Origin of the sequence: Acidovorax sp. NB1, from assembly GCF_005405905.1 — a bacterium.
Taxonomy (GTDB): Bacteria; Pseudomonadota; Gammaproteobacteria; order Burkholderiales; family Burkholderiaceae_C; genus Acidovorax.
Genome location: NZ_BJHU01000030.1, coordinates 169549 through 276863, shown reverse-complemented (window position 1 = coordinate 276863; position 107315 = coordinate 169549). Strand labels below are relative to the sequence as shown.

125 protein-coding genes, 1 tRNA gene, 1 pseudogene and 2 riboswitches (2 of these 129 only partly in view) are annotated in these 107315 nt (G+C 65.4%); of the genes and pseudogenes, 65 read left to right on the top strand and 62 right to left on the bottom strand.

From position 1 onward, the window contains the following. Positions 1 to 1452, top strand: the 3' portion of a protein-coding gene (locus tag AvAM_RS16505) for a hypothetical protein (RefSeq protein WP_249368177.1). 693 nt of this gene lie to the left of the window's left edge; the window shows 1452 of its 2145 coding nt (coding positions 694-2145); its start codon lies beyond the left edge, outside the window; its stop codon occupies positions 1450 to 1452. A gap of 172 nt (positions 1453 to 1624) precedes the next feature. Here AvAM_RS16505 and thiE read toward each other — a convergent pair whose 3' ends face one another. The 4 genes from thiE to AvAM_RS16485 form a co-directional block, all read right to left on the bottom strand. Continuing rightward, a complete protein-coding gene (gene thiE, locus AvAM_RS16500) occupies positions 1625 to 2527 on the bottom strand; it encodes a thiamine phosphate synthase (protein WP_137748058.1) in 903 nt (300 codons plus the stop codon). Next, positions 2520 to 3329: a thiazole synthase gene (locus AvAM_RS16495; RefSeq protein ID WP_137748057.1), complete on the bottom strand. Its 810-nt coding sequence runs from the start codon at positions 3327 to 3329 to the stop codon at positions 2520 to 2522. Before AvAM_RS16495 ends, thiE begins: the two co-directional genes overlap by 8 nt. An 82-nt stretch (positions 3330 to 3411) precedes the next feature. Next, on the bottom strand, positions 3412 to 3609 hold the full coding sequence (gene thiS / locus AvAM_RS16490; RefSeq protein WP_137748056.1) for a sulfur carrier protein ThiS: 198 nt from the start codon (positions 3607 to 3609) through the stop codon (positions 3412 to 3414). After that, positions 3606 to 4736 carry an FAD-dependent oxidoreductase gene (locus AvAM_RS16485; protein WP_137748055.1) on the bottom strand — a complete coding sequence of 377 codons (1131 nt, stop codon included), beginning with the start codon at positions 4734 to 4736 and terminating at the stop codon, positions 3606 to 3608. Before AvAM_RS16485 ends, thiS begins: the two co-directional genes overlap by 4 nt. A gap of 65 nt (positions 4737 to 4801) precedes the next feature. Continuing rightward, positions 4802 to 4945: riboswitch (TPP riboswitch) on the bottom strand. Positions 4946 to 5013: 68 nt separating this feature from the next. On the opposite strand from AvAM_RS16485, the gene thiD reads away from it, so the two are divergent. Beyond that, positions 5014 to 5889, top strand: a complete 876-nt coding sequence (gene thiD / locus AvAM_RS16480; protein ID WP_137748054.1) for a bifunctional hydroxymethylpyrimidine kinase/phosphomethylpyrimidine kinase — start codon at positions 5014 to 5016, stop codon at positions 5887 to 5889. A 59-nt stretch (positions 5890 to 5948) separates the two neighbouring features. On the opposite strand, the gene AvAM_RS16475 is transcribed toward thiD, so the two are convergent. The 13 genes from AvAM_RS16475 to AvAM_RS16415 all read right to left on the bottom strand — a co-directional run bounded on the left by AvAM_RS16475 (position 5949) and on the right by AvAM_RS16415 (position 19082). Beyond that, positions 5949 to 7229 carry a cytosine permease gene (locus tag AvAM_RS16475; RefSeq protein WP_137748053.1) on the bottom strand — a complete coding sequence of 427 codons (1281 nt, stop codon included), beginning with the start codon at positions 7227 to 7229 and terminating at the stop codon, positions 5949 to 5951. A 72-nt stretch (positions 7230 to 7301) separates the two neighbouring features. Beyond that, a riboswitch (TPP riboswitch) is annotated at positions 7302 to 7406 on the bottom strand. A gap of 36 nt (positions 7407 to 7442) precedes the next feature. Continuing rightward, positions 7443 to 8324, bottom strand: a complete 882-nt coding sequence (locus AvAM_RS16470; protein WP_137748052.1) for an AraC family transcriptional regulator — start codon at positions 8322 to 8324, stop codon at positions 7443 to 7445. Positions 8325 to 8340: 16 nt separating this feature from the next. Continuing rightward, on the bottom strand, positions 8341 to 8700 hold the full coding sequence (locus AvAM_RS16465; RefSeq protein WP_137748051.1) for a nuclear transport factor 2 family protein: 360 nt from the start codon (positions 8698 to 8700) through the stop codon (positions 8341 to 8343). A 125-nt stretch (positions 8701 to 8825) separates the two neighbouring features. After that, complete coding sequence (locus AvAM_RS16460) at positions 8826 to 9887, bottom strand: NAD(P)/FAD-dependent oxidoreductase (protein ID WP_137748050.1); 1062 nt, start codon at positions 9885 to 9887, stop codon at positions 8826 to 8828. 127 nt (positions 9888 to 10014) lie between these two features. Beyond that, positions 10015 to 10344 (bottom strand): ferredoxin FdxA, encoded by a 330-nt coding sequence (gene fdxA, locus AvAM_RS16455; protein WP_137748049.1) that lies wholly within the window; start codon positions 10342 to 10344, stop codon positions 10015 to 10017. Between the two features lie 114 nt (positions 10345 to 10458). After that, positions 10459 to 11832 carry a sulfate adenylyltransferase subunit 1 gene (locus AvAM_RS16450; protein WP_137748048.1) on the bottom strand — a complete coding sequence of 458 codons (1374 nt, stop codon included), beginning with the start codon at positions 11830 to 11832 and terminating at the stop codon, positions 10459 to 10461. 14 nt (positions 11833 to 11846) lie between these two features. Then, complete coding sequence (cysD, locus tag AvAM_RS16445; protein WP_137748047.1) at positions 11847 to 12800, bottom strand: sulfate adenylyltransferase subunit CysD; 954 nt, start codon at positions 12798 to 12800, stop codon at positions 11847 to 11849. Between the two features lie 31 nt (positions 12801 to 12831). After that, positions 12832 to 13455, bottom strand: a complete 624-nt coding sequence (locus AvAM_RS16440; RefSeq protein ID WP_137748046.1) for a phosphoadenosine phosphosulfate reductase family protein — start codon at positions 13453 to 13455, stop codon at positions 12832 to 12834. Between the two features lie 37 nt (positions 13456 to 13492). Beyond that, entirely contained in the window at positions 13493 to 13879 is a 387-nt protein-coding gene (locus AvAM_RS16435) for a DUF934 domain-containing protein (protein ID WP_137748121.1), read from the bottom strand. A gap of 48 nt (positions 13880 to 13927) precedes the next feature. Next, positions 13928 to 15712 (bottom strand): nitrite/sulfite reductase, encoded by a 1785-nt coding sequence (locus AvAM_RS16430; protein ID WP_137748045.1) that lies wholly within the window; start codon positions 15710 to 15712, stop codon positions 13928 to 13930. A 7-nt stretch (positions 15713 to 15719) separates the two neighbouring features. Beyond that, on the bottom strand, positions 15720 to 16523 hold the full coding sequence (locus AvAM_RS16425; RefSeq protein WP_137748044.1) for a sulfite exporter TauE/SafE family protein: 804 nt from the start codon (positions 16521 to 16523) through the stop codon (positions 15720 to 15722). A gap of 131 nt (positions 16524 to 16654) precedes the next feature. Continuing rightward, complete coding sequence (gene mnmC, locus AvAM_RS16420; RefSeq protein ID WP_137748043.1) at positions 16655 to 18616, bottom strand: FAD-dependent 5-carboxymethylaminomethyl-2-thiouridine(34) oxidoreductase MnmC; 1962 nt, start codon at positions 18614 to 18616, stop codon at positions 16655 to 16657. 193 nt (positions 18617 to 18809) lie between these two features. Then, positions 18810 to 19082 carry an oxidative damage protection protein gene (locus AvAM_RS16415; protein WP_010461281.1) on the bottom strand — a complete coding sequence of 91 codons (273 nt, stop codon included), beginning with the start codon at positions 19080 to 19082 and terminating at the stop codon, positions 18810 to 18812. A gap of 159 nt (positions 19083 to 19241) precedes the next feature. On the opposite strand from AvAM_RS16415, the gene AvAM_RS16410 reads away from it, so the two are divergent. From AvAM_RS16410 to AvAM_RS16360, 11 genes are all read left to right on the top strand, one after another. Beyond that, a complete protein-coding gene (locus tag AvAM_RS16410; protein ID WP_137748042.1) occupies positions 19242 to 20264 on the top strand; it encodes a sulfate ABC transporter substrate-binding protein in 1023 nt (340 codons plus the stop codon). Positions 20265 to 20456: 192 nt separating this feature from the next. Further along, a complete protein-coding gene (gene ssuE, locus AvAM_RS16405) occupies positions 20457 to 21047 on the top strand; it encodes an NADPH-dependent FMN reductase (protein WP_137748041.1) in 591 nt (196 codons plus the stop codon). A gap of 167 nt (positions 21048 to 21214) precedes the next feature. Further along, complete coding sequence (locus AvAM_RS16400; RefSeq protein WP_137748040.1) at positions 21215 to 22189, top strand: sulfonate ABC transporter substrate-binding protein; 975 nt, start codon at positions 21215 to 21217, stop codon at positions 22187 to 22189. A 33-nt stretch (positions 22190 to 22222) separates the two neighbouring features. Further along, positions 22223 to 23242: a sulfonate ABC transporter substrate-binding protein gene (locus tag AvAM_RS16395; protein ID WP_137748039.1), complete on the top strand. Its 1020-nt coding sequence runs from the start codon at positions 22223 to 22225 to the stop codon at positions 23240 to 23242. A gap of 47 nt (positions 23243 to 23289) precedes the next feature. Further along, entirely contained in the window at positions 23290 to 24468 is a 1179-nt protein-coding gene (gene ssuD, locus AvAM_RS16390) for an FMNH2-dependent alkanesulfonate monooxygenase (RefSeq protein ID WP_137748038.1), read from the top strand. 36 nt (positions 24469 to 24504) lie between these two features. Continuing rightward, positions 24505 to 25368 (top strand): aliphatic sulfonate ABC transporter permease SsuC, encoded by an 864-nt coding sequence (gene ssuC, locus AvAM_RS16385; protein WP_137748037.1) that lies wholly within the window; start codon positions 24505 to 24507, stop codon positions 25366 to 25368. A 74-nt stretch (positions 25369 to 25442) separates the two neighbouring features. Next, a complete protein-coding gene (locus AvAM_RS16380; RefSeq protein WP_137748036.1) occupies positions 25443 to 26258 on the top strand; it encodes an ATP-binding cassette domain-containing protein in 816 nt (271 codons plus the stop codon). Positions 26259 to 26451: 193 nt separating this feature from the next. Beyond that, the gene (locus AvAM_RS16375; protein WP_094437412.1) at positions 26452 to 26667 is read left to right on the top strand and encodes a molybdopterin-binding protein; all 216 of its coding nucleotides are present in this window, start codon (positions 26452 to 26454) and stop codon (positions 26665 to 26667) included. Between the two features lie 218 nt (positions 26668 to 26885). Next, entirely contained in the window at positions 26886 to 27494 is a 609-nt protein-coding gene (locus tag AvAM_RS16370; RefSeq protein WP_137748035.1) for a TetR/AcrR family transcriptional regulator, read from the top strand. A 156-nt stretch (positions 27495 to 27650) separates the two neighbouring features. Beyond that, positions 27651 to 28652, top strand: coding sequence for an NADP-dependent oxidoreductase (locus AvAM_RS16365; protein ID WP_137748034.1), 1002 nt, complete (start codon positions 27651 to 27653; stop codon positions 28650 to 28652). 76 nt (positions 28653 to 28728) lie between these two features. Then, positions 28729 to 29436, top strand: a complete 708-nt coding sequence (locus AvAM_RS16360) for an SDR family oxidoreductase (RefSeq protein WP_137748033.1) — start codon at positions 28729 to 28731, stop codon at positions 29434 to 29436. A 79-nt stretch (positions 29437 to 29515) separates the two neighbouring features. Here the strand turns inward: AvAM_RS16360 and AvAM_RS16355 are convergent, their stop codons facing one another. Both AvAM_RS16355 and AvAM_RS16350 read right to left on the bottom strand, forming a co-directional pair. Beyond that, positions 29516 to 30880, bottom strand: a complete 1365-nt coding sequence (locus AvAM_RS16355; protein WP_137748032.1) for an LLM class flavin-dependent oxidoreductase — start codon at positions 30878 to 30880, stop codon at positions 29516 to 29518. Positions 30881 to 31018: 138 nt separating this feature from the next. Beyond that, positions 31019 to 31876: a TauD/TfdA family dioxygenase gene (locus AvAM_RS16350; protein ID WP_137748031.1), complete on the bottom strand. Its 858-nt coding sequence runs from the start codon at positions 31874 to 31876 to the stop codon at positions 31019 to 31021. Positions 31877 to 32175: 299 nt separating this feature from the next. Here AvAM_RS16350 and AvAM_RS16345 point away from each other — a divergent pair, with 299 nt between their 5' ends. The 7 genes from AvAM_RS16345 (at position 32176) to AvAM_RS16315 (ending at position 39731) form a co-directional block, all read left to right on the top strand. Continuing rightward, positions 32176 to 33222, top strand: coding sequence for an ABC transporter substrate-binding protein (locus AvAM_RS16345; RefSeq protein ID WP_171012281.1), 1047 nt, complete (start codon positions 32176 to 32178; stop codon positions 33220 to 33222). A 293-nt stretch (positions 33223 to 33515) separates the two neighbouring features. Then, complete coding sequence (locus AvAM_RS16340) at positions 33516 to 34388, top strand: ABC transporter permease (protein WP_137748029.1); 873 nt, start codon at positions 33516 to 33518, stop codon at positions 34386 to 34388. Positions 34389 to 34402: 14 nt separating this feature from the next. Further along, positions 34403 to 35206 carry an ABC transporter permease gene (locus AvAM_RS16335; protein WP_137748028.1) on the top strand — a complete coding sequence of 268 codons (804 nt, stop codon included), beginning with the start codon at positions 34403 to 34405 and terminating at the stop codon, positions 35204 to 35206. Positions 35207 to 35348: 142 nt separating this feature from the next. Further along, the gene (locus AvAM_RS16330) at positions 35349 to 36182 is read left to right on the top strand and encodes an ABC transporter ATP-binding protein (RefSeq protein ID WP_137748027.1); all 834 of its coding nucleotides are present in this window, start codon (positions 35349 to 35351) and stop codon (positions 36180 to 36182) included. Positions 36183 to 36218: 36 nt separating this feature from the next. Further along, positions 36219 to 37313, top strand: coding sequence for an ABC transporter substrate-binding protein (locus AvAM_RS16325; RefSeq protein ID WP_137748026.1), 1095 nt, complete (start codon positions 36219 to 36221; stop codon positions 37311 to 37313). Next, positions 37310 to 38659, top strand: a complete 1350-nt coding sequence (locus AvAM_RS16320; RefSeq protein WP_137748025.1) for a sulfatase — start codon at positions 37310 to 37312, stop codon at positions 38657 to 38659. Before AvAM_RS16325 ends, AvAM_RS16320 begins: the two co-directional genes overlap by 4 nt. A 124-nt stretch (positions 38660 to 38783) precedes the next feature. After that, positions 38784 to 39731 (top strand): CysB family HTH-type transcriptional regulator, encoded by a 948-nt coding sequence (locus tag AvAM_RS16315; RefSeq protein ID WP_137748024.1) that lies wholly within the window; start codon positions 38784 to 38786, stop codon positions 39729 to 39731. A 143-nt stretch (positions 39732 to 39874) separates the two neighbouring features. Here AvAM_RS16315 and AvAM_RS16310 read toward each other — a convergent pair whose 3' ends face one another. Next, positions 39875 to 40246, bottom strand: coding sequence for an HPF/RaiA family ribosome-associated protein (locus AvAM_RS16310; protein ID WP_137748023.1), 372 nt, complete (start codon positions 40244 to 40246; stop codon positions 39875 to 39877). A 236-nt stretch (positions 40247 to 40482) separates the two neighbouring features. Here AvAM_RS16310 and AvAM_RS16305 point away from each other — a divergent pair, with 236 nt between their 5' ends. Next, on the top strand, positions 40483 to 40665 hold the full coding sequence (locus tag AvAM_RS16305; protein WP_137748022.1) for a hypothetical protein: 183 nt from the start codon (positions 40483 to 40485) through the stop codon (positions 40663 to 40665). Between the two features lie 75 nt (positions 40666 to 40740). Then, a complete protein-coding gene (locus tag AvAM_RS16300; RefSeq protein WP_137748021.1) occupies positions 40741 to 41172 on the top strand; it encodes a TerB family tellurite resistance protein in 432 nt (143 codons plus the stop codon). A 77-nt stretch (positions 41173 to 41249) separates the two neighbouring features. On the opposite strand, the gene AvAM_RS16295 is transcribed toward AvAM_RS16300, so the two are convergent. Then, positions 41250 to 42131: a LysR substrate-binding domain-containing protein gene (locus AvAM_RS16295; RefSeq protein WP_137748020.1), complete on the bottom strand. Its 882-nt coding sequence runs from the start codon at positions 42129 to 42131 to the stop codon at positions 41250 to 41252. Positions 42132 to 42247: 116 nt separating this feature from the next. Here AvAM_RS16295 and AvAM_RS16290 point away from each other — a divergent pair, with 116 nt between their 5' ends. Further along, positions 42248 to 42667 (top strand): hypothetical protein, encoded by a 420-nt coding sequence (locus AvAM_RS16290; RefSeq protein WP_137748019.1) that lies wholly within the window; start codon positions 42248 to 42250, stop codon positions 42665 to 42667. Between the two features lie 203 nt (positions 42668 to 42870). Here AvAM_RS16290 and AvAM_RS16285 read toward each other — a convergent pair whose 3' ends face one another. The 4 genes from AvAM_RS16285 to AvAM_RS16270 are packed head-to-tail and all read right to left on the bottom strand — an operon-like array spanning position 42871 to position 46495. Then, complete coding sequence (locus AvAM_RS16285; RefSeq protein ID WP_249368174.1) at positions 42871 to 43455, bottom strand: hypothetical protein; 585 nt, start codon at positions 43453 to 43455, stop codon at positions 42871 to 42873. Between the two features lie 44 nt (positions 43456 to 43499). Continuing rightward, the gene (locus AvAM_RS16280) at positions 43500 to 44279 is read right to left on the bottom strand and encodes a YkgJ family cysteine cluster protein (RefSeq protein WP_137748018.1); all 780 of its coding nucleotides are present in this window, start codon (positions 44277 to 44279) and stop codon (positions 43500 to 43502) included. Further along, positions 44276 to 45751 (bottom strand): sensor histidine kinase, encoded by a 1476-nt coding sequence (locus AvAM_RS16275; RefSeq protein WP_137748017.1) that lies wholly within the window; start codon positions 45749 to 45751, stop codon positions 44276 to 44278. The genes AvAM_RS16280 and AvAM_RS16275 overlap by 4 nt, the downstream gene beginning before the upstream one ends. Before the next feature lie 51 nt (positions 45752 to 45802). Further along, complete coding sequence (locus AvAM_RS16270; protein WP_137748016.1) at positions 45803 to 46495, bottom strand: response regulator transcription factor; 693 nt, start codon at positions 46493 to 46495, stop codon at positions 45803 to 45805. Positions 46496 to 46649: 154 nt separating this feature from the next. On the opposite strand from AvAM_RS16270, the gene AvAM_RS16265 reads away from it, so the two are divergent. Continuing rightward, positions 46650 to 47072, top strand: coding sequence for a tripartite tricarboxylate transporter TctB family protein (locus AvAM_RS16265; RefSeq protein WP_137748015.1), 423 nt, complete (start codon positions 46650 to 46652; stop codon positions 47070 to 47072). A gap of 10 nt (positions 47073 to 47082) precedes the next feature. After that, on the top strand, positions 47083 to 48597 hold the full coding sequence (locus tag AvAM_RS16260; RefSeq protein WP_137748014.1) for a tripartite tricarboxylate transporter permease: 1515 nt from the start codon (positions 47083 to 47085) through the stop codon (positions 48595 to 48597). A 124-nt stretch (positions 48598 to 48721) separates the two neighbouring features. On the opposite strand, the pseudogene AvAM_RS16255 reads toward AvAM_RS16260, so the two are convergent. Both AvAM_RS16255 and AvAM_RS16250 read right to left on the bottom strand, forming a co-directional pair. Then, a pseudogene (locus AvAM_RS16255) lies at positions 48722 to 50531 on the bottom strand (ATP-dependent DNA helicase); the annotation flags it as partial. 299 nt (positions 50532 to 50830) lie between these two features. Next, a complete protein-coding gene (locus AvAM_RS16250; RefSeq protein WP_137748013.1) occupies positions 50831 to 51124 on the bottom strand; it encodes a DUF4148 domain-containing protein in 294 nt (97 codons plus the stop codon). 285 nt (positions 51125 to 51409) lie between these two features. Here AvAM_RS16250 and AvAM_RS16245 point away from each other — a divergent pair, with 285 nt between their 5' ends. The 3 genes from AvAM_RS16245 (at position 51410) to AvAM_RS16235 (ending at position 55963) form a co-directional block, all read left to right on the top strand. Beyond that, positions 51410 to 53782: a Tex family protein gene (locus AvAM_RS16245; protein WP_137748012.1), complete on the top strand. Its 2373-nt coding sequence runs from the start codon at positions 51410 to 51412 to the stop codon at positions 53780 to 53782. 72 nt (positions 53783 to 53854) lie between these two features. Continuing rightward, positions 53855 to 54682 carry an HDOD domain-containing protein gene (locus AvAM_RS16240; protein WP_137748011.1) on the top strand — a complete coding sequence of 276 codons (828 nt, stop codon included), beginning with the start codon at positions 53855 to 53857 and terminating at the stop codon, positions 54680 to 54682. Positions 54683 to 54769: 87 nt separating this feature from the next. Further along, positions 54770 to 55963 carry a patatin-like phospholipase family protein gene (locus tag AvAM_RS16235; protein ID WP_137748010.1) on the top strand — a complete coding sequence of 398 codons (1194 nt, stop codon included), beginning with the start codon at positions 54770 to 54772 and terminating at the stop codon, positions 55961 to 55963. 47 nt (positions 55964 to 56010) lie between these two features. Here the strand turns inward: AvAM_RS16235 and AvAM_RS16230 are convergent, their stop codons facing one another. Beyond that, a complete protein-coding gene (locus AvAM_RS16230; protein WP_137748009.1) occupies positions 56011 to 58872 on the bottom strand; it encodes an EAL domain-containing protein in 2862 nt (953 codons plus the stop codon). Positions 58873 to 59089: 217 nt separating this feature from the next. Then, positions 59090 to 60226 (bottom strand): iron-containing alcohol dehydrogenase, encoded by a 1137-nt coding sequence (locus AvAM_RS16225; RefSeq protein ID WP_137748008.1) that lies wholly within the window; start codon positions 60224 to 60226, stop codon positions 59090 to 59092. A gap of 97 nt (positions 60227 to 60323) precedes the next feature. Between AvAM_RS16225 and AvAM_RS16220 the strand changes: the two genes are divergently transcribed. The 3 genes from AvAM_RS16220 to AvAM_RS16210 all read left to right on the top strand — a co-directional run bounded on the left by AvAM_RS16220 (position 60324) and on the right by AvAM_RS16210 (position 63083). Further along, the gene (locus AvAM_RS16220; RefSeq protein ID WP_137748007.1) at positions 60324 to 61193 is read left to right on the top strand and encodes a 2-keto-4-pentenoate hydratase; all 870 of its coding nucleotides are present in this window, start codon (positions 60324 to 60326) and stop codon (positions 61191 to 61193) included. 103 nt (positions 61194 to 61296) lie between these two features. Further along, positions 61297 to 62217, top strand: a complete 921-nt coding sequence (locus AvAM_RS16215; RefSeq protein ID WP_249368181.1) for an alpha/beta hydrolase — start codon at positions 61297 to 61299, stop codon at positions 62215 to 62217. 8 nt (positions 62218 to 62225) lie between these two features. Next, positions 62226 to 63083: a YbgC/FadM family acyl-CoA thioesterase gene (locus tag AvAM_RS16210; protein WP_137748005.1), complete on the top strand. Its 858-nt coding sequence runs from the start codon at positions 62226 to 62228 to the stop codon at positions 63081 to 63083. A 73-nt stretch (positions 63084 to 63156) separates the two neighbouring features. Here AvAM_RS16210 and AvAM_RS16205 read toward each other — a convergent pair whose 3' ends face one another. Beyond that, on the bottom strand, positions 63157 to 64065 hold the full coding sequence (locus tag AvAM_RS16205; protein WP_137748004.1) for a folate-binding protein YgfZ: 909 nt from the start codon (positions 64063 to 64065) through the stop codon (positions 63157 to 63159). Between the two features lie 45 nt (positions 64066 to 64110). Here AvAM_RS16205 and mltG point away from each other — a divergent pair, with 45 nt between their 5' ends. The 6 genes from mltG to AvAM_RS16175 all read left to right on the top strand — a co-directional run bounded on the left by mltG (position 64111) and on the right by AvAM_RS16175 (position 68810). After that, entirely contained in the window at positions 64111 to 65097 is a 987-nt protein-coding gene (mltG, locus tag AvAM_RS16200) for an endolytic transglycosylase MltG (protein WP_307722880.1), read from the top strand. A 28-nt stretch (positions 65098 to 65125) separates the two neighbouring features. Continuing rightward, positions 65126 to 65803 (top strand): dTMP kinase, encoded by a 678-nt coding sequence (gene tmk, locus AvAM_RS16195; RefSeq protein WP_137748003.1) that lies wholly within the window; start codon positions 65126 to 65128, stop codon positions 65801 to 65803. Next, on the top strand, positions 65800 to 66807 hold the full coding sequence (locus AvAM_RS16190; protein WP_137748002.1) for a DNA polymerase III subunit delta': 1008 nt from the start codon (positions 65800 to 65802) through the stop codon (positions 66805 to 66807). Before tmk ends, AvAM_RS16190 begins: the two co-directional genes overlap by 4 nt. 15 nt (positions 66808 to 66822) lie before the next feature. Next, positions 66823 to 67182, top strand: coding sequence for a PilZ domain-containing protein (locus AvAM_RS16185; protein ID WP_015013859.1), 360 nt, complete (start codon positions 66823 to 66825; stop codon positions 67180 to 67182). Between the two features lie 150 nt (positions 67183 to 67332). Further along, entirely contained in the window at positions 67333 to 68139 is an 807-nt protein-coding gene (locus tag AvAM_RS16180) for a TatD family hydrolase (RefSeq protein WP_137748001.1), read from the top strand. Further along, a complete protein-coding gene (locus tag AvAM_RS16175) occupies positions 68136 to 68810 on the top strand; it encodes an ankyrin repeat domain-containing protein (RefSeq protein WP_137748000.1) in 675 nt (224 codons plus the stop codon). Before AvAM_RS16180 ends, AvAM_RS16175 begins: the two co-directional genes overlap by 4 nt. A gap of 27 nt (positions 68811 to 68837) precedes the next feature. Here the strand turns inward: AvAM_RS16175 and msbA are convergent, their stop codons facing one another. Continuing rightward, positions 68838 to 70643 (bottom strand): lipid A export permease/ATP-binding protein MsbA, encoded by a 1806-nt coding sequence (msbA, locus tag AvAM_RS16170; RefSeq protein WP_137747999.1) that lies wholly within the window; start codon positions 70641 to 70643, stop codon positions 68838 to 68840. A 182-nt stretch (positions 70644 to 70825) separates the two neighbouring features. Here msbA and tolB point away from each other — a divergent pair, with 182 nt between their 5' ends. The 6 genes from tolB (at position 70826) to AvAM_RS16140 (ending at position 75834) form a co-directional block, all read left to right on the top strand. Further along, positions 70826 to 72145 carry a Tol-Pal system beta propeller repeat protein TolB gene (gene tolB, locus AvAM_RS16165; RefSeq protein ID WP_137747998.1) on the top strand — a complete coding sequence of 440 codons (1320 nt, stop codon included), beginning with the start codon at positions 70826 to 70828 and terminating at the stop codon, positions 72143 to 72145. Between the two features lie 44 nt (positions 72146 to 72189). Then, positions 72190 to 72732: a peptidoglycan-associated lipoprotein Pal gene (gene pal / locus AvAM_RS16160; protein ID WP_137747997.1), complete on the top strand. Its 543-nt coding sequence runs from the start codon at positions 72190 to 72192 to the stop codon at positions 72730 to 72732. Next, positions 72732 to 73523, top strand: a complete 792-nt coding sequence (ybgF, locus tag AvAM_RS16155) for a tol-pal system protein YbgF (protein WP_137747996.1) — start codon at positions 72732 to 72734, stop codon at positions 73521 to 73523. Before pal ends, ybgF begins: the two co-directional genes overlap by 1 nt. Next, the gene (locus AvAM_RS16150; protein WP_171012267.1) at positions 73523 to 74332 is read left to right on the top strand and encodes a ThiF family adenylyltransferase; all 810 of its coding nucleotides are present in this window, start codon (positions 73523 to 73525) and stop codon (positions 74330 to 74332) included. The genes ybgF and AvAM_RS16150 overlap by 1 nt, the downstream gene beginning before the upstream one ends. Before the next feature lie 62 nt (positions 74333 to 74394). Next, positions 74395 to 74470: transfer RNA gene (locus AvAM_RS16145), tRNA-Lys, on the top strand. A gap of 146 nt (positions 74471 to 74616) precedes the next feature. After that, positions 74617 to 75834 (top strand): site-specific integrase, encoded by a 1218-nt coding sequence (locus tag AvAM_RS16140; RefSeq protein WP_137747995.1) that lies wholly within the window; start codon positions 74617 to 74619, stop codon positions 75832 to 75834. On the opposite strand, the gene AvAM_RS16135 is transcribed toward AvAM_RS16140, so the two are convergent. The 31 genes from AvAM_RS16135 to AvAM_RS15990 all read right to left on the bottom strand — a co-directional run bounded on the left by AvAM_RS16135 (position 75812) and on the right by AvAM_RS15990 (position 92880). Further along, complete coding sequence (locus AvAM_RS16135; RefSeq protein WP_137747994.1) at positions 75812 to 76111, bottom strand: helix-turn-helix domain-containing protein; 300 nt, start codon at positions 76109 to 76111, stop codon at positions 75812 to 75814. The genes AvAM_RS16140 and AvAM_RS16135 overlap by 23 nt on opposite strands. After that, positions 76108 to 76431, bottom strand: coding sequence for a hypothetical protein (locus AvAM_RS16130; RefSeq protein WP_137747993.1), 324 nt, complete (start codon positions 76429 to 76431; stop codon positions 76108 to 76110). Before AvAM_RS16130 ends, AvAM_RS16135 begins: the two co-directional genes overlap by 4 nt. After that, positions 76428 to 76892 (bottom strand): hypothetical protein, encoded by a 465-nt coding sequence (locus tag AvAM_RS16125; protein ID WP_137747992.1) that lies wholly within the window; start codon positions 76890 to 76892, stop codon positions 76428 to 76430. The genes AvAM_RS16130 and AvAM_RS16125 overlap by 4 nt, the downstream gene beginning before the upstream one ends. Positions 76893 to 77088: 196 nt before the next feature. Continuing rightward, positions 77089 to 77658 carry a hypothetical protein gene (locus tag AvAM_RS16120; protein ID WP_137747991.1) on the bottom strand — a complete coding sequence of 190 codons (570 nt, stop codon included), beginning with the start codon at positions 77656 to 77658 and terminating at the stop codon, positions 77089 to 77091. 60 nt (positions 77659 to 77718) lie between these two features. Continuing rightward, complete coding sequence (locus tag AvAM_RS16115) at positions 77719 to 77982, bottom strand: hypothetical protein (protein WP_137747990.1); 264 nt, start codon at positions 77980 to 77982, stop codon at positions 77719 to 77721. Further along, positions 77969 to 78166: a hypothetical protein gene (locus AvAM_RS16110; RefSeq protein ID WP_137747989.1), complete on the bottom strand. Its 198-nt coding sequence runs from the start codon at positions 78164 to 78166 to the stop codon at positions 77969 to 77971. The genes AvAM_RS16115 and AvAM_RS16110 overlap by 14 nt, the downstream gene beginning before the upstream one ends. Then, on the bottom strand, positions 78159 to 78719 hold the full coding sequence (locus tag AvAM_RS16105) for a hypothetical protein (protein WP_137747988.1): 561 nt from the start codon (positions 78717 to 78719) through the stop codon (positions 78159 to 78161). The genes AvAM_RS16110 and AvAM_RS16105 overlap by 8 nt, the downstream gene beginning before the upstream one ends. After that, positions 78716 to 78928: a hypothetical protein gene (locus AvAM_RS16100; protein ID WP_137747987.1), complete on the bottom strand. Its 213-nt coding sequence runs from the start codon at positions 78926 to 78928 to the stop codon at positions 78716 to 78718. Before AvAM_RS16100 ends, AvAM_RS16105 begins: the two co-directional genes overlap by 4 nt. Next, the gene (locus AvAM_RS16095) at positions 78925 to 79497 is read right to left on the bottom strand and encodes a Lar family restriction alleviation protein (protein WP_137747986.1); all 573 of its coding nucleotides are present in this window, start codon (positions 79495 to 79497) and stop codon (positions 78925 to 78927) included. Before AvAM_RS16095 ends, AvAM_RS16100 begins: the two co-directional genes overlap by 4 nt. A gap of 3 nt (positions 79498 to 79500) precedes the next feature. Beyond that, positions 79501 to 79806: a hypothetical protein gene (locus AvAM_RS16090; protein WP_137747985.1), complete on the bottom strand. Its 306-nt coding sequence runs from the start codon at positions 79804 to 79806 to the stop codon at positions 79501 to 79503. Beyond that, on the bottom strand, positions 79799 to 80437 hold the full coding sequence (locus tag AvAM_RS16085; protein WP_137747984.1) for a hypothetical protein: 639 nt from the start codon (positions 80435 to 80437) through the stop codon (positions 79799 to 79801). Before AvAM_RS16085 ends, AvAM_RS16090 begins: the two co-directional genes overlap by 8 nt. Positions 80438 to 80525: 88 nt before the next feature. After that, positions 80526 to 81155: a DnaJ domain-containing protein gene (locus tag AvAM_RS16080; protein WP_171012265.1), complete on the bottom strand. Its 630-nt coding sequence runs from the start codon at positions 81153 to 81155 to the stop codon at positions 80526 to 80528. After that, entirely contained in the window at positions 81152 to 81751 is a 600-nt protein-coding gene (locus tag AvAM_RS25720; RefSeq protein WP_171012263.1) for a hypothetical protein, read from the bottom strand. Before AvAM_RS25720 ends, AvAM_RS16080 begins: the two co-directional genes overlap by 4 nt. 90 nt (positions 81752 to 81841) lie before the next feature. Beyond that, a complete protein-coding gene (locus AvAM_RS16075) occupies positions 81842 to 82693 on the bottom strand; it encodes a DUF2303 family protein (protein ID WP_137747982.1) in 852 nt (283 codons plus the stop codon). Between the two features lie 39 nt (positions 82694 to 82732). Continuing rightward, entirely contained in the window at positions 82733 to 83149 is a 417-nt protein-coding gene (locus AvAM_RS16070; protein WP_137747981.1) for a hypothetical protein, read from the bottom strand. 61 nt (positions 83150 to 83210) lie between these two features. After that, a complete protein-coding gene (locus AvAM_RS16065; protein ID WP_137747980.1) occupies positions 83211 to 83498 on the bottom strand; it encodes a KTSC domain-containing protein in 288 nt (95 codons plus the stop codon). A 5-nt stretch (positions 83499 to 83503) separates the two neighbouring features. Then, complete coding sequence (locus AvAM_RS16060; protein ID WP_137747979.1) at positions 83504 to 84007, bottom strand: hypothetical protein; 504 nt, start codon at positions 84005 to 84007, stop codon at positions 83504 to 83506. 71 nt (positions 84008 to 84078) lie between these two features. Then, positions 84079 to 85179: a hypothetical protein gene (locus tag AvAM_RS16055; protein ID WP_137747978.1), complete on the bottom strand. Its 1101-nt coding sequence runs from the start codon at positions 85177 to 85179 to the stop codon at positions 84079 to 84081. A 9-nt stretch (positions 85180 to 85188) separates the two neighbouring features. Then, positions 85189 to 85923, bottom strand: a complete 735-nt coding sequence (locus AvAM_RS16050) for a hypothetical protein (protein WP_137747977.1) — start codon at positions 85921 to 85923, stop codon at positions 85189 to 85191. Continuing rightward, positions 85916 to 86743, bottom strand: coding sequence for an ERF family protein (locus AvAM_RS16045; protein ID WP_137747976.1), 828 nt, complete (start codon positions 86741 to 86743; stop codon positions 85916 to 85918). Before AvAM_RS16045 ends, AvAM_RS16050 begins: the two co-directional genes overlap by 8 nt. Before the next feature lie 96 nt (positions 86744 to 86839). Next, positions 86840 to 87043, bottom strand: a complete 204-nt coding sequence (locus AvAM_RS16040) for a hypothetical protein (protein ID WP_137747975.1) — start codon at positions 87041 to 87043, stop codon at positions 86840 to 86842. Further along, the gene (locus AvAM_RS16035) at positions 87040 to 88035 is read right to left on the bottom strand and encodes a hypothetical protein (protein ID WP_137747974.1); all 996 of its coding nucleotides are present in this window, start codon (positions 88033 to 88035) and stop codon (positions 87040 to 87042) included. Before AvAM_RS16035 ends, AvAM_RS16040 begins: the two co-directional genes overlap by 4 nt. Beyond that, a complete protein-coding gene (locus AvAM_RS16030; protein WP_137747973.1) occupies positions 88026 to 88352 on the bottom strand; it encodes a hypothetical protein in 327 nt (108 codons plus the stop codon). Before AvAM_RS16030 ends, AvAM_RS16035 begins: the two co-directional genes overlap by 10 nt. Next, positions 88349 to 88849, bottom strand: coding sequence for a DUF1643 domain-containing protein (locus AvAM_RS16025; protein WP_137747972.1), 501 nt, complete (start codon positions 88847 to 88849; stop codon positions 88349 to 88351). The genes AvAM_RS16030 and AvAM_RS16025 overlap by 4 nt, the downstream gene beginning before the upstream one ends. Beyond that, positions 88849 to 89040, bottom strand: a complete 192-nt coding sequence (locus AvAM_RS16020; protein ID WP_137747971.1) for a hypothetical protein — start codon at positions 89038 to 89040, stop codon at positions 88849 to 88851. Before AvAM_RS16020 ends, AvAM_RS16025 begins: the two co-directional genes overlap by 1 nt. Before the next feature lie 49 nt (positions 89041 to 89089). Continuing rightward, positions 89090 to 89296: a hypothetical protein gene (locus tag AvAM_RS16015; RefSeq protein WP_137747970.1), complete on the bottom strand. Its 207-nt coding sequence runs from the start codon at positions 89294 to 89296 to the stop codon at positions 89090 to 89092. A 1-nt stretch (position 89297) separates the two neighbouring features. After that, positions 89298 to 89642, bottom strand: a complete 345-nt coding sequence (locus AvAM_RS16010; RefSeq protein ID WP_137747969.1) for a hypothetical protein — start codon at positions 89640 to 89642, stop codon at positions 89298 to 89300. 1220 nt (positions 89643 to 90862) lie between these two features. After that, positions 90863 to 91150, bottom strand: coding sequence for a DUF3892 domain-containing protein (locus AvAM_RS16005; RefSeq protein ID WP_212742277.1), 288 nt, complete (start codon positions 91148 to 91150; stop codon positions 90863 to 90865). Between the two features lie 69 nt (positions 91151 to 91219). Further along, positions 91220 to 91429, bottom strand: a complete 210-nt coding sequence (locus tag AvAM_RS16000; protein ID WP_137747967.1) for a hypothetical protein — start codon at positions 91427 to 91429, stop codon at positions 91220 to 91222. Positions 91430 to 91459: 30 nt separating this feature from the next. Next, positions 91460 to 92080 carry a hypothetical protein gene (locus AvAM_RS15995; RefSeq protein WP_137747966.1) on the bottom strand — a complete coding sequence of 207 codons (621 nt, stop codon included), beginning with the start codon at positions 92078 to 92080 and terminating at the stop codon, positions 91460 to 91462. 17 nt (positions 92081 to 92097) lie between these two features. Beyond that, entirely contained in the window at positions 92098 to 92880 is a 783-nt protein-coding gene (locus AvAM_RS15990; protein ID WP_249368170.1) for a S24 family peptidase, read from the bottom strand. Between the two features lie 81 nt (positions 92881 to 92961). On the opposite strand from AvAM_RS15990, the gene AvAM_RS15985 reads away from it, so the two are divergent. From AvAM_RS15985 to AvAM_RS15885, 22 genes are all read left to right on the top strand, one after another. Further along, complete coding sequence (locus AvAM_RS15985; protein ID WP_137747965.1) at positions 92962 to 93207, top strand: helix-turn-helix domain-containing protein; 246 nt, start codon at positions 92962 to 92964, stop codon at positions 93205 to 93207. Then, on the top strand, positions 93208 to 93621 hold the full coding sequence (locus AvAM_RS15980; RefSeq protein WP_137747964.1) for a hypothetical protein: 414 nt from the start codon (positions 93208 to 93210) through the stop codon (positions 93619 to 93621). It abuts the gene before it with no gap. A 26-nt stretch (positions 93622 to 93647) separates the two neighbouring features. Further along, the gene (locus tag AvAM_RS25715; RefSeq protein WP_171012261.1) at positions 93648 to 93812 is read left to right on the top strand and encodes a hypothetical protein; all 165 of its coding nucleotides are present in this window, start codon (positions 93648 to 93650) and stop codon (positions 93810 to 93812) included. Positions 93813 to 93820: 8 nt separating this feature from the next. Beyond that, entirely contained in the window at positions 93821 to 94885 is a 1065-nt protein-coding gene (locus AvAM_RS15975; RefSeq protein ID WP_137747963.1) for a hypothetical protein, read from the top strand. Then, a complete protein-coding gene (locus AvAM_RS15970) occupies positions 94882 to 95352 on the top strand; it encodes a hypothetical protein (protein ID WP_137747962.1) in 471 nt (156 codons plus the stop codon). Before AvAM_RS15975 ends, AvAM_RS15970 begins: the two co-directional genes overlap by 4 nt. Further along, complete coding sequence (locus tag AvAM_RS15965; RefSeq protein WP_137747961.1) at positions 95343 to 95672, top strand: hypothetical protein; 330 nt, start codon at positions 95343 to 95345, stop codon at positions 95670 to 95672. Before AvAM_RS15970 ends, AvAM_RS15965 begins: the two co-directional genes overlap by 10 nt. Continuing rightward, a complete protein-coding gene (locus AvAM_RS15960) occupies positions 95669 to 96205 on the top strand; it encodes a hypothetical protein (RefSeq protein WP_137747960.1) in 537 nt (178 codons plus the stop codon). The genes AvAM_RS15965 and AvAM_RS15960 overlap by 4 nt, the downstream gene beginning before the upstream one ends. Then, entirely contained in the window at positions 96202 to 96558 is a 357-nt protein-coding gene (locus AvAM_RS15955; protein WP_137747959.1) for a hypothetical protein, read from the top strand. The genes AvAM_RS15960 and AvAM_RS15955 overlap by 4 nt, the downstream gene beginning before the upstream one ends. Continuing rightward, on the top strand, positions 96548 to 97216 hold the full coding sequence (locus tag AvAM_RS15950; RefSeq protein WP_137747958.1) for a hypothetical protein: 669 nt from the start codon (positions 96548 to 96550) through the stop codon (positions 97214 to 97216). The genes AvAM_RS15955 and AvAM_RS15950 overlap by 11 nt, the downstream gene beginning before the upstream one ends. Next, a complete protein-coding gene (locus AvAM_RS15945; protein WP_249368168.1) occupies positions 97209 to 97544 on the top strand; it encodes a hypothetical protein in 336 nt (111 codons plus the stop codon). The genes AvAM_RS15950 and AvAM_RS15945 overlap by 8 nt, the downstream gene beginning before the upstream one ends. Continuing rightward, complete coding sequence (locus AvAM_RS15940) at positions 97541 to 97771, top strand: hypothetical protein (protein ID WP_137747956.1); 231 nt, start codon at positions 97541 to 97543, stop codon at positions 97769 to 97771. The genes AvAM_RS15945 and AvAM_RS15940 overlap by 4 nt, the downstream gene beginning before the upstream one ends. 104 nt (positions 97772 to 97875) lie before the next feature. Further along, complete coding sequence (locus AvAM_RS15935) at positions 97876 to 98277, top strand: hypothetical protein (protein WP_137747955.1); 402 nt, start codon at positions 97876 to 97878, stop codon at positions 98275 to 98277. Further along, complete coding sequence (locus AvAM_RS15930) at positions 98274 to 98858, top strand: hypothetical protein (RefSeq protein ID WP_137747954.1); 585 nt, start codon at positions 98274 to 98276, stop codon at positions 98856 to 98858. Before AvAM_RS15935 ends, AvAM_RS15930 begins: the two co-directional genes overlap by 4 nt. Next, the gene (locus AvAM_RS15925; protein ID WP_137747953.1) at positions 98855 to 99571 is read left to right on the top strand and encodes a phage antirepressor KilAC domain-containing protein; all 717 of its coding nucleotides are present in this window, start codon (positions 98855 to 98857) and stop codon (positions 99569 to 99571) included. The genes AvAM_RS15930 and AvAM_RS15925 overlap by 4 nt, the downstream gene beginning before the upstream one ends. A gap of 10 nt (positions 99572 to 99581) precedes the next feature. Continuing rightward, positions 99582 to 99992: a hypothetical protein gene (locus tag AvAM_RS15920; protein ID WP_137747952.1), complete on the top strand. Its 411-nt coding sequence runs from the start codon at positions 99582 to 99584 to the stop codon at positions 99990 to 99992. Positions 99993 to 100031: 39 nt separating this feature from the next. After that, the gene (locus AvAM_RS15915; RefSeq protein ID WP_137747951.1) at positions 100032 to 101009 is read left to right on the top strand and encodes a terminase small subunit; all 978 of its coding nucleotides are present in this window, start codon (positions 100032 to 100034) and stop codon (positions 101007 to 101009) included. A 1-nt stretch (position 101010) separates the two neighbouring features. Beyond that, positions 101011 to 102717: a terminase gene (locus AvAM_RS15910; RefSeq protein ID WP_137747950.1), complete on the top strand. Its 1707-nt coding sequence runs from the start codon at positions 101011 to 101013 to the stop codon at positions 102715 to 102717. Between the two features lie 10 nt (positions 102718 to 102727). Beyond that, entirely contained in the window at positions 102728 to 105016 is a 2289-nt protein-coding gene (locus AvAM_RS15905) for a hypothetical protein (protein WP_137747949.1), read from the top strand. A gap of 44 nt (positions 105017 to 105060) precedes the next feature. Further along, positions 105061 to 105630, top strand: coding sequence for a hypothetical protein (locus AvAM_RS15900; RefSeq protein ID WP_137747948.1), 570 nt, complete (start codon positions 105061 to 105063; stop codon positions 105628 to 105630). Further along, positions 105627 to 105869, top strand: a complete 243-nt coding sequence (locus tag AvAM_RS15895) for a hypothetical protein (RefSeq protein WP_137747947.1) — start codon at positions 105627 to 105629, stop codon at positions 105867 to 105869. Before AvAM_RS15900 ends, AvAM_RS15895 begins: the two co-directional genes overlap by 4 nt. Positions 105870 to 105965: 96 nt before the next feature. Continuing rightward, positions 105966 to 106256: a hypothetical protein gene (locus AvAM_RS15890; protein WP_137747946.1), complete on the top strand. Its 291-nt coding sequence runs from the start codon at positions 105966 to 105968 to the stop codon at positions 106254 to 106256. Positions 106257 to 106513: 257 nt separating this feature from the next. Continuing rightward, positions 106514 to 107315, top strand: the 5' portion of a protein-coding gene (locus tag AvAM_RS15885; RefSeq protein WP_137747945.1) for a hypothetical protein. The gene runs 242 nt beyond the window's last position; the window shows 802 of its 1044 coding nt (coding positions 1-802); it begins with the start codon at positions 106514 to 106516; the stop codon falls past the right edge of the window.

Here is a 107315-nt window from a genome sequence, read left to right as displayed (position 1 = left end):
GAAATGTCGCCCCAGCGCGCGCAGGCCATTGCGTTGTGGAAGGCCTTGAACGCGCAGCCGGAAGCCCTGCTCAAGGACAGCGAGCAACTGAAATCACTGGAATCCGAGGCCGTCGCCCTGCGCGCGCAGGCTGCCAAGGAACGCGCCGCTGCGGCTCAGCTGCAGCAGCAACTGGAGCTGGCCGAACAAGAGCGGTTTCCTGCCACCATCGTGTATGCGCTGGGGGCCCTGCTGGCACTAGCCCTGCTGGTGGCTGCGTGGATGTGGATGCGCCTGCGCAAGGCGTCCCAGCACGCGGTGCGGGCCTGGGGCGACTCGGTGGCCCTGGGGTCACGCGATACCGCCGCAGCTGAGGAGGCGCTGGGCCTGGCGCGCGATCCTGGCGATTCCTGGCTGCCGTCTGACACGCAGCCTGTGCCCGACGAGGAGGCTCCGTCCGCTGCCGGGCCGTCCGCTCCTGTCACGGTGCCCGCCCCCAGCCCGGTGCCGGTGGTGGCTGCTGCGGCCAGACCGCCGTTGGTGAGTGCACCGGTCCCGCTGCCATCACCGGCAGCCGCCTCGGCATCGCTGCACATCGTCAACCCGGAAGAGCTTTTTGACATCCAGCAGCAGGCCGAGTTCTTTATTTCGGTGGGCGAGCACCAGCAGGCCATCGAAGTCCTGAAGAACCACATTGCAGAGCACCGCGAGACCTCGCCACTGGCCTATCTGGAGCTTTTGCGGCTGTACCACACGCTCAGCCGGGTAGACGAATTTGCCCAGCTGCGCGCGCAGTTCATGCAGTCCTTCAATGCGCAGGTGCCCGAGTTTTCCGGCTTCCACCGCACGGGGCGCATGCTCTACCACTACACCGATGCGCTGGCCGACATCGAGGCCTTGTGGACATCCCCCGAGGTGCTGGGCCTGCTGGAGACGCTCCTGTTCCGCCGCACCGGGGCCGAAAGCGTGGAGCCATTTGATCTGGCGGCCTACGACGACCTGCTGCTGCTGCTGTCCATCGCGCAGACCACGCCCGCCAGCGCACGGGGTGAACCCCCACCGCGCAAGCGCACCACCCCTCTGGCTCCTCCCCGGGTCGAGGCCTTGGTGGCTGAATCGATGATTGCCTCAGCCCCGGTGTCGGCTGTGTTGCAGCGGGACGATGCGCCCCTGGATTCGCTCGCGGCCAGCCTGGAGTTTGACTTTGGGGCCATGCCGCCACGCCCGGCCGCAGGCAACAACAACGCCCCCGTGGCCACCGCCCCGGCCGCCATCGGCAACGACAGTGGCCATGCACCCCTGGACCTGGACCTGTCAGAACCTCTGCACCTGACCCTCAGCGACCTGCCGCCCGTGCCCGTGACGCCCCCGCCACCCTCCGGGCAGGCCGTGGGTTTTGGCATGGAGAACGACCTGATGGAATTGCGGCTGGAGCTGGAGCAGATGAAGCACAAGACCGATCGCAGCAAGTAAGTCTGGATCAAAGCCGGGCCGGTGGCTTGTTGCCCCTGCCCCTGCGTTGCGGGGGTGGGTGCTGTTGATGCCCTGAGGCGGCGCCTGACTTCGTCGCCGATGCTCGGCGCAGCGCTCCCCCAATAAGCCCTGGCGGGGGGCGCCATGCCCCCCGAGCGCCTTGGCGCCGCCGTCAGGCAGGCGCCATGTGCTGCATCAGCTGGGCTGCCGCGCTTTCAGGATCTGCCGCGTTCACCAGGGCCCGCACCACGGCGATGGAGCCCACCCCCGTCGCGAGCACCTGCGCAAACTGCTCGGCGCCAATGCCACCAATCGCCACCTGCGGGTAGTGCCGCATCAGCCGCGCGTACACCCCCAACCGGCCTACGCCCTGGGGGGCGGTGGCCATCTTCTTGAGCGTGGTGGGGAACACGGCCCCCATGGCGATGTAGCTGGGGCCCACAGCGTCAGCGCGCACCATTTCGGCATAGCCATGGGTGCTGACGCCCAGGCGCAGGCCCGAGCTGCGCAGCGCCTGCAGCTCGTCGGCCTTCAGCGCGTCCAGGTCCTCCTGACCCAGGTGGATGCCGTAGGCACCGGCCTCAATGGCCACACGCCAGTGGTCGTTGATGAACAGCAGCGCCCCCGTGCCCTGCACGGCCTGCACGGCGGCGCGCACTTCGCGTTCCACCGCAGCCGCGTCGTCAGACTTGAAGCGCAGCTGCACCGTGGGCACGCCCGCGCGGGCCATGCGGCCCACCCAGGCAGCATCGGGCAACACGGCGTACAGGCCCAGGTGCTCAGGGCAGGGCGCGAACTGGTGGGTGCGTGGCAGGGCTTGCAGGCCGAAGTCTTCGGGGGCGTCGGGCCAGGCCTCGGGCTGCGCGCTGCCGGTGCGCAGCGCGCGCGCCTGCCAGGCGCGGGCCAGGCATTCGGCGTCGTGGGCGATGAAGCCCAGCTGGCTGCAGGCTTGCAGCGCGGCCAGGTAGACGGGCTCCTGCGAGGTGGAGGCAGGCACGGGCTCGGGTGCAAATCCCGCAAATGTGGCCGCGTGGTGGCTCAAGATGGCGTGCGCCAGGGCGGTGGTGTCATGCATGGGCGTGGTGCCAGAAAGGGGTGCCCAGCACGGGTGTGCTGGGCTGGGCGGCGTCTTGTGCGGCCATGGCACCCGCCAGGCGGGCTGCGCGCCCGGCGCTGACGGCATCGGCAAACGCACCGGCCATGGCCACGGGGTCTTGTGCCAGGGCGACGGCGGTGTTCAGCAGCACACCGTCAAAGCCCCATTCCATGACCTGGCAGGCATGCGACGGCAGGCCCAGACCGGCATCGACCAGCATGGGCACGTTCAGGCGTTCGCGCAGCGTCTGCAAGGCGTAGGGGTTCACCGGGCCGCGCCCGGTGCCAATGGGTGCGGCCCAGGGCATCACGGCCTGGCAACCCACATCCACGAGGCGCTGGCACAGCACCAGGTCTTCGGTGCAGTAGGGCAGCACCTGAAAGCCTTCCTTGATGAGGTGCTCGGCCACGCCCACCAGGTTGAGCGTATCGGGCTGCAGGGTGTAGTCGTCGCCGATCAGTTCCAGCTTGATCCACGGGGTGTTGAACACCTCGCGCGCCATCTGCGCGGTGGTGATTGCCTCTTGCGCGCTGTGGCAGCCGGCGGTGTTGGGCAGCACGGGCACGTTGAGCTTGCGCAGCAGCTCCCAGAAGCTGCTGCCGCTTTCGGCCGGGTTGCTGCCTTGGCGGCGCAGCGAGGCGGTGACCATGGCGGGCTGGGCGCGCAGCACGGCGGCTTCGAGCACGGCGGGGGAGGGGTAGCGCGAGGTGCCCAGCAGCAGGCGGCTGGCGAACGTCTGGCCGTACAGCACCAGCGGATCTTGGGGCGTCGGAGTGGTCATGTGTTTACTATGTTTTTGATAGCTATCAGGGCTTGATGAGCGCGCGCAGAAGGCATTTTTTTCTCAATTTTTCAGTGCCAGGTCAGCCCCCGGTCACCGGCGAGATGATTTCCACGCGGTCGCCCGGCTGCAGCGTGTGGGCGGCGTAGCGGGTGTTGGGCACAAAGGTGGTGTTCACGGCCACGGCAAAAGGCGGGCGCGCCGCGACGGCGGCCACGGCATCGGCCACGGTGGCGCCCTCGGGCAGTTCGTGGAGGGTCTGGTTGATGGAGATATTCATGCGAGGGCCGGGGCAGCACTGGTGGCTGGCGCGCATGCAGGGGCCAGGTCCAGCGCAAGGTCAAAACGTTGCGAAAGCTCCGATTGTCCTGTGTTCAGCACTTCCAGCGTTACATCGAGCATGGCAGGCGCGATCATGAAGCCGTGGCGGTACAGGCCGTTGATCTCCAGCACGCCCGGGCGCGTCTGGCGGATGGCGGGCAGGTTGTCGGGCAGCGTGGGGCGGCATTGCGTGGCCAGCTCCAGGATGCGGCCCTCGGCAAAGCCGGGGTGCACGGCATAGGCGGCGCTGAGCAACTCCAGCGTGGAGCGCACGCTGGCGGGCGAGAGGTCGTCCGACTCGATCTCGGTGGCGCCGATCACGAACAGATGGTCTTGTTTGGGCGCGATGTAGATGGGGTAGCGCGGGTGCACAAGGCGTGTGGGGCGCTGCAGCGTCACGTCGGGCGCATGGATGCGCGCCACCTCGCCGCGCACGCCGCGCAGCGCGCTCCACTGGCTCTTGGCGCCCAGGCCCCGGCAGTCCAGCACCCAGTCGGGCTGGCCGGGGGCGCCGGGGCGGAAGGCTTCGGGCGACTGGGGGCTGTGCCAGTGGGTGCGCACGCCCAGCCGCTCCATCTCCACCACCAGCGCGGCCAGCAACTGGCGGTTGTCCAGCTGGCCTTCGCCCGGCAGGTACAGGCCCTGGGCAAAACGGTGGGCCAGTGTGGGTTCTGCCTGGGCCAGGCCCTCGCTGCCCAGCTTTTCGAGCCGGGGCAGCTCGGGCACGGTGTGCTGGTTGGCCTCCAGCTGGCGCGTCAGGCGTTGGGCTTCGGCGGCGTCCTGCCGGTGCCACACGATCAGCGTGCCCGCCTGCTGAAAGAACACCGGCTCGGCCAGCGGCGCCAGCAGCTGCGGCCAGCGGGCCAGGGCATGGTGGCCCATACGCACCACGCCGGGCTCGGTGATGGCCGATTCGGCCAGGGGCGCGAGCATGGCGGCGGCCACCGTGGCGGCCGAGCCTTCGGCAGCGGGGCTGCCCGCGTCATAAATGTCCACCCGGTGCCCCTGGCGCGCCAGCTCCACCGCCAGCAATCGGCCCATGAGGCCCGCGCCCAGGATGGCAAAAGAAGAGGGTTGAAGTGGCATAAGTCGGTCTGTCCGAGGTTCAGTGGTCCGTGTGTTGGCAGGCAACCAGGGACAAAACGGGGGCAGGGCCGCTCTTGGAAACTCCCCACGCCAGCATGACCTGGATCGGGTAGCGGGGCCATTGCGCGCAGCGCAACGCAGGATTCTGCGCAGCCCCAGGGTATTTCTCAGTCGCACACCATCTTGGCGGGACACCCCTGTTTCGTCCGGAAAATCAAATTACAGCACAAGCCCGCGCCGCCCTTTTTGCGCTAGCGCATAGGCCATAATTTTTGCCATGACTTCTTCGACTCCGTCGCCCTCCACGCCGTCCCCATCCTCCACGCGCCGCTATGTGCGTGTGCTCTCCATTGCAGGCTCCGACAGCGGCGGCGGCGCAGGCATCCAGGCCGACCTCAAGACCTTTGCTGCCCTGGGCTGTTACGGCATGACGGCCATCACCGCCATCACGGCGCAGAACACCTGCGGCGTCACGGGCATCCACGGCATTCCGCCCGAGATGCTCAAGGCGCAGATCGACGCGGTGGTGCAGGACATCGGCGTGGATGCCGTCAAGATCGGCATGCTGCATTCGCCCGAGGTGGTGCGCGTGGTGGCCGACGCCATCCGCAAACACCAGCTGCCCCACGTGGTGCTGGACCCGGTGATGGTGGCCACCAGCGGCGACCGGCTCATCGCTGCAGAAACCGTGAGTGTGCTGGTGCAGGAGCTGTTCCCGCTGGCCGAGGTGATCACCCCCAACCTCGATGAAGCGGGCTGGCTGCTGGGCCGCAAGATCGACGGTGTGGACGCGCTGGACGCCGCCGCGCAGGCTCTGCGCGCGCTGGGCGCCCCGGCCGCGCTGCTCAAGGGCGGACACCTGCCCGGAGACTGGGTAGTGGATGTGCTAGCCCTGCCAGACGGGACCTGCCAGCGCCTCGCATCGCAACGCATTGCCACACACAACGGCCATGGCACCGGCTGCACGCTGTCGTCGGCCATCGCGTCGCACCTGGCGCTGGGCGCGCCCCTGCCGCAGGCGGTGGAACGCGCCCGGGCCTACATCCTGGGTGCCATTGCAGCAGGTGCCGATGTGACCACCGGGCGTGGCCATGGCCCGTTGAACCATGGGTATGCGCCGGTGGCGCAGCAGGTGTTGCGGGAAGAAGTTTGAGTATTTTTGAGCCTCAGCGCCTGCCCATCAAGCGCTGATAGCTCATTAATTGATAGCGATCACTGGCCGCGTGGGCGCGTGGCCCAGGCCAGTGCAAAGCTGAATGCCAGCGCAGGCAGGGCCGAACCCGCACCTGGCAGCACCTGGGGCGCCAGGTGGTACACCGCAATGCCCGCCAGCCAGATGGCCACGGGCGCCGCATTCACCTTGCGCGCCGCCGCCAGCAGGGCGGGCGCATCGGTGCCAAAGGCCAGGCGCCCCAAAATCACGCCAAAGAGGGGCACAAACACCGAGCTGAGCAGCAGCAAAAACGGCTCCAGGCTGTGCATGGGCAGCACCAGCGCCAGCCCCGTGCACAGCGCGGCCACCAGCAGGCCCCACGCGCGCACGCCAAAACGTGGCAGCAGACTGTGGGCCGACACGGCGCCCGAATAGGTGTCGCCATAGGCGTTGTCCACCTCGTCGATCAGGATCAGCGACAGCGCAAGCAGCCCGCCCTGGGCCAGCAGCAGCGCCTGCACCAGGTCCTTGCTGGGCAAGGTCAGCGCCACCAGTACGCCGAGCGAATAGCACCACATGTTGGCCAGCGCATAGCCCAGCCAGGTGCCGCGCAGTGCCGAGCCGCCGTTCTTGCCATGGCGCGCGTAGTCGGCCACCAGCGGCAGCCACGAGATCGGCATGGCAATCACCAGGTCCAGCGCGGGCAACACGCCCATGCCGCCCGCGCCCTGGCGCGTCCACAGCGCTTCAAAACCTTGCGTTTGTGCCAGCGACAGGAACTGCCATGACAGCCACAGCAGCGACAGCACCACCAGCGGCAGCGCGATGTGCGCAATCAGCTTGCGCACCAGCTGCACCATCGATCCGCTGATCAGCAGCATCACCACGCCACCCCACAGCAGTGTGGCCAGCACGGGCCAATGGGCGCCGGCCATGGTGCCGGATTGCTGGCCGATGGCCACGGTGGCATCGCGCATCACCACCAGCTCGAACGTGCCCCAGCCCACCAGCTGCACGATGTTCAGGATGATGGGCAGGCTGGCAAACGTGCGGCCATACACGGCGTGCATCAGCCCCGCGCTGGCCAGGCCGCTGTCGCAGCCCAGCTTGGCCACCCAGCCCAGCAAGCCCGCGCCGACGATGGAGCCGGCCACGATGGCAATCAGCGCTTCTTGGGTGCCCAGCGCAGGCATCAGATACGCCCCCACCTGCATGACGAGCAGACCCACGCCCAGGCTGAACCAGAGCGAGGCGTGGTCATGCCACTGGAAGACGCGGCGGTCGGGGGAGACGGGGGCCAGCGCTTCGTTGGTGGCGTGCGTGGCGGGAGATGAAGACATGCAAAGGCTCCGTAAGCAGATACAGAGCAGGGCGGCGGCCTGCCAGCACGGCCCGAGATCACTCAGAGGCTGGCCAGAACAGACATGCTTCCCTGCGCGAGGATGATCTCAATCAGGTTCAAAGGGACTCTCTCAGTCGGTTCCGGTGGCCCGGTCCCGACACCCCTAGCGTGGGCGCTCCTGGGGGAGCGCGGCGCCATTGTAGTGGGGCGCTCAGGGAGCGGGGCGGCCAATGGGGATCGCGTAGTGCATCACCGAGTCGCCGGATGTCGGGTGGTACTGGGCGCCGTAGATTTCCAGATCCGGCCCCAAAGTGTGCGCATGGTCGGCCGATAGCAGCCAGCTCGCATAGATGTAGTTCACCGTTGCGTCGATATTCTGTGCGGGGCCCCGGTGGGTGAAGCGTGCGTAGGTGGATGCGGGGATTTCCATCGCCACCATACCCTGCGGCAGCGTGCCGAGGTCCTGCACTTCGATGCACGCCAGGTAGCGCAGTTCTTCGGTGTGGGGCCCCGCCGGCGCCACGACGCCATAGCAGACCCCGACCACGGTGTGCTCGATCTCGCCCAGCCGGGGCAGGAACTGTGCCCACAGGGGCGGCAGCTTCTGGCCCAGGTTGTTCTTTTCGGAGTCGATGCCGTAGTAGTCCGTGGGCAGCCCGACCAGCTGCATGGCAGGCTGCTCCCGGATGTCGGGCACCAGGGAGATGTTGTGGTGCAGGTGTGCGATGTAGCTTGTATCGAACCGGATCTTGCGCACGAACAGCGAGCGGTTGCCCATCTTGCGGTACTGCGACGGCGTGATCCGAAAACAATCGCGGAACGCGCGCGTAAAGCTCTCCTGCGTCTCGTACCCTGACGCCAGCGCAATGTCGAGCACGCTCAGCCGCGTGCTGGTCAGCTGCTCCAGCGCCCGGGAGAACCGCCGTGACCGGATGTAGGTCTTGAGGGTCTCGTTGGTCAGGGCCTTGAAGATGCGCTGGAAGTGCCACTGGCTCATCCCCGCCGCCCGTGCCACCTCGCTGAGCTGGATGTCGGATTCGAGATGGGCTTCGATGAAGTCGATGCCCTCTTGGATTTGCCGGAGATAGAGCACGGTGGCATCCGTCCGTTCAAGGGGTGTCAAAAAAGCCGGTCATGGCAACCAGCCGGTTCTGGTCGTTGTACCGGCCATAGCTCACGCCTTCCCCGATCACCTGTCCGCTGCCATCCAGCATGTTCCATTTGGCAATGCTTTGCTGGTTGTGGCTGGCGAAGTAGTGGGTCACAAAATGGCCGCCCGGCACCTGGCGGTGGAAGTCGTCCATGTAGGCGGTGAGCTGGCTCCAGCCCTGGGCGGTGGCCAGCGGGTCGTTGTAGGTGCAGTCCGGGTCGAGGGACTGGGAAAACAGGGTCTCCCTGTCTGCAGCCGAGTCGGTCTTCCACGACGCGGTGTAGGTGTCCCAGATGGATTGAAGGGGTTGTTGGCTCATGGTGCGCTCCTGGTGGGTGGATGGAGACGCATCGTGCCGGGCGCCTGCGCGCCTTTTGGACATTTTGTGCTTATTTGTGGGCGCGCCGTGCTGCCTTGACGTAGCGCTGCCCTGACGCGCCAGGACTATGCGCCGACGGAAGGGGCAGATGCAGGCACCGGCGACACCCCCAGCAACTGGTGTAGGCGTGGGCTGGTGGTGGTGTATTGCAACGCCACCTTGTCGCCCTTGAGCGCCTCAGCCGCGCCAAAGGCGGCCAGTGTGGCTTCGTGGAAGCCGCACAGGATGAGCTTGCGCTTGCCGGGGTAGGTGTTGATGTCGCCCACGGCGTAGATGCCCGGCACGCTGGTGCGGAAGCACTCGGTGTCCACCACCAGCTGTTTGCGGTCCATGGCGATGCCCCAATCGGCAATGGGACCGAGGCGGGGCGAGATGCCCAGCACCGCCACCAGCACGTCCAGCGCCAGGGCACGGGTGCTACCGTCCGCATTCACGACTTGTAGTGCGGTGAGGCGGTCGCCCGCAGTGTCGATGCCGGTGATCTGCGCAGCCTCGACCTGGATGCGCCCCGCATCGCGGAGTTGCTGCAGGCGCTGCAGCAGCACATCCGGGGCCTGGAACACATCGCGGCGGTGCAGCAGGCTCACGCGGGCGGCCTGGCCTTGCTCGGCCAGCTCCACGGCGCGGGCCACAGCGGGCTCGTCCCCGCCGTGCACGACCACATGGAGGCCGCTCACATCCAGGCTGGCGGGTAGGTTCTGGTAGTGCAGCTGGGTGCCTGCAAACCGCTCGATGCCGTCCACCTTGAGCGTACGCGGCACAAAGGCGCCCACGCCTGCAGCAATGAACACGCTGCGGGCCAGAAGCTTCGCGCCTTGGGGTGTTTCGACCAACAGGCGCCCGTCAGGCTGCACCATGAGGGCCGATACCAGCGTGTTCAGGTGCCACTGGGTCTTGAACGGCGCGATCTGCCGCAGCAAAAGATCCGCCAGCTCGCGCCCTGTGCAGACCGGGATGCCCGGAATGTCGTAGATGGGTTTGTCGCCATACAGCTCGACGCACTGGCCGCCCGTATGGGGCAGGGCGTCGATGACAGAGGCGGTGATGCCTTGCAGGCCCAACTGGAAGACTTGGAACAGGCCCACGGGGCCTGCGCCGATGACGACGGCGTCGGTTTCTTGAATCATGCCGGTGCCACCATGCGCGCGGCGACCGATACTGGCGCGGCCCCAAGCCAGTGCCACCGTGGAACTGGCTTTGCCAGGCCACGGGTGGCGTCCCCCTTGGGGGATGGCGCGAAGCGACTCAGGGGGGTCACTTGATCAGGTCGTTGACCTTGCCGGGCTTACCGTTCCACTCGTCGGCGTCGGGCAGTGCGGGCTTGCGCTTGGTGATGCTCTTCCAACCGTCGGCAAAGGCCAGGTCAGCGTTGAGCTTGATGAAGGCGATCTGGTCTGCCGGCAGGTCTTCTTCGGCAAAGATGGCGTTGGCCGGGCACTCGGGGATGCAGACGGCGCAGTCGATGCATTCGTCAGGATCGATGACGAGCATGTTCGGGCCTTCGCGGAAGCAGTCCACGGGGCACACGTCCACACAATCGGTGTACTTGCACTTGATGCAGTTTTCGGAGACGACGTGGGTCATGACAGGAGTTGTGTGGGTCGGTGAAAACCCTCGATTTTAAAAGCTTTCACCGACCTTTGGTTACAGGGTCCCTCACCCTGATGGGGTGACTGGGGGTTGGGGTGCTGATTTGGATCAGTTGACCAGCACGGCGCCAGCGGTCTTGTGGCTGGCGGTGTCCACCAGGATCAGCGAGCCCAGCACGCGGGCGGTGCCAAACGCGGCGGCCGGGATGGCCTCTTGCAGCACGAGCTGGACATGGCCAATGGCGTTGGGGTCGAGCTGCGTGGCGTTTTCTTCGGCCAGCGTGTTGATGTTGAGTTTGTGCACCACGGCCTTGACCTTGGCCTTGACCCAGCGGTGGCCGTGCAGCGCCCAGTACACGCGGCCAGCGACCAGGGGCTCGTCGTCCATCCAGGCGATGGTGGTTTGCAGCTCGCGGCTGGCGGGCCAGGCCGGGGTGGCGGCGGGCGTGTCGCCAAAGTCGTCGTCGGCAGCAGGCGCGGTGGCTGACGTGGGCGCGGCCAGGATCCAGTCGCCGCGCGACACGTCCACCTCGCGGTCGAGGATGATGCCTGCGCTGGTGCCTGCGGGCACATCGGTGGGGCGGCGGGCGTGGTCCAGCACCTGGGCCACGGTGGCCAGCTGGCCGCTGGGGAAGACCTGCACGGCGGTGCCGGGCGCAAAACTGCCAGCAGCCACGCGGCCCCAGAACACGCGGCGGCCCTGGCTGGTGTCGGACGACGACGAGAACTTCTCGACCCACTGCACAGGGAAGGCGGGGGCCAGCGCCGTGTCGGCAGGCGTGTTGGGCAGCACTTCGAGCACCTGCAGCAGCGTGGGGCCTTCGTAGCCGCACCAGCCTGCGTGGGCATCAACCACGTTCCAGCCCTTGAGGGCGGACACGGGCACCGTGGCGCGCACGGTGATGCCTGCGGCCTGCGCGAAGGACTGCAGCGCGCCCTGGATGTGCTTCCAGGCCAGTGCTGGGTCTTCCACGGCGTCGAGCTTGTTCACGGCAAACACCAGCGAATGCACGCGCAGCAGGTGGGCCAGCAGGCTGTGGCGGCGCGTCTGGGGCAGCAGGGCGAGGTCGGCGTTTTTCCAGTCGAGCTTGGTCGCATCGACCAGCACCACGGCGGCGTCGGCGCTGCTCGCAGCCGTGACCATGTTGCGGGTGTACTGCTCGTGGCCGGGTGCGTCGCCGATGATGAACTTGCGCTCTTCGGTGGCGAAGTAGCGGTAGGCCACGTCGATGGTGATGCCTTGCTCGCGCTCGGCGGAGAGGCCGTCGGTCAGCAGCGCCAGGTCGGTCTCGCCCTGGCGCTGCACGCCGGCCAGGTGGTCCTGCAGCACGGCCTTGCTGTCCACCAGCAGGCGGCCGATCAGCGTGCTCTTGCCGTCATCCACGCTGCCGCAGGTGATGAACTTGAGGGCGGAAACATGGTCGTTTTGGGCCTTGTCGCCTGTCTGGTGAGCGTTGGCAGCTATTGAATTGATAGTAGTCATCAGAAATACCCGTCTCAGAAATAGCCGTCTTTTTTACGCTTCTCCATCGAAGCGTCGGAAGTCTTGTCGTCCATGCGCGTGGCGCCGCGCTCGCTCACATCGGCGGCCAGGGTCTCGATGACGATCTCGGCCGGCGTAGCGGCCGTGCTCTCCACCGGTGCGGTGCAGGTGATGTCGCCCACGGTGCGGAAGCGCACATCGCGCGTTTCCACCACATCGCCGTCGCGCGGCGGGGTCAACTCGGTCACGGGCATTAACAGGCCCTTCTTGTCCACCACCTGGCGCTTGTGCGTGTAGTAGATGCTGGGCAGCGCGATGTTCTCGCGGTCGATGTACTGCCACACATCGAGTTCGGTCCAGTTGCTGATGGGGAACACGCGGAAGTGTTCATTGGGCTGCAGGCGGGTGTTGAACAGGGTCCACAGCTCGGGGCGCTGGGCCTTGGGCTGCCATTGGCCGAAGCTGTCGCGATGGCTGAAGATGCGCTCTTTGGCACGCGCCTTTTCTTCGTCGCGGCGGGCGCCGCCGATCAGGGCGTCAAAGCGGAATTCCTCAATCGCTTCGAGCAGCGTGACCGACTGGTGCACGTTGCGCGATTCGCCCGGGTGGGACAGGCGCACGGTGCCGCGTGCCATCGAGTCCTCCACGCTTCGCACGATCAGCTCGGCACCCAGTTCCTTCGCGCGGAAGTCACGGAAGTCCGTCACCTCAGGGAAGTTGTGGCCCGTGTCGATCATGAGCAGCGGGTAGGGGATACGGCCCGCGCCAAAGGCTTTTTCAGCGCACTTGAGCATCACCAACGAATCCTTGCCGCCCGAGAACAGCAGGGTGGGGCGCTCGAAGGCGGCGGCGACTTCGCGCAGGATGAAGATGGTTTCTTCTTCCAGCGCGTCCAGGTGCGAGTTGTTCAGGTGGTAGCTCATGTTGTTGTCGTTCTGCAGCAGCGCAGCATCGGTGCGGGCGTTCATGGTCGGATGCGGGTTGGGCGGAGCTGGGTGCTCAGTGCGCAATGTGAAGACCGCACTCGCGGTTGTCTTCGCCCTTGGTCGGGTCCACGTAGTCGAAGTTGTTGGGCAGGCCGTGCTTCACGCAGTACTCGTGCAGGTCCTTGGACGACCAGTGCAGCAGCGGCGCCACCTTGATGAGGCCGTCGGGGTTGATGCTGACCGGGTCCATCTGGGCGCGCACGGCGGTGTCGGTGGCGCGCAGGGCGGTGAACCACACCTGGGGCGCGGTCTCGCGCAGGGCGCGGGTGAAGGGCTCCAGCTTGACTTCTTCGGTGAAGGCGGTGTGGCGTGGGTCGTCCAGCGCGGGCGTGGGGCCTTCCACGGCTTCGCGGTGCGCGCGCGAGCGGCGGGGCAGATAGATCTGCAGCTTCAGGCCCAGTTGCTTCGTCACTTCGTCGGCAAAGCGGTAGGTGGCTTCGGTGTTGTAGCCGTTGTCCATCCAGACCACGGGCACATCGGGGTTGACCTGCGTGACCATGTGCAGGATCACTGCCTCGAAGGGGCGGAAGTTGGTGGTGACGATGGGGCGCTGGCCCAGGCCCAACGCCCAGGCGACGAGGCCTTCTGCGTTGTGGCCGAGTTCGGCGTTGATGCGTGCGAGATCGAATTGGCTCATGGTGTGGGGCTCAGGAAGGCGGGGGCCGGGCTGCCGTTCAGGCGGCCTTGCCGGCAAACAGCGGCTGGGGGTTGACGGCGTCGCCCTGGTAGAAGCCAGGGAACATTTCAAACTGGCGCTGGGCATCGGCGGGGTCCACGCCCTCGCGCAGCACGGCGCTGCTGAAGCCCGTGCGCTGCATCTGCACCAGCTGGTCGATCAGCACGTCGCCCGTGGCGCGGATCTCGCCCGCAAAGCCGCGGCGGCGGCGCAGCAAAAACGCCTGGCTGAACGCGCGGCCATCGGTGAAGCTGGGGAAATGCAGGTCCACACGGGCCACGCCTTCCAGTGGCAGGGCCAGGGCGTCGGCATCGTTGGGCAGGGCCACCGTGCGGGCATCGCCCTCTGCAGGCGGCTGGTGGTCTTGGGCGGCGAGTAGTTTCAACATCTTGTCTGTGGGGCTGGGCTGTGGGCTGGTCTATCGGGTGCCAGCTCAGGCAGCGGCGGTTTCTGGTTCTTTGTGGCGGGCAAGCTTTGCGGCTTCCTTGAACGGGTCCAGGCCCGCGCGGCGCACGGCCGCCTGGAAGGTTTCGCCGCTTTCGCGCAGGTCGCGGTAGGTGCTGAGCACCGCCTCGATCACGTCGGGCACTTCGGCCGCCGAGAACGAGGGGCCGATCACCTTGCCCGCCACGGCAGCGCCCGACAGGTCGGAGCCATCGGAGCCGCCCAGCGTGACCTGGTACCACTCCTTGCCGTCCTTATCGACGCCCAGGATGCCGATGTGGCCGCTGTGGTGGTGGCCGCAGCTGTTGATGCAGCCGCTGATGTGCAGGTCGATCTCACCGATGTCGTCCAGCTCGTCCAGGTCTTGATAACGCTGGGTGATGGCTTCGGCAATCGGCAGCGAGCGGGCGTTGGCCAGCGCGCAGAAGTCGCCACCGGGGCAGGCGATCATGTCGGTGAGCAACTGCACGTTGGCGCTGGCCAGGCCCAGGGCCTTGGCCTCGTTCCACAGGTCGAACAGGCGGCTGGCGTGCACCCAGGGCAGCAGCACGTTCTGGTCGTGCGTCACGCGGGCTTCACCGGCGGAATACTTGTCCACGAGGTCGGCCAGGGCGATGAGCTGGTCGCTGGTGGCATCGCCGGGCGACTGGCCAGGGCGCTTGAACGACAGCGTCACGGCACGCAATTGGGGGTTCTGGTGCGCGTGCACATTGCGCTGCAGCCAGCGGCCAAACATCACGTGTTCTGCGGCCTGGGCGTCCAGCTGGGCTTGCAGGGCCTCTGGCGCCACGTCGGCAATGTCAGCCAACTTCGGGGCCACAAAGCAGGCGGCCACGCGGTCAAATTCGGCCTGCGGGATGGTGTGGGGGCCACCGTCAATCTCCAGAATCTGGCCGTATTCGGCTTCCACATCGTCGATGTACTGCTGGCCTTCGGACTTCACCAGAATCTTGATGCGGGCCTTGTACTTGTTGTCGCGGCGGCCGTGCTCGTTGTACACGCGCACGATGGCCTCGATGTAATTCATGATCTGGTTCCAGGGCAGGAACTCGCGGATCACGGTGCCAATCACCGGAGTGCGGCCCATGCCACCGCCCACAAAGACCTTGAAGCCGATCTCACCCGCATCGTTCTTGACCAGGTGCAGGCCCACGTCGTGCCAGCCGGTGGCAGCGCGGTCGTCCTTGGCGCCGGTGATGGCGATCTTGAACTTGCGGGGCAAAAACGCGAACTCGGGGTGCAGCGTGGACCACTGGCGGATCAGCTCCGCATAAGGGCGTGGGTCCACGATCTCATCCACCGCGATGCCTGCCAGGGCATCGGTGGTGGTGTTGCGGATGCAGTTGCCGCTGGTCTGGATGCCGTGGAGCTGAACGCTGGCCAGAAGGTCCATCACGTCGGCGCTTTTGGACAGCGGAATCCAGTTGAACTGCACATTGGTGCGGGTGGTGAAGTGGGCGCAGTTCTTGGGCAAAAAGGTGGTGCCCAGCTTGCCCTGGCCTTCCATGGCGGCCTTGAAGACTGCCGCTTCGGGCTCGTCGTATTCGCGGGCAATCTGCGCCAGCACGCGCAGCTGGCGGCTGGCGATCTCGCCATAGGGCACGGCCACGCGCAGCATGGGCGCGTAGCGCTGCACGTACCAGCCGTTTTGCAGGCGCAGGGGGCGGAAGTCGTCTTCGCTCAGCTTGCCGGTCTGCCAGCGCGTGAGCTGGTCACGGAACTGCGCGGCGCGTTGCTTGACGAACTGGGTGTCGAAGGCGGTGTATTGGTACATAGGGGACTCAGATCAGAATCAGTTTGAAGCCTGCCCAGGCCAGCAGAATGGACAAGGCGGAGCGAATCAGGCGCTCGGGTGTGCGGGTGACCAGGCGCGAACCCAGCCAGATGCCCGGCAGCGAGCCAGCCAGCAATTGTGCAAGCAAAGGCCAGTCCACCGAGCCCAGTGAGGCATGGCCCAGGCCCGCCACCAGGGTCAAGGGCACGGCATAGGCAATGTCGGCGCCGATGATGCGCGGCAGCGGCAGCAAGGGGTAGACCAGCAGCAGCACCGTGACACCGATGGCGCCTGCGCCCACCGAGGTGAAGGTGACCAGCGTGCCAATCACGGCGCCCAGCAGCACGGGCAGGCTCCAGTGGCGGGGGCGGGTGGGGTCGCCGGTCTGGGTTTTGCGGGCGGCCGCTTCGGCTGCCTGGCGCTGGGCGGAAAAGGCAATCACCTTGTAAAGCGTGGCCGCTGCGGTGAGCAGCAGGGCAAAGCCCAGCGTGGTCGTCATGATGGCTTGCGCAGCGCCGCTGGCCGGGCCCATCACCTTGAGCGCCCACAGCGCGAGCAGCGCGGCCGGAATGCTGCCTGCACACAGCTGGCCCACCACTTTCCAGGGCACCAGGCGCTGGCGGGCCAGGCTCACGGTGCCGCCCATCTTGGTGAAGGCCGCAAACAGCAGGTCGGTGCCCACGGCCATGTGGGGCTTCACGCCAAAGAAGAAGATCAGGATCGGCGTCATGAGCGAGCCACCGCCCACACCCGTCAGGCCCACGATGAGCCCGACGGCAAAGCCCGCAAAAACAAACGCCAATTCATGCATGGCGGCGAATGTAGAGGGGCTTCTTATGGATGCAAACTATTGTTTTGCTCTGCCAATATGTCTATTTGTTTATAAGCAAGGATTGGCGCGGGCTGGCAGGGTGGCTGCTGGGGCCGCCTGCCGCGCTGGAGCTACTGCAGGCGCTCGGTGCCCAGCGCCTTCGCCAGCCGCGCATCCAGCGGCAGCGGCTCGCCCTGCAGGCGGGCGGCCAGCAGCTCGCCGCACAAAAGTGCCAGCGTCAGCCCGCGCGCGCCCATGGCCGTGCTGGCCCACAGGCCCGGCAGCAGGGCCGCAGCCACGGGGCCCACGATGGGCAGGCGGTCGGGTGCGGTGCAGCGCACGGCAGCCCAGGTGCGCAGGGCGGGGGGCTCGCCGGGGGCGGGCTGGGGCGCCGGAGCGTTCAGCGCCCGGGCGAACAGGGGTTCCAGCTGGGGGGCGATGCCGGGCAGCAGGTCCTGCAGCTTGGCCCAGTTGGTGGCGTGGGCAGCGTGGATGTCGGCATCGGTCGGCGGCAGGGCCTGCACATCGCGCTCGAAGGTGGAGCCCATCACCCAGCCTTGGTCTCCATCGGCTTGATTGCCCAGCGGGAAGCGGGGCACCAGGTTGCCGTTGCCATTGGCCGGAAACGGAATCCATGGCCGCAGCGGCGTTGCCGGATCGGTATGCACGCCCCACGACACCTGCCCGCGCACCGGCTGCAGCGGCCAGCGGTGGTTCAGCAGGGCCAGGCTGCCCGCGCCTGCGGCAATGACCACGGTGGGCGCCTCGGCCAGCACCTGGCCCTCGGCATCGAGCGCCTGCCAGGTGGTATCAGCCGGGCCGTGAGCGGTGGCGGGTGACTCTGCACGCCGCAACTGGGCCACTGCGCAATTCCCCCGCCATTGAATGCCAGGCTGACCCAGCAAGGCTTTGGCCAGGCGCGCCGGGCGCACCCAGCCCGCCTGGTGGTGCCAGCAGGCGGTCGCGTCAGGCGGCAACTGGGCAGCGGCCAGGGCCGCAGATGGCGCAGGCTCGCTCCAGGCGGCGCCTGGCCCTTGCGTCCAAGTGGGTGACAGGCCGGGGCTGCCATCGGTGCGGTGCTCCAGCACGCCGCAATGCGCCCAGTCCGCACCCTCGTTCAGCAGCCAGCGTGCCTGCTCCAGCGTGGTGCGGATGCCGCTGCGCGACAGGCGCGACAGCACGCTGTCGTCGGGCGACACATGGGGGGCGAACACCCCGGCAGGCAGCGCCGAGGCGCCTGATGCAGGCTCGGGTGCCTGGTCCAGCACCGTGACTTGCCAGCCGCGCCGGGCCAGGCTGGCAGCGGCGGCTGCGCCCGCAATGCCGCCACCGATCACGATGCAGGGGCCGGGCGGGGAGGGTGCCGGCGCGGCCCCCGCCTGGCGAGACGTGCGCGGCTCCCAGGAGGGGTTGTAGGTGGCATGCAGGTTGTCGCGCTTGGGTGGCACGCCGGGCACGCGGTTCACTTCAAAGCCACATTGCGCCAGCGCATCACGCACAGCGCGGGCGATGGTCCAGGTAGCCAGCTGGGTGCCGCGCCGGCAACAGCGCGCCACGGCCTTCAGGGTGTGCAGGTCCCAGCTGTCGGGGTTGCGCTGGGGGCTGAAGCCGTCGAGGTAGATGGAGTCCACCGTCAGGCTCTGCTGGCGCAGCATGGCCTGGGTGTCGCCCACATACAGGGTGAGCAGCACGCGGCCCTCGTCAAAACGCAGGCAGTGCACGCCCGGCAGCAGGCCCCACCATTGCTGGTGCAGTGCTTCGGCCAGCGGGGCCAGGTCGGGGTGGACCGAGGTGGCGCGCAGCAGGTCGGCCGCGCTCACAGGCCAGGCCTCGGTCGATACAAAGTGCAGCAGCGTGGGGCGCTCTGGGTCGGCCCGCCAGGCGGCCCAGGTCACCAGGAAGTTCAGGCCAAAGCCGAATCCGGTTTCCAGAATGCGCCACTGCGGCTGCCCGGCCCAGGCCTCGGGCAGGCCGCAGCCGTGCAGAAACACGCGGCTGGCCTGGGTGAGGCCGCCGTTTTCACTGTGGTAGCGGTCGCCGAAGCGGGGGCTGTAGGGGGTGCCGTCCGGCAGCCACTCGATGGGTTCAGTCATGGGAACGGCAAAAGGCCGGCGTGGCGCCGGCCTGTTGGAAAGGGAAGGCGGGTTTTACCGCGAACCGCTCCGGGGTGCGTTGCGCTGCGTCATGCGCTGGGCGGGACGTAACCCGCCGCAGCGTCTGCACCGCCGCCAAAGAAGTGATTTTGGCGAAACCATTTCTTGCAGCGCTGCACTTCGCGTCGCTCCGTTACGCGCTGGGCGGGACGTAACCCGCCGCAGCGTCTGCACCGCCGCCAAAAAAGTGGTTTTCCATCTGTCGTGCCAGATATTGGCGGGCCCGCGCATCCGCCAGGTTCAGCCGGTTTTCATTGACCAGCATGGTCTGGTGCTTGAGCCAGCCCGCCCAGGCTTCCTTGCTCACGCTTTCCCAGATTCGTTTGCCCAGTTCGCCGGGGTAGGGCGGAAAGTCGAGGCCTTCGGCTTCCTTGCCGAGCTTGATGCATTGAACGGTGCGTGCCATGGGAATTCCTTGTAGTGGAAGCGAGCGAAAAAAGGCTTCGCTCAGATGATTTGGATATTAAGAACTGAAATCTCAGTAGTTCCAGTTTTGAAGAGGGCCTTCCAGAATGCGTTCCATCGGTGTTTTGCACCGCAACACATTCATAAAAGAGGCCCTTCCATGAACTTTCGCCGCGACTTTATCAAGTTTCCCTTCGCCGCCGCCCTGGTGGGCAGTTTGGCCCTGACGGCATTGCCGTCGTTTGCGCAGTCTGTGACGCTGCTCAATGTGTCGTACGACCCGACACGCGAGCTGTATGTGGACTTCAACCAGGCCTTTGCCAAGCACTGGAAGGCCAAGACCGGCCAGGACGTGACCATCAAGCAAAGCCACGGTGGCTCGGGCAAACAGGCCCGCTCCATCATCGACGGGCTGGACGCCGATGTGGCCACGCTGGCCCTGGCAGGCGACACCGATGCGCTGCACACCAACGGCGGCTGGATCCCCAAGGACTGGCAAAAGCGCCTGCCACACAACAGCTCGCCCTACACCTCGACCATCGTGCTGGTGGTGCGCCAGGGCAACCCCAAGGGCATCAAGGACTGGGACGACCTGGTGCGGGCCGACGTGAAGGTGATCACGCCCAACCCCAAGACCTCGGGCGGCGCGCGCTGGAACTACCTGGCCGCGTGGGAATTCGCCAAGCGCAAATATGGCGGTGACGCCAAGGCCAAGGACTTCGTGGCCAAGCTGTATGGCAACGTGCCCGTGCTGGACACCGGCGCGCGCGGCTCCACCATCACGTTTGCGCAGCGCAACCAGGGCGACGTGCTGATCGCCTGGGAGAACGAGGCCTACCTGCTCGAAAAAGAGTTCGGCACCAAGTTCGACGTGATCGCCCCCTCGATCTCCATCCTGGCCGAGCCTGCCGTCTCGGTGGTGGACAAGAACGTGGACAAGAAGGGCACCCGCGCTGTGGCCGAGGCCTACCTGCAGTACCTCTACACCGAAGAAGGCCAGGACATTGCGGGCAAACACTTCTACCGCCCCGCCGTGTCCGACAAGGCCAAAGCCAAGTACGCCAAGCAGTTCCCCAAGCTGAACCTGTTCACCATCAACGACGCGTTTGGTGGCTGGGACAAGGCGGCCAAGGATCACTTTGCCGACAACGCGAGCTTCGACCAGATCTACACACGCAAGTGAGCAGGTAAGTAAGCCAGCAAGCCTGCCCGCCTCTGCGCGCGGCAAGGTAGCCCCCGTCTTCATGAAGGAAACCCAGCCCCTGTGGGCCGGGTGGGGTGCTGCACGTCCTTTTTATAAGAAAAAACAGCCTTCTGCGCGCGTCCATCAAGCGCTGATAGCTATCAAAACAGTAGTATTCAAGGAGTCCACACCATGTCCGCCTTGCTCATCGCCGGCAGCCCCTCGGAGCGCTCCCGCTCCGCCGCCTTGCTCGACGCCGTGGCCCAGCGCCTCTCGGTGCGCGGTGCGCTGGTGGACCGCATCCACATCCGCGACCTCTCGCCCCAGGCGCTGCTGCTGGCCGACTTTGGGCACCCCACGGTGGTGCATGCCATCGACCAGGTGGCCGACGCCAGTGTGCTGGTGGTGGCCACCCCGGTCTACAAGGCGGCCTACAGCGGCGTGCTCAAGGTGTTTCTGGATCTGCTGCCGCAAACCGCCCTCAAGGGCAAGACCGTGCTGCCCCTGGCCACGGGCGGCAGCCCGCACCACATGCTGGCGCTGGACTATGCGCTGCGCCCCGTGCTGCAGTCGCTGGGCGCCAAAAGCATCCTGCCCGGCATCTACGCCACCGACGCCCAGGTCGCGCTCACGCCCGAGGGCACCTACCACGTGCAGGCCGACATTGCCGCCCGGCTGGACGACGCGGTGAACGTGCTGGTGACCGAAACCCTGCGCCCATCGCCCGCCCAGGCCACCCGGTTTGCGCCGGTGCCGTTCTCGCAGGTGCGATGTAGCGTCTGACGCGGGCCCGGCGCTGCGGCAGGCCCGCAGTGCCAGCGCCACCTTCCTTCCCCCTTCGTTTCCATTTTTGATTTTTGCTGCGCCGGGTGCGCGGGCAGGGCGGTGTGCCGCCTGCTGCCAGCCCGCCCGGTGCTCCACCCACCCGATTTGCTGCTGGAACCCGCACCATGAATGAACTGAACCGCTTCTCCCTGCAACGCCGCCACCTGCTGGCCGCCAGTGCTGCCACCGCCGCTGCGGCAGCGCTCCCTACCACCTCTTGGGCCCAGGCCTCTGGCGCGCCCCGCGTTCTGCGTGTGGGCCACCAAAAGGGCTGGCTCTCCATCCTGAAGGGCCGTGGCACGCTCGAAAAGCGCCTGGCTCCGTTGGGGGTGAAGGTCACTTGGACCGAATTCAACGCCGGCCCCGTGCAGCTCGAAGCCCTCAACGTCGGCTCCATCGACTTTGGCGATGTGGGCGAAGCCCCGCCCATCTTTGCCCAGGCTGCGGGTGCGCCGCTGGTGTACGCCGGTGCCACGGTGCCGCGCCCCGCACTGGAGGCGGTGATCGTGCCCAAGGACTCGCCCATCCGCAGCGTGGCCGACCTCAAGGGCAAGCGCGTGGCCTACAACAAGGGCTCCAACGTGCAGTACTTCCTGGTCAAGTTGCTGGAGAAGCACGGCCTGAAATACGGCGACGTGCAGTCCGTCTTTCTGGCCCCGGCCGACGCGCGGGCCGCGTTTGAGCGCGGCGCGGTCGATGCCTGGATCATCTGGGACCCGTTCCTCGCCGCCGCGCAAAAGACGCTGGACGCCCGCCTGCTGGCCGACGCCACGGGCGTGGTCAACAACCGCGCCTACTACTTCACCTCGCGCGAGTTCTCCACCAAGAACGCCGATGTGCTGCGCATCGCGATCGAAGAGGTCAACGCCATCGACACCTGGGCGTCCAAAAACAAGGACGCCGCCGCTGCCGAGCTGTCGGCTGTGCTGGGCCTCGACAAATCCATCACCGAGCTGTACCTGAACCGCGCCCGTTTTGGCACCGCGCCCGTCACGCGCGAGATCCTGGCCGAGCAGCAGGCGATTGCCGACACCTTCTTCGACCTCAAGCTCATCCCCAAAAAGCTCAACCTGCTGCACGCCGCGCCGGTGGACCTTTGAGGGCCTGGTAGCACCGCACTGAAAGGAGTCACCATGGCCCACCTTTCCCTGAGCAACGAGCGCCGCCGCGCGCTGCAACTGCTGGGCGTCACCGCCTTCCACTGGGTGCTGGCCAGCCGCTACGCCCACGCCCAAAGCCCCGCCGTGCCAGGTCCCGAGCAACTGCGCATCGGCTACCAGAAGTCGGCCGTCAACCTGGTCATCCTCAAGCAGCAGGGTGTGCTGGAGAAGCGCTTCCCCGGCACCCGCGTGAGCTGGCTGGAGTTCCCGGCCGGGCCGCAATTGCTCGAAGCGCTGTCGGTCGGCAGCCTCGAATTTGGCCTGACTGGCGACTCGCCCCCCGTGTTTGCGCAGGCCGCTGGCAAAGACCTGCTCTACGTGGGCGCCGAGCCGCCCAAGCCCGACAGCTCGGCCCTGCTGGTGCTCAAGGACTCGCCCCTGCGCACCCTGGCCGACCTCAAGGGTCGCCGCATTGCCGTGCAAAAGGGCAGCAGCGCCCACTACCTGCTGGTGCGTGCCGTGGAGCGCGCGGGCCTGCAGTGGGCTGATATCCAGCCCGTGTACCTGGCCCCGGCCGATGCGCGCGCCGCGTTCGAGCGCAAGAGCGTGGACGTCTGGGCCATCTGGGACCCGTTTTACGCCGCCACCGAACTCGCCATCCAGCCCCGCGTGCTGGCCACGGGCCGCGACCTTGCCAGCAGCAACAACTCGTTCTACCTGGCGGCCCGCCCGTTTGTGCAAGCCCACCCGCAGGTGCTGCGTGTGCTGTTTGAAGAACTCAGCCGCGCCGACCGCCTGGCGCAAGAGGCGCGCAAGGACGCGATCAAGCTGATTGCCGACTTCAGCGGCCTGGACGCGGGCGTGGTGAGCCTGTTCATCCAGCGCCGCCCCTCATCACCCGTGGGCCTGCTCTCGCCCGCCACCGTGGCCGACCAGCAGCGCGTGGCCGATGCGTTTTTCAAGCTCGGCCTGATCCCCAAACCCGTGAACGTGGCCGACATCGTGTGGCGGCCTGCGGCAGCGCAGTTGGCGGCTGCCAGCGCCAGGCCCTGAGCCGCATGCGCTCGTTGAGTCCATCGAATACCTACCCCGAGGCATCCATGAAAATTTTCTGGTTCATCCCCACCCATGGCGACAGCCGCTACCTGGGCACCGCCAAAGGCGCGCGCCAGCTCAACCACGACTACCTCAAGCAAGTGGCCGTGGCCGCCGACAGCCTGGGCTACGAAGGTGTGCTCATTCCCACCGGCCGCTCGTGCGAAGACCCTTGGGTGGTCGCGTCCAGCCTGTTGCCCGTCACGCGCAACCTCAAGTTTCTGGTGGCGGTGCGCCCCGGTCTGCACCAGCCCGCGCTGGCGGCCCGCATGGCGGCCACGTTCGACCGGCTCTCGGGCGGGCGCTTGCTCATCAACCTGGTCACAGGTGGCGACCAGGCCGAGCTGGAGGGCGACGGCGTTTTTCTGGACCACGCCACGCGCTACGAACAGTCGGCCGAGTTCATCCGCATCTGGCGCGAAATTCTGGCGCGCAGCCACCGGGGCGAAAGCCTGGACTTTGAAGGCCAGCACCTGTCGGTGAAGGGCGCCAAGCTGCTCTTTCCGCCGCTGCAGCAGCCGCACCCGCCCGTGTACTTTGGCGGCTCGTCGCCCGCCGCGCACGACCTGGCGGCCGAGCAGGTCGAAACCTACCTGACCTGGGGCGAGCCACCGGCCGAAGTGGCGAAGAAGTTGGCAGACGTGCGTGCGCGCGCCGCAAAACATGGCCGCACCGTCAACTTCGGCATCCGCCTGCACGTCATCGTGCGCGAGACCGACGCACAGGCCTGGGCCGCTGCCGAAGAACTCATCAGCCATGTGGATGACGACACAGTGGTGCGCGCCCAGGCCGTGTTTGCGCGCATGGATTCCGAGGGCCAGCGCCGCATGGCTGCGCTGCACGCCGGTGGCGCCAAACGCAGCCGCAAGGACCTGGAGATCAGCCCCAACCTGTGGGCGGGCGTGGGCCTGGTGCGCGGCGGCGCGGGCACCGCCCTGGTGGGCGACCCGCAGACGGTGGCCGCACGCATCGAGGAATACGCCGCGCTGGGGCTGGACACGTTTGTGCTGTCGGGCTACCCGCACCTGGACGAGGCGTATCGCTTTGCCGAACTGGTCTTCCCGCTGCTGCCCTTGCCATTGCGCAACCAGCTCGCCAGCGGCAACCCCTTGTTTGGCAACCCGTTGGGCCCGTTTGGCGAAACCGTGGCCAACGACTTCGTGCCACGTGCGTCGCAAAGCTGAGCTGGCCCGAACCTGAACCCCAACGGAACCTGTCCCATGACACAGACCATCAGAGAACTGCAGGTATCCCCGCTGGCCGACGCGGTGGACCTGCCTATCGAAGGGCCCTTGCTGCCCGCACCCGTCGCGCGCTTGGCCAGGCAGATTGCGCAGCGCCTGCTGCCCTGGGCCGTGCCCGTGGGCCTCATCGTGTTGTGGCAGATCGCCTCGTCGCAAGGCTGGCTCTCTACCCGCGTGTTGCCTGCGCCGCTGGAGGTCGTCAAGGCCGCCTGGACCTTGGCCGCCTCGGGCGAGCTGTGGACCCACGTCAAGGTCAGCGCGGGCCGTGCGCTGGCCGGGCTGGCAATTGGCGGCGGCCTGGGGCTGCTGCTGGGCCTGCTCACGGGCTCCATCAAGCTGTTCGAGACGCTGCTCGACTCCACCATCCAGATGGTGCGCAACATCCCCGCGCTGGCGCTCATCCCGCTCGTGATCCTGTGGTTTGGCATTGACGAGTCGGCCAAGCTGTTCCTCATCAGCGTGTCGGTGTTCTTCCCGATCTACCTCAACACCTTCCACGGCATCCGCAATGTGGACCCGGGGCTGATCGAGATGGGGCGCACCTATGGCCTCAGCCGCTGGCAGCTGTACCAGCAGATCATCCTGCCCGGCGCGCTCTCCAGCATCCTGGTGGGGCTGCGGTTCTCGCTGGGACTGATGTGGGTGATCCTGATCGTGGCCGAGACCATCTCGGCACAGGCGGGCATTGGCTACCTCACGATGAATGCGCGCGAGTTTCTGCAGACCGACATCGTGCTCGTGGGCATCCTGCTCTACGCCTTGCTGGGCAAGCTGGCCGACGTGTTTGCCAAGGGGCTCGAACGTTACTGGCTCCGCTGGCATCCCGGTTATCAGGCGTGATGCCTGCTTTGAGCGCCTGAATACTCACATTTTTATAGCTGCTAGCGCTTGATGGACAGGCGCAGGAGGCCATTTTGACTACAAATTTTTCACCACAACAGCAGCACCAGGGTGTGCGCCTGGAAGTGCGCGGCGTAGACAAACGCTATGGCACACGCGACGTGCTCAAGAAGACCGAGCTGGTCATTGAGCCCGGCGAGTTCGTCGCCATCGTGGGCCGCAGCGGCTGCGGCAAAAGCACGCTGCTGCGCCTGGTGGCGGGGCTGGAATCGGTGTCGGGCGGCGTCATTCGCATTGACGGTGACCCGGTGGACGGCTTGAGCAGCAGCACCCGCATCATGTTCCAGGACGCGCGCCTGCTGCCCTGGAAACGTGTGCAGGACAACGTGGCCCTGGGCCTGCCGCCCGCGCAGCGTGGTGCCGCAGCCGATGTGCTGGCCCGCGTGGGCCTGGGCGACCGGCTGGGCGAGTGGCCCGCGCGCCTGTCGGGCGGCCAGCGCCAGCGTGTGGCCCTGGCGCGTGCGCTGGTGCACAACCCACGCCTCTTGCTGCTGGACGAACCCCTGGGCGCGCTCGATGCGCTCACCCGCATCGAGATGCACCGCCTCATCGAAGGCCTGTGGCGCCAGTCAGGCTTTACCGCATTGCTGGTCACCCACGACGTGCAGGAGGCCGTGGCCCTGGCCGACCGCGTGATCCTGATCGAAGACGGCCAGATCGCACTGGACCAGCGCATCGACCTGCCACGCCCGCGCGTGCACGGCGAGGCGGCCTTTGCGCAGCTTGAAAAACGCATCCTCGACCGCGTGCTGCAAAAGCCCGACGTGGAGCCCACCCCCGAACCCACCTGGCCCGGCGTGCCCGCCCACGGGCTGCGCTGGGCGGTGTGAATGAAAGAAGCACCCCCTGAGTCGCTTCGCGCCTTCCCCCTCTCCTTCGGGAGGGGAACGCCACCGGTGGCCTGGCAAAGCCAGTTCCACGGTGGCACTGGCCTGGAGCGCGCCAGTTCCGAGCGCAGCGTTCAACGCTGAGTGATCCGGAATTCCTCATTGTTTTCGTCAACGGACTTTTTAGGAGAACCCCATGTCCATCCAAGCCATCAACGTTCGCAACCAGTTCAAGGGCAAAGTGCGCGAGATCATTCGCGGCGATGTCGTCTCTGAGGTCGATGTCGAAACCCCCTGGGGCATCGTCACCTCTGTCATCACCACCCGCTCGGTGGACGACCTGGGCCTTGCCGTGGGCTCCGATGTGGTGGCGCTGGTCAAGTCCACCGAGGTGTCCATCGCCAAGCTGTGAGCTGATTTTTGGATCAAATAGGCAGTCTGCGCGCTGTGGATGGTTGCAGGCTGCTATTGAAAACGTAGCGAACTTCGCAGCAAGCCAAAGCGGCTCGTACTGCGCACGTCACCTCTCAGGCCTTGTTACAAGGCCTGAGTTTTTGGTGCTGACCAGGCACGGGGCTGGCAGGGATCACCTGCAAGAGGGCCCGCTTGCAGGTGTGTCTGATAAAACGTATGATATGTGTCATGCGAAATAAACAACCCAGTGCCCGAGCCGCTGCCAAGGAGGCGACCCACGAGCGCATCGTGTCGGTGGCCGCGCGGGCGATCCGTCGCAACGGCTACCACGGCACCGGGGTGGCAGACATCATGAAGGAGGCGGGCCTCACGCATGGCGGCTTCTATGCGCACTTCGAATCGCGCGAGGCCATGCTGGCCGAAGCGGCCACGCAGGCCTGTGCCCAGTCTGTGGCCACCGTGGCCGGCGCTGTAGCGGGGGAGCCCGCCTCGCAGGCGATGGCCACCGTGCTCAAGGCCTATCTCTCGCGCCAGCATGTCGAAAGCGTAGAAACCGGTTGCCCTCTGGCCGCGCTGGGCTCTGAAACCTCGCGCCAGTCGCCCGAAGTGCGTCGCGTCTCCACCCGGCACATCAAGGAGATGGTGGACCTGATTGCGCGTCAGTCGCCGCAGTGGGGCCAGCCAGAGATCCATGAGCAGGCGCTCGTCACCCTGTCCACTATGGTGGGCGCCCTGGTGCTTGCCCGGGCGGTGGACGATGCTGCGCTGTCCGACAGCCTGCGCGAGGCCGCGCTCAAGCACCTGTTGCCTGCACCAACGGCCTGACGCAAACCCACTCACCAGGCGCTCTTTTGGATCGTGATCTCCGCGCAATGGCGCGTTTTTTTTGGATTTATATATGATGTTTATCATGCGAAATTGTGAATTAAGCCCATACAGCCCACTGGTGTCCCTTCAGGCTCCCGCCACAAAGGAAGCCCCATGAAAGCCTTTGTTCTGGATCGATACGCCAAGAAGGGCGCGCTCAGGCCCGCCGACGTTCCTGCGCCCTCTTTGCGCGACGACGAGGTGCTGGTGGAGGTGCATGCAGCGGGCGTCAATCCGCTCGACGCCAAGATCCGGGACGGCGAGTTCAAGCTCATCCTGCCCTACAAGATGCCGCTCATCCTGGGGCACGACGTGGCGGGCGTTGTGGTGCGTGTGGGGCCGCGCGTGCGGCAGTTCCAGCCCGGCGACGAGGTCTATGCTCGGGCGGACGACTTTCACATTGGCACCTTTGCGGAACTCATCGCCGTCAAGGAGTCTTCGCTGGCCCTCAAGCCCCGCAGCCTGACCATGGAAGAGGCGGCGTCGATCCCGCTGGTGGCCCTGACGGCCTGGCAGGCTCTGGTCGAGAAGGCCCAGGTGAAAAAAGGGCAGAAGGTCTTCATCCAGGCGGGCTCGGGCGGGCTGGGCAGCATCGCCATCCAGCTGGCCAAGCACCTGGGTGCCACCGTGGCCACCACCGCCAGCGCAGGCAACGCCGCACTGGTCCACAGCTTGGGCGCCGATGTGGTCATCGACTACCGCCAGCAGGACTTTGAAGCGGTGCTGCGCGACTACGACGTGGTGCTGCACAGCCAGGACAGCAAGGCGCTGGCCAAGTCCCTGCGCGTGCTCCAGCGCGGCGGCCAACTCGTCTCTGTCTCGGGCCCGCCAGACCCCACATTTGGCGAAGCCATTCGCGCCCCCGGCTTTGTGCGGATGGTGTTCCGCCTGTTGAGCGCAGGCACCCGGCGCCGCGCTCGGGCGCTGGGCATTGGCTACGGGTTCCTGTTCATGCGGGCAGAGGGCCGCCAGCTGCAAGAGATCACACGCCTGATCGACGCCGGGGCCATCCGCCCGGTGATTGACAAGGTGTTTGCCTTTGACGCCACCAACGAAGCCATCGCCTACGTGGAAACCGGCCGCGCCAAGGGCAAGGTCGTGGTCAAGGTGCGCTGAGCTGTTCGCTGGCTGCGCATCCATCCCTTGTACATCCCATTTGCACATTCATTCCCAACCCACCCTGGAGATTCCCATGAAGATCGAAAACGCTGTTGTCCTCGTCACCGGTGCCAATCGCGGCATTGGCCTGGCTTTTGTCCGCGAGCTGCTCGCACGCGGTGCGCGCAAGGTCTACGCCGCTGCGCGTGACCCATCCACCATCGCCCCGCAACCCGGCGCGCAGGCCTTGCGTCTGGACGTCAACAACCCCGAAGACGTCGCGGCGGCTGCTGCGCTGGCATCCGATGTGACCTTGGTCATCAACAACGCGGGCATCGCCCAGCCTGGCGGCTTCATGGCGGCCGACAGCGAGGAGGTCATGCGCCGCATTTTTGAGACCAATGTCTTTGGCGTGCTGCGCGTCAGCAAGGCCTTTGCGCCTGTGCTGCAGGCCAACGGGGGCGGGGCGCTGCTCAACGTGCTGTCGGTGGCATCGTGGGTGAATGGCGGCGAGCTGGCGGCGTACTCGGCCAGCAAATCAGCCGCCTGGTCGCTCACCAATGCACTGCGCCACGAGCTGGCAGCGCAAAAAACGCAGGTCCTCGGGCTGCACATGGCGTATGTGGACACCGACCTCACGCGCGGCTTCGATGTACCCAAGACCAGCCCGGTTCAGATCGTGCGGCGTGCGCTGGATGGTCTGGAAGCAGGTGCGGACGAGGTGCTGGCCGATGAACTCACGCAGCACGTCAAGCTCGCGATGACGGCCACGCGGCCCAGCTACCTGCCACAGTCTGCCTGAAAAGGCAGCACATGGGCAAGGGGGCGGTGGCAGAGCACGACCGGCCAGTTCATCGCGCTGACCGGTCAGGCCCCAGGCGTCACGCCGCCTTGGCCAGTGGCGTGGCGTACCGGCTGGCGGGGCGCGCCAGGCCCAGGTTCTCGCGCAGGGTGTTGCCTTCGTATGCGGTGCGGAACAGGCCGCGCCGTTGCAGCTCCGGCACGACCAGGTCCACAAACTCGTTGAGCGACTGGGGCAGCACGGGCGGCATCACGTTGAAGCCATCGGCCGCGCCGTTCTCAAACCATTCCTGCATGCGGTCCGCAATGGCCTGGGGTGTGCCCACCACCACCCAGTGGCCGCGCGCGCCGGCCAGGTATTCGTACAGCTGGCGCACGGTGTACTTCTCGCGCCGGGCCAGCTGCAGCACCACGTGGGCGCGGCTGTTGATGCCCTTGGGCGGCTCGGGAATGTAGGGCGGCGGCGCGTCCAGACTCCACTGGGCCAGGTCTTCGCCGGGCCAGAAGGGCGCCAGCGTAGCCAGGCCCACGCTGGGGTGGATCAGCGCCTGCAGCTCGGCCCACTTGGCCTGGGCTTCTTCCTCGGTGCGGCCGATCACCGGGGAGATGCCGGGCAGCACCAGCAGCTCGTCGGGGTGGCGGCCGTACTTGACCATGCGGCCTTTCACGTCCTTGTAGAACGCCTGGGCCTCGGCCAGGCTGGTCCAGGCGGTGAAGATGGCCTCGGCCGTGGCAGCGGCCAGCTCCTTGCCGTCTTCGGAAGAGCCCGCCTGCACGATGACCGGGTGGCCCTGCACCGAGCGCTCGATGTTGAGCGGACCCTGCACCTTGAGGTGTTTGCCCACGTGGTTCAGCGCGTGCAGCTTGTCGGGGTCGAAGTAGATGCCACTCGCCTGGTCGCGCACCAGGGCATCGTCGTCAAAGCTGTCCCACAGGCCCTTGACCACGTCCACAAACTCGTGGGCGCGCTCATACCGCACGGCGGGGTCGGGGTGGGTGTCCAGGCCAAAGTTGCCATGCACGTTCTCGGCGCTGGTGGTCACCACGTTCCAGGCGGCGCGGCCCTTGCTGATGTGGTCGAGCGAGGCGAACTTGCGTGCCAGCAGGTAGGGGTCTTCGTAGGTGGTGGATGCCGTGGCCACAAAGCCGATGTGTTTGGTGACGGCCGAGAGCGCCGCCCACAGCGTGACGGGCTCGAAGTGCGAGATGCGCCCCTGGCGGCTGAAGGACTCGCGGTCGCCCTTGTGCCACACGCCCGGGCTGTCGGCCACAAACACTTGGTCGAACAGGCCGCGCTCTGCCGTTTGTGCGACCTCGATGTAGTGGTCGATATTCACTCCCGAATCGACCTGCGAGCCGGGGTGGCGCCAGGCGGCGACATGGTGCCCCGTGGCCATGATGAAGGCGCCGAGGCGCAGTTTGCGTGGGGTTTCAGATTGGGTCATAAGAATGTCGATGGTTTAAATCAAGCGCGCGGCCTGCGAAACCGGCGCGGCCCAGGCCAGCGCACCCGTGGAACCGGCTTTGCCGGGCCAGGGGGTGCGTCCCCCTCGGGGGATGGCGCCGAAGGCGACTCAGGGGGGCTAGTCAGTCACTGTGATGCGATGCAGCTTGCGGTGCTGCGGGAAGAAGTCGCCCACTGCGTAATGCTGGGTGGAGCGGTTGTCCCACACGGCCAGCGTGCCCGGCGCCCAGCGCAGGCGGGCCTGGAACTCGGGTACCTGGGGCAGGGCAAACAGCTGGGTCAGCAGGGCATCGCTCTCCACGCGCGACAGGCCCTTGATGTGGCTGGTGAAGGTGGAGTTCACATACAGCACCTTCTTGCCCGTGACCGGATGCACACGCACCACCGGGTGTTCCACCGGCGGGTACTTGGCGCGGGCGGCCTTCAGCTCGTCGCCACTCGCGTCCTTGCGCAGCAGGTACTCCGTCCAGCCGCTGATCTCCCAGGTGTGCACGGCTGTCAGCGTCTCCAGGTAAGCCTGGAAGGCGGGCGGCAGGCTGGCGTAGGCGGCCGTGAGGCTGGCCCACAGTGTGTCGCCGCCGCTGGCGGGAATCACCTGCGCATACAGGCTGGTGCCCAGCGGTGGCTGCTCGCGCCAGGTGATGTCGGCATGCCAGTTGCTCGACGCCTTGGGGCGCTCGGCGGTGCTTTCCACGATCTCGATCTCGGGGTGGCTCTCCAGCCGGGGGAAGAACGCCTTGACTTCGGCCACGTTGCCAAAGCTGCGGGTGAAGTCCACCTGCTGCTGCGGCGTGATGTGCTGGTCGCGGAGGAACAGCACTTCGTGCATGGCCAGAGCCTGGCGCAGCTCGGCCTGGGTGGCGGCATCCAGCGGCTGGCGCAGGTCCAGGTCGTGGATGACGGCGCCGATGGTGGGTGTGTAGGGCTCGACCGCAAAGCGGGTGAAGGTGGGGTGCAAATCGTTGAGGTTGGACATGGTGCTGCTTTCTGAAACGAGGGTGGTGGAAAGAGAACGGCCATGCCATTGGGACAGTGCATGTGCGGCGCATCAACGAAGCAGTTCGCATATGCATAGTCGGAAAACCGCGCCCTGTGGCGGCGCGCTGGATGCCTGGTGTGCCCAAATTTGCATATCTGTTTTTGGTCGTTGGCTGCTGCAGCGGGCTTGCCTAGAGTCGTTGTCGATTCATGGCAACAGGCACGAAAGGTCAACACATGAAAAAAACGCGATGGAGTACCGCACTGCGCAGGGCCGCAGCGGCAGCGGGCGCGGCAATGGTTTGGGGCCTGTCGATGGGCGGCGCAGCCGCGCAGACGCCGGAGCCGCTGAAGGTGATCCGCATCGGCATTGCCACCGGTGGCGTGGGCAGCGATCCGGTGCGCCATGGCGGCACCTCGGCCGCGCTGGCCTACACCGACGGCGCGCTGGAAGAGGAGTTCAAGAAAGACGGCGTGAAGGTGCAGTGGACCTTCTTCAAGGGCGCAGGCCCCGCCGTGAACGAGGCGCTGGTCAACAAGCAACTCGACTTTGCGTGGCAGGGCGATTTGCCTTCCATCGTGCACCGGGCCAGCGATGTGAAGACCAGGATCATCCTGGGCAGCGGTGTGCGCGGCGGGCTTTACCTGGCGGTGCCGCCGGATTCCAGCATCCGCCGCCTGGAAGACCTCAAGGGCCGCAAGGTGGCGGTGTTCAAGGGCACCAACCTGCACCTGGCCGCCGTGCGCGCGCTGGCCGACAAGGGGCTGAGCGAGCGCGACGTGAAGCTGGTGAACCTGGACCTGCCCAGTGCCGACGCCGCATTGGTCAGCAAGGACATCGATGCCGCGTTTGGCTACGTGGGCTTGTTCAAGCTGCGCGACCAGGGCCTGGCCAAGGTGGTGTGGTCGGCAGCGGAAGACTCCTACAAATACACCCGCCAGACAGCGTTGCTTGTCGCCGATGACTTTGCCGCCCGCCACCCCCAGGTGGTGCACCGCGTGGTGAAGACCGTGGTGCGCTACGCCCACAAGTACTCCGACGAAGACCGCCGTGCCGAACTGTTTGCACAGTGGGGCAAGGCCGAGTACCCCGAGAAGGTGTGGCGCGAAGACTTCATCGGCCAGCCGCTGCGTGTGCGCCTGTCGCCACTGCTCGACCCGTTTCTGGTCGCGCGCTACAAGGACGCGGCCGACGAGGCCCACAAGCTCAGGCTGATCCGCAAGAAGCCTGAGATCGACAGCTGGTTTGACCGCCGCTACCTGGACGCGGCGCTCAAGGAGCTGAAGCTGGAAGGCTACTGGCCGGTGTATGGCCGCAATGGAGAAGTGGCCGCCGCACTCTGAGCGCAGGCCAGCCGCCGTAGATAACGATTGGTAGGTAGGGGGACGGGCCGGCGAAAGCCGCCCTTTGCAACCCGCCGGCACCCTGTGCCCGGCGGGTTTTTTTGTGCCTGCTTCTGGCCCCGCTCATAACGTCAGCGCCGCTGCTCATGCCGCAAACATCTTTGTCATTGCATATGAGTATTAACCATTTATTTTTATAACAAACGTCTTTTACATTTCTTTTGGTTGTTATTGAGGTTGCCCACCCAGCCCTGGGCGTTAGCACTTCCTCCACCCGAAAGGACACGCAAAAGATGGCGATACCCGCACTGAACGCGGCTGGGCCTGCCAGCCCCACGCACCCGTTGGAGCCGCTGCCGGAGGTGCATGCGCGCCGCGTTGCGACCTTGAAAAACAAGGCCTCGTGGGCTTGGGCAGGGCGCTCGCTTTGGGCCTGGCCCTTTCCGCTGGCCGTGCTGGCGCTGTGGCAGCTCTCGGCGGTTTGGGGCTGGGTGCCCGAGCAGGTACTGCCGCCGCCCGCTGCCGTCTTCAAGGTATTTGGCGAGCTGCTGGTCAGCGGCGAGCTGTGGGACCACCTGCGCATCAGCATGGTCCGCGTGTTTGCGGGCTTTGGCATTGGCCTGTCACTGGGCCTGCTGCTGGGCGCGGCTATGGGCCTCTCGCCCACCTTTCGCGACTACGTGTTTCCGCTGTTCAAGGCGTTCAGCCAGGTGCCGGTGATCGGCTGGCTGCCGCTGCTGATCCTGGTGGTGGGCATTGATGAAGAGCTGAAGTTTTTGCTGATCGCCAAGGCTGCACTGGTGCCCGTGGCCATCAACACCTGCCAGGGCATTCAGAACGTGCCCAACCGGCTGGTGGAGGTGGCGCGTGTGTATGGCTTTACCCGCTGGCAAATGCTGCGCAAGGTGGTGTTTCCGGCGGCCACGGCGCCCATCTGGAATGGCGTGCGCTATGGCCTCACCCATGCCTGGCTGGCGCTGGTAGTGGTGGAGCTGCTGGCTTCGTCCGAGGGCATCGGCTTCCTCATCGTCTACGGCCGCCAGCTCTTTCAGCTGGACGTGGTGCTGGCAGCCGTGCTGGCCGTGGGCATCGTGGGTTTTGTGATCGACAAGCTGCTGGCCGTGTCCGAGGCGTGGCTGCTGCGCTGGCGCAAGCCGGGGCTGTGAAGCGGGGTATCCGAATGTCTTCTGTGAACGTGCAACGCAACCTGTTCCAAAAAGTGCCCCCACGCCTGCGGGGCTGGGTGCTGCCCGTGCTGATCCTGGCGGTGTGGTGGGCGGTGGTGGCCTCGGGTGCGTCCGATTCGCCCCTGCTGGTGTCGCCGCTGGCCGTGTGGCAGCGGGGCGTGGGCCAGGTTACGAGCGGCGAGCTGTGGGTGGCCTTGTCGGCCAGCCTGTGGCGCATGGCCTGGGGCTTTGGCATTGGCTCCAGTATCGGGCTGGCGGTGGGTGCGCTGCTGGGCTGGTCGCGCTGGGCCGAGCGGCTGGTGGGGCCCACCTTCCATACGCTCAAGCAGATCTCGCTGTTTGCGTGGATTCCGATGCTGTCGATGTGGTTTGGCCTGGGCGATGCCGCCAAGGTGGCCTTCATTGCTATGGCGGCGTTTTTCCCCGTGGTGCTCAACACGGTGGAAGGCCTGCGCAGCATGCCGCGCGAATACCTGGAGGTGGCCCGTGTGTACGAGTTCAGCGTGTGGCAAACGCTCGTCCGCGTGGTGGCGCCTGCGGCGGCGCCCTCGCTGTTCACCGGCATCCAGCTCTCGCTCATCTACAGCTGGCTGGCCACGCTGGGGGCGGAATACCTGCTGGCCTCGGGCAAGGGCATTGGCAACACGCTCATCGACGGGCGCGAGCACTTCTGGATGGACCTGGTGCTGTTTGGCGTGGTGGTGGTGGGCCTGGTGGGCTTCGCACTGAATGCGCTGCTGGCCGCGCTGGAAAAGCGCCTGCTGGCTTGGCGCGACCGCACTGTAGCGAGGTATTGAGCCCCCTGAGGCGCAGCGCGCCATCCCCCTCAGGGCGACGCCCCCAGGGGCCTGGCAAAGCCAGCTCCCCGGGGGCACTGGCCTTGGCCGCGCCAGTTGCGGACTATGGCTGAGAACAACGTCATTAGAAAAGGAACACACCATGGCACACGCCGGTACCCTGGCCATTCGCGGCCTGAACAAGCAGTACGAGGTCAAGGGCGAAGCCCTGCCTGTGCTGCAGGACATCCATCTCACCATCGAACCCGGCGAGTTCGTGAGCATCGTGGGCTCCAGCGGTTGCGGCAAGTCCACGCTGCTGCGGCTGGTGATCGGCCTGGAGGGCGACTACCAGGGCGAGATCCTGCTCAACGGCCAGCGCATTGTGGGTACCAGCCTGAACCGGGGCATCGTGTTCCAGGAGCACCGCCTGTTCCCCTGGCTCACGGTCGAGAAAAACGTGGCGCTGGGCCTGCTCAACTCCAGCCTGACCGAGGGCCAGCAGCGCGCCACCGTGCGTGAGCACATTGCGCTGGTGGGGCTGCAGGGGTTCGAGACCGCCTACCCGCACCAGCTCTCGGGCGGCATGTCGCAGCGCGTGGCGATTGCGCGGGCGCTGGTCAACCGGCCCGACATCCTGCTGCTGGACGAGCCCTTCGGCGCACTCGACGCCATGACCCGCGCTCACCTGCAGCAGGAGCTGCACCGCATCTGGCAGCAAGAGGGCATCACCATGATTCTGGTGACCCACGACGTGGAAGAGGCCGTGTACCTGGGCGACCGCGTGGTGGTGATGGAGCCGCGCCCCGGCCGCATCCGCCGCACCGTGCCGGTGGGGCTGCCCCATCCGCGCGAGCGCACCTCGCATGCGTTCACCGCCATCAAGCACAGCGTGCTGCGCGAGTTTGCGGGCCACCCGGCGGCCGACCTGGCCGAGCCGCCGCTCAAGCGCGGCGAGCAGCTGGCGCCTGCTGCGCAGTGGCAGTTTGCCGTTTGATTTTTTGTTCTCCCTTTTCTGATTCCCGAGATTCCCATGACACAACAAAACACCCTCGCTTTCTCCACCCGCCGTTCGCTGCTGGTGGCTGGCGCTGCCGCATTGGCCGCCCCTCTGGTGCTGCGCGCCCAGTCGCCCGCCAAGGTCATCCGCATTGGCTCTCCCGACCTGGGCACGGCCGGCAAGCCCTCGCCCGGCGGCAGCGTGTTTGCGGTGCTGCAAGCCAACAAGTGGCTGGAGGATGAATTTGCCAAGGATGGCATCAAGATCGAGTGGAACTTCTTTCGTGGCGCAGGCCCTGCTGTGCACGAGGCGCTGTCGGCCAAGCAGCTCGACGTCGTCTCGCTGGGCGACCTGGCGGCCGTCATCGGCCGTGCGCGCGGCCTGCCCACCCGCTTCATCGCGGCCACGGGTCGGGGCAGCAACAGCTACCTGGCCACCGCGCCGGGCGTGAGCATCAAGACCGTGGCCGACCTCAAGGGCAAGAAGGTAACGGTGCTCAAGGGCACCGCCTACCAACGCACGTTCGACAACCTGCTGGCCACAGCGGGCCTGACCGCAAAGGACGTGATGCTCATCAACATGGACTGGCCCACGTCCAAGGCCGCTGTGGTGGCCGGGCAGATCGATGCCACGTTTGGCGGCTCGGACCTGTTCCTGCTCAAGGCGCAGGGCGCGCAGATTGCGCTGAGCACCAAGGGCCGGGGGCCCGACTACACCATCAACTCCGGCATTCTGGCCACCGAGGATTTCGCCACGCAGAACCCACAGCTCACGCAGCGCCTGGTGCACCAGCTGGTGCGCGCCGCCCACTGGTCTTCGCAAGAGAGCAACCGCGAGGCGCTCATCAAGCTGTACGCCGACAACAGCGGCAACCCCGAACTGTCGTTCCGCGAAGAATTGGCGGGCGACAACCTCAATGCGCGGTACTCGCCGCTGCTCGACGAGGGGTTCATCGCCGGCTACCAGGGTGTGCTGGATGACGGCGTCAAGCTGGGGCTGATCCGCCAACCTTTTGATGTGAAAGCCTGGTTCCAACCCACCTTTGTGCAGCAAGCCGTCAAGGACCTCAAGCTCGACAAGCAGTGGCGCGAGACCGATGCCGCTGGCAAGGCCAAGGGGGCGGCATGAGCACCGCCGCCACCAACACCACGGCGCAAGCGCCCAACATCGTCTTCATCCTGGCCGACGACCTGGGCTGGGCCGACCTGAGCGTGTACGGCCAGGCCGACTTCACCACGCCGCACCTGGATGCGCTGGCGGGCGAGGGCGTGCGCTTCACGCAGGCCTATGCCAACTCGGCCGTGTGCTCGGCCACGCGGTTTGCGCTGATCACCGGGCGCTACCAGTACCGCCTGCGTGGCGGGCTGGAGGAACCGCTGGTGCGCAAGGCCCATGTGCACGGCCTGCCGCCCGAGCACCCTACGCTGCCATCGCTGCTGCGCGACGCGGGTTATGACACGGCGCTGATCGGCAAATGGCACCTGGGCAGCCTGCCCAATTTCGGCCCGCTCAAGAGCGGTTACGACCGCTTCTTTGGCAACTACGGCGGCGCCATCGACTACTTCACGCACAAGCCCGGCGTGGGCGATGCCGTGGCGCGTGATCTGTACGAGGGCGAGGTGCCTGTGGAGCGCGTGGGCTATTACACGCAGCTGCTGGCCGACGAGGCCACGCGCTGGATCGGCGAGCGCAGCGCGGCCAAGCCGTTCTTCTTGTCGCTGCACTTCACCGCGCCGCACTGGCCGTGGGTGGGGCCGGAGGACGAAGAAATATCGCTGGGCCTGAAAGACCTGTTCCACTACGACGGCGGCAACTTGGCCACCTATGCGCGCATGGTGCGCTCGCTCGACAGGTCCGTGGGGCAGGTCCTGGATGCCCTGAACGCACAAGGCCTGGCCGACAACACCATCGTGGTGTTCACCAGCGACAACGGCGGCGAGCGCTTTTCCAAGACCTGGCCCTTCAGCGGCCAGAAGACCGAGCTGCTGGAAGGCGGCATTCGTGTGCCCACGCTGCTGCGCTGGCCTGCGCGCATTGCACCGCAGGTGAGCGACCAAGTCACCGCCACCATGGACTGGCTGCCCACGCTGCTGGCCGCTGCAGGCGTGGCACCTGCGGCTGACTACCCGCCAGACGGCGAGAACATCCTGCCCGTGTTGCTGGGCGATGCGCCCGCACACCCGCGCACGCTGTTCTGGCGCTACAAGTCGCAGCGCCAGCGCGCTGTGCGCGAGGGGCGCTTCAAGTACCTGCGCATCAACGACAACGAGTTTCTGTTCGACGTGGAAGCCGACACGCTGGAGCGCGCCAACCTTCGCGACAAGCACCCCGATGTGTTTGAGCGCTTGCGCACGGCGTGGAAGCAGTGGAACACGCAGTTCCTGCCCATCACCGACGAGGTGATCACCCACGGCCTGTCGCCCGACATCCAGGCCGACCGCTATGTGCCGGACCTGGCCGAGCGTGGCATGTGAAGGCTTGTTGCACACCTGAAGAGCGAAATATTCGAATAAAAAAGGGCTTTTGCGCCTGATGGGTAAGCCTTTTAAGCTATCTAAATAATAGCAATTGGCATGTGCAAGACCTCGGTACCAGACCATGAACTTCCAGCAACTGCGCTCCGTGCGCGAAGCCGCACGGCGCGGCTTCAACCTGACCGAGGTGGCACACATGCTGCACACCTCGCAACCCGGCATCAGCCGCCAGATCCGTGAGCTGGAGGACGAGCTGGGGGTGGAGATTTTTGTGCGCGCGGGCAAGCGCCTCACGGGGCTGACGCCGCCGGGTGAGTTGCTGCTGCCCACGGTGGAACGCCTGCTGCTGGAGGCCGACAACCTCAAGCGCGCGGGGCAGGACTTCAGCGACAGCGCCCAGGGTCGCCTGTCTGTGGCTGCCACACACTCGCAAGCGCGTTATGCGCTGCCCCAGGTGGTGCGCGACTTCCGCGCCATGTTCCCGCAGGTGTCGCTGCATCTGCACCAGGGCTCCCCGCGCCAGGTGGCCGAGATGCTGCTCAGTGGCGAGGCCGACATTGGCGTGGCCACCGAGGCACTGGCCAGCTACGACGCACTGGTCACGCTGCCTTGCTACCGCTGGACGCACAGCATCGTCGTGCCCCCTGGCCACCCGCTGCTGGCCCACCCCGGCCCCGTCACGCTGGAGCAGCTGGCAGAGCACCCCATCATCACCTACGAGCTGGGCTACACCGGCCGCGCCCATATCGACACTGCTTTCGCCCAGGCGGGCCTGGCGCCAGACATCGTGCTCACCGCCATGGACGCCGACGTGATCAAGACCTATGTGGAGCTGGACATGGGCGTGGGCATTGTGGCCTCCATTGCAGTCGATGAAGACCGCGACCGCCACCTGCGCCTGATCGATGCGGGCCATCTGTTTGAAGTGAACCTGACCCGCCTGGGCCTGCGTCGCGGTGCATGGCTGCGGGGCTATGCCTACCGTTTCATCGAGAGCTTTGTGCCCACCCTCACGCGGGAGATGGTGGAGCAGGCGGTATCTTTGGGCGCATCTCCCGAGCAAGAGGCTTGATCGGGCGGGGGTATGCTCAGCGTGGCGCCAAAAAGGCCAACTTCCTGACCACCCTGGGCCGCGCGAGGTGCCTGTTGCCAGCCGTGGCCCGGACGCATGTGCTGCTTGCGCGTTGCGCCGAGCCACGGGGGCTTGGCCAGTTTTCAGGCGAAGTCTTCGGTGCCGCGTTGCCGCTTGGCGTCAGCTGCCCCATCGCGGCGGCGTTGTTTGTGGGGTGTGGAACTGCGGCGCCACGTACGCAGAAGGTAGCGAGCAGCGCTGGTCAGCGCCTCGTCGAGTGCTGAGCGCCAGTCCTTGGCTACCGCAGACACGACCACGGCCCCTGCACCGTCAGTGCGCAGCGCAATCTGGCAGCGCTTGTCTGGGCCACCCCGGGGGCCGTTGATGTCGTCGAGCTTGATGTCTGCACGGGGCACCAGCGAATTCAGTCGCCTGAAGGCAAAGCGCACGCGGCGCTCCACGGTCTCACGCATTTGCGCAGCTTCGGGGTGATGGGTTCTGACAAGAATCTGCATGGGCAATCTCCTGAGTTGAGGGTGACACCGTAGCCCGCAGTCTGGATCCCATCCAGCAGGAAATTTCTGCACAAGGCGACCAAAAATCCTGTGCCTTGGAGGCAATCGGCCATGCCGATAGAGCTTCTGTTTTTTAGATTCACTGATCAGAGAAAACCTGCTTCTTGCCAGCGGGTAGAGGCCCCACATTCGAGGCTCTTCCCCGTTTGGAATCTTCCACTTCAAAGGAGCCATTCATGAAACTCTGGTCAGAAATTTCGTCGCTCATCCACTCCCTGCGCCATCGCCTTGAGCGCTGGATTTCTCGCTTTTCTGTGGTGCCATCCCCCGCGCTGCGGCGCGGGCCGGTCAAGGTGCCGCTGCGGGTACAAGCCCAGTACCGCGACGGTTGGCAGCCACGCTCTCGTTATCGCCGCTGAGGTGGCGCCGTGGGCGCACCGTCGCTTGCTTGTCACCCGTGTCGTTGAATCATCTCCGTTTCAAGGAGAGTAGAGATGCGAACCTATCCCCGCAACAGCCCCGAAGCTGTCGCCCGAATCATCGCCTTGCTGTTGGTGTCGGACGGTCATGTGAGCCGGTCCGAACTGGAGGCATTGCACGGACTGCATATGGAGCAAGAATTGGGCTTGCCGCAGGGTGACTTCGCCAAGGTTTTGCATGGTCTGTGCGAGGACCTGTGGATGGGCGCGCATGAGCAGCGGGTTTTGACAGCCAGTATCGGTGGACCCACGTTGGCCTTGCTCTTGGCTGAAGTGGATGACTCTGCGCTGCGGCGCAAGGCACTGGAGTTTGCCGAAAAAGCAGCCGCTGCAGACCACCACCTGGCCCCTGCTGAGTGGTTGCTGATGAACGCGGTGCGCCAGCAATGGCATATGGACGTGGCGCCTGCGGCGCGGAACAGCAGGTGGCTCGCCATGGCAGCCTGACGGAGCGTTGTGTCGTGTGTGGTTGCGCGGGCCGTTGCGGCTGCAGCGGGGCCGTGCGCCGTTTTGCATGCTTCGCCCTAACCCTTGGAAGCATCGACCAGTTGCCGAACCAGCGGGTGGTGCTGTCCTCTGCGGGACCAGATGGCATGCACTTCTTCAAAAAGCTGTGGGCATTCACCCAGCAGGCGCAGCCCGCGCACCAGCCCCACGTCCTGCGCACCCAACCGGCTCACCGGAAACACCCCCAGCCCCCGCGCTGCAAACACGGCCAGCAAGGCGCTGTCTTCAAACTCCCCCACCACCCGGGGCTGCACGCCCAGGTCTTGAAACCATGCATCCAGGGTGGCGCGCAGTGGTGCATGGTGGGTGGGCAACAGCACGGGCAGGTCTTGCAGCGAATGTGGGAATCGGTCTCTTGCCTGCTTTTTCACGAGTGACGCCGGGCCATACCACTGCAGTGCAGACCGGGCGATGCGCTCGCTGGTCAGGCGCTGGTGGGGGGGGCGCGGCGCTGCTTGCCCGGCCAGAACCACATCCAGCTGGTGCAGGGCCAACTCAGAAAGCAACTCGTCCGACGCTCCCTCATGGCATACCAGCCGCAGGTGGGGTGTGGCCAGCACGGGCTCCAGAAGTGCATGCGCTGCGAGTTTGGAGATGCCATCTGACAGCCCCACCGACAACCGGGCAACGCGGGCAGTCGCGGCCTCACGCACCTCTTCTTCGATGTACTGGCCCAGTTGAAAAATCTCTTCGGCACGGGTGAATGCAGCTTGCCCCGCTTCGGTCAGCGCCACACCGCGTCCAGAGGGCTTGAGGAGCTGGTGGCCCAGCGCCTTTTCCAGATCACGCACCTGGGCGCTGATGGTCTGCACCGCCATCTCCAGCCGGTCTGCAGCCCTGGCAAAGCCTCCTTCCTTGGCAACCATCCAGAAGTAGTAAAGGTGGCGGTAGTTCAGCATAGGCAGGCTCAGGTTCGAAAAAACCGAATGCTAGGTGCGGCTGGGTCTGGTGTCTATGTCGCGCGGGTTTGCCCATACTCACCGCTTGCCAATTTCAATACAGAGGAAGCTTTCACATGTTCTACGCAATCAACTGGTTTCTTTCATTGGCTCTGCTTGCCCTCTGGTCTGTGGCCTGTTGGGGGGCGCATGCGGTGACGGTCTGGGTGGTGTCCAATGCGGGCGCACTGGCAGGCGGCAGCGCGGTGACAGACGCCGTCCTGGTGCCGGGCTGGCTCAAAGCCTGGATACCCCCTCAGTTGATGGACCAGTGGGAGGCAGTCCTTTCGTCACTGGGCCCCATGGTGCAAGCTTCACTCGACGCCATGCCTGCTCTGGCAGGTGGCGTCACCTTCCTGGCCTGGGCGCTGTGGGGCGTGGGCGCCATAGTGCTGGTGGCGTTTGCGGTGGGCATCCACATTCTGATTGGGCTGGTCAAGCGCCACGGCGGTGGCACGGGCAGCCCAGGCAACACGAAGGAGGCGTTGGCGCGCTGAGCGGGCTGGCGCAGCCCAGGCATGCGCCTGGACTGCGTCCAATTTCCTCTGCAGGTAGTGCGTGCAGCACGGGGCACATGTATTCCGGCCACCGGGACGGTTCTGCATTGCCCCGCGTTACGGGGAGCCTGTTTGGCTTGCTGCTGGTGTCACCTGTTGTTGCCACCCGGTGGTGCCACTTGTTTCACCGCAAAAAGTCTGGCTCAGCGCGGCACGCACCCTGCAAACCCCTTGGGCCCCGCTGCAGACACCTCGGCCAGCGTCACTGCCTCCAGCCGGTCGTTCTGCCCCGGCATCTTGGTCAGCCGCTGGCCGTTTTGCCAGTGCCACTGTTGGCCGTCAAAGCTGTAGATGAAGGTGTGGGTGCGGTTGGAGAGCAGGTGCGCGGGCGTGAGCGTGATGGCCTGGGCAGCCGCTTCGGTGGGCGCGTGGGCCTGGGCCTCGTTGTCCTTGATGACGAGTTTGCCCACATACGGCGTCACGGGCGATTCCGTGTGGGTGACTTCGGGCTGGACTAGGGCAGGGCTGTAGCCCGTCAGCGTCCATTCACCGGGGCCACTGGGGCGCACGTGGGGCTGGCGGGTGGCGAGGAACTGGGTGCAGGCGGTGGCCAGCGTGGCAAACGATGTCTGGGCGGGGCCTGTGGGCTCTGGCTTGCTGCAGCCTGCCAGCAGCCACAGTGGCAGGGTGAGCAGCAAGGGGGCTGCGATAACCCGTGCATGGGGTGCAGGCGAACGGCGGGCCAATGCGCGGCGGTGCGCGGCGAGTGTGTTGTGCAAAGACCTCATGGACGGCATTGTGGGCCGGTGGGCAGGGGAGGGCTTGATTGAGGTCAAGAGTGCGGCTGGGTGCTGGGTGCGTGCGGATCCTGCCCCAAAGCCTCCGGGTCACCCTGGTGCCAGCGGTGCAGGGCCGTGGGGTCGGCAAGGGCCGCCAGCACGGCAGCGTTCAGCTCGTGGGCGCTGGCGGGCAAGGGCTGGTCGCGGTAGGCCAATGCCGTGCCTGCCATCAGGGCTTCGGCATCGACCAGCAGGCGCAGGTTTTGCGGGATGGTGGTGGACTGGTCCGCGCAGTGCGTGGCCGACAGCGAATGCGCCTTGCGGCAGGCGGCGGGGCGCACGGGATAGATGCTGCAGCGGTCGTCCACCAGAAAGCTGCAGGCCTGGCGTGAGGGGCTTGCCGGGTTCAGCGCGGCGGTGGCTGCATGCCGCTGCAGGGCGCTGATGGTGTCGGCCAGCGCCACCGGGGGCTGAGCACACAGGTACTGCGCGATGTGAAAGACCTCGGGCTCGGTGGCTTCGACCCGCAGGTGGCAGCAGTGGGCGCATCCTGCCTGGCAGGCTGGCTGGGGGCCGGTGGTGCGGGCGTGGTCGGCCACCGTGTCCAATCCGCGGTGCAACTGTGTGATGAAGCCCACTGCAGCCTGAGCAGCTGCCTCGATGGTCTCATGGGCTTCAGCGCCTGTAGCTGCCGCGCGCTGCAGGGCCGTGGAACGGGCGGCCTGCAGTGCCCGCGCTGCGGCGCTGCGCACACGGGCAATGGACTGCATGAAGGCAGCCTGTTCTGCTTCCGTCAGTGCGGGCGATGGGGTGGGTGAGGGCTCCGAGGTCATGTGGCGACGTTGGTTGGCAAGGCCTGCGTAGAGGGGTTGCTGGCATTGGCCAACGGGAGCCACACGCTGGCGGACAGGCCGGTGCCGGGGGCTGCGGCCAGTTCCAGCCGCCCGCCCATCAGTTGCGCATAGCGCGCCACGATGGAGAGGCCCAGCCCCGCGCCCTGTCCCAGGCGCAGGCCCTGGTCGCCCTGGGCCCAGCGCTGCTGCAGTTGAAGGGCCAAGGCTGTGTCTTCCAAGCCGGGGCCGTTGTCGGTCACGCGCAGTTCGGCAAAGCCGGGCGTGGAGCCCATGTGTAGCACCACGGTGATGCGCGGTGGCTGGCCGCGCCCATAACGCAGTGTGTTGTCCAGCAGGTTGTTCAGGATGCCTTCGATGAGCGCGGTGTTGCCGCGCACGGGCACCGGAGCATCAATGCCTTCAGCGCCCAGGTCCACGCCCAATGCGTCGGCGCGGGGCAGAAAGCGCAGCAGTACGTCGCGCACCAGGGCTTCCAGCGCAATGGTCTCCAGCGTCAGCGCAATGCCGCTTTCGGCCGCACGCGCCAGGGCGAGCAACTGGTCTACGGTGCGGCTGGCGCGCAGCTCGGCCTGGGCAATGCCTTGCAGTTCGCTGCGCCACACGGCGGGGTCGTTGCTGGCCAAGGCATGGGCAGCCTGGGCGCGGATGCCCGCCAGGGGCGTGCGCAACTCGTGCGCCACGTTGCCCGCAAACTCGCGCTGGGCGCGCAGGCCTTGCTGCACGCGGGCGAGCAGGCCGTCCAGCGCTTCGCCCAGGCGCTGCACATCGCGCGTGGCGGCTTCGTGGGTGAGCGATGGGGGCAGGGGTTGCAGATCGGCGGCGTCGCGGTGGTCTACGGCGTCTTGCAGGTCTGTCAGCGGCCGCAGGTCGCGTTCTATGCCACGCAGCAACCACGAGCCCAGGGCCACCAGCAGCCACAACTGGGCCAGGCCGGAATACACCAGCAGCCGGCGCAGCAACTGCGTGCGCTCGGCCGTGGTTTGCGCCATGACGATGGTAAAGGGCGGTTGCCCGTCGATGCGCAGGCTCACGCGGCGCAGTTCGCGCCCTTCGTAGTCCAGGTTGGAAAACGCATGCAAGGCGCGCTCAGCGATGGTGCCGGGGGCCAGGTGGCTGTCACCCGCTACCAAGGTTCCGTCGGGGCCATACACGGCAAACCAAACAGTTTCGCTCTGGTCAAACCGCAGCAGGCCCACTTCGCGCGGGGTCAGGTCCAGGTGCAATGGCTCGGCGTTGCGGCTTCTGCCACTGGTGGTGGCCGCTTCCCCGCCGCGCACGTGGGCCGCCAGGGCGTGGGCATCGTCCAGCAGGGCGCGGTCAAACGCCTGGGCCACAAAGTGGTTGCCTACGCCCAGCACCACGGCGCTGCCCAGTCCCCAGATGAGCACCAGCGACAGCAGCACGTGGCGGCCGATGCGCTGGCGCAGGGCGGGGGGCTGGGGGCGGTCCATGTCAGCGGTTCAAGATGGTGTGCACAGGGTGCGGTGGCGGGGCATGGTGCCCTATTGGGCCTCGTCTTCCAGCAGGTAGCCCAGCCCGCGCAGCGTGCGAATGGTGGCGCCGCTGCCGGTGATCTTGCGGCGCAGGCGTGAGAACGAGGCCTCCAGCGCGTTTTCGCCCACGGCTTCGCCTGCGTCGGACAGGCGTGCTGACAGGTCGCCCTTGCTGAGCACGCGGCCGGGCGGTGTCATCAGCTCCCACAGCAGGTCGAACTCGCGTGCAGGCAGCTCCAGCGGTTGACCGCCAATGCTGAAACGGCGCGCTTGCCGGTCCAGCGAGAGCTGGCCCACGGTGACCGTGTCGGCCGTGCCGCTGGCGCGCCGCAGCAGGGCGCGCAGGCGGGCTTCCACTTCTTTCAGCTCGTAGGGCTTGCCCAGGTAGTCGTCGGCGCCAGCGTCCAGCCCTGCGATGCGGTCTTCGGTGCTGTCGCGCGCGCTGAGCACCAGCACGGGGGTGCGGTCGCCACGCGCGCGTGCGCTGCGCAGGGCCGCGAGGCCGCTGCCCAGACCGCTGCGTGCGTGGGCGGCGTGGGGCAGGTTCAGGTCCAGCAGCACAGCATCGAATGGCTGCACGGCCCACCAGTGCTGGGCTTCTTCCACGGTGTGTGCCAGCTCAACGCGGTGACCCGCGTTTTCAAGGCCCTGGGCCATGGTGCGGCTGAGGATGGGGTCGTCTTCCACCAGAAGGAGGCGCATGGCTGGGCGGGCTCTACGTGAAATTACGCATGGCTGCGATCAGCCAGCGATCAGGTTGGGTAGGAATAGTTCGGGCGTCAGCATACCCCAGCCCCGTGCAGCGTTCGCAGAGGCCTGGGGGTGGTTTGCAACGCCTTCAGGAGACAACTTTTTCATGATCAACCGCAATCTCGTCAGAGGCTTTGCCCTCATGGCCCTGGCGCTGGGCTTCGGCCTGCCGTCGATGGGCTATTCACTGGGGACGCTCGGCCGCGCAGGGCCGGGCATGTTTCCGTTCATCGTCAGCTGCATGCTGTTTGTGATCGGGGCCATTACCGTGGTGCGCGCGCGCCTGGTGGCGCCGGTGCCCATGGACTTCCAGGTGCGCAACATCGCCATCATTCTGGGCAGCCTGTGCGGCTTTGCCCTGCTGTCGCACTTTGTGAACATGATCGCTGGCATCGTGTTTCTGGTGTTCTGCTCGGGCTTTGCGGGTACGTCGTACTCGTGGAAGCGCAACCTGAAGATCGCTGCGGTGCTGGTCGGCATCGCGTTTGCATTCCAAAAGCTGTTGGGCGTGAGCCTGCCGCTGTACTGAGGTCGCCGCCATGGAAGTCTTGAACAACCTCGCGTTTGGCTTCAGCCACGCGCTGACTTTGCAGAACCTGATGTTCTGCGCCCTGGGCTGCACCGTGGGCACCCTGGTGGGCTTGCTGCCGGGCCTGGGCCCGCTGGCCACCATCAGCCTGCTGCTGCCGCTGACTTACTCCATCGACACCACCGGCGCACTCATCATGCTGGCCGGTATCTACTACGGTGCGCAATATGGCGACAGCGTGAGCGCCATCACCATGAAGATTCCGCACGCGAGCAGTATCGTGGCGTGTATCGACGGGTACGCGATGACGCTGAAAGGAAAAACAGGGCTGGCCCTGTTCACCGCCGGGTTCTCCAGTTTTATCGGCGGCACCGTGGCCATCGTGGTGCTGGCTTACCTAGCGCCCACTCTGGGCGAGGTGGCCTTTCTGTTCGGCCCCGCCGACTACTGCGCACTGATGCTGGTGGGTTTTGTGTGCGTGAGCTTTGTGACCACTGGCAGCCTGCTCAATGGCCTGGCCATGTGCATGGTGGGGGTGCTGCTGGGCTCCATAGGCACGGACGTGAACAGCGGCCTGGCCCGCTTCACGCTGGACATGCCCTTTTTGGCCGATGGCGTGGGCATTGTGAGCATTGCGCTGGGCTGCTTCGGCATTGCCGAGATCGCCAAGAACCTTGACTCGCGCGAAGAGCGCTCGCCCTTCAACGGCAAGATCAAGCTCATCCCGACCTGGCCCGAGTTCAAACGCATCATCCCCAGCGCGCTGCGTGGCAGCGTGGTGGGCTCCATCCTGGGCATCCTGCCCGGCGGCGGCCCCGTGATCGCCCAGTTTGCGGCCTACGCGCTGGACAAGAAGGTCAGCAAATACAAGCATGAAATCGGTACTGGCTGCATCGAAGGCGTGGCCGGCCAGGCTGCGGCGGACGAGGCGGCTGCACGCACGAGCTTCATCCCGCTGATGAGCATCGGTATCCCCGAGAACGCCGTGATGGCGCTGATGATGGCCGCGTTCATCATCAAGGGCATCCAGCCCGGCCCCAACATGATTGCTGGCCACCCCGAACTCTTCTGGGGCCTGGTGGCCAGCATGTGGATCGGCAACTGCTTCCTGCTGGTGCTGAACGTGCCGCTGGTGCGCTACTGGCTGTCGGTGTTCAAGATTCCGTACAACGTGTTGTTCCCGGCGATCCTGTTCTTCTGCTGCATCGGCACCTACAGCATCAACAACAACCTCGACGACGTGTTCATCACCGTGGCGTTTGGTGCGCTGGGCTATCTCTTCATGCGGCTGGAGATGGACCCTTCACCGCTGATGCTGGGCTTCATCCTGGGCCCCATGCTGGAGGAGAACTTCCGCCGCTCCATGCTGCTGTCGCGCGGCAGCTTTGAAGTGTTCATCAACCGCCCCATCAGTGGCACGCTGATCAGCCTGATCGCTGCGTTCATCCTGTGGCAGACCTTTGTGTTCTTCCGCCAGCGGGGCAAGGCCAAGGAATTGGCGGTGGCGGAGCCCGCCACAACGTGACGAACACTGTGTACTGATTGACTCTCTGTTGGCTGCAAGGCCTGCCGGGCGCCGCTCCAGGGCGATGGCAGGAACCACAGTCTTTCAAGGCCGGTCGCCGCAAGGTGGCTGGCCTTTTTTTCGGTCAGCCGACCGTCCACCAACCCGGCAACAGCGCACGCACCTGCGCCTGTGCAAACCGGTCATCCATCAGGTGCACCGTGCCCTCATCACTCGGGGCGCGGATCACACGGCCCGCAGCTTGCACCACCTTTTGCAGGCCGGGGTACAGATAGGTGTAGTCATACCCTGCGCCAAAAAGTGCCTGCATGCGCTCGCGGATCTGCTCGTTGACCGGGTTGACCTGCGGCAGGCCCAGCGTGGCCAGAAAGGCACCGATGAGCCGCTTTCCCGGCAGGTCGATGCCTTCAGCAAACGCACCGCCCAGCACCGCAAAGGCAATGCCCTGGCTGGTGTCGGTGAAGCGCGCCAGAAACTCACGCTGTTCCCCCTCCAGCATCCGGCGCGACTGGCACCAGTGCGGCACGTCGGGGTGCTGCTGCGCAAACAGTGCAGCGGCCTGCTGCAGGTAGTCGTAGCTGCTGAAAAACGCCAGGTAGTTGCCGGGCCGCGCGCGAAACTGCTGCGCCATCAACGCCGCAATCGGCGCCAGCGATGCCGCGCGGTGCGGGTAGCGCGTGGAGATGTGGCGCGCCACTTGCACCTGCAGCTGGTGCGCGGCAAAGGGCGATTCCACATCCACCCATACATGGTCGTCGGGCAGACCCAGCAGGTCGGCGTAGTAGCGCGCGGGCTGCAGCGTGGCCGAGAACAAGGTGCTGGTGTGTGCCGCAGCGAGGCGCGGTTGCAGAAAGGGTGCGGGCACCACGTTGCGGATGCAGACCACCGAATCGCCGGGTTTGGAGGCCCGGTGGGGGTGGGCGCTAGAGGACTGGGTGATGTCCACCATCGAATGTGCATCCAGCAGGTCGGCCATTCGCTGGAGGTGCAGGGCGTCGAAATAGAAGGTCTGCAGCGCGCTGTCGGGTTCCGTGGGGTGATCGGTAAAGTGTTCGGTGAGCGTAGTGGTGCACTGCTGCAGCGCGGCCAGCAGCTTGTCGGGGAAGGTTTCGGGCACTGTGTACGGGGCCGGGTGCGCCTTGTCCAACGCCACCCAGGCGCGGCGCACTTTGTCCAATGCCTTCTTCACTGGCGCGTGCTGCGCAGCGGTGGGGCTGCTGCGGGCCTGAGTGAGAGCGGCGGGGTGCAGCTCGGCGGTGAACATCTTGCGGCCGCGCTCCACCAGGTTGTGGGCTTCGTCCACCAGCAGCGCCGTGCGCCACTGGTTGGCCTGGGCCAGGCCATGCAGCAGGCCGCCCAGGTCAAAGTAGTAGTTGTAGTCGCCCACCACCACATCGGCCCAGCGGGCCAGCTCCTGGCTCAGGTAGTAGGGGCAGACGTCGTGCTGCAGGGCCACTTCGCGCACACGGGTTTGCAGCAGGGCTGGGGCGGGACTGCCTTCGCGCATGGTGGCCACGGCTGCTGCGCGCGCGGCCGGCAGCCGGTCGTAAAAGCCCCGGGCCAGCGGGCACGATTCGCCGTGGCAGGCCTTGTCCGGGTGTTCACACGCCTTGTCGCGCGCTACCAGTTCCAGCACGCGCAGTGGCAGCGCCGGTGCGCTGTGTGACAGGCGCGTCAGGGCATCCAGTGCCGTTTGCCGTCCCGAGGTTTTGGCTGCCAGAAAGAACACCTTGTCGATGCCCTGCGCAGGCGCGGCCTTGAGCAGCGGGAACAGCGTGCCCATGGTCTTGCCAATACCCGTGGGCGCCTGCGTCAGCAGGCAGCGCCCTCTGGCCGCTACGAAAGCCGCCAAACGGAAACGCCAAGGTGCTACGTACCGCATCGCGTGCGGCACGGTGGGCCACCTGCTGTTCGGTCCGGGCAATGAAGTGCTGGCGCAGGTCCAGCTCGTCCTGCTTGGCGGTGAACTCGCACAGCTCGTGCACCGCCAACACCGCCAGCAAGCGCGTCGCCTGCTCATACGACAGCGAAGGCCGCGTGGAAAGCGCCAGAAACCACCGGCGGTGAGTTTCAAAAACTTCCGAGTTAATCAGGCACCAACAAAAAGGGCTCCCCATGGGAGCCCAATTTGCTTGGTAAGTACGGGGGGTGCTTGTCCAAAACACCTCCCATGGCAGCAGCACCCGCACCGCGCGAAGTGCCACCGCCATGGGAAGTCCCGCAACTGTGTCAATTACATGGCGCTGAATTCGCCGTGGGGGATTTGGCCGGTGCGCACGGCTTCGGCAGCCTGGGCACGCACGGCAGCGCGGTCGGCGTTGGACTTGTAGGTCACCACGCGCGAGCCTGCTGGCTCCATGCTGTGGGTCTTGGCTTCCACTACGGCTTCGGCTTGCACTTCAGCACGGGTGCGGTTGGTGTCGAACTTCAGGGCAAATTGCGAGCCGTCGGCCTCATCTGCATGGGCACCAAAAGCGGCGAAAGCGGCAACAGCAGCGACGGAGAGGAAACGGGCGGTCTTGTTCATGATGAATATCCTTGAAAGTGAAAAAAGCGTCTCAAAAAAGCCGGGTCAAAAACCATTCCTGAACCGGTTCGGTGAGTCGCCTTGCGGGTTCGGCTCATCGATGGGTTGAACTGTACGCCGATGGTGTTTACGGGAAAACTACCTGGTCGCAAACTAACTGTTCCAGTATTGAAAACAATCAGCATGCCGCTTGCAGGAGGGCCGGGGAATGGCCAAACCGCCTGTGGCAAACTCCCGCGCTTCGCTTTTCCATCGTTTGACCGCGTCTCAGAGAGCCCCTCCCCCATGCAGCAGATCGTTCGGCAGTTGGCCGCAGAAATCAAAGTCAGTGAATCCCAGGTGCGCGCAGCGGTGGAGCTGCTGGACGGTGGCGCCACGGTGCCCTTCATCGCCCGCTACCGCAAGGAGGTGACAGGCGGGCTGGACGACATCCAGCTGCGCGAACTGGAGGCGCGCCTGTCGTACCTGCGCGAGCTGGAAGACCGCCGCGTGGCCGTGCTCAAGGCCATCGACGAGCAGGGCAAGCTGACCGATGCGCTGCGCGCCGCAATTGCGACCGCTCCCACCAAGCAGGAGCTGGAAGACATCTACCTGCCCTTCAAGCAAAAGCGCCGCACCAAGGGCCAGATCGCCCGCGAGTTCGGCATCGAGCCGCTGGCTGACAAGCTGTTTGCCGACCCCACGCTGGACCCTGCTGCAGAGGCCGCAGCGTTCACGAAACCGCCGGAAGTGCTGGACGATGGCAAGCCGGGCGCCGATTTCTCCACCGTGCCCGCCGTGCTCGACGGCGTGCGCGACATCCTGAGCGAGCGCTGGGCCGAAGACCCGGCGCTGGTGCAAAACCTGCGCGAGTGGCTGTGGGCTGAAGGCCTGCTGCGCAGCAAGAAGGTGGAGAGCAAGAACGAGAACGACCCCGAGGTTTCCAAGTTCCGCGACTACTTCGACTATGACGAGCCTATCGGCCGCGTGCCATCGCACCGCGCGCTGGCGGTGTTCCGTGGCCGTGGGTTGGAGGTTCTGGAAGCCAAGCTGGTGCTGCCCGTGGAGCCCGAACCTGGCAAGCCCAGCGTTGCCGAAGGCAAGATCGCGCTGCACTTGGGCTGGAGCCATGCCGGCCGCAAGGCCGATGACTTGATCCGCAAGTGTGTGGCCTGGACCTGGCGCGTGAAGCTGAGCCTCTCGACCGAGCGCGACCTGTTCGCCCGCCTGCGCGACGATGCCGAGAAGGTGGCCATCAAGGTGTTTGCCGACAACCTGCGCGACCTGTTGCTGGCCGCGCCTGCCGGGCCGCGCGTGGTGATGGGCCTGGACCCGGGCATCCGCACCGGTGTGAAGGTGGCTGTGGTGGACGCCACGGGCAAACTGGTGGAGACCGCCACGGTGTACCCGCACGAGCCCAAGCGCGACTGGGACGGATCGCTGTTCACCCTGGCCAAGCTGGTGGAGAAACACGGCGTGAACCTGATTGCGATTGGCAACGGCACGGCCAGCCGCGAGACGGACAAACTGGCTGCCGACCTGATCAAGATGGCAGCTAAAGCTGATCGCGCCATCGAAAAGGTGGTGGTGAGCGAGGCCGGTGCATCTGTCTACAGCGCCAGCGAATACGCCAGCCAAGAGATGCCCGATGTGGACGTGAGCCTGCGCGGCGCCGCCTCCATCGCCCGCCGCCTGCAGGACCCGCTGGCCGAGCTGGTCAAGATCGACCCCAAGAGCATCGGCGTGGGCCAGTACCAGCACGATGTGAACCAGAGCGAGCTGGCCCGCACCTTGGGCACGGTGGTGGAAGACTGCGTGAACTCCGTGGGCGTGGACCTGAACACGGCCAGCGTGCCGCTTTTGAGCCGCGTGTCGGGCCTGTCGGGCAGCGTGGCCAAGGCCGTGGTGCGCTGGCGTGAGGCCAATGGCGCGTTCAAGAGCCGCAAGCAGCTGATGGACGTGGCCGGCCTGGGGGCCAAGACCTTCGAGCAGAGCGCAGGCTTCCTGCGGATCCGGGGCGGCGAGAACCCGCTCGACATGACCGGCGTGCACCCCGAGACCTACCCCGTGGTCGAACAGATCATGGAAAAGACGGGCAAGCCCGTGGCCGAGATCATGGGCCGCGCCGACATGCTCAAGACCCTGAAGCCCGAGCTGTTTGCCAACGAGAAGTTTGGCGTGATCACCGTCAAGGACATTTTGGGCGAGCTGGAAAAGCCCGGCCGCGATCCGCGCCCGGACTTCAAGGTAGCGCGCTTCAACGACGGCGTGGAAGACATCAAGGACCTGAAGGAAGGCATGGTGCTGGAGGGCACGGTGAGCAACGTGGCCCAGTTTGGCGCGTTTGTGGACCTGGGCGTGCACCAGGACGGCCTGGTGCACGTGAGCCAGCTGGCGCACAAGTTCGTGAACGACGCACGCGAGGTGGTCAAGACCGGCGACATCGTCAAGGTCAAGGTCATGGAAGTGGATGTAGAGCGCAAGCGCATCGGCCTGTCGATGAAGCTCGACGCTGCGCCGCGCCCGCAGGGCGATCGAGGCGACCGGGGCCCGCGCGACAACCGTTTTGAAGGCGCAGGCCGGGGCTACGCCCAGCCGCCACGCCGCGCCAACGAGGCGGCCCAGCCGTCGGCCATGGCATCGGCGTTTGCGAAGTTGCAACAGGCCAAAGGCCGGTAACTGCGGGCTGGCGGATGGGGCCTGCCGGGGGCCATAATCACCAGCACCCCATCACAACCGGTGCCCTGTCCCATGGAGTTGAACGCACTGCTGGCCCAACCTGTGGCACTGCCCAGCCTGCCGCGCGCCGTGGCGCTGCTGATGAGCGAGCTGGCCCAGAGCGAGCCCAGCCTGCGGCGCCTGAACCAGCTGTTTGGCACCGACCCGGCCCTGGCTGCGCGCCTGCTGGAGCTGGCCAACTCCCCCACCTTCCAGTTGCCGCGCCAGATTGCGGGCATCCCAGAGGCGTTGGCGCTGCTGGGCATCGCCCAGTTGCGCACCCTGGTGTCGTCAGCCCCGCTGGGCACCACCTCGCGGTCGGTGCCGGGCGTGAACATGCAGCAGTTCTGGCGCTACAGCCTCAACACCGCCAAGCTGGCCCGCTCGCTGGCCGGCATCGTGCACCAGAACCAGATTGCCGCTTACACGGCGGGCCTGCTGCATGCGGTGGGCGAGCTGGTGATTCACCTCGTCGATCCGGAAAAAGCCCAGTCGGTCAACACGCTGGTGGCCCCGTTCGACCTGCGCCGCGACAAGATCGAGCAGCGCATCTTTGGCTACAGCTACGGCCATGTCACAGCGGGCTGCGCGCGCCGCTGGCAGCTGCCCGAGGTGGTGATCGACGCCCTGCAGTACCAGAGCGCACCGTTCGACAACAAGGCCTATGAGCCGCTGGCGGGGGTGATTCATCTTGCCGCCTGGCGCGCCCGCGCCCGCGAGGCGGAGCTGAGCGAGAAAGAGCTGGCCGTGTCCTTCCCCGGTGAGGTAGGCCTGACGCTGGGCCTGGACATCGACATGGTGCTGCAGCAGGACCCTATCGACTGGACGGCACGGCCTGAAGTCGCGGATTTTGTGGTGTAGGCGCTGGAGGCTGCCCGACAGGGTGCGGTCCCGGCCCGCGTGGCTTGGCGACAGGTGCGCGCGCTTTGCTTTGCGACAATCGCCCCCATGAAAGCACTGCGCATCCACGCCGGCCCCCGCGCCCGGCAACATCTTGAGCACCATGGTCTGCAGCCCGGCGATGTGGGCGTGATCCCTGCTGCGGCGGGAGGGCCCAAGGGACTGATTCTGGGGCCGCTGGACCGGTTCATTTTTGGGCAATGGCTGCCGCAGTCGCAGCAACCCGTGCATCTGGTGGGTGCATCGATTGGCGCGTGGCGCATGGCCACGGCCTGCCTGCAGCAATCGGTGGTGGCGTTTGAGCGGCTGGAGCACGACTACATCCACCAAGACTACGAGCTGCCTCCGGGCAAGAAGCGCCCTACGGCGGCCCATGTGAGCGAGCGGTTTGGGCGCAACCTGGATGCGTTTTATGGCGGGCGGGTGGATGAGGTGCTGAGCCACCCGCGCTACCGCCTTCACATCATCACCTCGCGAGGACGGCACCTGCTGGGGCGCGAGCATGGCGTGGCAACGCCGCTGGGCTACCTGGGAGCTTTCCTGACCAACACCGTCCACCGCAAGGCCATGGGGGCCTGGCTGGAGCGGGTGGTGTTCTCTTCGTCGGGTGCGGAACTGCCCTTTGCCACAACCGACTACCGCACCCGGCAGGTCGGTCTGAATGCGGGCAACTTCATGCAGGCCCTGCAGGCCAGTTGTTCGATTCCGTTTGTTTTGCAAGCGGTGCACAACATACCGGGAGCCCCCCGGGGAGCGTACTGGGACGGCGGCATTACCGACTACCACCTGCATCTGGCCTATGGCAGGTCAGGTTCTGATGCTTCAAATTTGATAGCTGAAAAGGCAATGGGGGAGCGCGGAGACGGCCTAAAAACCTTGAAAGATGAGGGTGCGCAGGCCACGGACACGGCCTTGGAGGCAGGCCCGGGCTCTGCGGGCATCGTGCTGTATCCGCACTTTCAGCACCGGGTGGTGCCAGGCTGGCTGGACAAGGGCCTGAAATGGCGCCACCGGGCCACGCCTGCGCTGGACAACATGGTGGTGCTGTCACCCAACCCCGACTGGGTGCGTGCGCTGCCCAATGCCAAGCTGCCGGACCGCAATGACTTCACCCACTACGGCACGGACAGCCGTGCGCGCGCCAAGGCCTGGCTGGGCGCTACCAGCGCCAGCCAGCAACTGGCCGATGAATGGGCCGAGTGGCTGCAGCAGCCGGACATGGGGGCCGTGCATCCGCTGTAGGCGGGATGAGGGTGGACTGAGCGCCTCGCTGCCCAGGTCACAGGTCATCAAGCCGACGCAGGGCGCCGCGTGGCTGCGTCCTGCACCGCCCGGGCAGCGTGACGGGCCGCATGGTCGCGCGCCCAGCCCAGCACCTCGTGGGCGGGCATGGGCCGCGCAATGCCGTAGCCCTGTGCCCGCTCGCAGCCCAGTTCGAGCAGCCGGGCTGCGTGTTCGGCGGTTCCTACACCTTCGGCCACCACATGGCGGTGGAAGGCGGCGGCCAGGGCCACGATGGCCTGGACCAGGGTGAGGTCGTCGCCATCCTCCAAGATGCCGCGCACAAAGGACTGGTCGATCTTGATCGTCTCGGCGGGCAGACGCTTGAGGTAGGAGAGCGATGAGTAGCCGGTGCCGAAGTCGTCCAGCGCAAACCGCACGCCCAGAGCCTGGCAGCTTTGCATCATGCTGCGCATGTACTGCATGTCTTCGAGCGCGGCAGATTCGAGGATCTCCAGCTCCAGCCGGGTGGGTGACACTTCAGGGCAGGTGTGCAGGATGTCCTGGAGGCGCGGCACGAAGTTGGGGCGGTGGAAGTGGGGCGCAGCGATGTTGACACTGACCTCCCAGAGCATGCCCGCGTCGGTCCATTGCCGCATCTGGGCCAGGGCCTGGCGCAGCACCCATTCGCCCAGCTCGACCTGCAGGTCGGTGTCCTCCACCAGGGGCAGCACATGTTGCGGGCCCAGCAGCCCTTCTTCGGGGTGTTGCCAGCGCAGCAGGGCCTCCAGCCCGATGATCTCGCCGGTGCGCAGGTTGACCTTGGGCTGGTAGTGCAGCACCAGCTCGCCCGCGTGCAGGGCCTGCGCCACGCGGGTCTGGCGGGTGTGCTGGGTTTGCACGGCATGGTCTTGCTGTACGTCGAACACATGCAGCTGGTTGCGGCCGAAGCTCTTGGCCTGGCACATGGCCTGGTCGGCGTGGCGCAGCAGGGTGTCGGGGCTGGCGTTGTCGTGCGGGAACACGGCCACCCCGATGCTCACCGTGGTGTTCACGTCGCGGTTGTCGATGGCATAGGGCGCGGCCAGCTGTTGCATGAGCACGGCCAGGCGGGCTTCGATGGCCGGGATGCCCGGCTGTTCGCCCAGCAGCAGCACGAATTCGTCGCCGCCCATGCGCGCCACGGCATCGCTTGGGGTGATGAAGGCCCCCAGGCGCCGGGCTGTCTCCTTGAGCAGGCGGTCGCCCACGCGGTTGCCAAAGGCGTCGTTCACGGCCTGAAAATGGTCCAGGTCCAGCATGCACACGGCCAGCAGCAGGCCCTTGTTGCGGGCCACGAACAGCGCGTGGGTGAGGCGCTCGGCCAGGGCCGTGCGGTTGTAGAGCCCGGTCAGCGGGTCGTGCCGGGCGTGCCAGGAGATCTGGTGGCGCAGGTTGCGGGCTTCGGTCACATCGCGGAACACCAGCACGCAGCCCACGGCCAGGCCGTTGTGCTGGCGGATGGGCGAGGCGGTGTATTCGATGGCGTAGCGTTCGCCCGAGCGGTGGATCAGCACCTCGTGTGTGGCCTGCTGCAGCGCACCGGGCAGGCTGTCGCGCTCGGCGGCCGTGCTGGCGTTGCGGCTGGCGGGTTCTTCATACAGGCGGAACACATCGTCCAACTGCCGGCCCACGGCCTGCAGGGCGGTGAAGCCGGTCATCAGCTGCGCGGCCTCGTTGATGGTGTCGATGCGCCCCGCCAGGTCGGTGGTGATGACGCCGTCGCCAATCGAGGCCAGGGTGACTTCGGCGCGTTCCTTCTCGGCCTGCAGGGCTTCTTGTGCGCGCTTGCGTTCGGTCACGTCCACCAGGGTCCCGATGGTGCCCGCCAGCGCACCGCTGGTGCTGGTGAAGGGCGCTTCGTAGTACGCCATGTACAGCGGCGGCTGGTGGGTAGCGTGGACGGGGTGGATGGCGACCACGTTGTCCTGCGCATTGGCCACCTGGGCCGAGTGTTCGGGCGCCAGGGCTTCGGGCATGGGCGAGGCGTGGTGCGCGCCGGTCGGGTCCACAGGGGCCTGGAAGAGCCGCTGCCAGGCGCGGTTGGTGTCGCCGTAGGTGCCATCCGCATGGCGCACGAACACGGGCAGGGGCAGGGCATCGATCAGTTGCCGCGTGAAATGCAGTTGCTCGCTTTGCTGGCGCTGGGTTTCGTGCAGCGACAGCACCAGCGACTGGACCTTGCCCGCCATGTCGTTGAACGCTTCGGCCATGGCCCGGGATTCGAGGGTGCCAGTCACCTCCATGCGGGTGCCCAGGTAGCCCTGGCGGAAGGCATTGGTGGCTTCCGCCAGCCGACGCAGCATGCGCGCATTGGCCCGCAGCAGCAGGGTGAGCAGAAACAGGATGGTGAAGATGTTGAGCGCCGAGATGCGGGCCTGGACGATCACCGTGCCCCAGACCCGGTCCACCAGCGGCTGGGTTTGCAGGGCGATGGTCAGCCGGCCCGGGGTGCCATCGGCCAGACGCTGCGCGGCCTGTTGCAGGGGCTGGGGGATGTTCAGCCAGCGGGCGAACCAGGCTGGGGCCGCCGGGGCGCTGGGGGCGGGGGCGTGCACTTCGGTGGCGGGCAACGCGGGCTGCTGGGCCGACTCTGAGGGCTCCCACCGGAGCGCCTGCACGCCGGGGCTCAGGTGGGTGATGCCATCGCGCAGGATGCCTGCAATGGCATCGGCATCCGGGGTGGGCGTGGTCGCCAGGCGCGGCAGGAGGTAGTCACTGGCGCGGCGCAGCTCGGCCGCCGCGTGGCGGTGGACTTCGCTGGTTTCGGCCTGCAGCAGGTAGTGGTAGCGCACGCCACTGACCAGCAGGATGATGAGCACAACGGGGACGTAGAGCCGGGGATACGTGCCCCGCAGAAGCCAGGTGCTGAGATTTGCAGTGCGCGTCATCGGCGGTGGCCCTCTCCCCCATCCCAGGTAATGAATCGTTAATTAATGGTGAACCGGAGCGAGTCTAGCCGCTGGGGCTGCGCGGCCTGCCTTTTGATCGAAGCTTGGTGGGGGAGTGTGGCAAAGTTGTGACATTTTGTAATGATCAACACCGTGCCACCGGTGCCATAGCCCGCGCGTGGGTCGGAAGACCGGCGGCGGGCGATGCGCGATGCCGTCAGAGCGACTGCGCCAGCATGTCGCGGTATTCCTCGGGCGTGGCGATGCGCGGGTTGGTCTTGTGGCAGTGGTCGGCCATGGCGCCCTTGATGATGTCGTCGAACATGCTTTCGGTCACCCCCATGGCGGCCAGGCCCGTGGGCAGGCCCAGGCGGGCGTTCATGTCGCGGATGGCTTCGGGGATGTCGCCTGCGCTGGCCAAGCCCATGGCGTGGGCCATGCGCTCCAGGCGCTTTTCCTTCTGCACCGACTCCGCCTGCGCGTTGAAGCGCACCACGGCGGGCAAAAACATGGCGTTGAGCGTGCCGTGGTGCAGGCGCGGGTTCACGCCGCCCAGGCTGTGGCTGAGCGAATGCACGGCGCCCAGGCCCTTCTGGAAGGCCATCGCGCCCTGCATGCTGGCGCTCATCATGTGCAGGCGTGCGTCGCGGTCGCTGCCGTTTGTGGTGGCCTGCGCGATGTTCGCCCAGCCGCGTGTGAGGCCGTCCAGCGCAATGCCGTCGGCGGGCGGGTTGAAGGCGGCGGACATGAAGGTCTCCATGCAGTGCGCGATCGCATCCATGCCCGTGGCCGCCGTGAGCATGGGGGGCAGGCCCAGCGTGAGGTCCGGGTCGCAGATGGCGGTCTTGGGTACCAGGTTCCACGAGTGAAAGCCAAGCTTGCGGTGGTCGTCCACGATGATGATGGCACCGCGCGCCACCTCGCTGCCCGTGCCGCTGGTGGTGGGCACGGCGATCAGCGGCGCGGCCCGGTCGGTGATGCGCGGCGAGCCGCCTTCGATGGTGGCGTAGTGGGTGAGGGGGCCTTCGTGCGTGGCGGCAATGGCGATGCCCTTGGCGCAGTCGATGGCCGAGCCGCCACCCACGGCAATCAAGCCGTCGCAGCGCTGGGCCTTGTACATCTCCACGGCAGCGCGCACGGCGGCTTCGGTGGGGTTGGAGGGGGTCTGGTCAAACACGGCCACCGCCATGCCCGGCAGCGCGTCCAGCGCCTTTTGCAGCACGCCTGCGGCCTTCACGCCAGGGTCCGTCACGATCAAAGGGCGGGTGATGCCTACGCGTTCGCACTCTTGTTTCAGCAGCTTGACGGCGCCGAATTCAAACTGGATCTGGGTGACGTAGTAGATGAAAGCCATGGTGCAACAGGATGTGTGAATGGGAGTGCCAGCGATTACGATAGCTCGCCAGCCTTTGATACAGGTTTCAAACCCACTTTATAAGGAGGAGACGCGCGTGAAAACGAAGCAAACCCTGATGGCGGCCCTGGTGGTCGTCGCATCTGTGACAACCGCCCAGGCCAAGTGCCTGACCGATGCGCAGGCCGCCGAGCTGGTGGCCAACTACGTGGCCAAGACCCCTGCCGCCAACCCCGAGAACCTGACGGACGCCGATGGCGCCTGCACACGCGGCAAGGTCAACGCCTTGCTGGCCCAGCGCATGGGCAAGGTGATTGGCTACAAGGCGGGCCTGACCAACCCCGCCGTGCAAAAGCGCTTCAACACCGACAAGCCCGTGTGGGGCAAGCTCTATGAAGGCATGGTGCTGCCCAGTGGCGCCACGGTGGACCCCGCATTTGGTGCCCGCCCGCTCTACGAGGCCGACATGCTGGTGCGCGTGAAAAGTGCGGCCATCAACCAGGCCAAGACCCCCATGGACGTGCTGGACGCCGTGGACCAGATCATCCCGTTCATCGAGCTGCCCGACCTGATGGTGCAGGCCCCGCCCAAGCTCAACGGCGCGGGCGTCACCGCCATCAACGTGGGCGCACGCCTGGGTGTGGCGGGCGCGCCCATTGCTGTGCCGGCGTACCGGGGCGAGCGTTTCGCGATGCTGAAGGCCCTGGCTGACATGAACGTGTCGCTGACCGATGGCACCGGCGCGCGCCTGGGTGGCGGCAAGGGCAGCGACATCCTGGACCACCCGCTCAATGCGGTGGTGTGGCTGGCCGGTGCGCTGGCACAGGAAGGCCTGGCCATGCAGCCAGGCGACCTGATCAGCCTGGGTTCGTTCTCTGCGTTGCTGCCGCCCAAGTCGGGTCTGGCGGTGACGGCGACCTACGACGGCCTGCCCGGCGCTGCGCCCGTGCGTGTGACCTTCAAGTAAGTCCCCTCATCAGCCCGCCGCTGCGCGGGCGTTTTTCTTTCTGCCATCGAGACCCCGACCGTTGACCGACCTGCACATCCACCACACCCGCCTGACTCCGCAGATGCGCAGCGTGCTCGAACGCATGGCGCGCGCCGGGCACCCGCCGCTGCACACGCGCACGCCGCAAGAGGCGCGCATTGCCTACCAGGCAGGCGCCGACGTGCTGGAGGTGCCCAAAGCCGCGTTGGCGCGGGTGGAGGACCTGCTGATCCCCACCCGCGATGGCGTGATGCTGCCCGCGCGGCTGTATGCGCCCAGCACCGACAAGGGGCTGCCCGTGCTGCTGTACACGCACGGCGGCGGCTTCACCATCGGCAACATCGCCACGCACGACATCCTGTGCCGCGAGTTGGCGCGTCTGGCCGGTTGCATGGTGGTCTCGCTGGACTACCGGCTGGCACCGGAGCACCGCTTTCCCACGGCCAGCAACGATGCGTGGGATGCCTTGCAATGGCTCGCTGCCAACGCCGAGGGCCTGGGCGCAGACCCGCAGCGCCTGGCGGTGGGTGGCGACAGTGCAGGCGGCACGCTGGCCGCCGTCAACGCCATCCTGGCGCGCGATGCGGGCCTGCCGCTGGCGCTGCAGCTGCTGATCTACCCCGGCTGCGCCGCGCACCAGGATACGCCTTCGCACGCCACCTTTGCGCGCGGCCTGGTGCTGGAAGAGCCCGCCATCAGCTGGTTCTTTGGCCACTACGTGACCACGCGCGAGGAGCGCGAAGACTGGCGTTTTGCCCCGCTGCTGGCGCCGGACGTGGAGGGCGTTGCGCCCGCGTGGATTGGCCTGGCCGAATGCGACCCGCTGGTGGACGAAGGCGTTGACTATGCCGACAAACTGCGCCTGGCGGGTGTGCCGGTGGATCTGGACATCTACCGCGGTGTGACCCACGAATTCATCAAGATGGGCCGCGCCATCCCCGAGGCGCGCAAGGCCCACGCCGACGCAGCCCGTGCGCTGCGGCTGGCTTTTCACCTGGAGTAAACCAACCCATGCAACGCAGTGATTTCCGTTGTTTCCACCGCCTGCGCGTGCGCTGGGCCGAGGTGGACATGCAAAAGATCGTGTTCAACGCGCACTACCTTATGTATGTCGATACCGCCATGTCCGAGTACTGGCGTGCGCTGGCGTTGCCGTACGAGGCGAGCATGCTGGCGCTGGGCGGCGAGATGTATGTGAAGAAGGCGACGGTCGAATACCACGCCTCGGCGCGCCTGGATGACACGCTGGATGTGGGCCTGCAGTGCACGCGCATTGGCAACTCGTCGTGCCTGTTCACGGCGGGTATTTTCTGTGGCGACCGGCTGCTGATTTCGGCCGAACTGGTCTATGTGTTTGCCGACCCGGCCACGCAGACCTCCCGCGCTGTGCCCCCCGCACTGCGCGCGATCTTTGAAGGCTTTGAAGCGGGCGCCGAGATGGCCGAGGTGCGCACGGGCGACTGGAACACCCTGGGTCGCGACGCAGGCCGTGTGCGCACCGACGTGTTTGTGCACGAGCAGGGCATCCCGGCCGAGGTCGAGGCGGACATGCACGACATCTCGGCGCGCCACGCCGTGCTCTACAACCGGCTGGGCATGCCCATTGCCGCAGGCCGCCTGCTGCAGCAGTCGCCCGGCGTGGGCCGCATCGGCCGCATGGCGGTGGACCGGTCCGTGCGCGGCGCGCAGTGGGGCCGCCAATTGTTGGATGCGCTGGTGGACGCTGCGCGTGCCCGGGGCGATGCCGAGGTGCAACTGCACGCCCAGAGCAGCGCCGAGGGCTTCTACCGTCGGGCGGGGTTCACCGTGGTGGGCGAGCCGTACGAAGAAGCGGGCATTGCGCACATTGCGATGGCGCGGCGGCTTTAGGCCGTGGTAGTTGGTCGCTATAAAAAGGTGAGCTAATTGCGCATGATGGGCGCGCGCAAGAGCCCATTTTTGTTCAAATATCTTCAAGCAAAGGGTAGGGCAGGGGCTGCAGCGACAGTGCCACGCCGCCTTCTGCGCCCACCTGCAGTGCGCCCTCTTGGGCGGCGCTGATCTGCAGCGACACGATGGCAGCAAAGCCACCGCCCGGCGCGGCGGCCACCTGCACCACGGTGCCGCAGGGCTGCTCCAGGTCGCTGGTGCTGAACACCTCAGCCCCCACCGCCACCTCGGCCGCCGCGTGGGCAATGTAGGCGCGGCGCTTGAGCGTGCCCCTGAACTGGCTGCGCGCCACCACTTCCTGGCCGGGATAGCAGCCCTTCTTGAAGTTCACGCCGCCCACCGATTCGTAGTTGAGCATCTGGGGCACAAAGGCTTCGACCACGGGCGTGGTCAGCGTGGCGACGCCGCTCTGGATTTCGCTCCAGAGCCACAGGGCCGTGTCCAGCATGGGGCCTTCGGGGGCTGGGTCTGACGCTGGGGCCACCCACAGTGCGCGGGGCTGGCCGCCGGCCGGATACAGGTGGACCAGCGACGCGCCGCCTGTGTCCGCCTTGGTCCAGGCGGGCTGCCCGCCTGCGGGGACGGAGCCTCCAGCCAGGCCGTACAGCGCAAAGTCACCGGTGGCATCCGTCAACTTGGCCTTGGCGCGCAGCACAAACATCGACAGGCGCTTGAGCGTGGGCGGCAACAGGTCGCGGCTGCAGACCAGCAGCACCTCGGTGGCGCTGCGCTTGAAGCCGATGAAGCTGGCCTGCATGCGGCCCTTGGCCGACAAAAAGGCCGCAAGGCGGGCCTGGTCCATGCCCAGCAGGGCGAAATCCTGGGTGAGCTGGCCGTGCAGAAACTTGGCGGCGTCTTCGCCTTCCACGCGAATCACGCCGAGGTGGGACAGGGGGGCAATGCCATTCAAGGGGTAAGTCATCGCTGAATTATGATGCCCTGATTCATACATATTGGTAGCAGGGTTGTGCGACGTTTACTGGCTTTGATCGTGTTGGTGGGGATCGCACTGGGCGGCGCTGCGTATTGGTGGCTGCACCAGCCGCTGGATCTGGGCCCGGAGCCGCTGGAGCTGGCCATCGAGCCCGGCACCACGCCGCGCGGCGTGGCCCGCGATGTGGTGGCGGCCGGGGTGAAGACGGATGCGCACCTGCTCTACGCCTGGTTCCGCGTCTCAGGTCAGGACCGCGCCATCAAGGCCGGCAACTACGAACTCCCGCCCGGCACCACGCCCATCAGCCTGCTGCAAAAACTGGCCCGGGGTGAAGAGGCGCTGCGCGCGCTCACCCTGGTGGAAGGCTGGAACTGGCGCCAGGTGCGCCAGGCGCTGGCCAAGGAAGAGCAGCTCAAGCGCGACTCCGCCGCCCTGACCGACGAAGCGCTGATGGCCCAACTGGGCCGCCCCGGCGTGGCGCCCGAAGGGCGATTCTTCCCGGACACCTACACCTACGCCAAAGGCTCCAGCGACATTGCCTTGCTGCGCCGGGCGATGCATGCCATGGACCGCCGCCTCGAAGCCGCCTGGGCGCAGCGTGCGGCCGACACGCCGCTGAAATCGGCGGACGAAGCACTGATTCTGGCCAGCATCGTTGAAAAGGAAACCGGCAAGGCCAGCGACCGGGGCCAGATTGCGGGCGTGTTCGTCAACCGCCTGCGCGTGGGCATGCTGCTGCAGACCGACCCCACGGTGATCTATGGCCTGGGTGAGAAGTTTGATGGCAACCTGCGCAAGCGCGATCTGCAGGCCGACACCCCCTGGAACACTTACACCCGCCCCGGCCTGCCGCCCACGCCCATCGCCATGCCTGGCAAGGCGGCGTTGCTGGCCGCCGTGCAGCCGCAGGCCACGCGCGCGCTGTACTTTGTGGCCAAGGGCGACGGCAGCAGCCACTTCAGCGCCTCGCTGGAGGAGCACAACCGCGCCGTCAACCGCTACCAGCGCGGGCAGCAGTAATCCGATGGCTCCGTCAACCAAGGCTCCCATGTCACGACCCGGTCTGTTCATCACCTTTGAAGGCATCGACGGCGCAGGCAAGTCCTCGCACATCGAGGGCTTGGCAGCGGCCTTCCGCACCCAGGGCCGCACCGTCACCGTGAGCCGCGAGCCCGGCGGCACGCCACTGGCCGAAAAGCTGCGCGAGATGGTCCTGAACGACCCGATGGATGCGCTCACCGAGTCGCTGCTGATCTTTGCGGCCCGCCGCGATCACCTGCGCAACGTGATCGAGCCCGCACTGGCCCGTGGCGACGTGGTGCTGTGCGACCGGTTCACCGACGCCACTTTTGCCTACCAGGGCGCAGGGCGAGGCTTTGATCTGGAAGTGCTATCAATATTGGAGCGCTTGGCGCAGACGGGACTGGCGCAGGACCCTCTTTTGATGCGTGAACCCGATCTGACGGTGTGGTTTGACCTAGCCCCCGAGGTGGCGGCCGAGCGCCTGGCCGGTGCGCGTGTGCCCGACCGCTTCGAGGCCCAGCCGGTCGAGTTCTTCCGCCGCGTGGCCCAGGGCTATGCCGACCGCGCCGCTGCGGCGCCCCTGCGTTTTGCGCGCCTGGATGCTGCGCAGGAGCGCCACCGCGTGTGGCAACAGCTCACCAGCGTGTTTGTGCGCAAGGGCTGGCTGGCCATCATGGTGGCCACGCAGGGAGGGCCGCAATGAGTGAAGCTACCGTGGCTTTGGCGCCCTGGATTGCCGTGCAGCGCACCAGCCTGCTGGCCCAGCGCGGCCATGCCTGGCTGCTGCAGGGGCCGTCGGGCCTGGGGCAGTACGCCTTGGGGCTGGAGATGGTGCGCGCCTGGTTATGCGATGCGCCTACGGAGCAGGGCGCTTGCGGCCAGTGCGGCAGCTGCCACGCCATCGATGTGCGCACCCATGCCGACCTGTGTGTGCTGATGCCCGAGGTGCAGATGATGGCGTTGGGCTGGCCTCTGTCGGAAAAGGCCCAGGCCGACATCGACGACAAGAAGCGCAAGCCCAGCCGCGAGATCCGCGTGGAAGCCATGCGCGATGCGGTGGAGTTTTCGCAGCGCACCTCGGCGCGTGGCAAAGGCAAGGCCGTGCTGGTCTACCCGGCCGAGCAGATGAACCATGTCACGGCCAACGCGCTGCTCAAGACGCTGGAAGAGCCACCGGGCGACGTGCGTTTTGTGCTGGCCAGCGAGGCTGCACACCAGTTGCTGCCCACCATCCGCAGCCGCTGCCTGGGTCACCCCATGGTCTGGCCGGCCGAGGCCGACAGCCTCGCGTGGTTGCAGGCCCAAGGCCTGGCCCGGGATGCGGCGGCGTCGTTTTTGCGCGCGGCAGGCGGGCGGCCCGAAGATGCCCTGGCGCTGGCCCAGTCGGGCCGCAGCCCGCAAGCCTGGTCCGCCTTGCCGCAGGCGGTGGCACGGGGTGACGTGACCGCCTTGGGCGACTGGGCCCCGGCCCAGGTGATCGACGCGCTGCAAAAGCTCTGCCACGACCTGTTGGCCGCCAGCGTGGGCGCCGCACCGCGCTACTTCGCGCCAGCCGACCTGCCCAAGACGCCACCGTTGGGCGCGCTCACGCGTTGGTCGCGCGCGCTGGCCAAGGCGGCGCGCACGGCAGACCACCCGTTCAATGGCGGGCTCATGCTGGAGGCGCTTGTCGCCCAGGCGCGAAACACCCTACACTCCAAACACTAAGCCGCACCCCCACCCATGAGCAGTCCATCCACCGCGCCCCGTCCCAGCGTCATGCAGCTGGCCATCAAGGAAAAGGCCGCGCTTTATGCCGCCTACATTCCTTTTTTTGCCGAAGGGGGCATCTTTGTGCCCACCCAGCGCGACTACAAGCTGGGCGACGATGTGTATGTGCTGCTGACCTTGCCGGACGACACCCAGCGCTACCCCGTGGCAGGCCGCGTGGCCTGGGTGACGCCCGCCCGTGCTGCAGGTAACCGCACCCAGGGCGTGGGCATCCAGTTCCCCAAGGACGAAAAATCCCGCCAGCTCAAGGCCAAGATCGAGGAATTGCTGGGAACTGCGCTGGGCTCGGACCGTCCTACCCAGACGATCTGACCGCGCCACCGCTGCCCCCGTGCCGACCCGCGCTGGCTGGTCGGCTTTTTTGTTTAGGACTTGCGCAAACAAGCATGCACCGCCGGTTTTCTATAAGGAAACCACCTTGCTGAAGCGCGTTTTGCGCAAGTCGCGTTGTTTTGTTATCCCATGTTCACCGATTCGCACTGCCACCTCAACTTTCCGGAACTGGTCAGCCAGTTGCCCGCCATCCGCCAGGCCATGGCCGAGGCGCAGGTCACCCGGGCCCTGTGCATCTGCACCACCATGGAAGAGTTCGAGGGCGTGCATGCCCTGGCCCTGGCCCATGACAACTTCTGGAGCACGGTGGGCGTGCATCCCGACAACGAGGGCGTGACGGAGCCCAGCGTGCAGGACCTGCTGGACCGCGCGGCCCTGCCCCGCGTGGTGGCGATTGGCGAGACGGGCCTTGACTACTACGGCATGGAAGACCGCAAGGGCGGGCGCAGCATTGCCGACCTGGAGTGGCAGCGCGACCGTTTCCGTACCCACATCCGAGCGGCGCGGGCCTGTGGCAAGCCGCTCATCATCCACACGCGCAGTGCCTCCGACGACACGCTGGCCATCCTGCGGGAAGAGGGTGAGGACGGTGCGGGCAACCTGGCAGGCGGCGTGTTCCACTGCTTTACCGAATCGATGCAGGTGGCACGCGCCGCGCTGGATCGGGGCTACTACATCTCGTTCTCGGGCATCGTCACGTTCAAGAGCGCGCAGGAGCTGCGCGACGTGGTGGCCTTTGTGCCGCTGGACCGCATGCTCGTCGAAACCGACAGCCCCTATCTGGCCCCGGTGCCCTACCGTGGCAAGACCAACAACCCGTCATATGTGCCCCATGTGGCCCGGCAGGTGGCAGAAACCAAGGGCCTGGGGCTGGAGGTGGTGGCTGAGGCCACCAGCCGCAATTTCGACCGCTTGTTCCCGGGGGTGATGGCATGAGCCTGCAACGACGTTCCGCCCTGGCCGCTGTGGCGCTGGGCCTGGTGTCTGCCCATGCCTGGGCCGGTGCCTATGAAGACTTTTTTGTGGCCATCCTGCGCGATGATGGCGATGCGATCACTGCGCTGCTGCGCCGGGGTTTTGACCCGAACACGCGCGATCCCAAGGGGCAGGTGGGGCTCACGATTGCCTTGCAGAACGGCGCGAACAAGGCCTTTGCCGCGCTGCTCGCATCCCGTCGGGTAAATGTGGAAGCCCGCAATGCCCAGGATGAAAGCCCGCTCATGATTGCTGCGATCAAGGGCAATGTGGAAGCGGTGAAGGCGCTGATCGCGCGCGAGGCCGATGTGAACAAGACAGGCTGGGCGCCGTTGCATTACGCCGCATCGGCGGGGTCGCCGCAGCACGCGCTGATCATTGCGCTGCTGCTGGAGAACCACGCCTACATCGATGCCGCTTCGCCCAACGGCACCACGCCCCTGATGATGGCTGCGCACTATGGATCCATCGAGGCGGTGCAGTTGTTGCTGGAGGAGGGGGCCGACCCCACGCTCAAGAACCAGCTGGGTTTGACGGCGACGGACTTTGCCCTGCGCGTGAGCCGCACGGAGTCGGCAGAAAAAATTGCCGCAGCTATCCGGCGGCGCCAGCCCAACCGGGGCAAGTGGTAGCGAAAGGCGGCTAGACGCTGCCGGCAGTCAGTTCGTTGCGGTTGCGCTGTCGGCGGCGGGGCGTGCCTGCAGGCGCGCATACAGCCCGCCTTGTGCCATCAGCGCGCTGTGTGTGCCTTGTTCGGCAATGCGGCCGCGTTCCATGACGATCACGCGGTCGGCGTGTTCGATGGTGGACAGGCGGTGCGCAATGACCAGCGTGGTACGGCCTTGCATCAGGCGCTGCAGGGCGTCCTGCACCAGCCGTTCGGATTCGGTGTCCAAGGCCGATGTGGCTTCGTCCAGGATCAGGATGGGCGCATCCTTGTACAAGGCCCGCGCAATGGCCAGCCGCTGGCGCTGCCCGCCTGACAACTGTGTGGCGTTGTGGCCCACGATGGTGTGGATGCCCTGCGGCAGTCCGGCGACATGCGCGGCCAGATTCGCCGCCTCCAGGCAGTCGCGCACCCGTTGCTCGTCCACCGTGCTTCCCAGTGCCACATTGGCGGCAATGGTGTCGTTGAACATGACCACGTCCTGGCTCACCATCGCAAACTGCGAGCGCAGCGACCCTAGATCCCACTCCTGGACGGGGTGACCATCCACGAGAATGCTGCCATCCATTGGCGCAATAAAACGCGGCAGAAGGTTGACGAGCGTGGTCTTGCCCGCACCGGACGGGCCGACGAGTGCCACGATCTCTCCAGGAGCCACGGTCAGGCTGATCTGGTCCAGGGCGGGGGCGTGGTCTGGCCCGAAGGACACCGTGACCCGCTCCAGCACCAGCTCGCCCCGGACCCGGTCGGTGCGGTACTGGCCGCCACTTTCGGCACCGGTGTCGCCCAGCAAGGCCAGGCCACGCTCCAGGGCTGCCACACCGCGTGTGATGGGGCTGGCGACATCGGCCAGGCGGCGGATGGGGGCGATGAGCATGAGCATGGCCGTGATGAAAGCGGCAAAACCACCAACAGTGACGCCCTTGGCATCCACCGCGCCGCGGCTTTGCCACAGCGCAATGCAGATCACTACGGACAGCGCTGCGGCAGCCAGCAATTGGGTTAGCGGCGTCATGGCTGCAGAGGCGATCGTGGATTTGATGGCCAGCCGCCGCAGGCTGTGGCTGAGGCCTTCAAAGCGCCGGGCCTGCCCTTCTTGTGCGCCGTGCAGCCGGACCATGCGATGGGCCAGCACGTTTTCCTCTACCACGTACGCCAGTTCGTCCGTGGCCTGCTGGCTGCTTTTGGTGAGGTGGTACAGCCGCTTGGACAGCGTTTTCATGATCCAGGCTACACCGGGAACCACCACGGCCACGATCAGGGTCAGCTGCCAGTTCAGGTAAAGCAGGTAAAACAGCAACGCGACCAGCGTGAATCCGTCGCGAGAAATCCCCATCAGCGCCTGCACGAGCAATGTGGAGCCGGTCTGGACTTCATAGACGACGGTGTTGGACAGCGCACTGGCCGACTGGCGGCTGAACAAGCCCATTTCTGCGGCCAGCACCCGCTCGAACAAAGAGGTGCGCAGGGAGAGCATGCCTTCGTTGGCAATGCGCGCGAGGGCGTACTGGCCCACGAACTGGGCGAGCCCGCGCACAAAGAAAATCCCCAGAATGGCCAGCGGCACCATCCACAGCTCCAGGCTGCCTTGGGTGAAGCCTTGGTCCAGCAGAGGCTGCAGCAGGGCGGGAATCAGGGGTTCGGTCACTGCCCCCACGAGGGTGGCGGCAATCGCCAGGCCCCAGGCCAGCCGTTGGCCGCCGAAGTAGACGGATAGCCGCTTCAGGCGCGTGGTCAGGCTGGGCGGCGGCGAGGAGGTGGCGTTGGCAGGCGCGGAGCCTGTGTCGGTGGCATGCATGTGGCCCGGATTCTAAGGTTGTGCTCCCTGGGGCGGGCCTGCGCCCTGGGTATGGGCCCGGCACGACGAAGTGCGCGGCATGTGAATTCCATATGTACGCACAGTTTGTCACAGGGGGTTTATCGCTGTGTGTACCATTCGGGGTTGCCCTTCGGCATTTGTTCGTCCACTGCTGGATGCCAATGACCACAGATCGAATCTCCAAACATCTTTCCTTTGCGGCCTCGCCGCTTCCTTCGCGCCGCCAGTTGTTGGCCGCGCTCATCGCAACACCCTCCCTTCCAGCCCTGGCGCAGTTTCGCGTCGAGGTGACAGGTGTGGGCCTCACCCAGTTGCCGATAGCCATTGCACCCTTCCGAGGCGAGGCGCAGGCCCCTCAGAAGATCGCGGCCATCATCCAGGCCGACTTGGAACGCAGTGGGCAGTTTCGCGCCATCGATGCAGCGGGTGCGGCTCTGGACGAGACTGCCCGCCCTGATGTGGCGCTGTGGCGGCAAAAAAGTGCAGATTCCCTGGCCACCGGCAGCGTGACACGCCTGGCGGATGGGCGCTTTGATGTGCGCTTTCGCCTGTGGGATGTGGTCAAGGGGCAGGACTTGGGGGGACAAAGCTTTGTGGTCACGCAAGGCGACCTGCGCCTTGTGGCACACCGCATTGCCGATTTCATCTACGAAAAGCTCACGGGCGAACGCGGCGTTTTTTCGACGCGCATTGCCTATGTGACCAAGACCGGCCCCCGCTACAGCCTCTGGGTGGCGGACGCCGATGGCGAAAACGCCCAGTCGGCACTGTCGAGCCCCGAGCCCATCATTTCGCCGGCATGGTCGCCCAACGGTGGCCAACTGGCCTATGTGTCCTTCGAGTCCCGCAAGCCGGTGGTGTATGTGCACGATGTGGCGTCGGGCCGCCGCCGCCTGATTGCCAACTTCCGTGGCTCCAACAGCGCGCCTGCCTGGGCGCCCGATGGGCGGTCGCTGGCCGTCACGTTGAGCCGTGACGGGGGCTCGCAGCTCTACACCATCGACGCCAACGGCGGCGAGCCGCGCCGACTGATGCAAAGTTCTGGCATCGACACCGAGCCCGTGTTCTCGGGTGACGGCCGCAGCATTTATTTCGTGAGCGACCGTGGCGGCGCACCGCAGATCTACAAGGTGGGTGTGTCGGGCGGCAATGCAGAGCGCGTCACCTTCACGGGCACCTACAACATCTCGCCCACAGTGAGCCCTGACGGGCGCTGGCTGGCCTACGTCTCTCGCGTGGGGGGCGCTTTCAAGCTGCATGTGATGGACCTGTCCACAGGCACCGTCAACGCTGTGACCGACACCATGGCAGATGAAAATCCCAGCTTTGCGCCCAACAGCAGGCTCATCGTGTACGCGACCCAGCAGCAGGGCCGTGAAGCACTGATGACCACCACGCTCGACGGCAAGATCAAGGCCCGCCTTGCGGGGCAGGCGGGTGATCTTCGCGAACCGGACTGGGGTCCGTTTCAAAAGCAATGAACTTATCGATATTTTCAGTTATCAAGCCTTCAGGAGAAATTTGGATGATCAAACGTTTTACCCTTGCCCTTACCGTTGTTGCACTGGTGGCTGGCTGCAGTTCCGGCGTGAAGCTGGACGATGTGCCCGTCGAAGACAAGAATGCCACCTCCACCATGGGTGGCGCCAATAGCGGCGCCAATTCTGGCAATACCTCGCAGAGTGGCGTCGCTGGTGTGGACCTGGGGCAATCGGGGCGTGATGGTGCAGGCCCCGTGGGCGTGGCGCGCGTTGTCTACTTCGACTACGACAGCTATGTCATCAAGCCCGAATTCCAGTCCGCGATCGAGGCGCATTCCCGCTTCATCAAGGCAACCCCCAGCCGCAAGGTCATGATCGAAGGTCATACCGACGACCGTGGCGGCCGCGAGTACAACCTGGCGCTCGGCCAGAAACGTGCAGAAGCCGTCCGCCGTTCGCTGGGGCTGCTGGGCGTGCCGGACAGCCAGGTGGAAGCCGTGAGCTTTGGCAAGGAAAAGCCAGCTGCCCAAGGTGGTACGGAAGATGCGCACGCGAAGAATCGCCGTGCTGAACTGTCCTACCGTTGATGCGGGTCACTGCTGTGGTGTTCCCTCTTCGGCTACTGGCGGTGGCCGCATTGGCGGTGACCTTGCTGCCCTCGGCCCAGGCCGCCATCTTTGAAGACGGCGAGGCGCGTCGCGCCATCTTGGAAATGCGCCAACGCGTGGATGGATTGCAGACGTCCAATCAGCGCTCGGCCGAAGAGTTGCGCAAGCTGGGTGAGGAAAACGCCCAGTTGCGCCGCAGTCTTCTGGACCTGCAAACGCAGATAGAAACCTTGCGGGCCGAGCAAGCCAAGCTCAACGGGCAGAACGAACAGTTGCTGCGCGACGTGGGAGATCTCCAGCGGCGCCAGAAGGACATTGCTCAAGGGGTGGATGAGCGGCTTCGGCAGTTCGAGCCTGTCAAGGTGGCGGTGGACGGCAAGGAGTTCCAGGCCGACCCTGCCGAGAAGCGGGATTTCGAGGCTGCTCTGGCGGTCTTCCGATCTGGCAAATTCCCTGAAGCCAGCACGGCGTTTGCCGGGTTTGTGCGGCAGTATCCGCGCAGCGGTTTTGTGCCGTCGGCGCGCTTCTGGCTGGGCAATGCCCAGTACGCCACCCGCGAGTACAAGGAGGCCATTGCCAACTTCAAGCAGATGCTTAGCGATGCACCTGGGCATGCCCGGGCGCCCGAAGCTGCCTTGTCGATTGCCAACTGCCAGATTGAACTCAAGGACACGCGCACTGCGCGCAAGACGCTGGAAGACCTGGTCCGCGCCTACCCTCAATCTGAGGCCGCTGTGGCGGCCAAAGAGCGGCTGTCCCGCTTGAAGTAATGCCGGGCGAAGTGATGTCGCCCGGTGCGTCTGCGCCGGAGGAGTTGGGGGCTGTGCTGGAGCGCCGGTTTGGCGGACTGGCGCGGCTCTATGGCGTGCAAGGTGCGGCCCAGATTCGCCGGGCCCATGTTGCCGTCATTGGTATTGGGGGCGTGGGCTCGTGGGCTGCGGAGGCGCTGGCGCGCAGCGGTGTGGCGCAGATCACCCTGGTCGATCTGGACCATGTGGCCGAGTCCAATATCAACCGCCAGATTCATGCACTCACAGACACGGTGGGGCAGGCCAAGGTGCTGGCGATGCGCGACCGTATTGCCCAGATCCACCCGGATTGCACCGTCCATTGCATTGAAGAGTTCGTTGAGCCCGCCAATTGGCCTGGATTGTTGACAGCGCCTGTGGATGCGGTGATTGACGCGTGCGATCAGGTGCGAGCCAAAGTGGCCATTGCTGCATGGGCGCTATCTGCCCGGGTGATTCACATCGCCGTCGGGGCAGCCGGGGGCAAGCGCCATGCGCACAAGGTCGATGTAGACGATCTGGCTCAGACCACCCACGACCCTTTGCTGGCCCAGCTGCGCTACCAGATGCGCAAGCACCACCGTGCACCGCGTGAAGGCAGGAAGATCGGCGTGACCTGCGTTTTCAGCCGCGAAGCCGTGGCGCCTCCGGATGCGTCCTGCAATATCGAAGGTGATGGCACGCTGAATTGCCACGGCTATGGCTCCGTGGTGGCAGTCACGGCCACCTTTGGCCAGTGTGCCGCAGGGTGGGTGCTCGACAAACTTGCGACGACTCCCAAGTTGGGTTAAAAAAGACGCTATAATCCAAGGCTTTGCAGCAGTCTGATCAGCTTGGATTGATGCAATCGGTTGGGACGTTAGCTCAGTTGGTAGAGCAGCGGACTTTTAATCCGTTGGTCACTGGTTCGAATCCAGTACGTCCTACCACCCAATGCCGCGCTAGATATAGAAAGCCCGCTATGAATTTCATAGTGGGCTTTTTTGTTCCTGGCTCATTTGGGGCTGGAAATCAGTGCTGTGCTACCCGAAAAAGGTAGCGCGCTACCCGGCGCTACCCGCTACCATCACGCCCCATGGCCAGCATTCAGCCCCGAGGGGACAAATTCCAGCTTCGAATCAAGAACAAGGTTTTGCCCAAACCGCTGTTCTACACCTTCGACACTTTGGCAGAAGCCGAGGCCTTCAAGGCCCAGGTGGACGGCCTTCTCAAGCAGGGCGTGGTGCCGCAGGTGCTCATGAATGCGGCCGAGGCGAAGCGGCAGCAAGCGAAGGCTACCCACGATTCGCAATTCCTGTCAGCGCTGGTGCAGGGCTATCTGAACCATGCGCACGTTGCACCGAATGAGGCGGCGTTGCTCGCCGTCATGCAGCGGGATGACCTGAGCGGCGTGACTGTTGCGGATGTGACCTATCAGTGGGTTGAGGGCTATGTCCGGCAGCTGAAAACGGGGAGAGGTGATGTGCGCGGGGCCTTCGGGCGCAAGGTGGGGAACCTGGCCCCGGGGTCTATCCGCAAGAGGGTGGGCGCGCTGGCCCGGGTGATGGATTGGCATTGGCGGCGCACGGTGCCCGCTGGCGAGTCGATACCGCCCAACCCGCTACGCCAGCTCCCCAGGGGCTACAGCGTTTATTCCGACCGCGACACTGCCGAAGCCGCGCGGGCTGGCCTGGCCGCCAAGAAGGACATCACGCGCGAGCGCAGGCTGTCGCCAGAGGAAGAAGTTCTTGTGGTGCAGGCGCTCGACGGGGTGAAGCTGCCGGGCAAGCTCCGCGCCCTGGCGCCCGACCCCGAGGCAAAAATGTTCTTGCGGCTGGTGCTCGATACCGGCCTGCGGATGAAAGAGGCGTACACCCTGCGGGTGTCACAGATCGACTGGGCCCGGGGCTTCATCAATGTGGAGGGTTCCAAGGGCCACCGTGGGGCAGCCAAGCCGCGCACGGTGCCCCTGAAAACTGGCATCGCCGCCGAGCTGCGCGCCTGGTGCGCTGGGCGCGCGGGCCTGGTGTTCAGCTACTGGAACGGCGACAAGGAAGACATGAAGCGCACCACCAACCAGCTCACATCGCGCTTTCGTAGCCTGTTCCGTCATGCGGCGGTCCCGGACATGAAGGAGCACGACCTGCGGCACGAGGCGTGCTGCCGCTGGTTTGAGCTGCGGGGTAAGGATGGTCGGTGGGTTTTCTCCGATGTTGAGATTTGCAAGATCATGGGGTGGAGCGACTACAGCATGGTGCTGCGCTATGCGTCGCTCCGTGGAGAAGACCTCTCTAGCCGACTGAATGCAGTGTAGGAAGCACAGGGATTGGGGTGCGGCGGCTTTTCTTGGCTGCACCCTTGTCAGTGGCCACCGCCTGGGCCTTCCGCTTGGGTGACTCGCGCTGCAGCTCCCCGGTCACGGCCAGGGTGTTGATGGCTTTCATGAACGCCTCCCGTGGAAAGCGCCATTCGTGGCCCATGCGGATGCCGGGCAGCACGCGGGCGCGAGCGTGTTCCTCGATGGTGGATGGGGCGCAGCCCATCATCTGGGCGGCTTCTTCGGTGGTGAAAATTTCCTTGTCGGTGGTCATGGTGTGTTTCTCCCGTGCTTCTCGGCCAGGCTGGACCCGGCGATTGCATAGTTACGCCCGCCCAGGTGGACGAGCTTTGGCTCAGGTTCGGGCTTCCAGGTGCACAGGCCATCGGGCCCGATGACGGCGCCTTGCTGTGCCCACAGGGTCACGGCTGTCCAGAACGGCGCGCGTGGCCCGGGCTGCTGGCCGGCCAGCTCGCCCCTGCCGTCCTGTACGGCTGGCCTGTTCTGCGGGTGCATTTCAAAGCGCCACACCTTGCCCGTGGCGTCCTTGATCCTGCGGTCTGGGCCGCCGTAGCTGATGTGGATGGTTTTCATGACCGCTGCATCTCGCTCAGGTGGCGTGCTGCGGCGGCCTCGATGGTTTGAGCCACGGCCGCGCGTGCCTCGCGCTCCAGCATGGGCAGGAAGTCGGCTCGCTGCGTGGCCAGCAGGCGCAGGCCCGCGAGGATGTCGGGGTGAAGCTCAAGGTGGTCAAGCGCTGGGTCGAGAATCTGGTTCTTGTCCCAGCAGATGACATAGCACATGCCCCCGAGCACGCGGCCGTGGAAGTTCGGCGCCGTGCGCAGCAGCTTCGCCAGGTGGTTGTAGAGCACCTGGAGATGCTTCGGGTTGTCGCTGTCGAAGCTCTCGTCTTCGTCGTGGAGGAACTTCGCCAGATCTTCCGGCGCGCCGTGGATCGGCCAGGGACCGCCCCAGCGCTCGTCGATGGCGTCCAGCAGGGCCAGCAGCTCGCCGCCTGCGTCGATGTCACGGGATGAAGGCTTTGCCATCTTCATGTTTTTCTCCCTGTCGGCCGCTTCCGCAGCCAAGTGAAGTGCGGCGGATCTCCCGCCTGTTGATAGGTGGCCCACAGAGCAGCGCCATCCGGGCAGCGCTCCCGTTTTCCGGGGGCCATGCCAGCGGCGATGCAGGTGGGGCAGTTGAGGTGGTGGAGCTGGTAGGCCTTGTCTGCGGCGTGCCAGTCGGGCGGACCTACTCCGACACGTTCAGGTACTGCCGCCATGGCACCTTCTCCCCATCCACGGCAAAGCCCCAGGTGCCCCGCTTGCGCCATGTGAGGAACAACGTCCAGACGCCGCCGCTGCTCACGGAGCTGATGCGGTGGTACTGTCCAAACATCAGGCGCCCTGTGTAGCCAGATACCCGATGGAAGATGGCGCGTGTTTCGTCTCCGATCGCCATGCCGTCGGCCGCATCCAGATCGGACTCAGAGAGGCTCGCCCAGGGGCGTTCTTCTGTGTACCAGCCACGCAGCACGATGGTGCGAGCGTTCCATGGGTGGTCATGCAGATGGCGATCGTTATCCGGGCGCATGATGTGGTGCACACGGATGCTCGGCAGCCATTTCCATCGCGCTGGTGCAGTTTCACCGCCTGGCAGGCGTGTGTACGGGTTGAACACCCACCAGCGGCCCATGTAAAGGCTGCCGTCAGGGCCCGTGATGTTGGAGTAGGGCGTGCGCTGCGCGCGGCGGATGATCAAATCTGTGATTGCAGGGCGCGTGGCAATCCACGCAGCGATTGCCCAAGGCAAGTTGCGCATGTGAGGCTCCAGAATGAAAAAACCCCGCATGAGCGGGGCAGTGTTGTTGGTAAGTGCCTGTCAGGCTTCGTGTTTCGGTACGTTTGGCCCTGGTGGTGGGTTTGTACCGAGGCGGGCGCGGGCGGCGGTGATGGCCGCGCTGACTCCGGCATGGTTGTAGTCTGCCGACTCCAGCGCCTCCAGCATCTGCCGTATCAGGGCCTCGTCCTGCTTGCGGACTTCGGCCTCGATGGCGCGGGCGAACGCTATTGCTTCTAGGGGTTCACTGCTCAAAACAGGCATTGCGCACCATATTTCCGCAATTTGCACATCACTCAACGCCATGCTGGCCTCCTTTCAGCTTGATCGAATGCAGCCCTTGCCCCAGCGGAATGAGTGGGCCGCAAACCGACCCAGCAAGGACGCAAAGAACAACATCAAGCAAGGTCACCTCCTGCTCGCTGAATTTCCACCGGAGCAACGGCAAGACGCCAGATGCAGCCCAGATCAGTGCCCATGTTTCAGCCATGCTGGCCTCCTTTGGCGATGCCGTGGGCGGATTCAACGAATTCGACCGTCCTGCGCCATTCAGCGAGCGACGCACTCTTGCCAACGTTGGCTGGGCGATTGCGGTACAGGCGCTCTTGCTGCGCCGGGGTGAATGGTTTTCGTTCGTCCGCACGGGCAATCAGGGATCTCTCGAAGTCCTGCAATGTGCACTCACCTCTTAGCGCTTTGGCATCCATCCCAGCCCACGCCTCGGCTCCGCGCTCTGTGAGCTGAGTGAGGTCTGGCATGGGTTGCGGCTCCCGCACGGCTTGCGGGGGTGGGGCGGCGTCTGAATAGCTTCCGCTACCCTCGCACGCGAAGCACTCTTGGTCTGTACCGATGTCAGGATCGCGCACCATCCGGCCGGAGCCGCCACAATTTCCGCACGCCACCAACTCCCCGCCCGCCACGGCCATCGGTTGGCCCCAGCGGGCAACGGCCTCGCGCACAGCGCCAATCGTGCTGTACTTCGGATCGCCCAGCAGCGCCACGATTTCCGCATCGCTCGGGCTCGGTGTTTTGGTGTCGGTCATTTTTGGTCCTCACCTTGTGGGTTATGGTTTTGGCGGTACTCCCGCAGCGCACGATAGATCGTCGGCCAGCCGTACAACTCGCGTACCAGTTTCCATGCCGCCCAGTGCAGGCCGAGCAGCAGCAACGCCGTGGTCAAAGCCGCGCCGATGCCCCACATCAGCAGGGTCCACCATGACGCAATGTCTTGAATGATTTGCGGCACGGTCATTTGTGATCCCCTTGGTGGGTGGCGCGCTGGGCGGCCAGGGCGGCGTCGATTGCCTCGTCCATGGCATCTTCCGCAAGTTGCACTCTTCGATTGCCAGCGCCATCAATGGTGTAAACCTTTGGCGTGCCGTTCCCCGAGTGGTAGCCTGCCCAAGATTCGTTGCGCAGCCACCGATACCGCACTGCATCCAGCGCATCCACCGCCCCCGCTGTCACAGCGGGCTGGGGTGCGGAACGGTGCACATCGACGCGGCGACCCTGTTCTGGTACGTGCAGCGTGTCGGCCAATGCATCCATGTGCGATTCCACGCCCCACGCAGGCAGGCGATCTTTCGATACCTTCACCCCAGGTGCTGGCGCTGCCGGTGTGGCTGCTCCCGCAGGCTGTGCGCGGCTGTTCCAGAGCTTTGCAGCGGCGTCACCATGCTCGGCAATCGGCCCCTCTGCAAGACATTGCGCACAAGTTATCCATGCAATGCCTGCTTGCTCGGCTACGTCTGCCTCGCCGCCGCAAAACGGACACGGCAGCAGCGCTTCCGGCAGTTCTGCCGCTCCGGTGGGGGTGGTCATGGCTCAATCCTTGGAAAAGCGAGACAGAAACATGCTCGCGCTGGTGTCGATGTTGTTGGTGCGGCAGTAGCGGATCAGGTTGATCGCCAAGCTGTCGAAGTTGGGGGTCGCGCGGGCTGCGTACTGGATGATTCTGAAAGCGAGGCCCGTTTCTGGCGGTGATGCTTCGGTGCGCCCGATCTGACCAGGCGCCCACTCAGCGACAGCCAAAAAAGGCATCCCAAGTTCCTCGCAGCGCTTGCCTAGCTCGAGCAGGGCCGGGGCGATTTCTTCGTCGTAGGCCTTCTCGTTGTCCTTGATTTCACCCATTCCGCTCTCCCTCAGTAGATGGAGCAGGGGGGAGTGGCGGCAGGCACCCATGGGTGATCCCGCGCACGCGCTTGTGGCTCCACACCTCGTGCCAGCCCTCTCCTTCTTCTGCGTTGGGGTGCCCGTCAGGAAGCCAAGTGACGATGACCCGGCCCACTCCAGGCTTCCATGCAATCAGCTCGTCCGCCTCGTCCTCGCTGAAGGTCGAAATATCTCGCCACCCCGCTGCTACTGCAGGCTGTGGGGCGGCTCCCAGTGCAACCGCGCAGTGCAATGCGATTTCGCGGGTGTACGCAAGGATTTGATCTTGGCTGACGCCACAGCAACCCTCTGTGAACACGCACGATGCGGCGCCATGGTTTAACAGGCTGGAAATGCCCGCGCGCTCCAGCGCCTTCTCGATCAACGCAATCTCTCCATCCATCGGCGGCGGCGCCGGCTCTTGTCCCGCAGCAGGCAGTGACAGGGATGCGCGGGCTTTCTTGAGTGCATCCCACAAAACGCGCTCCGTGAGGTTGGCTGGCGTTGCTTCTTCGCCGTCATCAAAAACAACCCATACGCCATCGCGTTCATCAAGGTAGAAGCCCAGTTCTTCGAGGGCCCATTGCTCAGTAATCGTTTTCTCAGCCATACGGCCTCCTTGGGGTGCAGAAACAAGCGAGCCCGCTGGGTGGCGGGCTCTGTGGGGTGGGTGAAATCCAAAAGCCTCGCTGTTGCTGTTAGCGGGCAAGGAAGCCGTACCCGAGTGCATCGGCAAGGCTGCTACGGGGGTAGTCGGGGTACATGCGGTGCGAGCGCTCCACGCCCGGCCCGCGTTCGTACTCGGCGGCCAGGATTTCAAGCGCCAGCTTGGCCGTGCGCTCCGTGGCTTCCATGGCGGCGATCAGGGCGCGCTCACCTGCGATGCGCGACTCGATCACGTCCAGGTACACGTTGCGCTCGGTCTTGGGCTTCACGCGGTCGCGCTGGGCCTCAAGGCGCCTGATGTGCTGCTTCGCCATGGTGGTCTTGACGGCGGCGCCGGTACGGCCGGCCTGCAGCGCTTCGCGCACGCCTTCCACGGGGTCATCCTTGTCGATGTCCACCGCCTCTGCGAACAGTTTGCGGATCAGCTCGCGGGCGCCTTCTTCTTCGGTGGTTGCCTGGCCGTCCTCCCCAGCGTCGTAGCGTGCACGGCGGGCGGGGTCGGTCAGCACGTCCTTGGCTTGGTTTAGGGCCTGCATGCGCTCGTGGCTGCCACCGTGGTCGGGGTGCGCGTGGCGCGCTGCACGGCGGAATGCGCGCTTGATGTCGTCCGTGCTCGCGTCGCGGGCCACGCCCAGCGTGGCGTAGTGGTCGGGGCGGCTCATGCCCGCAGCAGGCTCGCGGCCAATCGGTCGAACGCAGGGGAGGGTGTTTCGCCCAGCCTCTTCATGATCGTGGACAGCTCGCGCACGAGGATGGCCTGTGGGTCTTTGGGTTCGTGCCAGAGCGCGGGCTCCTGCACGTTCAGAGTGGTCATCACCAGCTTCATGTCTGCCTCGCTGACGGTGGCGCCCACGTGCTCGGATGCGTCTTGGGCCAACGCTTCCAGGCTGGCGAAGGTGACGATCTTCTGGCCCTTGAGCCATTCGCAGGCGCGGTAGAAGGCAACTGGGTCGAGCGCGGGGGCGGTTGGGGCGGGGGCTTTGAGCATGGCTAGGTAGTCTTTCTTGGGGGTGGTGGTTCCAGGATTGGCGGGCTCCGTGAGCACGGCGTTCTCGCGGGCGAAGCGCTTCATGCGGCTCAGTTCGTTCTGGTCGCCGCGAATGTCGCCGCGCGTGCCCAGGCTGACGCTGAACTCGCGCTGCACGCTGTTCTCCGCTTGGCAAAGCAGCACGCCTCGGGTGTCGCGGCGCTCGTAGCGCACTGGCGACAGGCGGGCTCGCTCGGCCATATCGAAGATGTCTCGTTGTCGTCTTTCCATAGGGGGTTCTCCAGGCAATCAGGACAGAGCGCCGTGCGCCCTGTGCTCATGGCCCGGCCTGCCCGCGCGAGGCGGGCGGGCTTGGGGGGGTTAGGCGTTGGGGGTGCCGTTGAGAATCGGCAAGCTGGTCTTCTCAGCGATGTGCTCGCGCAGCTGCTTCACGGCGTCCTCGATCACCTTGTGGGGGCGCACCAGCTCCAGCCACATCGTGAGGTCGCCACCTTGGCCGATGCGGTAGCGGAAACGCACGTCCACGCGGTACTTCTGGCCGTTCTCGAAAACGGGCACACCGATGGAGAATTGCTCGGGGATCGACAGGTTGCCGTTCGCCGCACTGCCGCGCACCTCTTCGTTGTAGGTGAACTGCGTGGAGCCATCGCCAAGGCGCACCGCGCTCTTGAATTCCACGTCCTTCTTGGCCTGCAGCGTGCGGCAGATTTCCAGCATGGTGGCGCCGTCAGGGCTGCCGACTTCGGCCGGTTTTTCTGGCGTGGCGTCGGCCTTGGGGATGTGCACGATGTCCACCAGGTTGGACTCCAGGAACTGCGCCATTTCCACCTGATCCAGCTTCTTCTTGTCGATCTGGACCCATGCGCCCCACTCGATGGAGATCGGTGCGTTGTATTTGGCCTTGTGATCGCCCCAGCCAGGCTCATCACCGATGTGGTTGAAAACGGCGGTGAACGTGGGCGGGTTGATGGTGCTGAACAGGCGCGTGCCGCCTTCTGCCTTCTGGTCGTTGACCACGGCGATGAAGCTCTCCGCGTCGTTCAGCGTGGTGGTGCCCTTCTTGCGGGTCGGCGCGGGCATCAGGTGCGACAGATCCTTGAAGGCATAGCCTTCGGGCAGGATGAAGCCGGGCGTTCCAGCGAACTGGTAGCCGGTCTGATTGCACGCGGCCAGCGCGTCGCGGGCCTGGGTTTCGGTTGCTTCTTGGTTCATGGGCTTTCTCTGGGTTGAAAAGGGTTGAGGGAAGGGGGATCAGTGGACGGCGCGCAGGGGCTGCTTGTCGTCGGCCGCAGGCGCCGTGCGCAGCTCGGTTTGAGCGGCGGCTTCCTGATCTGCGGTGCGCAGGCCATCCAGCGTGGTTTGCCGGGGGTTCTCGCGCTGCAGGTTGTTGTCCGGCGTGGCGAACATGAGGGTCTTGCCGCGCGTGGGCTGCGGAACCTTGGCCTTCACCTCGGCTTCCAGCTCCACCTGGCCGGTGGTGCCGACAGGTTTCAGCTTGAGCTTGATGGTCAGCTCGCCAGATTTGCCGGTCTGCGTGGCCGCGTGCACGATGTCCTGCAGCGCGTCGGTGGCTTCCTGCTCCAGGTTGCCGAAGTCCACCTGTTTCAAGAAGTCGGTGAACGGCTTGCGCTTGGCCTGCAGCGTCGGGGATTTGAGAGTGGTACTCATGGGTTACTCCAAAAAAAATGGCCCGCATCGAGGCGGGCCGGTTGCGGGATCTGTGGGGCGGCTACAGGGCGCCGCCTTCGGTGTCGTCAGGCGGCAGGTGCTTCACCTGGGGTGCGGCCTCAAACTTCTGGCACTGCAGGCCCCGGATGTGGCGGGCGAAGAAGGTGCCCTTGGACTCGGCGGCCAGGAGGGCCTGGTGCAGTTCCTTGGTCACGCCGCTGTAGTGGTAGACGGCGGCGCCATTGGCGAACTGCACCGCCAGCACCTCGCGCGCTGGGTCGTGCCCGATGGCCTTGAGCTGTTTGCTCTCGACCGCCGCCAGCGGGATGGCAGGGTTCTTTTGCTGCATCGCGCTCACTTGCCCGCCAGGGATGCGAAGGTGTGCAGCGCGGAGAGCACGGTGTTCTCCGCGTAGCGGATGCCGGTGATGGTGGCGGCGGCCTTGGGGAAGGTGTTCACCGGCTGCTCGCCCAGCTTGCGCACGTTGATGATGAAGGCGGCGGCCAGCAGGCGGGTGTGGCCTTCCAGGCTGCTGGGGTCAAACCCTGGCTTCGTCATGCCCACCAGCTCAGCAACGTCGGGCGGGATCTCGATGTAGTCGCTGACGTGGACTGGCTCGGCTTCTTCTTTCGCCTTTTCCATCGCCTGTGCCATCGTGTTGTCCTGCGGCTTGCTCGCCGTGGCCGGGTGGCAGGCTTCGCAGGTGGAGTCATCGCACTTGGCCGACAGCAGTTCTTTCAGGCTCGGGGGAAGGTCGCTTCGGTCGGCGCTGGTTGCGCGCTTTGCGTTCAGCACCTCGGCAAGCACGAGGGCGGCGATGATGGCGCCGATGGGAGGACGGGGGGTGTTTGCGGACATGGGTTTCTCCTTGGAGTGGGCAAAAAAATGGCCTGCAGAGGGCGGGCCGGTGGTTGGTTCGGTGGTGGGGCCTATTCGGCTGCTTGCTCTGGCAGGCCCTGGATGTGGCGGATCAGCGCAGCCTTGATGAGTGGCCAGCTGGCTTCGTGGAACAGCTTGCCCGCGCGCTCGGTGGCTGCAGGTTCAAAGCCCAAGGTCTTGAGGAAGTCGGCGGTCAGGCTGAACCCCAGGCGCTCGGCGATCATCCCCAGCTTGAGGGTGGGGGGCGCTGCTTCCACGGCTGGCGCTGGAGCAGGCGCGGAGCGCGCTGCGGTCCAGCTGCTCACGCGCTGGCGGGCCGGTGCGAGTGGGTCAACGGGCTCGGCCGCAGGCTGCACTATCTGATCTGCGGTGGGCCCATCCCATGGATCCACCTCGAACGCCTTGGAGTCCGCCGCCGGTGCTGCAGCGGGTGGCTCCACCGGAGCAGGGGCTTGCGCGGGTGCCTTGGCGGCCAGTGCGGCGCGGGCTTCCTCCAGTTCTCGCTGCAGGCGCGCGTTTTCGATGCGGGTCTTCTCGCTTTCCACCATGGCCAGCAGGCGCTGTACGGTGGCCAGGCACGCGGCCTCGGCTTCCTGGGCGAATTCCTCCCACTCGGGGCCGAAGGTAATATCGCCCAGCACCGCAATGGCCTTCTCGATGACCTCCACCGGCTGGCCCTCGGCCTTGTCCACGTAGGCCTTGAGCTGGTCGATGTTGTCGCGGTGGGCGGCCACGCGGTCCGCTTCCTCCTTGTCCCGCTTGGCCTTTTCCTCGGCCTTGCGGGTTTCCTCTGCCTTGATCTGGGCGTCAATGGCATCTTCGACCGGCTTCACGATGGCCACCAGGCGCTCCACCTCGTCGCCCATCACCTTCTTGAGTTCGTTCACGTCCGCTTTCACGGAGGCCTCGGTGCGCGTCAGCATGCGCCGGCCGTTGTCGCGCAGATCGGCGCGGGCGGCCTTGGCGTCTGCCATGCCCTTGGACTCGACCACGTTGTAGACGACATCGCGGTACTTCTCGGCCATGGCTTTCAGCCCGGCCTCTGTGTCTTTGAACTGGGCCAGCACGGTGTCCTTGATGGACATGGGCTTAGTGGCGATGTCGGCGGCCTTTTGTTGTGCCACGGCGGTGGTGGTTTCAGTTTCAGTCATGAAATCTCCTCAGAAAAGGGTGGGGAGCAGCACGCGCGAGGCTGGCTTGCTTGCAATTTGTTGGGGCGGGGGGACTACCTTGGCCTGCACGTCAATCACGTCCATGCGGTGCTCGGCGTCGAATTCGCGGATCAGCTGCCCGTAGTACCAACGGGCGGCCTCACAGCGGTGGCGAATCAGCGATTCCTTCTGGAAGTCGCGTTCGATGACCCAGGTGGTCAGGCGGTGGTGGGGCGGGATGTGATCCACCAGGTGCTGGTCCATGGGCTCGTTGCGGATCAGCTCGTGGGGGGTGTTCACCATGGCGTAGTTCACTTCCCACTCGTCCGCGTCCCAGAGCATCATGTAGCCGCGCATCTGCCACTCGTAGATCGGGTCGCAACAGTCCACGGGCCAGGCCGGGAAGGTCTTGAGTGACCAGGACGATTTGAGGTCGTGCCCACGGCGCAGGGGGGCGTTGAACAGGTCGCACTCGCCGGTCAGCCACTCATTGGTGCGGCGCTCGGTGTTCTTCACCAGGTTCATGCCGCGCACCTTGTTCAGCAGGGCGATGGATTCGTTCTCCACAGTCAGGCCCTTTTCGATTTCCTTGCCGGAAACCTCGAAGTCCACGCTGTAAATCTCCTGCTTGGCGAGTTGGCGCAGGAAGGAGCGCGCGCCCACGGAAAGATCGCCTTCGGCCTTGGTGCGCGGCTCTGTCATCAGGTGCCCAAGGCTGGAGCACCGGAACAGGACTTCACGCATGGGCGGGCTGGGCTGGTTGCGTTGGCGGGTCAGCTGGCAGGCTGTTGCCGTGCTGGGTGATGACGTGCATCAGGGACTGATAGCCCGTGAAGTCATTCGCAACCTTGAACGCTTCCTTGGCCTCGCGCATCACCTCCGTGAGCACCGCGCGCGTCTTGGTGGCCTTGACCTTCTGCGTCCACTGCTCCAGCATGGTCTGAGCGCCCATGTGACCATACGCAGCCCCGTCGTCGTCGTCATCACTCTCGGCGGTTCCGGTGATGAGCTTGAGCGTGTGGCGCGACAGGTAGGTGGTGGTGGACACGATGGCCTGTATCGCGTTCTTGCCCCCCGACTCGTCGGCCCGCGCTTCGAGCGTGACCGATTCCTGGTGGCCCAGTCGATGGCGCAGGATGCAAGACACGCGAATCAGGCCGTTGGACTGCTCGGGCTTCCACGACCAGCCGAACCCATGGCGCGACAGTGCGGGGCCAACGGCGTCCACCACCTGCGCCAGCTCGGCGTGCATGTAGGTGGTGCGGCCCGTGCGGGTTTCAAAATCCACCAGCTTGTTCTTGGCGATCTTGATGTTCTCGGCCTTGAAGTCGGCCAGGGCTAGGTTGTAGGCCTTCTCCGCTTCCTGGCGCAGCCACTGCTGCTGCAGATTCATCATTCGCTCGATCTGGCTCAGATCCGCGCCCCGTTCCAGCGCGTTCATCATGATGGCGGCGGGCGAGGTGTCGGCCACCTGCAGGGGTGCGGGTTCGGCGGTGGCCAGCGGGTGGCGCTTGGGCTGGTGGGGTTCCAGTGTCAGCACGTCGGCAGTGTCTGTTTCGTTCATGTGAACCTCAAATGAAGGGTTGATGCACCCAGGCCATGTAGAGGGCCAGGGCAGCAGAGGTGGTCAGGAGCCAAGCGGCGAATGCGATGGCGGCTTTCATGGCTGCTCCTTGAAGCAAACCAGCGTCTTGTCGTCGGCCCACTCGAAGGCCTGCCCTTGGCAAACCTTGCGGGCGGCGAAGTCCCGCGAGTGCTGGGCCTGCTGCAGATCGTCGCCCTGCAGCGCTTCGTCTTCGTGCGCTGCCACCGCGCCCAGTCCAAGGGCTGCTACTACCGCGATCAGGGTGATGGCGTAGTTCATGGGGTTGCTCCTTTTGGAAGGTCTGTTACCTCGGGCAAGAACCCGTGGGCGGGGATGCGCAGAGAGCCGCAGTACCGCTCCGAGCCGTCCCAGTACAGACGCCAGTGCTTGCCAGCTGGCTCCCCGCGTTGCGCACGCTGGTGCTCCAGGGAATAGGCAAGCGCCTTTGGCATGTCCCAGTCAAGGTTGAAGGGTTCCAGCCGCGAGCCGTACTTGTGGCCCACGCGGGCAACTCCGGCGTGAGGCTGGTGCGCTGCCACGATGCGCAAGAACAAGTCTTCTGTGACGTAGGTGCCTGTGCCGCCACGGCGATGCCACGGCCTCCGCTTCAGCCAAGCTGAGCGGTCCTGTTCGACATCGACAACCGTGATTTCCACGAAGCCATCGGGAGCGCCACCGTGCCATGGGCCGCGCAGCATGCGCTCGGACCCGTCATCCATCGTGAGCAGATAACCGTCGCCACCGAATCCGCTCTGCTGCGAGGTCACGTCCAGTGTTTTGAACTCGGCGCGGCAGTCTTCCAGCTTCACACGTTTGTTGCGGTAGCTCTGCATCGTTTTTCCGCCGTGCGACTTCACAAGGTCCAGGTGCTTCTGGGCCTCGCGAGTGGCCGCTTGCTCCATGGTCTCGCCGTGCATTGGCTCCGCAACCGTCCAGCGGTACGTCACAGGCTCGTCGCCAGCAAATATGCGCCATGCCATGGCGCGGAAAACGCCACCGTCGTGATACAGCACCTCTGCGCGGCCGTCGGCATGTCGGGCCATGTAGCACTTGTCGTTCACCTTCGACCACACCATGCCGTCCCACTGGCGCACGTTGCCGCGCACCTTGACGGTGAGGGTGGGTGCGTTGGCGCAGCCGTTCATCCAATCCACATGGGCGCCGCGCACCCATTCGGGAAGGTTTTGACGGCCTGTAGGCAGTACGACAGGCACGAACGAAGAAGCTGTCGTTCCAACCACTGCGGCCATTTGGTCATCGCTCAAATACATGATGGGTCCCCTTGTTCAAGTGCGTCCGGGTCCAGCCCCGCCCCAATGGCCGCAGCCTCTGGCGCAACTGGTCGTGTCTTGTGGTGCTGGCACGCCCGCAGCGCCCCCTGGGCAACTGCCACGGCGTTGTCCAGGGCCTCGCCCATCACGTCGGGGTCTGAGTTGCTGCAGGCCTCGGTGGTGGCGATCTGGCGCAGTGCGTTGAGCAGCGTGTCGCGCTCGGTGCGCAGGGCGTTCAGCTCGCGGGTTTGGGCCTGGGCTGCGATGGATACGGCCAGGGCCACGGGTGCGTCTACGAGGTGGCGAAGCATGGTCATGCGGCACCGCCTTCCGCAAATGGCACCAGCGGTGTGTCGTAGCCCAGCATCAGCGGATGCAACGGGTCGCCAGACTTCGTGAAACCGAAGCAGCGCACAGGCTTGCCAGACGACAGCAGCGCGTCCGCCAGAACGTCGAAGAAGTCCTGCAGCCCGGGCGGCACCTTCGATGTGTTGCCCCAGCACGGCACAAGGATGTCGGCTTCCGAAATGATGTCCGTGATGTGGTCGCCGATGTCGGGGCCGTGCGGGTCATCCACCTTGGCCAGCGTCTTCACGTCGGTGGCGCGGTAGGCAAACACGTTGCCCACGATGTAGCGCGATGCGCCCCAGCGCTTGCAGAAGCCTGTCCACTTGCGCACCGTGGCATCGTCAAGGCTGGCATCGGCGGTGCTCGGATTCACGCCGAAGAATGCGTAAACCTGACCATCGCCCATGGTGAGCTGACGATCCAGGCGATAGCGGTACAAGCCGCAGGGCGAGAGAACTGCGCTCATCACCAAACCCCCATGTGCGCGTTGTGCTGGACCTGATCGACCAGCGCGCGGTGCACGCGGCTGGCCTCGCGGTGCTGCAGGTGCTCCAGGTCTGCCCGGACCCGCAGGGCTTCAAATTCCTCGTGGGAGATCGGCGGCGGTGCGCCAGGGATGCACAGCAGCTGCTGCACAGTTGTGTTGACGTTTTGCATTTGCGCCTCCTGGGCGGGAAAAAGCCCGCGTGGTGCGGGCTGTTGGAATTCAGAATGGCTCGTCATCCAGCGGGTAGCGCCGCCAGCGCGGCAGCATCAGCGGGTCGTCGTGCTGCGGGTGCTTGTCCCACAGCTCTCGGTAGCGCCGGACCAGCGCAGGCTCTCTGTGGTACATGAATCCGTGGCCGTCATAGATGCGGGCCTCGCGGTGCGCGCGGCGGTAGAGGGCGCGCGTCCAGCGGAATTTGCGGGCCATGTCAGGCTTCTGCGACGTGCTCAATCGCCAGCAGGCTCTGTATCTGGCCTTCAATGCGGGTGGCTTCTGCCTGTGCGGTGGCAAGAACCTGCTCCTTCTGCTGGCGCAGCGTGGCCACAGCCTTCGTGGTGATTTCCTTCTGCGGCAGCAGCTCGATCTCAATGCGGGCCATGCCGACCAGGATGTAGCCATCTTTTGCCCAATGAGCGCGCAGTGCACCTTCCTTGGTCAGGTTGTCTTTGCTCACGATGCTGAACTCATCGGCAGCGGTCTTCTCCGGATTGGCTGGGTCGAAGCGCGTGTATTTGCTGACCAGCGCGACGGCATCACCGGTGATTTTTGTCATTGCAGGCTCCAAAGAAAAGCCCTCACGGGCTGGGGGAAGAAAAAACCGCTGCCCTTGCGAGGCCTGCCGGGGGAACACAAAGGAGGGAGGGAGGAGACTCCCCGGCGCGGTTGAAAAAGAAGAGGGTGGGCTACTCGCCTTGGGGGATCACGCACCGTTCCAGAGTTCGTGAGCTGGCTTTTGCCCGTAGGTGTTGATGGCCGTACACAGGCCCGCAGGGATACAAACCCGAGGCAGGTACGCTGCCTGTTCACTGCCGTACTTTCGGCCCGCGCCACTCCAAGGCAACGGGCGCCTGCGCTGACCATCATTGAAGCGGGCCGGACGCAACCCCGGCGATACAGCGATGCCGTTCCCGACTCGACGGGCCCAGGGTGAAGGCTGTTGCCCTCCTATTTCCGGCTTGGCTGGCGTGGTGCCGATTTCCTACACCGCCGCTTGAATGATGGCCCTCTTGCGAGGGCATCCCGGATTGACCGCTCCGGGTAAGCGTTGAAACCTGCTTTGCATTTCTGTTCTTGGCGGTACAGATCCCGCCTCACCCCCGTACTCAGCCCCAGGGTTTGGACTTCGCAGTGCAGTGGCAGCCGGTCGTTTCCTTCCTTCGCCCTATCTCGTTCGCGTTGCCTGATCCCATCCAGGGGCAGAGCGCTACTAGCCTTTACACCGACGATCTTTTCTAGCCCGCTACCGCCTGCGGAGGCCCTGCGTTTACCCAGCCGTGCCTGGCTGCAAGAGCTACCGGTGTGCGCCGATCCACCCACCTGACCGCTGCTTGTGTGCTGCGATGGGTTGAATAGTAGCGGCGCTAGTTTGTGCGGTCAATAGGGGCGCTAGGATTATTTTTGAATTTCACTACACTCAGCGCCACGCCCAATCCGGGCGGGCAACAAAAAACCGCCTCAGTGGGCGGTTGGAAGGACAGTGGATGCTGGAAGTGCTACCTGCTCGCGCGCCGGGTCATGCCGTGACGATTGACGGCTATGCAGTACCGAACGTGGAAGTTGCAGAAGATGCAGCCACTGGTCAGTGGCATGTCACTTACGACGGGCGATTCTCCATCGTTGCCAGCGACTTAGAAGAACTGCAGCGCTGGTTGTGGATCGTGGCGCAGGCCCAAGCCGTAGGCGGCGGGTACTCATGCCACGGGGCCAACTCCGTGTACCGGCCGAACCCTCACAAAGTGAAGGTCATGGGCATTGGCTCTATCGAGCGTTGTCCTACGGACACTCGGGAAGGCTGAGCAGGTTGTTCGGCTGCTCACCATCGTTTTGCGTTTTCAAATACTTGTTGCCAGAGGCGCTTAGCGCGACCACTACCCAAACCGAGTGCCCATTGACGCTCACATAGAACTTCCATTCTCCGCGCTCAGCGCCAGCTATAGCATGGTCGAGTGGAAGTTTCCACCGCGTGCCGTTTTGGTTTACACCACCCACATGGCTGATGCGATCATGGGCGCTCAACCGGTTCGTTTTGTTGATGCACTGGATTTGTACGTTCTGGCTCACTGGTTCTCCTTTCGCCGGTTCTTCCGGCATTCCTTCACCTCCACCAGCTTAGGAAGCGGTGGTCTAAACTCATTCGGATTGCTTCGGTCCCAGCTCAGCCAGCGTTTCTTCCAGTGTCTGGATGAGCCGCCTGGCGGTTTCTGGTGGCATCTCGATCCACGCAGTTGTCACCGGCATGTCCCCTGCCGCCTTGGCTCTGTGCCTCAAGCCGATCAACGGCTTGCCGTCCACCAGGCGGGTGCGAACGTCGGTGTATTGAAGGCGGAGTGTGGTGGTCATGATTTGGTCTTTTGTGGCACCCACTATCGGCTACATCCGGCGCAACTCTGCCCTCAGTTGCATTGCTGCACGCTTTTGGCTCTGCTCGGATCTGAATTCCGCCCAAGCTTGCGCCTGCTGCTGGAGGTACTCATAGCTCTCAATATCATCATCCCTGAATGCCACCACTAGGTGGTCCAGTAGATATTCCAAACGATCCCTGTCTCGTTCGTGCTGTGCAAACAATATCGCGTGGTTTAGGTCACCTTTGCCATCAACGTAGGTGAAGAAGTGGTTAGCAGCGTGAATGCAAAAGTCCAAGTGCCCAGGTGGCAGTTGTGCCCCTTGATACTCCACCTCAAAGCGGTAACGGATGTAGTCCGCTGTCCCCGCATCTGGGTAGAAATCATTGCTGCTGCCTATCGATCTTCGATGCGCTTCTATTCGGCGCAGAGCGTCCTCCGGTGATGCGCCTTTCAGCGTCAGTCCGGCAAATGTTTCCATGATTGTGGCGACAGTCGCCTCGACAGTTCCAGCTATCTGGTTGGCATCAAGCTTTTTGGCCATGTCAGTGGTGAAACCACCTGCTCGCGCAGTCGGATCGCTGCGCACTCTTTCAATCAGCAGTGCACGCGCGAGGCTGATAACCTTTGATTCTCCGAACAAGGCCATTCAATTCTCCGGCTAGATCAGTATTGCTCGCTGCGCCAAACCGTCAGCACCTTGCCAAGCACTTCAAAGTGCGGGTTCTTTGGCGACATGGGGTAGGGTGGATAGTCTGGGTTCTTGGAAATGATGTTGAGCATCACTCCATCCCCGTGAGGGTCAGGCACCCGCTGGATCATCTTGATGTAGCCCTCATCCCCAACCCGGAAGAAGTAAACCCCCTCGTGCGTCACGGTCTTCACGCCGGTGTCCACCAGCAACGGGTCACCAGGATTGAACATCGGCCGCATAGATGGGCCGAAGCCCGTGACGATGCAGAGATTCCTGATGCCAGTGTGGGACGGCACATTCAGGCGAAGCCAGTCGTGAGACACGCGCCAGCTCTTGATGATGCCCGGCTGATCATCCAGCAACAGGCGTCCAGTGGTATCCATGCCACCACCCGTGTCGAATTCGGTGATGACCAGATCTGCGGGGGCGCCCTGCGTTTCGGACGGGGCTTCGTGTGGGGCTGGCGCAGGGACAGCTGGCGCTGATCCACCGAGCATTGCCAGCTCACCCGCTACGCGCGGGCTGAAGTCGGAGACTTTGCACTGAAGTTCTGCGGCGAAGGCTGCTGCTGCTTTTGCATTGAGGGCGCTTCGGCCATTGAGATAGTGCCCAACATTGGCTTGATTGCCCAGGCCGTAGTGCTCCCCGAACTCAGCCTGCGTCTTGTGAGGGCGGCCGTCATCCCAAAGCGCCTTGAGCCTTGCAGCTTCCGCGCGGTGCTCGTCCGTGATCTTTGAGCGCTTGTTTTCAGCCATGGTGAATTATTAGCGCCACTGCTATGCCTTCAAAATAGCGGCGATATTGACGTTGAATCCTAGCGGCGCTACTATCGCCGTATGCACAACCTCAAGCCCATCCGAGACCGTCTCGGGATCACACAGCAAGCGATGGCAGATGGCATCGGTTGCACACAAGGAAACATTGGCCACTACGAGCGGGGCCAGACCCTCCCGCCCGAAATGGCGCGCAAGCTCATTGAGTTTTGCGCTACCAAGGGCCTGCACATCACCTTTGACCATGTTTACGGTGACGCAGCGCTTGGCGCCTGCAAGGCCGCCCACCCAGTCAAGGAGGCCGCATAGATGGCCGCCCCGCTGACCCGAAAAGAGCAGGCCATCGCGGACCAGATCCGCGCTCTCCTGGCCCAGCTCCCCCCCGATGGCGTGACCCGTGTTCTCGCGGACGTGGAGGAACACCTCGATTCCGATGACGACCAGGGCCCGGCATTCAGCCGTGGCATTGCTGGCCCCCTGGGCAAGCTGGAGCACTCCATCAAAACGAAGGTGGACGAGCACACCCATGCGCTGTTTCTGCGCCAGTGCTCCCTGCAGAACACCGACGCATCGAACGAGCTGCGCAATTGCGTCTATGCCCTTGTCCACGGCAAGAGCTACGACCAGATGGTGATTGAGAAACTGAACCATGCCGTGCAGCGTACCGAAGCGCTGACCAAGCTCATAGGGTCTTTTGGGGGCCCCGAATCGGGGATGCGCTGATGACCCTCTGGAACCGCGCAAAGCCCTTGAACCAACCACCTGGCTTCCGCCGCGTGGGGCACACCAACACCCACTCAGCCCCGGCTGACACACCGGAACACCACGCGGCGCGCGCACTGCAGGCCGCCCAGCATGGGCGCGAGCTGGCAGTCAGCCGCCAGGGCGGACGCCGCGCCGTGGTGCGGGGGTAGGCCGACCCATGACACAGACACTCCCGTGGTTCCGTGCGTACACCAAGATGGTGGACGACGAGAAATTGCGCCTGCTGGCGTTTGAAGACCGCTGGCACTTCATCGCCATCCTGTGCCTCAAGGGGCAGGGCGTGCTCGATGCCAACGACCCGCTGATGATGCGCAAGGCCGCTGTGAAGATGGGCCTGGATCTGCGCAGCCTGGAAGAGGTTGCGCGGCGTCTGGCCGAGGTGGGCCTGATCGAGCAGGCCACCCTGCAGCCCATCAAGTGGGAAACCCTGCAGCAACGCAGCGATGCAGACCCCACCGCAACCGAGCGCAAGCAACGCCAGCGCCAGCGTGAACGCGATGCCGCCGAGGCTTTGAAGAAGGCCAACGGTGAAGCGCGTGTTGCAGCCCATGGCGAGGACGCAAACGCCACCGATCAAACCGGCGTCACAGCAGAGTCACGCGTGACGGTCACGGATGCGTCACGCGTGACTGGTCACGAAGTCACGCGTACAGATATAGATAAAGAAGGAGATACAGATAAAGAAGATCTGTTAACTACTCCACCTTCTGTTGGTGCTCAAAACTCGGAAGCGGCGCCTTCGGCTTCGCCCGCAGAGCCCACTGCACCCGAGGGCAAGAGCCGCAACGGCAAGCGCCTGCCAGAGGACTGGAAGCTCCCGAAGAAATGGGGCGACTGGGCTCTGCAGGAGTTCACCGTCCTGACCGATGCCGAGGTGCGCGCGCAGGCTGCCACCTTTGCCGACTACTGGCACGCCAAGGCAGGCAAGGACGCCCGCAAGCTGGACTGGGAGGCCGTCTGGCGCAACTGGATTCGCCGCCACATGGAGCAGCGCGGCCGAGGCGCCAGTGCCAGCCGCGCTCCCGATCCTGAAACCCCCACCGAAACCTATGCCCAGCGCGCTGCACGCCAGCGCATGGAGGAAGTTGCCCCGGGCGTTGCCCGCAAGACCCCGGCGGCCGAGAGCGGCTTTGAGGCTGCACAGCGCTTCATCGCGGGTGGGGCGGTCATCGACGTTCAGGCGCGCGATGCCGCGCCGCGCATTGAAGGAGCTGCAGCATGACAAACCCTGATTTCATGGTCGTCATCGACGCCATTTTCGAGAAGCTGGCCGTGCGCTATGGGCACGACTGGCTGCGCCAGTGGGACGGTGTGGACATGGCGTTTGTCAAAGCCGACTGGGCCGAGGAACTGGACGGCTACGCCAACAACCTGGAGCCGCTGCGTTACGCCCTGCGCCACCTGCCCGAGCGCTGCCCGGCGAACGTGGGCCAGCTCAAGAAGATCGCCAACCTGTGCCCCCCGCCGGTTTTCAAGGCGCTGCCCGCGCCGAAGGCCACGGAGGCTGTGGTGTCTGCGCAGATGGCCAAACAGCTGGAACTCAAGCAGGCGTTGGCGCCGAAGGCCGACGAGAAGGGCTGGGCGCGCGCGCTGGTCAGCCGCAGCGAAGCCGGGGAGAAGATCCGGCCGTACAGCCTGCTTTGTGCACGCCAGGCCCTTGGCCTGGAAGGGCGGACGGCATGGCAGTGAGCAACTTCATGCAGGAGGCGAACGCCATTGCGGCTTCGCTGCGCTCCCAGCCGCCGTTGCGCGGCCGGGCGAAGGCACCAGGTCTGCGGTCCGCAGCCACTGAGCCCACCGCCCGCAATCTTGACGTGCTGGCCTACGCGCGCGATTTCTTCGCGGAAAACGATCAGTTGCCAACCATCAAATGCATCCGCGAGCACTTCGGGTGGACCTCTGACAACGCAGCCGATGCCCATGTGCAAGCGCTGATTCGCCACGGAAAGCTGGAGCGCAACGTCCTGGGCAAGCTGCGCTTCGCCCGCGAGAAGGACGGTGCGCAGTGAGAACGCTTGAAGAGATCAAGGGCCGCTGCGTCATCACCGACGATGGCCACTGGCTTTGGCGTGGGGCATTGCGCCACGACGGCCGCCCCAACATTTACGCGCCCGACTACACCCGTGCAGACGGCGGCTTGCGCACTCAGTGCGGGATGCGCGCGGTATGGCATTGCGCCAACAAGAAGGCCGTGCCGGATGGCTTTCGCGTGTTCGGCACCTGCGATGAGCTGGCCTGCTGCAACCCGGCGCACATCAAGTGCACCAGCGTGGTGGCCTATGGCGCCTGGCTGCAGGCTACCGGCAAGCTCAAGGGGCAAACCACCCGCATTCTGGCAAACCGGGCGATTGGCCGCCAGCGGGCTCTCCTGACCCCGGAGCAGATCCTCTACGTGCAGACGAGCAAGAAAACCGGGGTTGCGCTGGCCGACGAACTGGGGGTGAGCACTTCGGTGCTGAGCAAGTACCGCCGTGGTCAATCCATCGCGGTGCGAGCAGACGGCGGGCTGTTTTCTGCCCTGATCTCTGGGGGCCGCGCATGAACGTGGTGCAGATCATTTTGCCGTGGCCGCCAAAGGAGTTGAGCCCGAACGCTCGCATCCACTGGAGCAAGTTGGCCAAAGCGAAGAAGGCGTATCGCGCAGCCTGTGCTTGGACTGCAACTGAGCAGGGCGTACGGCGCCTGCAGGTCGAAAAGCTGCATGTGTCCCTGACGTTCTACCCTCCAACACGTCGCGCTTTCGACTTGGACAACGCTCTGGCACGCATGAAGTCGGGTTTGGACGGCCTCGCTGATGTGCTGGGCGTGGACGACAAGAACTGGAGCTTGAGCATCGCCCGAGCTGGGGCAGTTGGCGGGATGGTGAAGGTGGAGGTGCGCCCAAATGAAGTCTAAGCACCTGGATATCGCGGGTCAGCGGTTCGGTCGCCTGCTGGTGATGGCGCGTGATGGGAAGAGTCCGAATGGGAACGCGCGCTGGTTGTGCGCATGTGACTGCGGGGCATCGACGGTTCGTGCGAGTGCCTCACTGCGCTCGGGTGTTGCGCTGTCGTGTGGGTGCCTTCGCAAGGAGCGTGTTGCCAATGCGAATGTGGAACGCCTGTATCGCCATGGTGAGACTGTCGGCGGGAAAGACACCCACACCTATCGGGTGTGGCGCGCGATGGTGGCACGGTGCACGAACCCAAAGAACGATGCGTTCCAGTGGTACGGAGGGCGCGGCATTTCCGTCTGTGATCGCTGGATGGTCTTTGACCATTTCCTGGCTGATATGGGAGCAGCGCCAGATGGAATGTCCATCGACCGCACCAACAACAACGGGGACTACGAGCCCAACAACTGCCGGTGGGCAACCAAGCTTGAACAGGCGAACAACACTCGGGCCAACGTTTTCCTCGAATGGCGGGGGGAGACGCACACCATGGCCCAGTGGTGTCGCAAGCTTGGTCTGCGTGTTGGAACAGTGCATAAGCGACTGAAGATGGGCTGGTCTGTTGACCGCGCGCTTGGGGTTTCGCCGTCAATCTATCGCGATGGAGCACGCCGTGGCTGAGCACCTGACCGACCCCAACAAGGCCGTTGACTACCTCATCGAGCACTCGCGCAAATACGCCCAGGCCAAGGCCGACCGCGTGCACCTGGAGCACTTCCGCAAGAGCAAGAAGGCGCTGCTCATGAACGAATGCACCGACAAGGCCGTGACCGCGCGCGAGCAGTACGCCTACAGCCACCCTGACTACATCGCCCTCTTGGAGGGCCTGCGCGAGGCTGTGCGCGTGGAAGAAACGTTGCGCTGGCGCCTGACCGCCGCCCAGCTGCGCGTGGAGGTGTGGCGCAGCGAGAACGCGAACAACCGCCGTCAGGAAGGAGCCACGCGGTGAAGCGAGCACATCCAAAAGATACGCCCATCCGAGCAATGCTCGTTTCCCCGCGACAGTTTTACCTGTTCGCCTTTGGACACGATGGCGTGGAGCAGATCGAAGAAGCCCGCAAGCGCCTTTCCGACCTGGATCTGTTCCCGGAAATCCCCGTGCTGACGCTCAACGTGCTGCGTTGCGAAATGGGATGGCCTGCAGCAGGGCTGCAGAAGCGAGGCCGCGCATGCTGACCCGCCGCACCCCCCTCAAGCGCACCGCTTTCCAAGCGCGGCCACGCGCCAAAAAAACAGAGGAAAACCGAGAGCAAGCGCTTATGCGGCGGGCGCAGGCAGCTATGAATTCTGTAGTGCCTCGTGCCGCTGTCGTGTGTGGCTGCTGCACTGCCGCCCCCGTGCCCAAGGCCGCGCCCCTGCGCAGCGAGAAGTTCCGCCGCGCCGTGGCCAGCCTGCCGTGCGCGCACTGCCACATCGAAGGCTACAGCCAGCACGCCCACGAGAACGAAGGCAAAGGTAAGAGCCAGCGGCTGGACGACCGCCGCGCCATGCCTCTGTGCTGCACCCGCCCTGGCATCGAGGGATGCCACGTTGCTTTCGACCAATACCGCCTGGTGCCCGGCGGCCGCCAGGCGCATGTGGCCCTGGGCCGCGCCATGGCAGCCAAGACGCGCCGCCAGATCAACGACCTTGGCCTGTGGCCCGCAGGAATCCCGCAGTTCAACGAAGACGAGGAAGCATGACCGAAACCACCCAGCAACCTTTTGCAGCTGCAGAGCAAGCCGCCCCCGAGGCCCCCAAGGCCATCACCAGCACGCAGCGCATCTTCGATGCAGTACGCGACCTGCGCGAAGTGGACCAAATAGCCACGCGCGAGACGGTGGCCGAGCTGACCGGCTTGAAGATGTCAGTGGTCGATGACCGCCTGCGCGCCCTGGTGGACGACGGCAAGCTCAAGCGCGTGCTGCGCGGTGTGTACGAGCTGGTGGAGACGTTCCCGCCGCCGCGCCCGATCTACTGCGGCATCCTGCCCAACGGCTTGGTCAAGCTGGAAGTGGGAGATAGCGTTGATACCTATACGCCAAGCGAAGCGCGCCGCGCCGCCCGCCTCCTGGGCGGCTTTGCGGAGGACGCCCGGGTAATCGAAAGCAGCCGCGCTCACCTGTTCCTGGCCACGGAGCTGGCCGCCAAGGTGGAGTCTCAGGGCCGCGAGCTGAAAACCTTGCGCGATCTGCTGCGCAGCAAGCTGGACGCGCGCCAGATGGATCTGTTGGGTGTCTCCGGCCCGGAGGACGCCGAATTTCGTAAAGGGAGCAAGGGATGAACACGCTGATGACGACGGTGGATGCCAACCGGACCATGACCAGCATTGAATTGCTGACCATCATCAACGCAGCCCGCGCCCAGTTCGGAGAGAGCGAGGTCCGCCGCAACGACTTCCACGCCCGGGTGCGCGACGAGCTGGAAGGCGAGCACTACGAAACTTTCGTAGTGCCCAATGGCAACGGCACCACCTCCGAGGCTTACCGCCTGACGCTGCGCCAGTGCATGTATGTGGCGATGCGCGAATCCAAGGGGGTGCGCCGGAAAGTGCAAGACAAACTGGAGCGAGGTGCCGTGCCGCAGAGCTTCGCCCAGGCCCTGCGCCTGGCAGCCGAGCAGCAGGAGCAGATCGAAATGCAGAAGGCCGCCCTGGAAGCCGCCCGCCCGAAGGTGGTCTATGCAGACGCCATGCTGAACGCTGATGGCACGGTGCTGGTGCGCGACGCGGCCAAGACCATCGGCGTGCCTGTGCGCAAGCTGGAGAAGGTGCTACGCGAGAAGGGCGTGATCCTGCCCGACAACGCCCCGGCCGCGCGCTACGTGGCCCAGGGCTACTTCAAGGAATCGCTGCATCACTTCGACACGAAAACGCGCGGGCGCCAGCTCAGCCGCGTGGCGCGCGTGACGGGGCGGGGCTTGGAGTTCCTGCGCCGCTTTGTGCAGCGCCACGCCGAGCTATTCGCCGGTACCGCCCGCAGCAGCGCCGCCGGGTAGGATTGCGCCCATGACCATTTCAGCCGAGCAACAGGCCCGCGACATGCTGGAGCGCATGGGCATCGAGAACGCGCAGAGCCTCACAGCCGGGCAGCTGGTGGAGCTGGCAAACCTGATTGCCGCGCGCGCTCAACCCGAGCAGGGCGCGATGCTGGCGCTCTACACGGGCGCGCGACCGGACCACCCAGAAGATGCCGACGAAGCCCGGTGCATCGCCAAATGTTGCCCCAAGTGCTCCAGCCCCATGGCTCCTGGCCACGCCATGGAGTCCACCACGGCACCCGCATCCCATCCTGATCACCTGACCGACCCGGCAGGCCGTGGGACAACACTGCGCCCCAGCGGCCCCGGGCGCATGGTCCCCGTCATGAAGTGCACAGGCTGCGGGTACAGCCGCACACTCCCGCACCACCCAGCATAGGGTTAGGCCAATCCCCCATGCCCCGGAAGACTCCCGGGCATGGCCAAACCCCCGGCGGGCAAGAAGCCCGCACCCCCCAGCAAGAAGACCACCACCACCAAGCCTGCAGCCCCCAAGAAGGCCGCAGGCTCTGTCACGCCTGCCCGTAAGGCAGCACCGGCCAAGAAGGCGCCTGCAGCGCGCACCAAGCCTGCCAAGGTCAAAGCCCAATCCGCACCCCAGGCAGAACCGGCACCCATCACCGAACCCACCGACTCCGTACTGACCGACAAGCAGCAGCGCTTTGTCGATGAGTACATGGTGGACATGAACGCCACCCAGGCGGCAATTCGGGCCGGGTACAGCGCACACACGGCCAACGAGCAGGGCTCCCAGCTCTTAGCAAAACTTAGTATCCAGCGCGCACTGAACGCCGCCCGCCTACAGCAGCAGGAGCGCACGCAGATCACCGCCGATGGAGCGCTGCGTGAGGCGTGGAACATCGCCACTGCCGACACCCGCGAGCTGGTGGAGCTGAAAACCGGCTGCTGCCGCTGCTGCTATGGCGAGGGCCACAAGTGGCAGCGCACCGTGGGCGAAATGAACCGCGACCGCGAGAAGTGGGTGGAGAAGGGCAACAACCCCGCCGAGTTCGATGAGCAAGGCGGAATCGGCTTCAACCCCTTGCGCGCCCCACACGCCGAGTGCCCCGAGTGCGGCGGCGACGGACATGCGCGCGTGGTGCTCAAGGACACCCGCAACCTGAGCGCAAAGGGCGCCGCGCTCTATGCAGGTGCGAAGCAGACCCAGTTCGGCATCGAAGTGAAGATGCAGGACAAGTCGGCCGCGCTGGAGAAGGTGTTCAAGCACCTGGGCCTCTACGAGAAGGACAACCAGCAGAAGACCGACCCGCTGGCCTCGCTGCTGCATCGCATTGCTGCGGGCAGTGGAAACGGGTTCAAGCCTGTGGCCGACGACCCAGAGCGCCCGGCATCCAGCCTGCCCATGCAGCCGGACGAACCCGACGACGGGAGCTGACATGGCAAAGGCTCCCGAGGCGCAGATTGAGGAAGACGACAACGAATGGGTTGCTGGCCCAGGCGACGAGTCGTCTGGCCTGGACACCAAGCTGTGGCCTCACCAGCCGCGCGACCTCAAGCGCGTGCGCGTGCAGCCCGCTGTGCGCATGCCCAAGGATGAGGAAGAGCTGGCGCGCTGCCTTGCTGATCCAGAGTGGCGTCTGTTCAGCGGCGCCCTGTACCAAATCATCGTGAAGGGCGAGAACGACGAAGAGTCGTTCGTGAAGCCGTTCATTCCCAATCGGGCGCAGCGGCGGTTCATCAAGCGCCTGTGGCATCGCAACATCATCTTGAAGGCTCGCCAACTGGGCTTCACGACCCTGATTGCCATCCTGTGGCTGGATCACGCCCTGTTCAATGGCAACCAGCGCTGCGGGATGATTGCCCAGGACCGTGAGACGGCCGAATCCATCTTCCGGGACAAGGTGATCTTTGCCTACGACCACCTGCCCGAGGAAATCCGCGAGCGCTTCCCCCTTGCACGCGCGAGCACGAAAGAGATCCGTTTCGCGCACAACAACAGCAGCATGCGAGTGGCCACCTCCGTGCGCGGTGGCACGATCCATCGGCTGCACGTGTCCGAGTTCGGGAAGATTTGCGCCAAGTTCCCGCACAAGGCCAAGGAGGTGATGACCGGCTCTATCCCTGCGGTGCCGCTATCCGGCATTCTGGTGATCGAGTCCACCGCCGAAGGGGCGAATGGGGAGTTCTACGAGCTGTGCACGCGGGCCGAGGCGCTGCACCACGCTCACCAGAAGCTCACGCAGCGGGACTACCGCTTCCACTTCTATGCGTGGTGGCAGGAGCCCAGCTACCGCATGGACGCGAGCGCTGTGGTGGTGCCGGATGCCCTGCATAAATACTTCGATGACATCGAGGTGGAGGCCGGTACCACGCTGGACATGGAACAGCGGGCTTGGTACGCGGCGACCCAGGCTGCCGACTTCCCGGGGCGGGAAGAGCGCATGTGGCAGGAGTACCCATCCACCCCGCGCGAGGCCTTCCAGCAGTCCACCGAGGGCCACTACCTCACCAAAGCCATCACCGAGCTGACCAAGCGCGGTGGCATCACCAGCGTGCCGGTGTTGGATCTGCCCGTCTACACGTTCTGGGACATCGGCAACAGCGACGGCTGCGCCATCTGGTTTGCCCAGCAGCTGCGCGGCGAAGACCGCTTCATCAACTACTACGAAGAACACGACGAAGACCTCAAGCACTACGTGCGCCACCTCCAGGGCCTGGGCTACGTCTTCGGCAAGCACTTCCTCCCCCACGACGCGGACCACAAGCGCCTGGGCGACACGAACCGCAGCACCAAGCAGCTGCTGTCAGCCCTGATGCCCGGCCACAAGTTCGTGATCGTGCCGCGCGTGACCCAGCTCATGACCGGCGTGCAGACCCTGCGCAAGCACATGCGCGGGGCCTGGTTTGACCGTGATGCCTGCGCCTTCGGCATGGAGCGCCTGCGTGGGTACCGCAAGAAATACAGCCAGGCCATGGCCAAGTTCCTGGACGAGCCGGACAAGAGCAACAAGTGCACCGAGGGCGCCGACGCCCTGCGCCAGTGGGCCCAGGCCAAGGAATCGGGCCTGTACCAGCCATCGGACGACGCCTACGGCACCGATGACAAGTTTGAAATGCCGCCGCCCCCCGACTGGCGGACGTGAAAGCACCACCATGCAGACCACCACCACCCCACGAGCCACCGAAGAACTGACGGACGGGCGCGACGAGCCCATCACGCGGGACGAGTTCGCATCCATCGTGCGCGAGAGCCTGGCGCAGCCACCATGGCGCGCCCAGGCCGACATGGAGGCCGACTACGCGGACGGCAACCAGCTCAGCACCGATCTGCTGCGCCGCATGAAGGAAATGGGCATCCCGCCCGCCAAGGAGAACATCATCGGTCCGGCCATCCGTGCCGTGTGTGGCTTTGAGGCCAAGACGCGCACTGACTGGCGCGTTACCCCGGACGGCGACCCAGGCGGCCAGGACGTGGCTGACGCGGCCAACTTCAAGCTGAACCAGGCAGAGCGGCACAGCAAGGCAGACCGCGCGCTGTCGGCGGCATTCAAGCCCGCGTGTGCCGTGGGCATCGGCTGGGTGGAGGTTTCGCGCTCCAGCAACTCGCTGGAGTACCCCTACAAGTGCCGCTACATCCACCGCAACGAAATCTGGTGGGACATGAAGGCCATCGAGCCCGACCTGTCCGACGCGCGCTGGCTGTACCGCCGCCGCTGGATCAGCCGCACCCGCGCCGCGCGCATGTTCCCCGACCACGCCATCGTCATCATGAACGGCGCGGACAAGTGGATTTCCGAGTTCGGCATCCAAGAGCTGGAGGGCGGCCAGTCCACCGGCCTGCACGCGGCAGCCGAGGCACACCGCGCCTGGACGACGGTGGAGGACGCCTACTACAACGAGGAAAACAAGACCGTCTGCATCACGGAGCTGTGGTACCGCCGTTGGGTGACGACCGTGATGCTCAAGATGACGGACGGGCGTGCGGTCAAGTATGACGAGGCGAACGAGCTGCACCGCGCGGCCCTTGCGCTGGGGCGTGGCAAGCTGGTGGAGGAACTGGTACCCGTGGTGCGCCGCAGCTATTGGATGGGCCCGCACTGCCTATTCGACGGCCCGAGCCCATATCCACACCCCCACTTCCCCTACGTGCGTGTGATTGCCGCCCAGGAAGACATGACCGGCATCCCGTTCGGCCTGGTGCGCGACATGCTTTTCCCGCAGGACAACCTGAACAGCACGATCTCCAAGCTGCGCTGGGGCATGTCGGCGGTGGAGACGATCCGCACCAAGGGCGCTGTAATCATGTCGGACGCGCAATTCCGGCAGATGGCGTCCCGCGTGGATGCCGATTTCGTTCTGGACCCGGAAGCCATGGAGGCTGGCGGCAAGTTCGAGCGCAAGCGCGACTTCCAGCTCAACGCCCAGCAGTTCCAGCTGATGCAGGACTCGCGCGCGGCTGCTGCTGGCGTGTCGGGTGTCACCCCATCCTTCCAGGGCCAGCAGGGCACGGCCACCAGCGGCGTGCAGGAGCAAACGCAGGTGGAGCAGTCCCAGGTATCGCTGGCCGACCTGATGGACAACTTCAAAGATGCCCGCGCCATGGTAGGCGAGCAGCTGATGGCCCTCATCATCGAGGACATGGGCAAGGAGGAAACCGTTGTTGTGATCGAGGGCGATGTGCTCAACGCGCCCCGCACGGTGGTGTTGAACAAGCCCGAGGTGGACCCCATCACGAACATCGTGCTGCTGAGCAACGATGTGCAGCGCACGCGCCTCAAGGTGGCCCTGGAGGATGTGCCCAGCTCCAGCAGCTTCCGCGCCCAGCAGCTCAACGCGCTGTCCGAGGCGGTCAAGGCCGCGCCACCGGAGATCCAGCAGGTGGTGATGCCCTTCATGATCGACCTGATGGACTTGCCCCGCAAGAAGGAGGTGGTGGAGGCCATTCGCAAGGCCCAGGGCCAAGCAGACCCCGAGGCCATCCGCAACCAGGTCAAGCAAGAGCTGATGTACGACCTCAAGGAGCGCGAGCTGACCATCAAGGAGTCCGAGAGCGATGCGCGCATCAAGCAACTGATGGCGCAGGCGGTGCAAACTGGAGTGCAGGCTGCTTTCTCTGCTATGCAAGCAGGAGCGCAGGTGGCCCAGATGCCGATGATCGCGCCCATCGCGGACGAGATCATGAAGGGGGCGGGCTACCAGCGGCCCACGACGGGTGGCGACGACCCGGATTTCCCGACACCGGACGTGACGGCCGCCATGAACATCAAGAACCCGTACATCCAGGGCGGCGGCGGGGCGGCGGCCACGCCCGAGGCAGAAGCGGAAGGCGCGCCTCCCGTGCGCGAGAACACCAGCCCGGCATTCCCACCCGTGCCGCAGGAGGCAGAGCAGGGCATGCAGGGTATGGAGACACCCGCCGTGGCCGACAACCTGCCGCAGTGAACCACCCGGCATAGGGTGATGGCATTTCGAGGATGAGCCGGAGCATGGAGCTTTCCAACATAGGAGTATTCATGTCCGGCAACCCCATCCCCACCGACATCGACGCCATCGAGGCGCGCGTCAACGAAGTCATCAACGCGGCCATGAGCCGCGCCATCAACGAGCGCGATGCTCTGGTGCGCAGCTACAAGGACGCTACCAGCAAAGCAGACACGATGCGTAGCCGCCTAGCAGACGCCTCCGAGCGCATGAGCCGCATCGAAAGCCGTATTCACGGCGACGATGCGGAGTCGCTGCAGCGCATACAGACGCTGAGCAGCCAGGTGGAGGACGTGTTGCGCCTCGTGGCACGCATCAAGGACCACCGCGCCATTGGGTGCGTGGAGCTGGTCGGCAAGGAGGTGACTATCGTGGGTGGGAAGCAGCGCATGGCGGCTGCCGGGCTCAACGAGGACGGATTGATGGTGTGTTTCTACGAGCACGAGGACGCGGTGGGCGTTCAGGAGATTGCCATTCCGCTCCAGGCACTGGTGCTTGCAGATACGCAAGTCGCCACGAAGACGGTACCTGCAAAGGCCCGCCCGGCGCGCGCCGTTCGTGGGGTGGGGAAATGAGCTCGCCCGAGTTCCGCCTGTCCATCGACGTGACGGTGCGTGGTTCCAGCGCTGGCGGCCAAGGTGTCGCGCTTTCGCCTGTGGTTTGCGACGCGCTGCAGGAGCTGGTGAACCGCCTGGACTTCCGCAACGGGACCATCGAGCCAGGCCGCGTCATCACACATCAGCGCGACCACCGCGATCTGACCGTGACTGTGGACGTGAGCACGCTTCGGGTTGACGGCCGCTGCCCGGCATAGGGTGCAGCGATCTGGCGCCGTGGCTTGACCATGAGGCCCTACCCGCAACGGCCAGGGTTTCGCCGCAGCCACGGCACCATCACAGGAGTTCCAGCCATGTCCCGTACTTCTCGCCTCTTTGCCATCGCCGCCATTGCCTGCGCTGCTGCTGCAGGCGCCTTCGCGTCGGTCGCCGTCGCCTCGCGCGACTATGTGGTGACCGCCGTCCATCGCGCCTGGGGCTTCGTGACCGATGGCTTCCGCGTGAGTGCGGAGGTGCAGCGGGCCAGCCCCAGCCAGGACAAGCCGCGCGTGAAGCTGGTGGCGGCCAAGGCGTTCATCATGTGCCTGGCCAAGCGCGAGCGCCCCCGCGTGACCCCGTTGTGGCGCATGTGCCCGTCCACATAACGCCGACCACCCCTGAGAAAGCCGCCCGCCGAGGCGGCTTTTTTGTGCCCGCCCAGCATAGGGCAGAGGGTTTTTGCCACACCTGGGAATACTCGTTTGCAAGCCCCCCGCTGTGAAGCGCCGGGCGATACCGCACCGCTGTGAAGCGGAGCAATCCCGCAGCAGGAGAGCGGAAAGCCAGGGCGATGGCCCTGGCCATCCCTCGAACGCATGCCCAGTCAGGCCCAGCCGGATAGCTGGGATGGAGCACGCAGCAAATGGCACTCACACCTGCCGAACTTCTCGAAAAGGCCCTCAACGGCGAATCGTTGGATGACGATGGCGCTGGCGAAGGTACGACTACCACCACGAACACCCAGGAAGACCCCAAGGACAACAACGCCGAAGGCGCAGCGGATGCTGCCAAGACCGGCGCGGCTGACCAGGGCAAGGCCACGGGCGGCACTGGTGCAACCGAGGACGACGAGCCCAAGGGCGCGCCGATTGCCAGCAAGTCTGGCACCTACACGATCCCCTGGGAGAAGTTGGAGCAGTCCCGCGAGCGCAACAAGACGCTCGAAAGTGAAAACGAGTCCTTGCGCGCTCAGGTGGCAGAGCTGACCGCCAAGCAGCAGGCGAACCTGGGGAAGGCCGAGGACAACGCACAAGCCCGCGCGGATGCCGGGAAGGCGCAGACCCAGGCTGACCAGAACCTTGAAGCCGCGAAGACCGCCATGGGGCAGGGTGTGGATGCATCCCTGTTCGGCAACTTCTCGGAAGAAGACATCGCCAAGGGCATCGCCACCCTGATGGGCCGAACGCACGAAGCGCTGCGCGAGGAATTGCGCACCGAGTTGCGCGAGGAAGCCGCCCGCGAGTTGAAACCCGTCAAGGACCGTGAGGCCGAGCAAGCCCAGGACAGCCACTACAGCGCGATCTACGAGAAGCATCCCGATGCGGACGAGATCGTGCAGTCGGTGGAGTTCAAAGCCTGGCAGGCCAGCCTGCCTGGCTTCCAGCGCGGCGCTGTGGCTGCCGTGTTCGACACCGAAGCGGGCGGCACTGCTGCGGAAGTGATTG

Excerpts from the sequence above, each read along its gene's own strand:
- AvAM_RS15915 (WP_137747951.1), top strand. The coding sequence starts at position 100,032 with ATGGCCAAACCCCCGGCGGGCAAGAAGCCCGCACCCCCCAGCAAGAAG.
- AvAM_RS16105 (WP_137747988.1), bottom strand. The coding sequence starts at position 78,719 with ATGACCGACACCAAAACACCGAGCCCGAGCGATGCGGAAATCGTGGCG.
- AvAM_RS16085 (WP_137747984.1), bottom strand. The coding sequence starts at position 80,437 with ATGGCTGAGAAAACGATTACTGAGCAATGGGCCCTCGAAGAACTGGGC.
- ssuC (WP_137748037.1), top strand. The coding sequence starts at position 24,505 with ATGACACAGACCATCAGAGAACTGCAGGTATCCCCGCTGGCCGACGCG.
- AvAM_RS16265 (WP_137748015.1), top strand. The coding sequence starts at position 46,650 with ATGATCAACCGCAATCTCGTCAGAGGCTTTGCCCTCATGGCCCTGGCG.
- AvAM_RS15930 (WP_137747954.1), top strand. The coding sequence starts at position 98,274 with ATGACCGAAACCACCCAGCAACCTTTTGCAGCTGCAGAGCAAGCCGCC.
- thiD (WP_137748054.1), top strand. The coding sequence starts at position 5,014 with ATGACTTCTTCGACTCCGTCGCCCTCCACGCCGTCCCCATCCTCCACG.
- AvAM_RS16340 (WP_137748029.1), top strand. The coding sequence starts at position 33,516 with ATGGCGATACCCGCACTGAACGCGGCTGGGCCTGCCAGCCCCACGCAC.
- mnmC (WP_137748043.1), bottom strand. The coding sequence starts at position 18,616 with ATGACTGAACCCATCGAGTGGCTGCCGGACGGCACCCCCTACAGCCCC.
- AvAM_RS16275 (WP_137748017.1), bottom strand. The coding sequence starts at position 45,751 with ATGGACCGCCCCCAGCCCCCCGCCCTGCGCCAGCGCATCGGCCGCCAC.
- AvAM_RS15990 (WP_249368170.1), bottom strand. The coding sequence starts at position 92,880 with ATGGCTGAAAACAAGCGCTCAAAGATCACGGACGAGCACCGCGCGGAA.
- AvAM_RS16110 (WP_137747989.1), bottom strand. The coding sequence starts at position 78,166 with ATGGCTGAAACATGGGCACTGATCTGGGCTGCATCTGGCGTCTTGCCG.
- AvAM_RS16215 (WP_249368181.1), top strand. The coding sequence starts at position 61,297 with ATGCGCAGCGTGCTCGAACGCATGGCGCGCGCCGGGCACCCGCCGCTG.
- ssuD (WP_137748038.1), top strand. The coding sequence starts at position 23,290 with ATGAAAATTTTCTGGTTCATCCCCACCCATGGCGACAGCCGCTACCTG.
- AvAM_RS16485 (WP_137748055.1), bottom strand. The coding sequence starts at position 4,736 with ATGCCACTTCAACCCTCTTCTTTTGCCATCCTGGGCGCGGGCCTCATG.
- AvAM_RS16235 (WP_137748010.1), top strand. The coding sequence starts at position 54,770 with ATGAAAGCACTGCGCATCCACGCCGGCCCCCGCGCCCGGCAACATCTT.
- AvAM_RS16285 (WP_249368174.1), bottom strand. The coding sequence starts at position 43,455 with ATGAGGTCTTTGCACAACACACTCGCCGCGCACCGCCGCGCATTGGCC.
- AvAM_RS16415 (WP_010461281.1), bottom strand. The coding sequence starts at position 19,082 with ATGGCACGCACCGTTCAATGCATCAAGCTCGGCAAGGAAGCCGAAGGC.
- AvAM_RS16010 (WP_137747969.1), bottom strand. The coding sequence starts at position 89,642 with ATGACAAAAATCACCGGTGATGCCGTCGCGCTGGTCAGCAAATACACG.
- thiE (WP_137748058.1), bottom strand. The coding sequence starts at position 2,527 with ATGCATGACACCACCGCCCTGGCGCACGCCATCTTGAGCCACCACGCG.
- AvAM_RS16120 (WP_137747991.1), bottom strand. The coding sequence starts at position 77,658 with ATGCGCAACTTGCCTTGGGCAATCGCTGCGTGGATTGCCACGCGCCCT.
- AvAM_RS15920 (WP_137747952.1), top strand. The coding sequence starts at position 99,582 with ATGACCATTTCAGCCGAGCAACAGGCCCGCGACATGCTGGAGCGCATG.
- cysD (WP_137748047.1), bottom strand. The coding sequence starts at position 12,800 with ATGAACGCCCGCACCGATGCTGCGCTGCTGCAGAACGACAACAACATG.
- AvAM_RS16400 (WP_137748040.1), top strand. The coding sequence starts at position 21,215 with ATGAATGAACTGAACCGCTTCTCCCTGCAACGCCGCCACCTGCTGGCC.
- AvAM_RS16430 (WP_137748045.1), bottom strand. The coding sequence starts at position 15,712 with ATGTACCAATACACCGCCTTCGACACCCAGTTCGTCAAGCAACGCGCC.
- AvAM_RS16175 (WP_137748000.1), top strand. The coding sequence starts at position 68,136 with ATGAGCCTGCAACGACGTTCCGCCCTGGCCGCTGTGGCGCTGGGCCTG.
- AvAM_RS16335 (WP_137748028.1), top strand. The coding sequence starts at position 34,403 with ATGTCTTCTGTGAACGTGCAACGCAACCTGTTCCAAAAAGTGCCCCCA.
- AvAM_RS16090 (WP_137747985.1), bottom strand. The coding sequence starts at position 79,806 with ATGGGTGAAATCAAGGACAACGAGAAGGCCTACGACGAAGAAATCGCC.
- AvAM_RS16180 (WP_137748001.1), top strand. The coding sequence starts at position 67,333 with ATGTTCACCGATTCGCACTGCCACCTCAACTTTCCGGAACTGGTCAGC.
- ssuE (WP_137748041.1), top strand. The coding sequence starts at position 20,457 with ATGTCCGCCTTGCTCATCGCCGGCAGCCCCTCGGAGCGCTCCCGCTCC.
- AvAM_RS16330 (WP_137748027.1), top strand. The coding sequence starts at position 35,349 with ATGGCACACGCCGGTACCCTGGCCATTCGCGGCCTGAACAAGCAGTAC.
- AvAM_RS16100 (WP_137747987.1), bottom strand. The coding sequence starts at position 78,928 with ATGACCGTGCCGCAAATCATTCAAGACATTGCGTCATGGTGGACCCTG.
- AvAM_RS16440 (WP_137748046.1), bottom strand. The coding sequence starts at position 13,455 with ATGAGCCAATTCGATCTCGCACGCATCAACGCCGAACTCGGCCACAAC.
- AvAM_RS16080 (WP_171012265.1), bottom strand. The coding sequence starts at position 81,155 with ATGAGCCGCCCCGACCACTACGCCACGCTGGGCGTGGCCCGCGACGCG.
- AvAM_RS16260 (WP_137748014.1), top strand. The coding sequence starts at position 47,083 with ATGGAAGTCTTGAACAACCTCGCGTTTGGCTTCAGCCACGCGCTGACT.
- AvAM_RS16375 (WP_094437412.1), top strand. The coding sequence starts at position 26,452 with ATGTCCATCCAAGCCATCAACGTTCGCAACCAGTTCAAGGGCAAAGTG.
- AvAM_RS16425 (WP_137748044.1), bottom strand. The coding sequence starts at position 16,523 with ATGCATGAATTGGCGTTTGTTTTTGCGGGCTTTGCCGTCGGGCTCATC.
- AvAM_RS16130 (WP_137747993.1), bottom strand. The coding sequence starts at position 76,431 with ATGAAAACCATCCACATCAGCTACGGCGGCCCAGACCGCAGGATCAAG.
- AvAM_RS16045 (WP_137747976.1), bottom strand. The coding sequence starts at position 86,743 with ATGAACGAAACAGACACTGCCGACGTGCTGACACTGGAACCCCACCAG.
- AvAM_RS16040 (WP_137747975.1), bottom strand. The coding sequence starts at position 87,043 with ATGAACTACGCCATCACCCTGATCGCGGTAGTAGCAGCCCTTGGACTG.
- AvAM_RS15935 (WP_137747955.1), top strand. The coding sequence starts at position 97,876 with ATGAATTCTGTAGTGCCTCGTGCCGCTGTCGTGTGTGGCTGCTGCACT.
- AvAM_RS16115 (WP_137747990.1), bottom strand. The coding sequence starts at position 77,982 with ATGGCGTTGAGTGATGTGCAAATTGCGGAAATATGGTGCGCAATGCCT.
- AvAM_RS15895 (WP_137747947.1), top strand. The coding sequence starts at position 105,627 with ATGAGCTCGCCCGAGTTCCGCCTGTCCATCGACGTGACGGTGCGTGGT.
- fdxA (WP_137748049.1), bottom strand. The coding sequence starts at position 10,344 with ATGACCCACGTCGTCTCCGAAAACTGCATCAAGTGCAAGTACACCGAT.
- AvAM_RS16465 (WP_137748051.1), bottom strand. The coding sequence starts at position 8,700 with ATGAGCCAACAACCCCTTCAATCCATCTGGGACACCTACACCGCGTCG.
- AvAM_RS15925 (WP_137747953.1), top strand. The coding sequence starts at position 98,855 with ATGAACACGCTGATGACGACGGTGGATGCCAACCGGACCATGACCAGC.
- thiS (WP_137748056.1), bottom strand. The coding sequence starts at position 3,609 with ATGAATATCTCCATCAACCAGACCCTCCACGAACTGCCCGAGGGCGCC.
- AvAM_RS16125 (WP_137747992.1), bottom strand. The coding sequence starts at position 76,892 with ATGAAGATGGCAAAGCCTTCATCCCGTGACATCGACGCAGGCGGCGAG.
- AvAM_RS15950 (WP_137747958.1), top strand. The coding sequence starts at position 96,548 with ATGAAGTCTAAGCACCTGGATATCGCGGGTCAGCGGTTCGGTCGCCTG.
- pal (WP_137747997.1), top strand. The coding sequence starts at position 72,190 with ATGATCAAACGTTTTACCCTTGCCCTTACCGTTGTTGCACTGGTGGCT.
- AvAM_RS16395 (WP_137748039.1), top strand. The coding sequence starts at position 22,223 with ATGGCCCACCTTTCCCTGAGCAACGAGCGCCGCCGCGCGCTGCAACTG.
- AvAM_RS16190 (WP_137748002.1), top strand. The coding sequence starts at position 65,800 with ATGAGTGAAGCTACCGTGGCTTTGGCGCCCTGGATTGCCGTGCAGCGC.
- AvAM_RS15965 (WP_137747961.1), top strand. The coding sequence starts at position 95,343 with ATGGCAGTGAGCAACTTCATGCAGGAGGCGAACGCCATTGCGGCTTCG.
- tmk (WP_137748003.1), top strand. The coding sequence starts at position 65,126 with ATGTCACGACCCGGTCTGTTCATCACCTTTGAAGGCATCGACGGCGCA.
- AvAM_RS25720 (WP_171012263.1), bottom strand. The coding sequence starts at position 81,751 with ATGGAAAGACGACAACGAGACATCTTCGATATGGCCGAGCGAGCCCGC.
- AvAM_RS16295 (WP_137748020.1), bottom strand. The coding sequence starts at position 42,131 with ATGCTGAACTACCGCCACCTTTACTACTTCTGGATGGTTGCCAAGGAA.
- AvAM_RS16015 (WP_137747970.1), bottom strand. The coding sequence starts at position 89,296 with ATGGCCCGCAAATTCCGCTGGACGCGCGCCCTCTACCGCCGCGCGCAC.
- AvAM_RS16035 (WP_137747974.1), bottom strand. The coding sequence starts at position 88,035 with ATGTATTTGAGCGATGACCAAATGGCCGCAGTGGTTGGAACGACAGCT.
- AvAM_RS15985 (WP_137747965.1), top strand. The coding sequence starts at position 92,962 with ATGCACAACCTCAAGCCCATCCGAGACCGTCTCGGGATCACACAGCAA.
- AvAM_RS16350 (WP_137748031.1), bottom strand. The coding sequence starts at position 31,876 with ATGTCCAACCTCAACGATTTGCACCCCACCTTCACCCGCTTTGCGGTC.
- AvAM_RS16460 (WP_137748050.1), bottom strand. The coding sequence starts at position 9,887 with ATGATTCAAGAAACCGACGCCGTCGTCATCGGCGCAGGCCCCGTGGGC.
- AvAM_RS16205 (WP_137748004.1), bottom strand. The coding sequence starts at position 64,065 with ATGACTTACCCCTTGAATGGCATTGCCCCCCTGTCCCACCTCGGCGTG.
- AvAM_RS16410 (WP_137748042.1), top strand. The coding sequence starts at position 19,242 with ATGAACTTTCGCCGCGACTTTATCAAGTTTCCCTTCGCCGCCGCCCTG.
- AvAM_RS16270 (WP_137748016.1), bottom strand. The coding sequence starts at position 46,495 with ATGCGCCTCCTTCTGGTGGAAGACGACCCCATCCTCAGCCGCACCATG.
- AvAM_RS15910 (WP_137747950.1), top strand. The coding sequence starts at position 101,011 with ATGGCAAAGGCTCCCGAGGCGCAGATTGAGGAAGACGACAACGAATGG.
- AvAM_RS16325 (WP_137748026.1), top strand. The coding sequence starts at position 36,219 with ATGACACAACAAAACACCCTCGCTTTCTCCACCCGCCGTTCGCTGCTG.
- ybgF (WP_137747996.1), top strand. The coding sequence starts at position 72,732 with ATGCGGGTCACTGCTGTGGTGTTCCCTCTTCGGCTACTGGCGGTGGCC.
- tolB (WP_137747998.1), top strand. The coding sequence starts at position 70,826 with ATGACCACAGATCGAATCTCCAAACATCTTTCCTTTGCGGCCTCGCCG.
- AvAM_RS16020 (WP_137747971.1), bottom strand. The coding sequence starts at position 89,040 with ATGCAAAACGTCAACACAACTGTGCAGCAGCTGCTGTGCATCCCTGGC.
- AvAM_RS15995 (WP_137747966.1), bottom strand. The coding sequence starts at position 92,080 with ATGGCCTTGTTCGGAGAATCAAAGGTTATCAGCCTCGCGCGTGCACTG.
- AvAM_RS16475 (WP_137748053.1), bottom strand. The coding sequence starts at position 7,229 with ATGTCTTCATCTCCCGCCACGCACGCCACCAACGAAGCGCTGGCCCCC.
- AvAM_RS16060 (WP_137747979.1), bottom strand. The coding sequence starts at position 84,007 with ATGTCCGCAAACACCCCCCGTCCTCCCATCGGCGCCATCATCGCCGCC.
- AvAM_RS16000 (WP_137747967.1), bottom strand. The coding sequence starts at position 91,429 with ATGACCACCACACTCCGCCTTCAATACACCGACGTTCGCACCCGCCTG.
- AvAM_RS16245 (WP_137748012.1), top strand. The coding sequence starts at position 51,410 with ATGCAGCAGATCGTTCGGCAGTTGGCCGCAGAAATCAAAGTCAGTGAA.
- AvAM_RS16055 (WP_137747978.1), bottom strand. The coding sequence starts at position 85,179 with ATGACTGAAACTGAAACCACCACCGCCGTGGCACAACAAAAGGCCGCC.
- AvAM_RS16290 (WP_137748019.1), top strand. The coding sequence starts at position 42,248 with ATGTTCTACGCAATCAACTGGTTTCTTTCATTGGCTCTGCTTGCCCTC.
- msbA (WP_137747999.1), bottom strand. The coding sequence starts at position 70,643 with ATGCATGCCACCGACACAGGCTCCGCGCCTGCCAACGCCACCTCCTCG.
- AvAM_RS15975 (WP_137747963.1), top strand. The coding sequence starts at position 93,821 with ATGACACAGACACTCCCGTGGTTCCGTGCGTACACCAAGATGGTGGAC.
- AvAM_RS16225 (WP_137748008.1), bottom strand. The coding sequence starts at position 60,226 with ATGGCTTTCATCTACTACGTCACCCAGATCCAGTTTGAATTCGGCGCC.
- AvAM_RS15890 (WP_137747946.1), top strand. The coding sequence starts at position 105,966 with ATGTCCCGTACTTCTCGCCTCTTTGCCATCGCCGCCATTGCCTGCGCT.
- AvAM_RS16495 (WP_137748057.1), bottom strand. The coding sequence starts at position 3,329 with ATGACCACTCCGACGCCCCAAGATCCGCTGGTGCTGTACGGCCAGACG.
- AvAM_RS16095 (WP_137747986.1), bottom strand. The coding sequence starts at position 79,497 with ATGACCACCCCCACCGGAGCGGCAGAACTGCCGGAAGCGCTGCTGCCG.
- AvAM_RS16050 (WP_137747977.1), bottom strand. The coding sequence starts at position 85,923 with ATGCGTGAAGTCCTGTTCCGGTGCTCCAGCCTTGGGCACCTGATGACA.
- AvAM_RS16345 (WP_171012281.1), top strand. The coding sequence starts at position 32,176 with ATGGTTTGGGGCCTGTCGATGGGCGGCGCAGCCGCGCAGACGCCGGAG.
- AvAM_RS16370 (WP_137748035.1), top strand. The coding sequence starts at position 26,886 with ATGATATGTGTCATGCGAAATAAACAACCCAGTGCCCGAGCCGCTGCC.
- AvAM_RS15970 (WP_137747962.1), top strand. The coding sequence starts at position 94,882 with ATGACAAACCCTGATTTCATGGTCGTCATCGACGCCATTTTCGAGAAG.
- AvAM_RS16315 (WP_137748024.1), top strand. The coding sequence starts at position 38,784 with ATGAACTTCCAGCAACTGCGCTCCGTGCGCGAAGCCGCACGGCGCGGC.
- AvAM_RS16450 (WP_137748048.1), bottom strand. The coding sequence starts at position 11,832 with ATGACTACTATCAATTCAATAGCTGCCAACGCTCACCAGACAGGCGAC.
- AvAM_RS16230 (WP_137748009.1), bottom strand. The coding sequence starts at position 58,872 with ATGACGCGCACTGCAAATCTCAGCACCTGGCTTCTGCGGGGCACGTAT.
- AvAM_RS16065 (WP_137747980.1), bottom strand. The coding sequence starts at position 83,498 with ATGCAGCAAAAGAACCCTGCCATCCCGCTGGCGGCGGTCGAGAGCAAA.
- AvAM_RS15905 (WP_137747949.1), top strand. The coding sequence starts at position 102,728 with ATGCAGACCACCACCACCCCACGAGCCACCGAAGAACTGACGGACGGG.
- AvAM_RS16075 (WP_137747982.1), bottom strand. The coding sequence starts at position 82,693 with ATGAACCAAGAAGCAACCGAAACCCAGGCCCGCGACGCGCTGGCCGCG.
- AvAM_RS16305 (WP_137748022.1), top strand. The coding sequence starts at position 40,483 with ATGAAACTCTGGTCAGAAATTTCGTCGCTCATCCACTCCCTGCGCCAT.
- AvAM_RS16030 (WP_137747973.1), bottom strand. The coding sequence starts at position 88,352 with ATGACCATGCTTCGCCACCTCGTAGACGCACCCGTGGCCCTGGCCGTA.
- AvAM_RS16320 (WP_137748025.1), top strand. The coding sequence starts at position 37,310 with ATGAGCACCGCCGCCACCAACACCACGGCGCAAGCGCCCAACATCGTC.
- AvAM_RS16365 (WP_137748034.1), top strand. The coding sequence starts at position 27,651 with ATGAAAGCCTTTGTTCTGGATCGATACGCCAAGAAGGGCGCGCTCAGG.
- AvAM_RS15900 (WP_137747948.1), top strand. The coding sequence starts at position 105,061 with ATGGAGCTTTCCAACATAGGAGTATTCATGTCCGGCAACCCCATCCCC.
- AvAM_RS15980 (WP_137747964.1), top strand. The coding sequence starts at position 93,208 with ATGGCCGCCCCGCTGACCCGAAAAGAGCAGGCCATCGCGGACCAGATC.
- AvAM_RS16355 (WP_137748032.1), bottom strand. The coding sequence starts at position 30,880 with ATGACCCAATCTGAAACCCCACGCAAACTGCGCCTCGGCGCCTTCATC.
- AvAM_RS15955 (WP_137747959.1), top strand. The coding sequence starts at position 96,202 with ATGAACGTGGTGCAGATCATTTTGCCGTGGCCGCCAAAGGAGTTGAGC.
- AvAM_RS16025 (WP_137747972.1), bottom strand. The coding sequence starts at position 88,849 with ATGAGCGCAGTTCTCTCGCCCTGCGGCTTGTACCGCTATCGCCTGGAT.
- AvAM_RS16240 (WP_137748011.1), top strand. The coding sequence starts at position 53,855 with ATGGAGTTGAACGCACTGCTGGCCCAACCTGTGGCACTGCCCAGCCTG.
- AvAM_RS16070 (WP_137747981.1), bottom strand. The coding sequence starts at position 83,149 with ATGAGTACCACTCTCAAATCCCCGACGCTGCAGGCCAAGCGCAAGCCG.
- AvAM_RS16300 (WP_137748021.1), top strand. The coding sequence starts at position 40,741 with ATGCGAACCTATCCCCGCAACAGCCCCGAAGCTGTCGCCCGAATCATC.
- AvAM_RS16210 (WP_137748005.1), top strand. The coding sequence starts at position 62,226 with ATGCAACGCAGTGATTTCCGTTGTTTCCACCGCCTGCGCGTGCGCTGG.
- AvAM_RS16185 (WP_015013859.1), top strand. The coding sequence starts at position 66,823 with ATGAGCAGTCCATCCACCGCGCCCCGTCCCAGCGTCATGCAGCTGGCC.
- AvAM_RS16150 (WP_171012267.1), top strand. The coding sequence starts at position 73,523 with ATGCCGGGCGAAGTGATGTCGCCCGGTGCGTCTGCGCCGGAGGAGTTG.
- AvAM_RS16310 (WP_137748023.1), bottom strand. The coding sequence starts at position 40,246 with ATGCAGATTCTTGTCAGAACCCATCACCCCGAAGCTGCGCAAATGCGT.
- AvAM_RS16250 (WP_137748013.1), bottom strand. The coding sequence starts at position 51,124 with ATGAACAAGACCGCCCGTTTCCTCTCCGTCGCTGCTGTTGCCGCTTTC.
- AvAM_RS16360 (WP_137748033.1), top strand. The coding sequence starts at position 28,729 with ATGAAGATCGAAAACGCTGTTGTCCTCGTCACCGGTGCCAATCGCGGC.
- AvAM_RS16140 (WP_137747995.1), top strand. The coding sequence starts at position 74,617 with ATGGCCAGCATTCAGCCCCGAGGGGACAAATTCCAGCTTCGAATCAAG.
- AvAM_RS16135 (WP_137747994.1), bottom strand. The coding sequence starts at position 76,111 with ATGACCACCGACAAGGAAATTTTCACCACCGAAGAAGCCGCCCAGATG.
- AvAM_RS16280 (WP_137748018.1), bottom strand. The coding sequence starts at position 44,279 with ATGACCTCGGAGCCCTCACCCACCCCATCGCCCGCACTGACGGAAGCA.